The organism is Arthrobacter sp. 179, from assembly GCF_052379645.1.
Classification (GTDB): Bacteria; Actinomycetota; Actinomycetes; order Actinomycetales; family Micrococcaceae; genus Arthrobacter_H.
This window is the reverse complement of the sequence record NZ_JBQSYU010000003.1, coordinates 1-112,396: the sequence shown is the minus strand read 5'-3', so window position 1 is coordinate 112,396 and position 112,396 is coordinate 1. Positions and strand designations below refer to the sequence as shown.

General features: G+C 66.1%; 113 protein-coding genes and 1 tRNA gene (1 of these 114 cut by a window edge). 55 read left to right on the top strand and 59 right to left on the bottom strand.

Annotation, left to right across the window (positions count from 1 at the left end):
* The 3 genes from ACT3UE_RS03165 to ACT3UE_RS03155 all read right to left on the bottom strand — a co-directional run.
* Positions 1–277, bottom strand: partial view of a methyltransferase domain-containing protein gene (locus ACT3UE_RS03165; protein WP_444555065.1) — the 5' portion only. Its footprint begins 419 nt before the window's first position; only the first 277 of its 696 coding nucleotides appear in the window; the start codon lies at positions 275–277; its stop codon lies beyond the left edge, outside the window.
* Between the two features lie 7 nt (positions 278–284).
* Entirely contained in the window at positions 285–1,427 is a 1,143-nt protein-coding gene (locus ACT3UE_RS03160; protein ID WP_444555066.1) for a type III polyketide synthase, read from the bottom strand.
* A 104-nt stretch (positions 1,428–1,531) separates the two neighbouring features.
* The gene (locus tag ACT3UE_RS03155) at positions 1,532–2,095 is read right to left on the bottom strand and encodes a hypothetical protein (RefSeq protein ID WP_444555067.1); all 564 of its coding nucleotides are present in this window, start codon (positions 2,093–2,095) and stop codon (positions 1,532–1,534) included.
* 213 nt (positions 2,096–2,308) lie between these two features.
* On the opposite strand from ACT3UE_RS03155, the gene ACT3UE_RS03150 reads away from it, so the two are divergent.
* Positions 2,309–3,409, top strand: coding sequence for a pyridoxal-phosphate-dependent aminotransferase family protein (locus ACT3UE_RS03150; protein ID WP_444555068.1), 1,101 nt, complete (start codon positions 2,309–2,311; stop codon positions 3,407–3,409).
* 42 nt (positions 3,410–3,451) lie between these two features.
* On the opposite strand, the gene ACT3UE_RS03145 is transcribed toward ACT3UE_RS03150, so the two are convergent.
* From ACT3UE_RS03145 to ACT3UE_RS03130, 4 genes are all read right to left on the bottom strand, one after another.
* Positions 3,452–3,667: a DUF2945 domain-containing protein gene (locus ACT3UE_RS03145; RefSeq protein ID WP_444555069.1), complete on the bottom strand. Its 216-nt coding sequence runs from the start codon at positions 3,665–3,667 to the stop codon at positions 3,452–3,454.
* Positions 3,668–3,732: 65 nt separating this feature from the next.
* Entirely contained in the window at positions 3,733–4,110 is a 378-nt protein-coding gene (locus tag ACT3UE_RS03140; protein ID WP_444555070.1) for a fluoride efflux transporter FluC, read from the bottom strand.
* A complete protein-coding gene (locus ACT3UE_RS03135; protein WP_444555071.1) occupies positions 4,107–4,544 on the bottom strand; it encodes a fluoride efflux transporter FluC in 438 nt (145 codons plus the stop codon). The genes ACT3UE_RS03140 and ACT3UE_RS03135 overlap by 4 nt, the downstream gene beginning before the upstream one ends.
* Complete coding sequence (locus tag ACT3UE_RS03130; RefSeq protein WP_444555072.1) at positions 4,541–5,161, bottom strand: DNA-3-methyladenine glycosylase I; 621 nt, start codon at positions 5,159–5,161, stop codon at positions 4,541–4,543. The genes ACT3UE_RS03135 and ACT3UE_RS03130 overlap by 4 nt, the downstream gene beginning before the upstream one ends.
* 159 nt (positions 5,162–5,320) lie before the next feature.
* Here ACT3UE_RS03130 and ACT3UE_RS03125 point away from each other — a divergent pair, with 159 nt between their 5' ends.
* Positions 5,321–5,845, top strand: coding sequence for a PGPGW domain-containing protein (locus ACT3UE_RS03125; protein ID WP_444555073.1), 525 nt, complete (start codon positions 5,321–5,323; stop codon positions 5,843–5,845).
* On the opposite strand, the gene ACT3UE_RS03120 is transcribed toward ACT3UE_RS03125, so the two are convergent.
* The 4 genes from ACT3UE_RS03120 to ACT3UE_RS03105 all read right to left on the bottom strand — a co-directional run bounded on the left by ACT3UE_RS03120 (position 5,842) and on the right by ACT3UE_RS03105 (position 9,448).
* Complete coding sequence (locus ACT3UE_RS03120; RefSeq protein WP_444555404.1) at positions 5,842–6,306, bottom strand: GatB/YqeY domain-containing protein; 465 nt, start codon at positions 6,304–6,306, stop codon at positions 5,842–5,844. The genes ACT3UE_RS03125 and ACT3UE_RS03120 overlap by 4 nt on opposite strands.
* 131 nt (positions 6,307–6,437) lie before the next feature.
* The gene (locus ACT3UE_RS03115) at positions 6,438–6,707 is read right to left on the bottom strand and encodes a hypothetical protein (RefSeq protein ID WP_444555403.1); all 270 of its coding nucleotides are present in this window, start codon (positions 6,705–6,707) and stop codon (positions 6,438–6,440) included.
* A complete protein-coding gene (locus tag ACT3UE_RS03110) occupies positions 6,704–7,042 on the bottom strand; it encodes a DUF4190 domain-containing protein (protein ID WP_444555402.1) in 339 nt (112 codons plus the stop codon). The genes ACT3UE_RS03115 and ACT3UE_RS03110 overlap by 4 nt, the downstream gene beginning before the upstream one ends.
* A gap of 90 nt (positions 7,043–7,132) precedes the next feature.
* Positions 7,133–9,448: an FdhF/YdeP family oxidoreductase gene (locus ACT3UE_RS03105; protein ID WP_444555401.1), complete on the bottom strand. Its 2,316-nt coding sequence runs from the start codon at positions 9,446–9,448 to the stop codon at positions 7,133–7,135.
* Positions 9,449–9,637: 189 nt separating this feature from the next.
* Between ACT3UE_RS03105 and ACT3UE_RS03100 the strand changes: the two genes are divergently transcribed.
* On the top strand, positions 9,638–12,148 hold the full coding sequence (locus ACT3UE_RS03100) for an ABC transporter (protein WP_444566274.1): 2,511 nt from the start codon (positions 9,638–9,640) through the stop codon (positions 12,146–12,148).
* A gap of 20 nt (positions 12,149–12,168) precedes the next feature.
* Here the strand turns inward: ACT3UE_RS03100 and ACT3UE_RS03095 are convergent, their stop codons facing one another.
* The 13 genes from ACT3UE_RS03095 to ACT3UE_RS03035 form a co-directional block, all read right to left on the bottom strand.
* Positions 12,169–13,509, bottom strand: a complete 1,341-nt coding sequence (locus ACT3UE_RS03095; protein ID WP_444566254.1) for an HNH endonuclease — start codon at positions 13,507–13,509, stop codon at positions 12,169–12,171.
* A gap of 91 nt (positions 13,510–13,600) precedes the next feature.
* Entirely contained in the window at positions 13,601–14,425 is an 825-nt protein-coding gene (locus ACT3UE_RS03090) for a sulfite exporter TauE/SafE family protein (protein ID WP_444566253.1), read from the bottom strand.
* Positions 14,426–14,436: 11 nt separating this feature from the next.
* Positions 14,437–16,236, bottom strand: a complete 1,800-nt coding sequence (locus ACT3UE_RS03085) for a proline--tRNA ligase (RefSeq protein ID WP_444555398.1) — start codon at positions 16,234–16,236, stop codon at positions 14,437–14,439.
* Positions 16,237–16,357: 121 nt separating this feature from the next.
* Entirely contained in the window at positions 16,358–17,176 is an 819-nt protein-coding gene (locus ACT3UE_RS03080) for a hypothetical protein (RefSeq protein WP_444555397.1), read from the bottom strand.
* Positions 17,177–17,280: 104 nt separating this feature from the next.
* Positions 17,281–18,192 (bottom strand): GNAT family N-acetyltransferase, encoded by a 912-nt coding sequence (locus tag ACT3UE_RS03075; RefSeq protein WP_444555396.1) that lies wholly within the window; start codon positions 18,190–18,192, stop codon positions 17,281–17,283.
* A 100-nt stretch (positions 18,193–18,292) separates the two neighbouring features.
* Positions 18,293–19,453, bottom strand: a complete 1,161-nt coding sequence (gene ispG / locus ACT3UE_RS03070; RefSeq protein ID WP_444555406.1) for a flavodoxin-dependent (E)-4-hydroxy-3-methylbut-2-enyl-diphosphate synthase — start codon at positions 19,451–19,453, stop codon at positions 18,293–18,295.
* Positions 19,454–19,533: 80 nt separating this feature from the next.
* Positions 19,534–19,824 carry a YciI family protein gene (locus ACT3UE_RS03065; protein WP_444555395.1) on the bottom strand — a complete coding sequence of 97 codons (291 nt, stop codon included), beginning with the start codon at positions 19,822–19,824 and terminating at the stop codon, positions 19,534–19,536.
* Between the two features lie 41 nt (positions 19,825–19,865).
* Positions 19,866–21,419 (bottom strand): hypothetical protein, encoded by a 1,554-nt coding sequence (locus tag ACT3UE_RS03060; RefSeq protein ID WP_444561737.1) that lies wholly within the window; start codon positions 21,417–21,419, stop codon positions 19,866–19,868.
* Positions 21,412–22,782 (bottom strand): M50 family metallopeptidase, encoded by a 1,371-nt coding sequence (locus ACT3UE_RS03055; protein WP_444561746.1) that lies wholly within the window; start codon positions 22,780–22,782, stop codon positions 21,412–21,414. Before ACT3UE_RS03055 ends, ACT3UE_RS03060 begins: the two co-directional genes overlap by 8 nt.
* Positions 22,776–24,005 (bottom strand): 1-deoxy-D-xylulose-5-phosphate reductoisomerase, encoded by a 1,230-nt coding sequence (dxr, locus tag ACT3UE_RS03050; RefSeq protein WP_444566252.1) that lies wholly within the window; start codon positions 24,003–24,005, stop codon positions 22,776–22,778. Before dxr ends, ACT3UE_RS03055 begins: the two co-directional genes overlap by 7 nt.
* Before the next feature lie 51 nt (positions 24,006–24,056).
* Positions 24,057–24,596 (bottom strand): hypothetical protein, encoded by a 540-nt coding sequence (locus tag ACT3UE_RS03045; RefSeq protein ID WP_444555392.1) that lies wholly within the window; start codon positions 24,594–24,596, stop codon positions 24,057–24,059.
* Positions 24,597–24,615: 19 nt separating this feature from the next.
* Positions 24,616–25,038 (bottom strand): organic hydroperoxide resistance protein, encoded by a 423-nt coding sequence (locus ACT3UE_RS03040; RefSeq protein ID WP_444555391.1) that lies wholly within the window; start codon positions 25,036–25,038, stop codon positions 24,616–24,618.
* Entirely contained in the window at positions 25,035–25,502 is a 468-nt protein-coding gene (locus tag ACT3UE_RS03035; RefSeq protein ID WP_444555390.1) for a MarR family winged helix-turn-helix transcriptional regulator, read from the bottom strand. The genes ACT3UE_RS03040 and ACT3UE_RS03035 overlap by 4 nt, the downstream gene beginning before the upstream one ends.
* Before the next feature lie 212 nt (positions 25,503–25,714).
* Between ACT3UE_RS03035 and ACT3UE_RS03030 the strand changes: the two genes are divergently transcribed.
* Positions 25,715–26,233: a phosphotransferase family protein gene (locus ACT3UE_RS03030; protein WP_444566251.1), complete on the top strand. Its 519-nt coding sequence runs from the start codon at positions 25,715–25,717 to the stop codon at positions 26,231–26,233.
* Positions 26,226–26,651 carry a phosphotransferase gene (locus ACT3UE_RS03025; protein WP_444555388.1) on the top strand — a complete coding sequence of 142 codons (426 nt, stop codon included), beginning with the start codon at positions 26,226–26,228 and terminating at the stop codon, positions 26,649–26,651. Before ACT3UE_RS03030 ends, ACT3UE_RS03025 begins: the two co-directional genes overlap by 8 nt.
* Before the next feature lie 85 nt (positions 26,652–26,736).
* Here ACT3UE_RS03025 and ACT3UE_RS03020 read toward each other — a convergent pair whose 3' ends face one another.
* Entirely contained in the window at positions 26,737–27,132 is a 396-nt protein-coding gene (locus ACT3UE_RS03020) for a VOC family protein (protein ID WP_444555387.1), read from the bottom strand.
* Between the two features lie 91 nt (positions 27,133–27,223).
* Here ACT3UE_RS03020 and ACT3UE_RS03015 point away from each other — a divergent pair, with 91 nt between their 5' ends.
* The gene (locus tag ACT3UE_RS03015; protein ID WP_444555386.1) at positions 27,224–27,406 is read left to right on the top strand and encodes a hypothetical protein; all 183 of its coding nucleotides are present in this window, start codon (positions 27,224–27,226) and stop codon (positions 27,404–27,406) included.
* A gap of 290 nt (positions 27,407–27,696) precedes the next feature.
* Here the strand turns inward: ACT3UE_RS03015 and ACT3UE_RS03010 are convergent, their stop codons facing one another.
* Positions 27,697–28,671, bottom strand: a complete 975-nt coding sequence (locus tag ACT3UE_RS03010; protein ID WP_301422373.1) for a phosphotransferase family protein — start codon at positions 28,669–28,671, stop codon at positions 27,697–27,699.
* A 1,224-nt stretch (positions 28,672–29,895) separates the two neighbouring features.
* Between ACT3UE_RS03010 and ACT3UE_RS03005 the strand changes: the two genes are divergently transcribed.
* Together ACT3UE_RS03005 and ACT3UE_RS03000 are read left to right on the top strand one after the other, a co-directional pair.
* Positions 29,896–31,116 (top strand): multidrug effflux MFS transporter, encoded by a 1,221-nt coding sequence (locus ACT3UE_RS03005; RefSeq protein WP_301422374.1) that lies wholly within the window; start codon positions 29,896–29,898, stop codon positions 31,114–31,116.
* 37 nt (positions 31,117–31,153) lie between these two features.
* Positions 31,154–31,720 carry a TetR/AcrR family transcriptional regulator gene (locus ACT3UE_RS03000; RefSeq protein WP_301422375.1) on the top strand — a complete coding sequence of 189 codons (567 nt, stop codon included), beginning with the start codon at positions 31,154–31,156 and terminating at the stop codon, positions 31,718–31,720.
* A gap of 733 nt (positions 31,721–32,453) precedes the next feature.
* Here the strand turns inward: ACT3UE_RS03000 and ACT3UE_RS02995 are convergent.
* From ACT3UE_RS02995 to ACT3UE_RS02985, 3 genes are all read right to left on the bottom strand, one after another.
* On the bottom strand, positions 32,454–33,092 hold the full coding sequence (locus ACT3UE_RS02995) for a MauE/DoxX family redox-associated membrane protein (RefSeq protein ID WP_301422376.1): 639 nt from the start codon (positions 33,090–33,092) through the stop codon (positions 32,454–32,456).
* Positions 33,093–33,119: 27 nt separating this feature from the next.
* Positions 33,120–33,368 (bottom strand): hypothetical protein, encoded by a 249-nt coding sequence (locus ACT3UE_RS02990; RefSeq protein ID WP_443390562.1) that lies wholly within the window; start codon positions 33,366–33,368, stop codon positions 33,120–33,122.
* Between the two features lie 407 nt (positions 33,369–33,775).
* Complete coding sequence (locus tag ACT3UE_RS02985; protein ID WP_444555385.1) at positions 33,776–34,309, bottom strand: hypothetical protein; 534 nt, start codon at positions 34,307–34,309, stop codon at positions 33,776–33,778.
* Positions 34,310–34,551: 242 nt separating this feature from the next.
* Between ACT3UE_RS02985 and ACT3UE_RS02980 the strand changes: the two genes are divergently transcribed.
* The 4 genes from ACT3UE_RS02980 to ACT3UE_RS02965 all read left to right on the top strand — a co-directional run bounded on the left by ACT3UE_RS02980 (position 34,552) and on the right by ACT3UE_RS02965 (position 38,078).
* Positions 34,552–35,148 carry a recombinase family protein gene (locus ACT3UE_RS02980; RefSeq protein WP_301422378.1) on the top strand — a complete coding sequence of 199 codons (597 nt, stop codon included), beginning with the start codon at positions 34,552–34,554 and terminating at the stop codon, positions 35,146–35,148.
* Positions 35,149–35,155: 7 nt separating this feature from the next.
* Entirely contained in the window at positions 35,156–36,541 is a 1,386-nt protein-coding gene (locus ACT3UE_RS02975; RefSeq protein WP_301422379.1) for a Mu transposase C-terminal domain-containing protein, read from the top strand.
* Complete coding sequence (locus tag ACT3UE_RS02970) at positions 36,541–37,353, top strand: AAA family ATPase (protein ID WP_301422380.1); 813 nt, start codon at positions 36,541–36,543, stop codon at positions 37,351–37,353. Before ACT3UE_RS02975 ends, ACT3UE_RS02970 begins: the two co-directional genes overlap by 1 nt.
* Before the next feature lie 125 nt (positions 37,354–37,478).
* Complete coding sequence (locus ACT3UE_RS02965) at positions 37,479–38,078, top strand: recombinase family protein (RefSeq protein ID WP_444555384.1); 600 nt, start codon at positions 37,479–37,481, stop codon at positions 38,076–38,078.
* 49 nt (positions 38,079–38,127) lie between these two features.
* Here ACT3UE_RS02965 and ACT3UE_RS02960 read toward each other — a convergent pair whose 3' ends face one another.
* The 5 genes from ACT3UE_RS02960 to ACT3UE_RS02940 are packed head-to-tail and all read right to left on the bottom strand — an operon-like array spanning position 38,128 to position 44,314.
* Positions 38,128–38,952, bottom strand: coding sequence for an HpcH/HpaI aldolase/citrate lyase family protein (locus ACT3UE_RS02960; RefSeq protein ID WP_444555383.1), 825 nt, complete (start codon positions 38,950–38,952; stop codon positions 38,128–38,130).
* A complete protein-coding gene (locus tag ACT3UE_RS02955; protein WP_444555382.1) occupies positions 38,949–39,485 on the bottom strand; it encodes a MaoC family dehydratase in 537 nt (178 codons plus the stop codon). The genes ACT3UE_RS02960 and ACT3UE_RS02955 overlap by 4 nt, the downstream gene beginning before the upstream one ends.
* Before the next feature lie 9 nt (positions 39,486–39,494).
* Positions 39,495–40,658, bottom strand: coding sequence for an acyl-CoA dehydrogenase family protein (locus ACT3UE_RS02950; RefSeq protein WP_444555381.1), 1,164 nt, complete (start codon positions 40,656–40,658; stop codon positions 39,495–39,497).
* 10 nt (positions 40,659–40,668) lie between these two features.
* Positions 40,669–42,699 (bottom strand): ATP-binding protein, encoded by a 2,031-nt coding sequence (locus tag ACT3UE_RS02945; RefSeq protein WP_444561739.1) that lies wholly within the window; start codon positions 42,697–42,699, stop codon positions 40,669–40,671.
* A gap of 7 nt (positions 42,700–42,706) precedes the next feature.
* The gene (locus ACT3UE_RS02940; RefSeq protein ID WP_444561740.1) at positions 42,707–44,314 is read right to left on the bottom strand and encodes a carboxyl transferase domain-containing protein; all 1,608 of its coding nucleotides are present in this window, start codon (positions 44,312–44,314) and stop codon (positions 42,707–42,709) included.
* A gap of 160 nt (positions 44,315–44,474) precedes the next feature.
* Between ACT3UE_RS02940 and ACT3UE_RS02935 the strand changes: the two genes are divergently transcribed.
* Positions 44,475–45,119: a TetR/AcrR family transcriptional regulator gene (locus ACT3UE_RS02935; protein ID WP_444561741.1), complete on the top strand. Its 645-nt coding sequence runs from the start codon at positions 44,475–44,477 to the stop codon at positions 45,117–45,119.
* Positions 45,120–45,209: 90 nt separating this feature from the next.
* Entirely contained in the window at positions 45,210–45,674 is a 465-nt protein-coding gene (locus tag ACT3UE_RS02930) for a GNAT family N-acetyltransferase (RefSeq protein ID WP_444555377.1), read from the top strand.
* An 83-nt stretch (positions 45,675–45,757) separates the two neighbouring features.
* Here ACT3UE_RS02930 and ACT3UE_RS02925 read toward each other — a convergent pair whose 3' ends face one another.
* The 3 genes from ACT3UE_RS02925 to pdhA are packed head-to-tail and all read right to left on the bottom strand — an operon-like array spanning position 45,758 to position 49,302.
* A complete protein-coding gene (locus ACT3UE_RS02925) occupies positions 45,758–47,170 on the bottom strand; it encodes a dihydrolipoamide acetyltransferase family protein (protein WP_444561742.1) in 1,413 nt (470 codons plus the stop codon).
* Positions 47,171–48,178, bottom strand: a complete 1,008-nt coding sequence (locus ACT3UE_RS02920; protein WP_444555375.1) for an alpha-ketoacid dehydrogenase subunit beta — start codon at positions 48,176–48,178, stop codon at positions 47,171–47,173.
* Positions 48,175–49,302 (bottom strand): pyruvate dehydrogenase (acetyl-transferring) E1 component subunit alpha, encoded by a 1,128-nt coding sequence (gene pdhA / locus ACT3UE_RS02915; protein ID WP_444555374.1) that lies wholly within the window; start codon positions 49,300–49,302, stop codon positions 48,175–48,177. Before pdhA ends, ACT3UE_RS02920 begins: the two co-directional genes overlap by 4 nt.
* Before the next feature lie 203 nt (positions 49,303–49,505).
* Between pdhA and ACT3UE_RS02910 the strand changes: the two genes are divergently transcribed.
* On the top strand, positions 49,506–50,000 hold the full coding sequence (locus ACT3UE_RS02910) for an Lrp/AsnC family transcriptional regulator (RefSeq protein WP_444555373.1): 495 nt from the start codon (positions 49,506–49,508) through the stop codon (positions 49,998–50,000).
* Here ACT3UE_RS02910 and ACT3UE_RS02905 read toward each other — a convergent pair.
* The 3 genes from ACT3UE_RS02905 to ACT3UE_RS02895 form a co-directional block, all read right to left on the bottom strand.
* Entirely contained in the window at positions 49,997–50,326 is a 330-nt protein-coding gene (locus ACT3UE_RS02905) for a hypothetical protein (RefSeq protein WP_444555372.1), read from the bottom strand. The two genes, ACT3UE_RS02910 and ACT3UE_RS02905, sit on opposite strands and share 4 nt — an antisense overlap.
* Positions 50,327–50,454: 128 nt before the next feature.
* Positions 50,455–52,092, bottom strand: coding sequence for a solute symporter family protein (locus tag ACT3UE_RS02900; protein ID WP_444555710.1), 1,638 nt, complete (start codon positions 52,090–52,092; stop codon positions 50,455–50,457).
* Positions 52,089–52,400: a DUF485 domain-containing protein gene (locus tag ACT3UE_RS02895; protein WP_444555712.1), complete on the bottom strand. Its 312-nt coding sequence runs from the start codon at positions 52,398–52,400 to the stop codon at positions 52,089–52,091. Before ACT3UE_RS02895 ends, ACT3UE_RS02900 begins: the two co-directional genes overlap by 4 nt.
* 348 nt (positions 52,401–52,748) lie before the next feature.
* On the opposite strand from ACT3UE_RS02895, the gene ACT3UE_RS02890 reads away from it, so the two are divergent.
* Genes ACT3UE_RS02890 through ACT3UE_RS02875 form a run of 4 tightly spaced genes read left to right on the top strand, consistent with a single transcriptional unit; the run spans position 52,749 to position 56,561 of the window.
* The gene (locus ACT3UE_RS02890; protein ID WP_444555709.1) at positions 52,749–53,936 is read left to right on the top strand and encodes a sensor histidine kinase; all 1,188 of its coding nucleotides are present in this window, start codon (positions 52,749–52,751) and stop codon (positions 53,934–53,936) included.
* 35 nt (positions 53,937–53,971) lie between these two features.
* Positions 53,972–54,688: a LytR/AlgR family response regulator transcription factor gene (locus ACT3UE_RS02885; RefSeq protein ID WP_444555708.1), complete on the top strand. Its 717-nt coding sequence runs from the start codon at positions 53,972–53,974 to the stop codon at positions 54,686–54,688.
* A complete protein-coding gene (locus ACT3UE_RS02880; protein ID WP_444555707.1) occupies positions 54,685–55,071 on the top strand; it encodes a hypothetical protein in 387 nt (128 codons plus the stop codon). The genes ACT3UE_RS02885 and ACT3UE_RS02880 overlap by 4 nt, the downstream gene beginning before the upstream one ends.
* Positions 55,068–56,561 carry a sodium/solute symporter gene (locus ACT3UE_RS02875; RefSeq protein WP_444555706.1) on the top strand — a complete coding sequence of 498 codons (1,494 nt, stop codon included), beginning with the start codon at positions 55,068–55,070 and terminating at the stop codon, positions 56,559–56,561. Before ACT3UE_RS02880 ends, ACT3UE_RS02875 begins: the two co-directional genes overlap by 4 nt.
* A 7-nt stretch (positions 56,562–56,568) precedes the next feature.
* On the opposite strand, the gene ACT3UE_RS02870 is transcribed toward ACT3UE_RS02875, so the two are convergent.
* The 6 genes from ACT3UE_RS02870 to ACT3UE_RS02845 all read right to left on the bottom strand — a co-directional run bounded on the left by ACT3UE_RS02870 (position 56,569) and on the right by ACT3UE_RS02845 (position 61,348).
* Positions 56,569–57,153: a DivIVA domain-containing protein gene (locus ACT3UE_RS02870; protein WP_444555705.1), complete on the bottom strand. Its 585-nt coding sequence runs from the start codon at positions 57,151–57,153 to the stop codon at positions 56,569–56,571.
* Positions 57,154–57,234: 81 nt separating this feature from the next.
* Positions 57,235–58,185, bottom strand: a complete 951-nt coding sequence (locus ACT3UE_RS02865; protein ID WP_444555704.1) for a phosphatidate cytidylyltransferase — start codon at positions 58,183–58,185, stop codon at positions 57,235–57,237.
* A gap of 5 nt (positions 58,186–58,190) precedes the next feature.
* A complete protein-coding gene (gene frr, locus ACT3UE_RS02860) occupies positions 58,191–58,748 on the bottom strand; it encodes a ribosome recycling factor (RefSeq protein ID WP_444555703.1) in 558 nt (185 codons plus the stop codon).
* An 80-nt stretch (positions 58,749–58,828) separates the two neighbouring features.
* Positions 58,829–59,563 (bottom strand): UMP kinase, encoded by a 735-nt coding sequence (gene pyrH / locus ACT3UE_RS02855; protein WP_444555711.1) that lies wholly within the window; start codon positions 59,561–59,563, stop codon positions 58,829–58,831.
* 166 nt (positions 59,564–59,729) lie between these two features.
* The gene (gene tsf / locus ACT3UE_RS02850) at positions 59,730–60,569 is read right to left on the bottom strand and encodes a translation elongation factor Ts (RefSeq protein ID WP_444555702.1); all 840 of its coding nucleotides are present in this window, start codon (positions 60,567–60,569) and stop codon (positions 59,730–59,732) included.
* A gap of 131 nt (positions 60,570–60,700) precedes the next feature.
* Positions 60,701–61,348: a vitamin K epoxide reductase family protein gene (locus tag ACT3UE_RS02845; RefSeq protein ID WP_444553656.1), complete on the bottom strand. Its 648-nt coding sequence runs from the start codon at positions 61,346–61,348 to the stop codon at positions 60,701–60,703.
* Between the two features lie 119 nt (positions 61,349–61,467).
* On the opposite strand from ACT3UE_RS02845, the gene ACT3UE_RS02840 reads away from it, so the two are divergent.
* From ACT3UE_RS02840 to ACT3UE_RS02785, 12 genes are all read left to right on the top strand, one after another.
* Positions 61,468–63,078, top strand: coding sequence for a peptide chain release factor 3 (locus tag ACT3UE_RS02840; RefSeq protein ID WP_444553655.1), 1,611 nt, complete (start codon positions 61,468–61,470; stop codon positions 63,076–63,078).
* Positions 63,079–63,454: 376 nt separating this feature from the next.
* Positions 63,455–66,844: an Rne/Rng family ribonuclease gene (locus tag ACT3UE_RS02835; protein WP_444566250.1), complete on the top strand. Its 3,390-nt coding sequence runs from the start codon at positions 63,455–63,457 to the stop codon at positions 66,842–66,844.
* 385 nt (positions 66,845–67,229) lie between these two features.
* The gene (rplU, locus tag ACT3UE_RS02830) at positions 67,230–67,538 is read left to right on the top strand and encodes a 50S ribosomal protein L21 (protein ID WP_444553653.1); all 309 of its coding nucleotides are present in this window, start codon (positions 67,230–67,232) and stop codon (positions 67,536–67,538) included.
* Positions 67,539–67,584: 46 nt separating this feature from the next.
* Complete coding sequence (rpmA, locus tag ACT3UE_RS02825; protein WP_086996933.1) at positions 67,585–67,839, top strand: 50S ribosomal protein L27; 255 nt, start codon at positions 67,585–67,587, stop codon at positions 67,837–67,839.
* Between the two features lie 128 nt (positions 67,840–67,967).
* Positions 67,968–69,536: a GTPase ObgE gene (obgE, locus tag ACT3UE_RS02820; protein ID WP_444566249.1), complete on the top strand. Its 1,569-nt coding sequence runs from the start codon at positions 67,968–67,970 to the stop codon at positions 69,534–69,536.
* Positions 69,533–70,732 (top strand): glutamate 5-kinase, encoded by a 1,200-nt coding sequence (gene proB, locus ACT3UE_RS02815; RefSeq protein WP_444566248.1) that lies wholly within the window; start codon positions 69,533–69,535, stop codon positions 70,730–70,732. Before obgE ends, proB begins: the two co-directional genes overlap by 4 nt.
* Positions 70,733–70,785: 53 nt before the next feature.
* A complete protein-coding gene (locus ACT3UE_RS02810) occupies positions 70,786–72,078 on the top strand; it encodes a glutamate-5-semialdehyde dehydrogenase (RefSeq protein WP_444553650.1) in 1,293 nt (430 codons plus the stop codon).
* Between the two features lie 101 nt (positions 72,079–72,179).
* A complete protein-coding gene (locus tag ACT3UE_RS02805; RefSeq protein WP_444553649.1) occupies positions 72,180–72,410 on the top strand; it encodes a hypothetical protein in 231 nt (76 codons plus the stop codon).
* Positions 72,349–73,026 carry a nicotinate-nucleotide adenylyltransferase gene (nadD, locus tag ACT3UE_RS02800; protein WP_444553648.1) on the top strand — a complete coding sequence of 226 codons (678 nt, stop codon included), beginning with the start codon at positions 72,349–72,351 and terminating at the stop codon, positions 73,024–73,026. The genes ACT3UE_RS02805 and nadD overlap by 62 nt, the downstream gene beginning before the upstream one ends.
* Positions 73,027–73,050: 24 nt before the next feature.
* Positions 73,051–74,187, top strand: coding sequence for a hypothetical protein (locus ACT3UE_RS02795; protein ID WP_444553647.1), 1,137 nt, complete (start codon positions 73,051–73,053; stop codon positions 74,185–74,187).
* A 39-nt stretch (positions 74,188–74,226) separates the two neighbouring features.
* Positions 74,227–74,631 carry a ribosome silencing factor gene (gene rsfS, locus ACT3UE_RS02790; protein ID WP_301443556.1) on the top strand — a complete coding sequence of 135 codons (405 nt, stop codon included), beginning with the start codon at positions 74,227–74,229 and terminating at the stop codon, positions 74,629–74,631.
* 87 nt (positions 74,632–74,718) lie between these two features.
* Positions 74,719–74,791 (top strand) — tRNA-Ala (locus ACT3UE_RS02785).
* An 89-nt stretch (positions 74,792–74,880) separates the two neighbouring features.
* Here ACT3UE_RS02785 and betT read toward each other — a convergent pair.
* From betT to poxB, 4 genes are all read right to left on the bottom strand, one after another.
* A complete protein-coding gene (gene betT, locus ACT3UE_RS02780) occupies positions 74,881–76,941 on the bottom strand; it encodes a choline BCCT transporter BetT (protein WP_444566273.1) in 2,061 nt (686 codons plus the stop codon).
* A gap of 12 nt (positions 76,942–76,953) precedes the next feature.
* Positions 76,954–77,145 carry a hypothetical protein gene (locus ACT3UE_RS02775; protein ID WP_444561678.1) on the bottom strand — a complete coding sequence of 64 codons (192 nt, stop codon included), beginning with the start codon at positions 77,143–77,145 and terminating at the stop codon, positions 76,954–76,956.
* A 230-nt stretch (positions 77,146–77,375) separates the two neighbouring features.
* Entirely contained in the window at positions 77,376–77,618 is a 243-nt protein-coding gene (locus ACT3UE_RS02770) for a hypothetical protein (RefSeq protein WP_444561679.1), read from the bottom strand.
* Between the two features lie 120 nt (positions 77,619–77,738).
* Positions 77,739–79,463: a ubiquinone-dependent pyruvate dehydrogenase gene (gene poxB, locus ACT3UE_RS02765; RefSeq protein WP_444561680.1), complete on the bottom strand. Its 1,725-nt coding sequence runs from the start codon at positions 79,461–79,463 to the stop codon at positions 77,739–77,741.
* A 425-nt stretch (positions 79,464–79,888) separates the two neighbouring features.
* Here poxB and nrdH point away from each other — a divergent pair, with 425 nt between their 5' ends.
* From nrdH to nrdF, 4 genes are all read left to right on the top strand, one after another.
* Entirely contained in the window at positions 79,889–80,131 is a 243-nt protein-coding gene (gene nrdH / locus ACT3UE_RS02760; RefSeq protein ID WP_444553644.1) for a glutaredoxin-like protein NrdH, read from the top strand.
* Positions 80,132–80,170: 39 nt separating this feature from the next.
* On the top strand, positions 80,171–80,647 hold the full coding sequence (gene nrdI / locus ACT3UE_RS02755; RefSeq protein ID WP_444553643.1) for a class Ib ribonucleoside-diphosphate reductase assembly flavoprotein NrdI: 477 nt from the start codon (positions 80,171–80,173) through the stop codon (positions 80,645–80,647).
* Entirely contained in the window at positions 80,644–82,785 is a 2,142-nt protein-coding gene (nrdE, locus tag ACT3UE_RS02750; protein ID WP_444553642.1) for a class 1b ribonucleoside-diphosphate reductase subunit alpha, read from the top strand. The genes nrdI and nrdE overlap by 4 nt, the downstream gene beginning before the upstream one ends.
* A gap of 150 nt (positions 82,786–82,935) precedes the next feature.
* Positions 82,936–83,910, top strand: a complete 975-nt coding sequence (gene nrdF, locus ACT3UE_RS02745) for a class 1b ribonucleoside-diphosphate reductase subunit beta (protein ID WP_444553641.1) — start codon at positions 82,936–82,938, stop codon at positions 83,908–83,910.
* Between the two features lie 92 nt (positions 83,911–84,002).
* On the opposite strand, the gene ACT3UE_RS02740 is transcribed toward nrdF, so the two are convergent.
* Positions 84,003–84,446 (bottom strand): ribosomal maturation YjgA family protein, encoded by a 444-nt coding sequence (locus ACT3UE_RS02740; protein WP_444561681.1) that lies wholly within the window; start codon positions 84,444–84,446, stop codon positions 84,003–84,005.
* 42 nt (positions 84,447–84,488) lie between these two features.
* Here ACT3UE_RS02740 and ACT3UE_RS02735 point away from each other — a divergent pair, with 42 nt between their 5' ends.
* Together ACT3UE_RS02735 and ACT3UE_RS02730 are read left to right on the top strand one after the other, a co-directional pair.
* A complete protein-coding gene (locus ACT3UE_RS02735) occupies positions 84,489–85,964 on the top strand; it encodes a protein adenylyltransferase SelO (protein WP_444561682.1) in 1,476 nt (491 codons plus the stop codon).
* A gap of 167 nt (positions 85,965–86,131) precedes the next feature.
* The gene (locus ACT3UE_RS02730; RefSeq protein ID WP_444553763.1) at positions 86,132–86,932 is read left to right on the top strand and encodes a thioesterase family protein; all 801 of its coding nucleotides are present in this window, start codon (positions 86,132–86,134) and stop codon (positions 86,930–86,932) included.
* A 13-nt stretch (positions 86,933–86,945) separates the two neighbouring features.
* On the opposite strand, the gene ACT3UE_RS02725 is transcribed toward ACT3UE_RS02730, so the two are convergent.
* Complete coding sequence (locus ACT3UE_RS02725) at positions 86,946–87,551, bottom strand: uridine kinase (RefSeq protein WP_444561683.1); 606 nt, start codon at positions 87,549–87,551, stop codon at positions 86,946–86,948.
* 36 nt (positions 87,552–87,587) lie between these two features.
* Here ACT3UE_RS02725 and ACT3UE_RS02720 point away from each other — a divergent pair, with 36 nt between their 5' ends.
* Complete coding sequence (locus tag ACT3UE_RS02720) at positions 87,588–88,343, top strand: lipoate--protein ligase family protein (protein WP_444553637.1); 756 nt, start codon at positions 87,588–87,590, stop codon at positions 88,341–88,343.
* A gap of 151 nt (positions 88,344–88,494) precedes the next feature.
* On the top strand, positions 88,495–88,986 hold the full coding sequence (locus ACT3UE_RS02715) for a hypothetical protein (RefSeq protein WP_444566247.1): 492 nt from the start codon (positions 88,495–88,497) through the stop codon (positions 88,984–88,986).
* A gap of 98 nt (positions 88,987–89,084) precedes the next feature.
* On the opposite strand, the gene ACT3UE_RS02710 is transcribed toward ACT3UE_RS02715, so the two are convergent.
* The 3 genes from ACT3UE_RS02710 to ACT3UE_RS02700 form a co-directional block, all read right to left on the bottom strand.
* Positions 89,085–89,717 (bottom strand): MBL fold metallo-hydrolase, encoded by a 633-nt coding sequence (locus ACT3UE_RS02710; RefSeq protein WP_444553635.1) that lies wholly within the window; start codon positions 89,715–89,717, stop codon positions 89,085–89,087.
* Positions 89,717–90,802: an S-(hydroxymethyl)mycothiol dehydrogenase gene (locus ACT3UE_RS02705; RefSeq protein ID WP_444553634.1), complete on the bottom strand. Its 1,086-nt coding sequence runs from the start codon at positions 90,800–90,802 to the stop codon at positions 89,717–89,719. Before ACT3UE_RS02705 ends, ACT3UE_RS02710 begins: the two co-directional genes overlap by 1 nt.
* Positions 90,803–90,904: 102 nt before the next feature.
* Complete coding sequence (locus tag ACT3UE_RS02700) at positions 90,905–91,174, bottom strand: glutaredoxin domain-containing protein (protein ID WP_444553633.1); 270 nt, start codon at positions 91,172–91,174, stop codon at positions 90,905–90,907.
* Between the two features lie 35 nt (positions 91,175–91,209).
* Between ACT3UE_RS02700 and ACT3UE_RS02695 the strand changes: the two genes are divergently transcribed.
* The 4 genes from ACT3UE_RS02695 to ACT3UE_RS02680 all read left to right on the top strand — a co-directional run bounded on the left by ACT3UE_RS02695 (position 91,210) and on the right by ACT3UE_RS02680 (position 96,927).
* Positions 91,210–91,974 carry an SOS response-associated peptidase gene (locus ACT3UE_RS02695; protein WP_444553632.1) on the top strand — a complete coding sequence of 255 codons (765 nt, stop codon included), beginning with the start codon at positions 91,210–91,212 and terminating at the stop codon, positions 91,972–91,974.
* Between the two features lie 57 nt (positions 91,975–92,031).
* On the top strand, positions 92,032–92,619 hold the full coding sequence (locus tag ACT3UE_RS02690) for a GNAT family N-acetyltransferase (RefSeq protein ID WP_444553631.1): 588 nt from the start codon (positions 92,032–92,034) through the stop codon (positions 92,617–92,619).
* 370 nt (positions 92,620–92,989) lie between these two features.
* Positions 92,990–93,301, top strand: coding sequence for a DUF6504 family protein (locus ACT3UE_RS02685; RefSeq protein WP_444553630.1), 312 nt, complete (start codon positions 92,990–92,992; stop codon positions 93,299–93,301).
* Complete coding sequence (locus ACT3UE_RS02680) at positions 93,298–96,927, top strand: DNA polymerase III subunit alpha (protein ID WP_444561685.1); 3,630 nt, start codon at positions 93,298–93,300, stop codon at positions 96,925–96,927. Before ACT3UE_RS02685 ends, ACT3UE_RS02680 begins: the two co-directional genes overlap by 4 nt.
* A gap of 58 nt (positions 96,928–96,985) precedes the next feature.
* Here the strand turns inward: ACT3UE_RS02680 and ACT3UE_RS02675 are convergent, their stop codons facing one another.
* A complete protein-coding gene (locus ACT3UE_RS02675) occupies positions 96,986–97,390 on the bottom strand; it encodes a LuxR family transcriptional regulator (protein WP_444553628.1) in 405 nt (134 codons plus the stop codon).
* Between ACT3UE_RS02675 and ACT3UE_RS02670 the strand changes: the two genes are divergently transcribed.
* Positions 97,375–97,923 (top strand): GNAT family N-acetyltransferase, encoded by a 549-nt coding sequence (locus tag ACT3UE_RS02670; protein ID WP_444553627.1) that lies wholly within the window; start codon positions 97,375–97,377, stop codon positions 97,921–97,923. The genes ACT3UE_RS02675 and ACT3UE_RS02670 overlap by 16 nt on opposite strands.
* A gap of 72 nt (positions 97,924–97,995) precedes the next feature.
* Here the strand turns inward: ACT3UE_RS02670 and ACT3UE_RS02665 are convergent, their stop codons facing one another.
* Positions 97,996–98,865, bottom strand: coding sequence for an EamA family transporter (locus ACT3UE_RS02665; RefSeq protein WP_444553626.1), 870 nt, complete (start codon positions 98,863–98,865; stop codon positions 97,996–97,998).
* A gap of 294 nt (positions 98,866–99,159) precedes the next feature.
* Between ACT3UE_RS02665 and ACT3UE_RS02660 the strand changes: the two genes are divergently transcribed.
* From ACT3UE_RS02660 to pdxS, 4 genes are all read left to right on the top strand, one after another.
* The gene (locus ACT3UE_RS02660; RefSeq protein ID WP_444561686.1) at positions 99,160–99,921 is read left to right on the top strand and encodes an SDR family NAD(P)-dependent oxidoreductase; all 762 of its coding nucleotides are present in this window, start codon (positions 99,160–99,162) and stop codon (positions 99,919–99,921) included.
* 197 nt (positions 99,922–100,118) lie between these two features.
* The gene (gene thrS, locus ACT3UE_RS02655) at positions 100,119–102,122 is read left to right on the top strand and encodes a threonine--tRNA ligase (protein ID WP_444553624.1); all 2,004 of its coding nucleotides are present in this window, start codon (positions 100,119–100,121) and stop codon (positions 102,120–102,122) included.
* A gap of 3 nt (positions 102,123–102,125) precedes the next feature.
* Entirely contained in the window at positions 102,126–102,686 is a 561-nt protein-coding gene (locus ACT3UE_RS02650; RefSeq protein ID WP_444553623.1) for an HIT family protein, read from the top strand.
* A 154-nt stretch (positions 102,687–102,840) separates the two neighbouring features.
* Complete coding sequence (pdxS, locus tag ACT3UE_RS02645; RefSeq protein ID WP_444561687.1) at positions 102,841–103,737, top strand: pyridoxal 5'-phosphate synthase lyase subunit PdxS; 897 nt, start codon at positions 102,841–102,843, stop codon at positions 103,735–103,737.
* Between the two features lie 63 nt (positions 103,738–103,800).
* Here pdxS and ACT3UE_RS02640 read toward each other — a convergent pair whose 3' ends face one another.
* Both ACT3UE_RS02640 and ACT3UE_RS02635 read right to left on the bottom strand, forming a co-directional pair.
* Positions 103,801–104,511, bottom strand: coding sequence for a GNAT family N-acetyltransferase (locus ACT3UE_RS02640; protein ID WP_444561688.1), 711 nt, complete (start codon positions 104,509–104,511; stop codon positions 103,801–103,803).
* Positions 104,508–106,529: a M3 family metallopeptidase gene (locus ACT3UE_RS02635; protein WP_444566246.1), complete on the bottom strand. Its 2,022-nt coding sequence runs from the start codon at positions 106,527–106,529 to the stop codon at positions 104,508–104,510. The genes ACT3UE_RS02640 and ACT3UE_RS02635 overlap by 4 nt, the downstream gene beginning before the upstream one ends.
* Before the next feature lie 51 nt (positions 106,530–106,580).
* On the opposite strand from ACT3UE_RS02635, the gene ACT3UE_RS02630 reads away from it, so the two are divergent.
* From ACT3UE_RS02630 to yajC, 7 genes are all read left to right on the top strand, one after another.
* The gene (locus ACT3UE_RS02630; RefSeq protein ID WP_444561690.1) at positions 106,581–107,813 is read left to right on the top strand and encodes a CapA family protein; all 1,233 of its coding nucleotides are present in this window, start codon (positions 106,581–106,583) and stop codon (positions 107,811–107,813) included.
* Between the two features lie 153 nt (positions 107,814–107,966).
* Positions 107,967–108,644, top strand: a complete 678-nt coding sequence (gene pdxT, locus ACT3UE_RS02625) for a pyridoxal 5'-phosphate synthase glutaminase subunit PdxT (RefSeq protein ID WP_444566245.1) — start codon at positions 107,967–107,969, stop codon at positions 108,642–108,644.
* A 2-nt stretch (positions 108,645–108,646) separates the two neighbouring features.
* On the top strand, positions 108,647–109,405 hold the full coding sequence (locus tag ACT3UE_RS02620; RefSeq protein WP_444561692.1) for a YebC/PmpR family DNA-binding transcriptional regulator: 759 nt from the start codon (positions 108,647–108,649) through the stop codon (positions 109,403–109,405).
* A gap of 6 nt (positions 109,406–109,411) precedes the next feature.
* The gene (gene ruvC / locus ACT3UE_RS02615; RefSeq protein ID WP_444553616.1) at positions 109,412–109,996 is read left to right on the top strand and encodes a crossover junction endodeoxyribonuclease RuvC; all 585 of its coding nucleotides are present in this window, start codon (positions 109,412–109,414) and stop codon (positions 109,994–109,996) included.
* Positions 109,997–110,106: 110 nt separating this feature from the next.
* Positions 110,107–110,730 carry a Holliday junction branch migration protein RuvA gene (gene ruvA / locus ACT3UE_RS02610; protein ID WP_444553615.1) on the top strand — a complete coding sequence of 208 codons (624 nt, stop codon included), beginning with the start codon at positions 110,107–110,109 and terminating at the stop codon, positions 110,728–110,730.
* A 9-nt stretch (positions 110,731–110,739) separates the two neighbouring features.
* Positions 110,740–111,816 (top strand): Holliday junction branch migration DNA helicase RuvB, encoded by a 1,077-nt coding sequence (gene ruvB, locus ACT3UE_RS02605; protein WP_444553614.1) that lies wholly within the window; start codon positions 110,740–110,742, stop codon positions 111,814–111,816.
* Positions 111,817–111,947: 131 nt separating this feature from the next.
* Complete coding sequence (gene yajC, locus ACT3UE_RS02600) at positions 111,948–112,364, top strand: preprotein translocase subunit YajC (RefSeq protein ID WP_444553613.1); 417 nt, start codon at positions 111,948–111,950, stop codon at positions 112,362–112,364.
* The last annotated feature ends 32 nt before the right edge of the window (positions 112,365–112,396 follow it).

Here is a 112,396-nt window from a genome sequence, read left to right as displayed (position 1 = left end):
CCCGCGGATCGGGGTCGATGCCGGTGACCGTGATGTCGAACCCGTCCGCGCGGGCCCGCCGGGCCAGGGCGCGGGTGATGTCCCCACCACCACAACCGATGTCCAGGATGGTGGCGTTGGTGGTGGGCAGGGCCGGGCGGATCAGGTCGCGATAGACCCCGCGCCAGCCGGAGACCAGCGCGTTGACCAGCGGGAACTGCTGGTAGGTCCGCCACAACAGCACCGGATCGCAGTCGGGCCGGTCCATTTCCTCGGTCGCGGTCTCGGCGCGGCGCATCGCTGGACTACGCCCCGGTGCGGGCCACGGTCATCAACGCGGTCTCCACGGTCAACCCGGGCCCGAAGGCCATGGAGCAGACGCGCTCGCCGGCGGGATCGTCGGCCTCGCTGACGCCTTCCAGGATGTCCTTGAGCACGAACAGGACGGTGGCGCTGGACATGTTGCCGTAGTCGTTGAGCACCCGGCGGGCCGGTTCCAGCTGGCGTTCGTCCAACCCCAGACGGTGTTGGACCTTGTCCAGGATGGCCCGGCCTCCGGGGTGGATGCCCCAATGGGTGAGGTCCGCGTACTCTTCCCCGATCGAGGGATCGTGGGCCAGCAACGGGGCCAACGCCCCGACGATATGCTCGTCGATGATATGCGGGACATAGGTCCCCAGGACCATCTCGAACCCCTCGTCGCCGATGTTCCAGGCCATCGATTCCTCACCGACCGGAGTCAGGACCGTTTCGAAGGCGTCGAGTTCCAGGGACGTCGTTCCCGCCGGGGCGGGACGTGCGGTCACCACTGCCGCGGCGGCGCCGTCGGCGAAGAGTGCTGAGCCCATGATGGTGTCCGGGTCGTTGGAACTGCGTACGTGCAAGGTGCACAATTCGGTGCTGACGACCAGGACGACGGCGTCCGGTTCGGCCTCGCAGAAGCTTTTGGCGGCGCGCAGGGCGGGGAAGGCCGCATAGCAGCCCATGAACCCCAGATGGTAGCGCTGGGTGGAGGCGGGCAGGCCGAGGGCCCTGACGATCTGGTAGTCCGGTCCCGGGTTGTAGAAGCCGGTGCAGGAGACGGTGATGACGTGGGTGACGTCCTCGGGGCCCAGATCCGGGCAGGCGGCCAGCGCGGATCGGGCGGATTCGGTGAATAGAGCCTTGGCTTCGCGGGTGAAGACGTCGTTGCGGACCTTGGTGCTGGGACTGAGCAGCCGGGTGGTGGCCGCATCGAAGAACACCGGAGTGGTTTCGGTCTGCTCCAGGCTCAGTTCGGTCAACGCAGTGCGGCGGGTGGAGATGGCCGAGGAATTGAAGGAGGTGGTGATCAGCCGTTGTCCCAGCCGGGTGAGGTCGGGTTGGTCGGCGAAGACATCGCGGACCTGGTCCTGATGCAGGACCGTTTCGGGTAGAGCCGTTTGGATGGTCCTGATTCGCACTGCCATGGGCCGAGCGTAACCGGGTCGCTCGGCAGCGTAAAGGGGTCCCCGCCGGCGGGCGGATCCGGGGCCTTCCGGCCACGGATCCGGCCACCGGAGCTGCCGTGGCGCTATTTGGCCAGGGCGCCGGAGAAGAGCGCGTCCTCATGGTCGAAATCGACCAGGTACGTCAGCGTCACGTCGTCGAGCTCGCCGGCCGGGATGCCGAAGGCGACCCGCGTGCTCTGCTTCTTGCCCGGCAGGACCTTGCCTTCGAAGAAACCATCGATCTTCTCGGTGAAGACGCCTTCGGCCTGGGTCCCCTCGTCCCCGTAGGCCACCGATGCCGTCAGGATCGCCGGGTCGAAGACCTCGGAGGTTCCGTTCTGGAGGGAGACATCGAAGACGTACATCTTTCCATCGGAGGCCTCGGCACCGGAGGCGTATTCACCGGCGGTGGAAAGCCCGGCGGGCTTGACGGTCAGCTTCAGCCCGTCGTCCCAGGTCCACGCGCTCCCGAAGTCGGCCACCCCCTGGGTGGACTGGTCCCCGGTGGTCTCCGCCACGGCGTCGGCGGCCGGGGCGGAGGCTTCATCGGCCCCGCTGCCGGCCTCCGGGCCGCCCGAGGTGGTGCAGCCGGTCAGGGCCAGTCCGGTGGCGAGCGCCAGGGCCGCCCAGATGGTTTTCGTATTCATGTTTCCTCCCCAAAATGGTGCGCCGCGGTTGCGGTGCAGTGTCGATGACCGGAAGCCGTCACTTCCAGTGCCTCCAAGTCACCAGCCGCCTCCGACATTTTGGAACCACCTGCGTGGAAGTCGGATTCCGTTGAGCGACATTTCGTGCCTATGGTGGAAGGCGAAGGCCTTGTCCTGCGGCCAGTGCCGCGCCATCGAACCCAGGGAGTCCCCATGCAGCAGATCGTCCCCACCCGCCATCTTTTCGGACCCGGCCCCTGCAACCCGTACGCCGAGGCCACCGCAGCGCTCGGCCTGCCGCTCTTGGGACACCTGGACCCGGACTTCATCGCCCGGATGGACCGGACCTGCGAAGGCCTTCGGACGCTGTGGGGAACGAAGAACACCCGGACCCTTCCGCTCAGTGGCACCGGGTCGGCCGGTATGGAAGCCGCCTTCGTGAACACCATCAACCCCGGTGACGTGGCCGTGATCGCCGTCAACGGGCTCTTCGGTGAGCGGATGTGCGAAGTCGCCTCCCGCGTCGGCGCCGAGGTGGTCCGGGTGGACCACGAATACGGGACACCCGTCGACGCCGACCGGGTGGCCGCCGCCCACCCGACCCCGAAGGTCATTGCCGCCGTCCATGCCGAAACGAGCACCGGCGTCGTCTCCGACATTGCCGCGCTGGGCGCCATCAAAGGGGACGCCCTGTTGATCGTCGACGCCGTCACCTCCATCGGTGGCATGCCGATCGAAGCCGACGCCTGGGGCATCGATGTCGGATACGCCGGTACACAGAAGTGCCTGGGGGTGGCCCCGGGACTGGCCCCGTTCACCATTTCCGACCGGGCCTTCGAACGCCGCGTGCAGAAGCCGCAGTCCTGGTACCTGGACCTGGGGTTGCTCGGTGGCTACGCCACCACCGGCTCCTCCGGAGGTCAGCGCACCTATCACCACACGGCCCCGGTCGCGATGGTCGCCTCCCTGGAGGCAGGGATCGATCGGGTCCTGGCCGAAGGCCTCGAGGCCGTCACCGCACGCCACCAGGCGGCTGGCGCCGCCTTGCAACAAGGCCTGAAGGACATGGGGCTGGAGCTCTTCGCCGCGGAAGGCCACCGGTTGCCGCAGCTGACCACCGTCAAGGTGCCTGAGGGGGTCGATTCGGCTGCGGTGCGCTCGTACCTGCTGAAGACCTACGGCGTGGAGATCGGCGGAGGCGTCGGACAGTATGCCGCGACCGTCTGGCGGATCGGCCTGATGGGCCCGAACGCGAACATGGATTCCGTGGCGCTGATCCTCGGCTCGCTCAAGGACGCCATCGCCAACAGCTGAGCCTGATCGGGTCCATGGGGCCGGGGTTGGACGGGGTCGGAACTACTTCTTGATCCTGGTCAACGCCGGCCCCTTGTGCATGGCGATGTGGTCGGTCTTGTCGCTGCGGATCTCGTATTGCGGATCCTCCGGGGAGCACCGGCGCATATGGCCCTTGTATTCGACGTCCTGCGTGTGTTTCTTGAGGATGATCCCACTGACGGGTCCGGCTTCCGAGTTCCAGCCAACGTGGTCGCCGGGGGAAAAGGTCGCTGACATCGGTGGCCTCCAACAGGGCTCGGGTACGGTCTTCGGGGATGAAGGCCCGAGCCTACCGGCAACGCCTAAGCGAGGGAACCGAGCCAGAATCCGCCGCCGGCCGCCGTCACGCAGAGCACCGCCATCCCCAGGCCATTGGCCAGTGAGGCCAGGTAGCGACGTTCCTGCAGCAGGCGCACGGATTCGAAACTGGCGGTGCTGAAGGTCGTATAACCGCCTAGGAACCCGGTGCCGGCGACCAGATAGGCCGGCTCGGGAACGATGAAGGACAGCGACAGTCCCAGCAGCAGGCCCAGCACCAACGAACCGGAGACGTTGATGAGCAGGGTGCCCACCGGGAAGGCCGCCGGGGTACGGAACTTGATGAAGCCGTCGACCAGGAGCCGGGTGCCGGCCCCCAGACCTCCGGCCAGCGAGAGCGCGATGAAAAGCAGCGGTGTCATGGCCTGGCCTCCCGGCGGGGGCGTCGCAGGCCGGCGGTCGCGATCCCGGCCCAGGTGGCGGCGGCCCCGATCAGTACGGTGGCGGCGATCAGGGCCAGGCCGGCCCCGGGACCACCCACCGGCCCCTGGCCGTTGAAGAGCAGCAGGGCATCGACGGCGAAGGCGCTATAGGTCGTGAACCCGCCACAGAATCCGGTGCCCAGCATCAGGCGCATGATCCGGCGGGGGCCCTCGTCGCTGCCGGCACGCAGCAGCGATTCCAGCAGCAGCCCCAGCAGGAAGGCGCCGATGATGTTGATCATCAAGATGGTGGTGGGGAGCCCGTTGATTCCCGGGACAGCCAGGGTGAGGCCTTCGCGGGCCGCGGTGCCGACCATCCCCCCGACGACGACCAGGCCCAGGTGACGCCAGTCCGGTGCCGAAGCACGGCTCATGGCCATACGCCCGAACTGCCACGCCGGTGGCTGCCCAGCAGGTGGGTGTCCACGATGCCCACGGCTTCCATGAGGGCGAACATGGTGGTCGGGCCCACGAAGGAGAAGCCCTTGGTGCGCAGTGCCTTGGACAGGGCCATGGATTCGGGCGAGGTGGTGGGGACCTCCTGCATCGTGGCCGGACGCGGGGTGGTCCGAGGCTGGAAGGACCAGATGAACCCGGCCAGTCCTTCCTCGTCGCGCAGTTTGATGGTCGCTGCCGCATTGCCGATGGTGGCCCGGATCTTGGCCCGGTTGCGCACGATGCCGGCATCGCCCAGCAGGCGTTCGACGTCGTCCTCGCCGAAAGCGGCCACCCGATCGGGATCGAATCCGGCGAAGGCGGCCCGGAAGTTCTCCCGCTTGCGCAGGATCGTCGCCCAGGACAAGCCGGATTGGAAGGCCTCCAGGCTGAGGCGTTCGAACAGGCCCTGTTCATCGCGGATCGGCAGACCCCATTCGGTGTCGTAGTACTGCCGCATCATCCCCTCGGTGGCCCAGACGGGGCGCAGCAGCCCGTCGGCACCCCGGATGAGTCCCGCGCCGGGAGCGGGCGTTTGCGGGTCGGTGACTGCCATGTGTTCGTCCTTTGGATTGCTTGGCGCCTCGAGGGCCACGGGCACCGGTGTACTGCGCCGGCGACGGGTTTCGTGGGCCCTTCCACAGGTTACCGCCCGTAACGCGGCGAGCCGGCCTCGACCCCTTGGACCCCGGGTACTTCCGGTAAACTAGCGGAAATGGCTTCCACCTTCGTACACGTCTGGCTCAAGCCCCTGGCGGTCAATATCGCCGGGTGGCTGCTTCTGGTGGTCGGAGTGCTGGCGTTGGTCCTGCCCGGCCCCGGGCTGTTGTGCATCGTGGCGGGACTGGCCGTGCTCTCCACCCGCTATTGGTGGGCCGAGAAGCTGATGCACCCGGTCAAGGCCAGGGCCTACCAATTGGCCGCCGAAAGCGTGAAGACCCGCTGGCGGATCTTCTGGAGCTCGACCGGGGCGAGCCTGTTGCTGGCCAGCGGCGTGGTGTGGGGGCTGCGCCCACCGGCCCCCGAGTGGTGGCGGTGGCCCGAGGACTGGTGGCTGATCGGCGGCTGGGGGACCGCCCTGTCGATCATGGCCTCCGGGGGTTTCGCCCTCGGGCTGATCATCTACACCCACCGCAGGTTCGGGTTGCCGATGAAGGCCCGCCGGATCGCCATGCACCGGCTGGCCCAGCGCCGGGGCCACCGTCCCGACCGGCGGAGGAGCGGCCGCAAGGAGCCCTAGGCCAGCCGCTCCTTGACCAGGGTGCTGGTGGTCTTGCCGTCGAAGCGTCCGGCGACTTCCGCGGACACCGTCTTCATGATCTGGCCCATCTGGCGCATCCCCGGCTTCACCCCGTCGACGCTCTGATCGGCAATGGCCCGATCCACGATGGCGACGACGTCGTCCCGGGTCAGCGGTGCCGGCAGATAGGACTCGATGAACGTTGCTTCGGCGATTTCCTTCTCGGCCCGGTCGGGCTGGCCGGCTTCCGTATAGGTCCCGGCGGTCTCGCGCCGGCGGGATGCTTCCTTCTGTAGCAGGGCCGTGACCTGCTGGTCGTCCATCTCCATCGGGGTCTTGCCACCCTTTTCGCGGGTGTTGATTTCGCCCAGGACGTTGCGCAACGTCATCAGTTCCAGCTTGTCGCCGGACTTCATGTGTGCGGTCATATCGAGGCGGAGTTGTTCCTTTAGCGTGCTCATGGGGCGGCCTTTCGTGGCGGTTTGCCGAAGCGGATGCTTCGACCATTATCGCGCATCGGGGAACCGGGGGCCGCATGACGACGCGGCAGGACTCAACGGGGTGCTGGTGCCTCGAGGGTCGGGGCCGGGGGCTACGGGCCGAAATGGTGCCGGCCCAGGGCATCGACCGTGCCGGCCAGACGGTGGAAACCGATGATCGCGATGATCCAACCGGCCAGGACCAGCAGGCCACCGAGGCAGAGCACGACCAGGGCGCCGGTTCCCGGTCCGTCGGTGATGCCGTAGAAGCTGCCGGCCATGCTCGTCACGCCCGATACGGCCGAGACCAGGACCGTCAGCGGTCCCAGGACCAAGGCCAGCAGGAGTCCGCTGGAGATCAGCGCGGCGGAACGGCGGATCACGTGTTCATGGTGGAGGAGTAGTCCATGGTGGCGAAGATCCCGCCGAGGAAGATGATGGCGGCGATGAGCAGCAGCCAGCCCAGCAGCATCAGGCCGTTGAGGATGAGACCGGCGATGGCCATGCCCTTGCCCGCCGGCTCGCGTTGGAGCCCGATGATGCCCAGCACCAGGCCGACGATCGGTACGACGAAGGTGAAACCGGCGAAGATCGAAACGATTCCCAGCACCATGGAGGCAATGCTCATGCCCCGTGGCGGGGGAGCCTGGTACTGGCCATGGGGCTGGTAGGGGTTCTGGCCTGGGTACTGCTGCGGGTACGGCCCCGGCTGGGACATGGGTCCTCCATCGATGCTTGGTGCTGGCATGCCGGTCCCTACGGTAGGTCAGGTCTCCGGCGGGCACCAATGCGTGGCGGGTGGGTACCGCTAGCCCACCGGTACCTCGGCGTCCACCTTCTCTAGCCGGACAAGGACCGCCTTGGAGACCGGGGTGTTGCTGGCTTCTGCCACCAGGGACAGCGGGACCAACACATTGGCCTCCGGATAGTAGGCGGCCACGCAGCCCGGGGTCGTCGGGTATTCGATCAACCGGCAACCGCGCATGACCCGGGACACCCCGTCGTCGTGCACCCCGTGGACATCGGCATGGTCCCCGTCCTTCAAACCCAGCTGGGCCAGATCGGTCGCGTTCACGAAGACCACCTGACGGCCCTTGCGGACTCCGCGGTAGCGGTCGTTGTTGGAGTAGATGGTGGTGTTGAACTGGTCGTGGGAGCGAAGCGTCTGAAGGATCAGCGTGCCGGTGGGACGGGACAGGTATTCCAGCTCGTTGACCGTGAGCATGGCCTTGCCGGTGGGGGTCGGGAAGGTGCGGGTGTCTCGCGGGCCGTGGGCGAGGATGAACCCGCCCTCGCGCCGGATCCGCTGGTTGTAGTTCTCGCAGCCGGGGACCACGCGGGAGATGTGCTCGCGGATGAGGTCGTAGTTCTTCTCGAACCCGACCCAGTCGGCGTCGATCCGCTCGCCCAGGACCGCGTGGGCGAGCCGGCTGACGATCGCCGTTTCGGAGAGCAGCTGATGCGAGACCGGTTCGACGTTGCCCCAGGAGGGGTGCACCGCGCAAACGGTGTCCTCGACGGAGACGAACTGTTCCCCGGACTCCTGGATGTCGATTTCGGTGCGGCCCATGGTCGGCAGGATCAGGGCAGCGGCACCGGTGACGGTGTGGGAGCGGTTGAGCTTCGTGGAGATCTGCACGGTCAGGTCGGTGCCGGCCATGCCGGCTTCGGCCACCCCGGTGTCCGAGACCGCCGAGACCAGGTTTCCGCCGAGGGCGACGAAGACCTTGACCTTGCCCTGCTGCATCGCCTCGAAGGTCTGGACCGAGTCGAAACCGTGGTGGCGGGGAGGATCAAAACTGAACTCGCGGGCCACGGCATCCATGAACGAGTCGGGCATCTGCTCCCAGATGCCCATGGTGCGGTCGCCCTGGACGTTGGAGTGGCCCCGGATCGGGGAGGCCCCGGCGCCGGGTTTGCCGATGTTCCCGCGCAGCAACAGGAGGTTCATGATCTCCTTGATCGTGTCGACCCCCTTCTTCTGCTGGGTGATCCCCATGGCCCAGGTGATGATGACGTTCTCCGCCGCCATGTACCGGTGGGCCAGTTCGTCGATCTCCGCCGATTCCAGGCCGGTGGCCTCCAGCACCGTTTCCTCATCCAGCCCGGCCAGGTGTTCTCGCAGCTCCTCCAGCCCCTGGCAATGCTGGTCCAGGAAGTCATGGTCCAGCACGGTGCCGGGGTGGGCAGCCTCGGCGTCAAGGACCCGTTTGGAGACCGCCTGCATCAGGGCCATGTCCCCGCTGAGGCGGATCTGCAGGAACTGGTCGGCGATGTCGGTGCCCCGGCCGACGATGCCACGGACCTTCTGCGGATTCTTATACCGGCGCAGCCCCGCTTCGGGCAGCGGGTTGATGGCCACGATGTGACCGCCGTTGAGTTTGCAGTTCTCCAATTCGGTGAGCATGCGGGGGTGGTTGGTCCCCGGATTCTGGCCCATGATGATGATCAGGTCCGCGCGTTCGAAGTCCTCGAAGGCCACGGTCGCCTTGCCGACGCCGATGCTCTCGCCCATGGCCCACCCGGAGGATTCGTGGCACATGTTCGAACAATCCGGCAGGTTGTTGGTTCCGAAACCGCGGGCGAAGAGCTGGTAGGCGAAGGCCGCCTCGTTGGAGGTGCGCCCACTGGTGTAGAACACCGCCTCGTCGGGGGAGTCCAGGGACTTCAGTTCGGTCGCCAACAGGTCGATGGCCCCGGACCAGGAGATCGGGCGGTAGTGGTCCTCGCCGGCAGGCTTGTAGACCGGCTCGGTCAGCCGGCCCTGCTGTCCCAACCAGTATTCGGTGCGGGAGCGTAGTTCGGTGACCGAATGCTCGGCCCAGAAGGCGGAGTCGATGAGGATCGGGGTGGCCTCCCAGGTGACGGCCTTGGCCCCGTTCTCGCAGAATTCGAAGGTCTTGCGATGGTGCGGGTCCGGCCAGGCGCAACTGGGGCAGTCGAAACCGTCCTTCTGGTTCAGCTTCATGACGGTCTTGGCGGTCCGCGTCGGCCCCATCTGCGCCAAGGCAGGACCCATGGAATGCGTGACGCCGGGGACCCCTGCCGCCCAATCCTTCGGCCCGTCGTCGACCTCCAGTTCGGATGCCGTCGGCTCGTGTGCTTCCTCGCCATGCTTGGCCACGATGGACCCACCTTTCCGCGACCCATGGGACGGCGTCCGCCGTCGTGGGCTGACACCCTCAGGACTACCAGTGGGGCCCGCGCTTCGCAAGGGGTCATGACCCATTTGACGTCGTCATCTACCGGTGGAAGGGCGCTCAGTTGTTAGGCTCGACGGGTGAGTGAATCCAAGGCGGATGCCGGGCCGCAGATGGTTCCCGGCCGGAGTGTTTCTGATGGTTTCGTCAGGGTCCGCGGGGCCCGGGAGAACAACCTGGTCGAAGTGGACGTGGATGTCCCGCGGGACAGCATCGTCGCGTTCACCGGGGTCTCCGGTTCGGGGAAATCCTCGCTGGCCTTCGGCACGATCTTCGCCGAGGCGCAGCGCCGTTTCCTCGAGTCGGTGGCCCCCTATGCCCGCCGGCTCATCCAGCAAGGCAACACCCCGAAGGTCGAATCGATCACCGGGCTGCCCCCGGCCGTCGCCCTGCAGCAGCGGCGTGGCTCGCCGAGCTCACGCTCGAGCGTCGGGACCCTGACCACGTTGTCGAACTCGCTGCGCATGCTCTTTTCGCGGGCCGGCAGCTACCCCCAGGGTGCCACCCGGCTGGATTCCGACGCCTTCTCACCCAATACCGCCGTCGGCGCCTGCCCGGAGTGCCACGGGTTGGGTGTCTCCCATACCGTCACCGAGGAGACCCTGGTCCCGGATCCGTCGCTGACCATCCGCGAGGGGGCCATTGCCGCCTGGCCGGGGGCCTGGCAGGCAAAGAACCTGCGGGACGTGGCCACCGAACTCGGGTACGACGTCGACTCCCCCTGGCATATGCTGCCGCAGCAGGACCGGGACTGGCTGCTGTTCACCGATGAACAACCCGTCGTCCATGTCACCCCGGAACGCGACCGCATCGCCAAACCCTATAAGGGCCGCTTCTGGAGCGCGAAGTCCCATGTGATGCACACGCTGGCCGAATCCAAATCGGCGACCATGCGGGAGAAGGTCCTGGGGTTCATGGTCTCCGGGCCGTGCCGTGCCTGCGGCGGGACCGGTCTGACCGCCGAGGCGCTCGCCGTCACCTTCGCCGGCCGGTCGATCTCCCAGATCAACCGGCTCCCGCTTGGAGAGCTGGCCCAGCTACTCCAACCCACGGCCGGGCTGACCGAGGAGGATTACGAATCCACCGCGGCCCCGTCCTCGGGGTCCTCGGGCGAGCACAGTGAGGTCGCCGCAACGGTTGCCGCCGATCTGGTCGAGCGGCTCGACGTGTTGATCGGGCTCGGGCTCGGCTACCTGAGCCTTTACCGCGGGACCACCACACTGTCCCCGGGGGAGATGCAGCGGCTGCGGATCGCCACCCAACTGCGCTCCGGACTGTTCGGGGTGGTCTACGTCCTGGACGAACCCTCCGCAGGACTGCATCCCGCCGATGCCGAACCGTTGCTGGCCGTGTTGGAAGAACTGAAGGCCGGAGGCAACTCGGTGTTCGTCGTCGAACACAACATGGATGTGGTCCGCCGGGCCGGGTGGATCGTCGACGTCGGTCCACGGGCCGGTGAAGGCGGGGGAGAGGTGCTCTACTCCGGGCCGGTCGACGGGCTGAAAGCGGTGAAGGGCTCGATCACCAGGTCCTTCCTCTTCGACGCGGAGGACCGGCCCCGTCGGGGTTCCGCCGGGAGGAGGCCCGAAGGGGAACTGGAACTGCAGGGGGTGGGGCTGCACAACCTGGTGGACCTGGATGTGCGCATCCCGTTGGGGGTGCTCACCGCGGTCACCGGTGTCTCGGGGTCGGGTAAATCGACGCTGGTCAGCCGGGTGCTCGCCGATGCGGTCGGTGAACTGGTCCGGACCCCCGCCGTGGAACCGGCCGACGACGATGGCGCCGCCGGGGCCGATGAGGAGACGCTGCATGTGAAGGCCATCCTGGGGGCCGAGCGCATCGGACGGCTGGTCAAGGTCGACCAGAAGCCCATCGGACGGACCCCTCGATCGAACCTGGCCACCTATACCGGCCTCTTCGACGCAGTCCGCAAGACGTTTGCCGCCACCGAGTTGGCCCGGAGCCGCGGCTACGGGGCCGGACGGTTCTCCTTCAACGTGGCCGGCGGCCGGTGTGAGAACTGCCTGGGCGAGGGGTACATCGCCGTCGAACTGCTGTTCCTGCCCGGAAGCTACGGCCCCTGCCCGGTATGCCACGGAACCCGCTACAACCCCGAGACGCTCGAGGTGACCTATCGCGGGTTGAACATCGCCGAGATCCTCGCCCTCAGTGTCGATGAAGCCACCGACGTCCTGGCGGAGGTCACCGTTGCCGCGCGCAGCCTGGAGACCCTGGTGCAGGTCGGGCTCGGCTATCTGCGGCTGGGGCAACCGGCCACCGAACTCTCCGGCGGGGAGGCGCAGCGGATCAAGCTGGCCACCGAACTCCAGCGGGCCCGCCGCGGCCATACGCTCTACCTGCTCGACGAGCCGACGACGGGACTGCATCCGGCCGACGTACAGCTGCTGTTGGCCCAACTGAACCGGTTGGTCGACGCCGGGAACACGGTGGTCGTGGTCGAACACGAGATGGATGTGGTGGCCGCCGCCGATTGGGTGATCGACCTGGGTCCCTCCGGCGGTGATGCCGGCGGGAAGATCATGGCCGAAGGCACCCCCGCCGACGTCGCGGCGACGCCGGGCAGCCGGACGGCACCCTATCTGCGGGCCCAACTGGACCTGTAGGCCTTGCTGGCCGGTGGGTCTCAGCTGGTGTCTCCGGGCAGCGGCGGTGCCTGGGACCGGTAGTGGTGGCCGGTCGGGGTGGTGACCACCGTGGTATGCCGGGCCCCGGTCACGGTTTCGGTCCTCCACCCGGGGGCTTCCTTGCTGTAATTGCACTCAGCACACAGGCCCGCGGAATTCCTTGCGGTGGTCCTGCCCCCGGCAGCCCACCCCAGCACGTGGTCGTGGTGACGGACCGGGGCATCACACCACGGGCTACGGCAACACTGGTCGCGGGTCTCGATGAAACGAGCCAACCCCGCAGGAAAGATCCGCGCACGCGAGTCCATCGCGACCAGCTCCCCGGTCTCCGGGGCCGTATACAGCCGCCGGATCCACGCCAACTGCTGTGGGGCGGGAAGATCATCAGCCCCGCCGGTACTGGTCCCGGGGGTACGAAGGTCACTGGCCCGGCGGATCAGTTCCCTAGCCACTTGGGCCGGGATGACCCCGTACCCGGGAAGGAACGCCGGTTCGCCATCACCCTGGAATAACGTCCGGTCGGTCATGACCAACTGGATCGCCACCGGCACCGCAGCCGCGCTGGCCCGACCGGTCAGACGCTCGACCAGGGTGTCGGCCATGATCTGCCCGCGGGAGCGGCCATCACCGATACCCACCAACCGGTCAGCTTCCATCGTGAGGGCCTTGAGCACCGAAACGCCCTGGGCCACCGGCAACAACCCGGACAAGATCGACATGGTGTCAGGGGCAGGTCGCAGGGAGACCCTGCGGTCCTTCACCGCCCGGCGGGCCCGGTCCACCACCGCCGACGGTGAGGCCGCGTAGGCTAATTTCCTGGCCCGGGCCACCAAGGCCCGGGTCCCGACGCCTTCGAGCACTGAAGGGTCGGCCAACAGTTGTTCATCGACCTGGCGGCGTTGCTCCGCGTCCAGGCAGGCGGTTTCCTGCACCAGCAGGGTGGCCCGCCATTCACTGAGTCGGCCGGTGGCCAGGGCGTGGTGGGCATGGGGCATCTCGTTCACCACGGCCTGGGCCATCCCCACCAGCCGGTGCCCGGCATGCGGGGATTCGGACCGGGCCAACGCGACCTGGGTGTGGACCCCGGCCCCGGCCTTCTCCGCCGGGAGGCCTTCGGCCAGGTGGCGGGTGCGCACGGCCGCGTCCAGGGCCACCGCTGCCCGGGCCTGGAGGCCGGACAGGGCGTTCTTCGCTGCTTCGGCGGTGGCCAGGACGTCGATGAGGTCGGCCTCGTCCAGGCCGGCGGTGTCCATGGTGGGCAACAGGTCCAACAGCGAGGTCAGCACCCCGGGGGCAGGTCCTGCCGTCGGGGTGTTCGGGGTCCTTGGTGATTCGAACATGTCTTCGATTCTATCGAAGGCATCCCACGGAAAGCCCGGGAAACCAACCCTGTGAGGGGCCCGTGGATCACCCAAGAAACCCCCTGCCGAACTACTGGCGGTGCAGGATGTTCTCCTGGACGACGTCGTAGCCCAACCTCAGGATCAGCACCGTCACGACCACGAGGAAGACGATGCGGATGAACCTGCTGCCCTTGCTCACGGCCATCCGCGCCCCCAGATAGCCGCCCACCATGTTGGCCAGCCCCAACACGAGCCCCAGCCCCCAGAGCAGGTGCCCGGTGGGCAGGAAGAAGGCCAGCGCCCCCAGGTTGGTGGCCATGTTCACGATCTTGGCCTTGGCGCTGGAGGCCAGGAAGTTGTATCCGAGGAAGACGACCATCGCGATGATCAGGAATGATCCGGTCCCGGGGCCGATGAGCCCGTCGTAGAACCCGATGACCAGGCCGATGACCGCCGCCACCGCATAGTGCCGGCGACCGGTATGGCGCAGGGTCGTCAGCTCCCCGACCGTGGGTCTGACGGCGGTGAAGATCGCCACGGCGACCAACGCGGCGACGATGATCGGCTTGAAGACCGCCGCGGGCAACAGGGTGGCCACGATCGCGCCGCCGAAGCTGCCGATCAGGGCGATGCCGGCCATCGGCAATGCGGTCTTCAGGTCGGGGTTGGCCCGGCGGTAGTAGGTGATGGCACTGGTCGTCGTGCCGAACACCGAGCCGAGCTTATTGGTGGCCAGCGCCTGGACGGGCGTGATGCCGGGGACCAGCAACAAGGCCGGCAACTGGAGCAGTCCCCCGCCACCGACGACGGCATCGATCCAGCCGGCAGCCAGACCCGCGACGAGCACCAGCAACACGGTGCCCAGCTGGAGGTCCACCAGCCCGGAGCCCTCCAGCAGGGACGCCCAGTCCACCGGGTGACCGCCTAGCCGCGAACGGCGTCGACGAGGTGGCCCACCACATCGGCCACCGGGATGTTCTCGGCGGTCCCGGAGGCCCGGTCCTTGACTTCCACCAGACCTTCAGCCAGGCCACGGCCCACGACGGCGATGGTGGGGACCCCGACCAGTTCGGCATCACCGAACTTCACCCCGGCGGAGACCTTCGGGCGGTCGTCGAAGATGACGTCGATGCCCTGGGCGTCGAGCGCTGCGGCGATGCGTTCGGCTTCGGCAAAGAGCTCGGCGCCCTTGCCGGTCACCATGAGGTGTACGTCGGCGGGGGCGACGTTGCGCGGCCACATCAGCCCACGGTCGTCGTGGTTGGTTTCGGCCAACGCGGCCACGGCTCGCGTGACCCCGACCCCGTAGGAGCCCATCGTGACCGTGACGAGCTTGCCGTTCTGGTCCAGGACCTTCAGTTCCAGTGATTCGGCGTATTTGCGGCCCAGCTGGAAGATATGACCCATTTCGATGCCTCGTGCGGTGCGCAGCGGCCCGGAGCCATCGGGGGCGGGGTCGCCCTCGCGGACCTCCACGCATTCGATGGTGCCGTCCCAACCGAAGTCGCGACCGGCGACCAGGCCGAAGACGTGGCGTCCGGGTTCGTTGGCACCGGTGATCCAGGAGGTACCGGAAACGACGCGCGGGTCCACCAGGTAGAGGACCCCGCTGGCCGCCTCGGTGCCCAGCACCGCATGATCGAGTCCGTTGCCGGGACCTATGTAGCCCTTGACCAGCGACGGGTTCTTCTTCAGGTCGTCCTCGGTGGCTGCCTCGATCTCCACTTCGCCGCCGATCTCCAGGTGGCCGGCGATATTGGCCTCGACGCGCTTGAGGTCCACCGCCCGGTCCCCCGGCAGGCCGATGACGACCAGCCGGCGCTCCCCGGTGGGCATTTTCGCGGCGATGACGACGTTCTTGAGCGTATCCGCTGCGGTCCACTCGCCGGCGTCCCGGGGGGCCACCTCGTTGGCGACGGCCACCAGCGTGTCGATGGTCGGGGTGTCGGGGGTGTCCTTGATCTGGCACGCCGGCAGCGTGGAGTAGTCGATGTCTTCGGGCACGACGGTGGTCACGGCCTCCACGTTGGCCGCATAGCCGCCGGCCGAACGCACGAACGTGTCTTCCCCGACCGGGGTCGGGTGCAGGAACTCCTCGGATTTGGAACCACCCATGGCCCCGGCGGTGGCCTTGACCGGCAGGATCTCCAGGCCCAGGCGGGAGAAGATCTTCAGGTAGGCCTCGCGGTGCTTGGCGTAGGCGGTGTCCAGACCGACGTCGTCGATGTCGAAGGAGTAGGAGTCCTTCATGATGAATTCGCGGCCGCGGAGCAGGCCGGCGCGGGGGCGGGCCTCGTCCCGGTACTTGTTCTGGATCTGGTAGAGGTAGACCGGCAGGTCCTTATAGGAGTTGTAGAGGTCCTTCACCAGGAGCGTGAACATCTCCTCGTGGGTCGGTGCCAGCAGGTAGTCGGCGCCCTTGCGGTCCTGGAGCCGGAAGAGGGCGTCGCCGTATTCGGTCCAGCGGCCGGTGGCCTCGTAGGGTTCGCGCGGCAGCAGGGCCGGGAAGTGGACTTCCTGGCCGCCGATGGCGTTCATTTCCTCACGGACGATCGCCTCGACCTTCGCCAGGACGCGCAGGCCCAACGGGAGCCAGCTGTAGATGCCGGGGGCGGCGCGGCGGATGTAGCCGGCCCGCACCAGCAGCTTATGGCTGGCGACCTCGGCGTCAACCGGGTCTTCGCGCAGGGTGCGCAGGAACATGGTGGAAAGTCGCAGGACCACGCTTGCTGTCCGTTTCCGCGGGCTGGGCCGCTGGTCGTGTGGGTTGATGTCCGGGTCGGGACGCTTCCAATTTACCCGCTGCCCGACGAAGGGCCGAACAGCGTAGGGCCCGCGGGCCGCGTCATTGCGTTCGCAATGCTTCCAGCGCCTCATCGAGCTGCTCGGCCACATCCTCGGGAACGATGTCTTCCTCCTGCTCGTCGCGCGTGGTGGCCGAGACCACCACGGCTCCATCGCTGCCGGAAACGGTGTAGCTGGCCACCCCCTGTTCCCCGGCGGCGACATCCATACGGTAGCCCACGGTGGCTTCGGCATCCGTCGTCGTCTTCTCCCGGTCCACCGTGGCGGTCGCGTCGGTGTCGCCCAGATGCAGGTCGAAGGTCCCGCAGCGGCTGACCAGATCCGTGGTGCGGGAGACGGCGGCGGCGGCGGCTTCGGGATCGGGGTAGGAGGCCAGCGATACGTAGCTTTCCCGGTTGACCGTATCCCCGGGGATGGTCACCGAGGTGATGACCGCCCCGGCGGGCAACGTGGCTTCCTGGTTGTCCATGAACGGCGCACATTGGGCGGGGGTGATGTCCATGTCGTCGAGCAGGGCCTGCCCGGTTTCGGTCTGTCCGGCGATCTCCTTGGCCGTCCGGACCCGGGCCCCGGGATGGTTTTCGGCCAGTTCATGGGCCGCCTCGGCCAATTCATCGGCGGTGAAGGACGGCAGCGGGCCCGTCAGCGGGGGCAGGGCACTGCTGCTCGCGGGAGCTTCGCTGCTGCTCGGGGACGCGGCAGCGGAGGACGACGACGGCGCCGGGTCCGCTGACCCGCTGCCGCCGGCCTCGGACGGTCCCCCCGGATCGCCGCCGGTGCAGGCGCTCAGGACCAATGGCAGGGCCAGAAGCACTGCGGCGGTCCTGCCACCTCTGGCTGCAGACGATGCCCCGTCCATGGGTCCCCCGTTTCGCAGGCCGGAACCGGCCCCGTGGGTGCCGGATGTTCTCCCCCACCCTAGCGAACGTGGAGCCCGCGAGGCAGGACCGCAGCACTGCGGATTCAGAACAGGACCGTGGCGAATTCCCCGACCTGTTCGAATCCGGCGCGGCGGTAGGTGGCCAGGGCCGGGAGGTTGTAGTCGTTCACGTACAGGCTCGTGACCGGAGACAGGGCCAGTGCCGATCCCGCCACCGCGGCCATGGCCGGCCCGGAGATGCCTTCTCCGCGGTGTTCCGGGGAGACCCAGACCCCCTGGATCTGGGTGGCGTGCGGGGAAACGGTCCCGAGTTCGGCCTTGAAGCGGATGCCGCCATCCGCCGGGCGGTCCACGAAGGAATGACCCTGGCGGATCAGCGAACGAACCCTGGAACGGTAGAAGGGGGCGCCGGCACCCAAGGGCGAGTACCCCAGTTCCTCTTCGAACATGGCGGCACAGGCCGGCAGGACGGCGTCGAAATCGGCCATCGTCGATCTCCGGACGGCGGTGGATGGAAGGATCCGCGGCTGCCGGTCCAAGACCATCAAGGGTTGGGAGGGCCGGACATCGAAGGCGCGTTGCGGGGATTCGGGCCGCAGCGAGTCCCAGAGCGGCAGCACGGCAGAGGCCGGACCGAACATGGAGGAGACCTGGCGTTCCATGCCCAGGACCGCGGTGGCGAAGGCCAGTGCGTCGTCGGGCCCGGCCTGGATGGGGACCAGGTTCGCGCCGACCCAGAGTGCCGCGCTCAGTTCACCGGCGTCGTAGCGTCCCAGCACCAGGGACCCCGTCGGGGTCGGTGCCGCGGAACCGGTGGCCGCCAGTTGGGCGTCCATGAAGATGTTGGACACCGGGTCCCGGGCGACGAGGCCCCGCAGGGCGGCGGTATCCTCGTCGGCCAGGACGCGGACGGTGTCCCCGAAGGGTTCGCCACCGCTGTAGCGCAGCTTCGCCGGAGGGAACCATGGGAGTGCACGGGAGAGGATCCTGGACATTCCTTCCCCTTCCCGGCGCCTGCGGTGGCGGCTTATGCCAAAGTCTTGCAGACTCCGGCCCGTGGCGGAACCAGATGACACCGCATGGTGTTGCTTTGGATCAGGAAACCGAAACACTCGGGACGCCACCGGTGGCATCCCCCGCGGCTTCCATTTCCTCTACGATGCGTCCGGCTTCTTCGATGAGGGTCTCCACGATCTGGTCCTCGGGGACGGTCTTGATGACTTCCCCCTTGACGAAGATCTGTCCCTTGCCGTTGCCGGAGGCGACGCCGAGATCGGCTTCGCGGGCTTCGCCGGGTCCGTTGACGACGCACCCCATGACGGCCACGCGCAGCGGGAACTCCATGCCCTCGAGCCCGGCCGTGACCTCGTCGGCCAGCTTGTACACATCGACCTGGGCCCGGCCGCAGGAGGGGCAGGAAACGATTTCGAGCTTGCGGGGACGCAGGTTCAGCGACTGCAGGATCTGGTCCCCGACCTTGATCTCCTCGACCGGCGGGGCGGAGAGGGAGACCCGGATGGTGTCGCCGATGCCCTGGGAGAGCAGTGCGCCGAAGGCCGTCGCGGACTTGATGGTGCCCTGGAAGGCCGGACCGGCTTCGGTCACGCCCAGGTGCAGGGGCCAGTCGCCCTGTTCGGCCAGCAGCTCGTAGGCGCGGACCATGACGACCGGGTCGTTGTGCTTGACGGAGATCTTGAAGTCGTGGAAGTCGTGTTCCTCGAACAGGGACGCCTCCCAGACCGCTGATTCGACGAGCGCCTCGGGGGTGGCCTTGCCGTACTTCTTCATCAGGCTCGGGTGCAGGGAGCCGGCGTTGACGCCGATGCGGATCGAGGTGCCGTGGTCCTTGGCCGCCTGGGCGATCTCCTTGACCTGGTCGTCGAACTTGCGGATGTTCCCCGGGTTCACGCGCACTGCCGCGCATCCGGCTTCGATCGCCGCGTAGACGTACTTCGGCTGGAAGTGGATGTCCGCGATGACGGGAATCTGTGACTTCCTGGCGATGATCGGCAGGGCCTCGGCATCATCGGGCGACGGGCAGGCCACCCGGACGATATCGCAGCCCGAGGCCGTGAGTTCGGCGATCTGCTGCAACGTGGCGTTGATGTCGGTGGTCGGCGTGGTGGTCATCGACTGCACGCTGATCGGGGATTCCGAACCAACACCGACGGCCCCGACCTTGATCTGTCGGGTTTTCCGTCGCGGGGCCAGAACCGGTGGTGGGGCGGCTGGCATTCCAAGGCTGACCGAGGTCAAATTATCCTCCGGGTTTTCAGGGGTGTTCATCCAGGCCCCATTATCCCCCTTCCGAGGGGAAAATGGGGCCCGATAGTGGATCAGACGTGGTGAGAGAGCTCACCGGTCACGGGGCTCCATTCGGTCAGGCGCAGTGCCGCGACCAGGGAGTTGGCGTTGAACGGGTCTTCGCCGAGCTTCGCGGCGAGGGCCTCCTCGGAGGGTGCCTTGATCAGCAACAGGGCCCCCGAGCCATCCACGTAGGGGCCGGAAGCCACGAGGGAGAACCCGTCGGTCAGGGTCCCCAGGAAGGCACGGTGCGCGGGGCGGTGTTCGTCCCGGGCGGCTTCGGAATCAGCTGCGTATACGTATTCCACGGCAAAAATCGTCATGGGCACCAGTGTACGTTCCCCGCGACAGGCCGGTGGACCGGCTACTGGTAGGAGACGAACCACGGTTTCGGCTCGAGGTCGAAGGTCTGCTCGGGGGTGAAGGTCGGGGAGTCCTCGTCGATGAAGTTCTTCCACGCCATCCTGATGCCGTCGGGCAGGTCCCGACGCAGGTTCTTCCAGGTCGCCAGTTTCATCCCCGGGGTGCCGTGGCCGTCGGCATGCAGGACCATCGCCAACTCGGGGTGGGTGGTGTCCAGCGTGGAACGGTCCGTGATCATGCTCCGCCGGAACTGATGGAGAATGACGACCTTCTGCGGCAGTTCCTTCTTCCGGGTCAGTGCGGCCAGCCAGTCGTTGGTCCGGTTCAGTTCCGCGGCGTCGACGGAACCGATTTGTTCCATATGCCGTTGCCCGGGCTTCAGCCTCCATTCCGGGTCGTAGGCGATGCCCACGTTCGGGTAGGCCAGCAGCTTCTCGTAGTGCTTGGCCTGGGTCAGGAAGTCGTTGCGTCCGGGTTGCAGGTCCAGCACCACATAGATCCCGGCCTCTTGTGCCGCCTTGACCCAGGGTTCCAGGGTGTCCACTGGGGTGTAGCGGGAGTACTTCCCGTCCGCACCGGGGGCTGCGGAGGCGACCGTGGCGATGATCTCGAAGGCGGGCTGGACCTTTTCCTTGCTATGGGGCTGGTATTCGGCGGCCAGTTTCCGGGCCCGTTTGATCGTTCCGTCGAGGTCCTGCTCCCCCAGGGCGCCCAGGGAGGAGGTGCCGGGTGAGCCGTAGAGCCCGATCAGGCGCCGGTCCGGGAACACGAGCTGCCCGCCGCCGGGAAGTTCCTGTCCACTGGCTGCAGTGGCTGCCAGGGCAGAGAACTCTGCCGGTTTGGCGAACCCCTTTCCGAACGTGAGAAGCTGCGCGCCCGCATGGTCACCGAAGAATTCCCGGTTCGTGTCGGCCCGCGGATCGGGTGATTTCATCCTCGCCCGGTCCGCCCCCGCGGCTTCGGCGGTGGCCAAGGCCGGTCCCGCCGCCGGGTCTGCCTTCTTCCCCGCCCGGACAACGACCGCGAACCCGGGGTCGGTCGCCTTTTCTGCTGCATCGATGGAGGGCGGTTCCGCGTCCGGGTCCTCCCCGTCCACGACGTCCCGGTCCCCCGCCACCGCCTCGGACAGGGGCCCGTAGGCGATGAGGGTGCCCGCCCCCAAACGCTTCAATTCCTCGTCGAAGTCCTTCTGCTCCGAAGCCCCCTCGGGGGCCATGAGCACCGGGATGCCGAGTTCGCCGGCCCGCCCCGCGGCCCGCGTGGAGGAGTCGGCGTCGTCGTTTCCGAGGACGACGACGGCGGGTGCCTTCGCGAAGAACGCCTCGCTGGCTTCCAGTGCCATATCCCCGGTGTCCCCACCCAGGTGGCTGATGCCGGGCTCCGGCTCGGCCAACACGACGCGGTCGGGGTTCGCCCCTGACGACGCCGCCGTGTTTCCGGCGTAGTTCCCCGGGGCGTTCGCGGTGCATCCGGCCACGACGAGCCCCAGGGCCAGGGTGGCCGCGACGAGGGCGCTCCCGCGCAGCGTGGTGCCGGTGGTGCGTCGATCACCCAAAAATATTCACCGGTTTGACGATATCCGCATAGATCAGCAGCGCACCCATACCCAGCAACAGGACGCCCACCACGTAGGTCAGGGGCATGAGTTTGGCGATGTCCACCGGCCCCGGGTCCCGACGTTTGAAGACGCGGGCGACGAAACGGCGCAGGCCTTCCCAGAGGGCGCCGACGACATGGCCGCCGTCCAGGGGAAGCAATGGAATGAGGTTGAAGACGAAGAGGGCGACGTTCAGGCTGGCGACCAGACCGAAGAGCGTGGCGATGCGGTCCTTGATCGGGATTTCGTCCATGGCGCTGACCTCGCCGGCGATCCGGCCGACCCCGACGACCGACATCGGCCCGTTCGGGTCCCGTGGCGCCGAAGAGAAGGCCGCCTGCCCCACTGCCACCAGTCGTGCCGGCAGATCCACCACGATGCCGGCCACGGCCCGGACGTTCTGACCCACGGCCGACGGCACCTCGGTGAGCGGCAGGGTCATCTGCACGTTCTCCGAGCCCATGCCCACGAAGCCGACGTTGACCAGTTCGGTGTTGCCGTGGGCGTCGGTTTTGACCCGGCCGTTGATATCCAGGGCAGGTTGCTGGGATAGCTTCGGGGTGATGCTTGTGTGGTGTTCGGAGCCGTCCCGCAGATAGGTGATCGGAACGGTATTCCCGGCGTCGGCCCGGATGAGCTCGGAGAGGTCGTCCCACTGCCATTCCTTGAGCTGGTGTCCGTCGAAGGAGGTGATCCGGTCTCCCGGACGCAGCCCTGCTTCATAGGCCGGTGCCGCCGGGTCGCCGGCCTGGCAGTTCGTTGCCGCGTCGTCGCCGCCGCGGGCCTTCTGGTCGGCCTGGCTGACCACGCACTGGTAGACCTCGGAGATGTTGGTCGTGGACTGGATGGACCCGAAACCACTGATCAGCACGGCGAACAGCACGAAGGCGATGACCAGGTTCATGAACGGGCCGCCGAGCATGATGATGACGCGTTTATATACCGGGAGCTTATAGAACATCCGGTGCTCGTCCCCGGGGCGCAGCTGCTCCGCGGCCGCTTGACGGGTCTCATTGGCCAGCTGGGTAAACATTCCCGTGCTGGCGGCCTTGACCTTGCCCTCCACCGCTGTCGCCTCGGCGGGAGGGAACATCCCGATCATCGAGATGTAGCCGCCCAGAGGGATCGCTTTGACCCCGTATTCGGTTTCTCCGCGCCGGCGAGAGAAGATCGTCTTGCCGAAGCCGATCATGTATTGCGGGACGCGCACGCCGAAGAGCTTGGCCGGGACCAAGTGGCCGATTTCGTGCAAGGCAATGGACACGGCGACACCGATCGCAACGATCAGGACGCCGGCAATGAAGAGGATGACTGTCACAATTGTCCCCAACGATCCTGGGCGCTCTTTCGTGCCCACGCTTCGGCCACCAGTACCGACTGGACACTGAGTTCATCGCCGACGATGGCCCCGGCGTCGTATTTGCCCACCACATCGGCGACGGCGTCCACGATCTCGGGGAACCGGATGCGTCCTGCGTGGAAGGCCGCGACGGCTTCCTCGTTCGCCGCGTTGTAGACGGCCATATGGGTGGCCGAGGCATTGGCTGCCTGCTTGGCCAGGCGGATCGCCGGGAAGGCTTCCTCGTCCAGCGGTTCGAAGGTCCAGGTCGACGCGGTGGTGAAGTCACAGGCCGCCGCCGCGCCGGGGACCCGGGCCGGCCAGCCCATGCCCAGGGCGATCGGCAGGCGCATATCCGGCGGAGAGGCCTGGGCGAGGGTGGAGCCGTCGATGAACGCGACCATGGAGTGCACGATCGACTGCGGGTGGACCACGGCGTCGATCCTCTGTAGCGGGACGTCGAAGAGCAGATGGGCTTCGATGACCTCCAACGCCTTGTTGACCATGGTCGCCGAGTTGGTGGACACGACTTTGCCCATGTCCCAGGTGGGGTGGGCGAGCGCCTGGGCGGGGGTGACGTCCATCAGCGCTTCCCGGCTCATGCCGCGGAACGGGCCGCCCGAGGCGGTGACGATCAGCCGGGAAACCTCCTCGGCGGTGCCGGCACGCAGGGCCTGGGCCAGCGCCGAATGTTCCGAGTCCACGGGAACCAGCTGGCCCGGCGCGGCGGCCTGCTTCACCAGGGCGCCACCGGTGATCAGCGATTCCTTATTCGCCAACGCCAGTAGGTGTCCCGCCTTCAGGGCCGCCAGCGTCGGGGCCAACCCGATCGAGCCGGTGACGCCGTTGAGGACGACGTCGGCATCCGGGTAGCCGGCGATGCGTGCCGTCGCCGTGGGGCCGGTGAGCAGTTCGGGGCGGTAGGAGCTGTGCCCGGCAAGCTCGGCATGGGCGTGGATGCGCGCCTTGAGCTCATCGATGTCCCCCTCGGCGAGCGCGACGACCTCGGCCCGGGTGTGCACCGCCTGCCGGGCCAGGAGTTCGAGGTTGGAGCCGCCGGCGAGCGCGACGATGCGGAACCGGTCGGGGGCTGCATCGGCGACGTCGATGGCCTGGGTGCCGATCGACCCGGTCGAACCGAGCAGGACGATGCGCCGGGGGGCATCCGGGGCGGGGTTGATATGTGGCGGTTCGCGAAACTCCATGCCTCCAGTATCGCGCACTCGGCGGCAGGGGTGGACATCCCGGCGGCCGGGTCAGGAGGACTCGCCGTCGTCCTCTTCCCCTTCGTCGTCCAGGTCGCTCCAGTCGGCGTCGAGCCCTGAGGCGTCGGCCGCATCACCGGGGAATTCGAAGGGGTGCCGGAGCATCCAGATGAGCCGCCGGGTGACCCCCGGGCGCACCGGGAAGGTGTCCACATGGAAGATCTCGGGGTCCGCCAGCGAGGGTCGGTAGGTCCCCAGGCTGTCGGAGCCCCCGGCCTCCTCGGGCGAGGCCGGGGCATAGTGTACGGCCAACGGCGAGCCGAGTTCGGCGGCCAGTTGTGTGGCCAGCAGGATCCCCTCGGCCCGGTGGCGTCGGGACAGGACCCCGGTGGACGCGGTGTCGATGTCGTGGTCGGTGAACTCGGTTTCCCAGGCACGCATCCTGGCTTCGAGTTCGGCCGGCAGCGCCAGTTCGTCATAGGCCACGGGCTCCCACGTCCAGACCGGGCTCTCCCCATTTTCGACGAAGAGGCGCACATAGGGCACCCCTTCGATCGTGGTGTAGCTGGTATCCGGCTCCATCTCCTCCATGGGGACAGTGTGCCAGTGTTCAGTCGTCGGAGACGCGGAGGTCGACCTCGATGTTGCCTCGGGTGGCATTGGAATAGGGGCACACCTGGTGGGCCGCCTCGGCCAGCTCGCTGGCCACGGTCGCGTCCACAGCGGGCAGGGTGACTTCCAGGGTCACTGCCAGGCCGAACCCTCCGGACTCGAGCCCACCGAGGTGGACCTGGGCGCCGACGCTGGACCCATCGACGTCGATCTGGCGTTCGCGGGCCACCATCTGCAGTGCACTGTGGAAGCACGCGGCGTAGCCGGCGGCGAAGAGTTGTTCGGGGTTGGCACCGGCACCTGAACCGCCCATGGATTGCGGGATGGCCAGATCGAGGTCGACCCGGTTGTCGGTGGAGGTGACATGCCCGTCGCGGCCGCCACCGGTGGCGAGTGCTTCAGCGGTGTAGAGAGTCTTCATGATGGATCCTTGGGGTTGTCGGTGCGGGCAGGCGTTGCCTGCCCGGTGGAACAGATCTTGGCCAGTAGCCGGCGCAGCTCGACTGCTTCCGCTGCCTCTAGGCCCAGCTGGGCGAACAGACGTGCTGGAATCCCAACGGCGTCCTCGCGCAGGGCCGCGCCCTCGGAAGTCAACTGGACCGTGACCACGCGCTCATCGGCAGTGCCGCGATGCCGTTGGATGCGGCCGGAGGCTTCCAGCCGCTTCAGCAGCGGTGACAGGGTCCCTGAGTCGAGACCGAGCCGCCGTCCAAGCGTGGAAACCGGTTGACCGTCCTGCTCCCACAGGGCGAGCATGACCAGATATTGCGGATAGGTCAGGCCCAACGGCGCCAACAACGGGCGGTAGGCAGCCACGACGGTCTTCTCACTGGAATAGAGCGGGAAGCATAATTGCTCGTCGAGAGCCAGCGGGTTGATCTGCATAAATTAAGAATAGTGCACAATTTAGTTGTGGGCAACTCATCTAACCTGCCATCCATTAGCGTTCCACTGAGCCCGGCTGTCGTTTTCCGAAGACGATCGCTCGGAATGCCGGCCAAGCTGATGAATCGTTAGCTCCTGTTGACTCGGCCTAGTACTTCTCGTGGGATGAAGCGTCGGGAGACAAAGCCAGCACGCCATGCCAGACTGACGTGATGCCCCGCCAGTACGAGCCTCCGGCGCGAGAGGTCTTGGAGTGGGTTCGGCGCCATGTGCATGCGCATGCCCGGGTAACCGCCGTCGCGCGCCTGCAGGGCGGAGTCACCGCAGACATGGACCGAATCACTGTCGAGGCTCCGAGTGGAGCCCGGGATGTGGTGCTGCGCCGCTGGCAGTTCGATGACGAGGCTGAGGCCCAGGTAACACGCGAAGCGTCCGCGCTGACGGCGATACGTGGTCACGGGGTGCCTGCACCTCAACTCCTCGCAATGGACGCGGACGGCGTCGAGACCGGGGTGCCCTGCACACTCACGTCCGCCTTGACCGGGCAGCCGGACCTGGCTCCGGCAGACATGCGTTCCTGGCTGGGCCAACTCGCGACCACTCAGGCGGCGATCCACGCCGTACCCGACCGGCCACGAACCTCCGCGGACGCCGGGAACGGTGACGGCGAGCCTGTGCCCGTGCCGGACCGCTACGGCGGGCGCCACCGCCCCACTGGACTGGTTGTCTGACCGTGGTCTGCGCGATGCGGCCCGCGAGGCTGCGTCGGGACCGCTGGGCGGCGAAACGGTCTTTGCGCACGGCGACTACCAGCACTTCAATGTGTTGTGGGATGACAGGCGACTCACCGGCGTTGTGGACTGGCCCGACGCGGCGACCGGCAACCGGGGCAGCGACGTCGGCCACTGCAGGCTCAATCTGGCCGTATTGTTTGACGCCGAGACGGCTGGTGCCTATTTGACGATGTACGAGCGTGCTGCGGGCGTACGGGTGGATCGGCGGGCCGACTTGCGGGCGTTGCTCTGTTTTGACCTCGGGTGGCAGCACTTCGTCCCGCACCAAGTGGCAGGTCGGGCTCCGCTCGACCTGGCCGGGATGCCTGAGCGGGTTGCTGCCGCAATCCGCGATGCCCTGAACGGGGTCCATTAGCCTGTCTGTTTACGGTCAACGGCGTATCCGGATTTTCCGCAAGTGGAACCCAAACGGGCGTCCCGGAGTGGGATGACCGCGGCTCTCAGCTAGCGGCTGTTGTCCGCCAACTTCTCCAGCCCGACCACTCGGCCGCCTCAATGACGCAGAACCGGTTTCCCTCGGGGTCTTGCATGATGACGTAATCTGCATCGTCGGGGCATCGACCCCAATCCACCTTGGTGGCACCGAGAGTCGTCAGTCGGTGAACTTCAGCCGCTTGGTCCTCTGCGTACAAGTCCAGATGCATGCGCGGTGGCAATATCCGCTCAGAGCGGTGCGCGTCGAGGGAGACATTCGGACCAGTTCCATCGGTGGCGAATAACAGTGCGAAGTCATCATCAATCGGCTCACGCACAGCGTAATTGAGAGCATCAGACCAAAATTGAATCTGTTTTTGCAGGTCGCTCACACGAATGACTATGGACCCAACAACAAGCATTCCATAACCGTAGGTTGAGTGGAGTGACGCCACAAGCGGAACCCCATGGGAGGCAACTGTTCCCGTGTTGAATAAGGCCTATCGTTGTTGAATGGCGATGAAAGACAAGTTCGGGTATCCGCTCAAAATCGAGGCTATTGACCGCTACATGCCCCCGGTTGAGCTCCCTCCTTCGACCACACCTGAGGAACACGCTCGCCATGCAGAGGCCTATTCTGCCTACCAAGAACGCTTCCTTCAGGCGTCCAAGGAACGCCGCAACAACAAGGAGTGAATTCGACTCTTCGAATCCTCGCCTCCTGCGCCTCAATAGCCGAACCTCCACCGGACATCGGCCGAGGTGTCCCGTGCATATGTGTGGAGCTTGGCGCTCTTTGGTCGTGTTCTGTGACCGATACTTCTCCTCACGGTGGCATTGAGGTCAAGGATCAGCGAAGCGGTCTCTGTTGCGGAGAATGAGGGTCGTGGTAACGGTCACACCTCCGCCCGCAGCCTTCGTGGGGTGGTTAAGGCCGTTCTGCGCTCATCGAATCGATGCTGTTCACCGCATCGTGGGAGCTCGGGCTACCTGAGCAGGGGGGCGAGATAGCCGCCCTCGTCTTCAAGCAGGGCGGTGAGCAGGCGGTCCGGTCGCCAGTTCTGGAGTCGTTCCTCGTCGCTGCCAAGGGCCAGCCAGATCTCAAGGTCACGGAGCTGGTCGAGAATCGCTGCGCCACGGATAAGCGTACGACCATGAATCAGATCCATATGACGAGCGGCAATCTCAACCGCCGCGTTGCCTGCCGCCGAATCAACGCAATGGCCCTCCTCGGATATGCGGGCCTCGTAGACCAGCCGGCACAGGTCGATCTCGATCGGAGCGAGCACGGCGAACTCAAAGTCCAGCAGGGCGACGACTTCACCGTCCCATAAGGCATTCATCAGCGCGAGGTCGCCATGGTTGACGGTTTGCTCTACTAAGGGTGCAGCCCGGAAGTAGTCCTCGATGACTTCGTGGAGCTGCGCCTGCTGGGCGCTGGACAGTCCCAGCGCGACTTCGGCGTGTTTAGCCGACGCGGTGGCAGCGTCAATCGTTGCTGGCACGAAACCACCGTGCGACGCGACAAGCGTCCTGAGGTACGGGCTCGAGTCGTGCACGCTGTGGGCGCGGGCCCACAGCTGACGCACTGCTGATTCCTGCTCAGCAGGCGTCAGTGTAGGCCATGCCTCTTGGAGATTCTGACCGGGGATCTCTGCACTCACGATCCAGCCGTGGCCTGCGATAGTGCCCTCGCCGAGGATCTCTGGGTGTCCGACCTCTCGCGGCAGAGCCCGCACGAGCGCAACCTCTCGAGCCATGTCGACGGGTGTATGCGCGATTCGTACGGCGATGCCGTCACCGACCCATGTCGCGTTTGAGGATCCGTTTGCTCGCTGCATCCGCGTGAGTGTGCCGCCGTAGCGGGTTGCGACTTCAGCGGCCAAATCCTGGACGAAGGCTGCGCTGATCTGGTCGCGATCTTGGTCCAGTGGGTGGATATTTGCAGAGGGCTCTTTCATAGGGCTCTCATTTTGGCATATCCGTTTAAGCGCCGATTCAGTGGCGCTACCTCGATCCTTCTCTACACCCTCGACGGGGAAGAGAGTTGCCTTACCCATCGGGTCTGAGGATGATCCGTGCGGAAATCCACCCGAGGGGGTGTGTCTAGGGCAGATCGACTTTGGTTTGAACATATCAATGCCCGCAAGTGGAACCCACTGCGGGATGGTGCTCGCGGGCGCCACACGTCCAACAATTTCGATTCAGCTGCTTGTCGTCCAATACACGAATTCCCAGCGGGCGAGCAGCAAGGATCAGTTTGTTCCGACCGGATGACGGTCTCTTCTGGGCATACTCTTCAGCGCGCTCAGGGGAACCGTCGCAAGGATCAATCCAGCAAAGACAGAAACGGCAGCCAGAACTATACCGTTGGCCAAGAGCTGGTACGAAGACCACGCGATCTGGAGCACACAAGCCGTGGCTGAAACCCAAGCAGTGCCCAGGATAGTCGGGCCAGCGTGGACCGCACCAGAGTCCCGTGACACGGTTCTTGCAACAACCGCAATCTGAACCGATAAAGCGACAGCGACAAGGGCAATGACGATCCCGACAATGATTGCTGGTATCCAAGTGCTGAACAGAGCAAGGGCAGCGGATCCCACCAAGGTACCGACTAGAACCCTTAGCCTTGGGTTAGTGGTTTTTCGTTCCATGGTTACTCCCAGCCCTTCTTCCCACTTGATACCGCCTGTGGGGCTAGTCTACAAATGCTTCATGACCTTGAGCTACGGCCTAGAGAGCTGCATTCCTGTCTGCGGCTCGGCGCAAGCATAAGGGGCTCATCGTTTTCCAAAGTCGATTGCGCGGAGTGTCCTAAGACCTCGGGACGGCGGCCCCGTGCCCTCAAGCGGGTCCGGCGACGGCCGGCCGGATCGCGCAAAGCAATGTCAGCTCCGACGTTGATGGGGTGTCCAGAGGGGAACGCTAAACGGGACAGCAGATACCTCCGCATTGGGTATTCCCCACGACAGTTTTCCTCACAGGCCGGCCGGAAGTGTGCTCGGAAGCTCCTCCGCATACTCCCTCAGAGCTCTCTTATACCCATCGAGTGGGGAGCGTGACACCAGTCACGCTCCGTCTGGATTGCTCACAAATGACTTCCGTGGTGGAATAGAGTTGCTTGCCTACCTATCGGTAGGTAGGCAAGTAAGTGAGTTCATTCGACTTTTGAGGAGATCCCTACAGTGACTACTATTCAGCGCCAACGGAAGGTGGGTGCGTGGTTCGCGGTGTCGCTAGCACTGGTAACCATCCTGGGCCCTGCCGGCACCGACATGTACCTGGCCTCCCTGCCCGACATCGTCCAGCAACTCAACGGAACCGCAGCGTCAGGCCAGTTGACCCTCACGGTTTACCTGCTGGCGATGGGTGCGGGGCAACTAATTTTTGGCCCACTCACCGATGCATTCGGACGACGTCGGCCCCTCTTGGGCGCCCTAGTGGTATTTCTTCTGGCGTCTCTCTGGGCGGCAGCCAGCCCAACCATGGGAACCCTTCTAGCGGCTCGCACCTTGCAAGGGCTCGCGGCGGCGCTGACTCTCGTCGTGGCCTTGAGCATGGTTCGAGATGCCGCTCAGGGAGTGCGCGCCGCTCAGCTCTTCGCATTGTTGATGACAATCGAGGGCCTTGCGCCGGTGCTTGCACCGACCCTTGGCGGGTTCGTTGACCAGCACTTTGGCTGGCGTGCAGTGCTGCTGGTTCTTGCAGGTCTGGCTGCCATCGCACTGGCCAACTCGACAGCCAACCTGCGTGAGACCCTCCCGGTGGAGACCCGATCCTCCCTCCGGCTGGGAATGGTGCTTAGCACTTACAAGCGAATCGCAAAGGATTCCGGATTCTTGCTTCCCGCCTTAGGGCTGTCCGCGGTGTTCTTTTTCCTCTTTGGCTACATCGGAGGTGCACCATTTATCTACCAAGGTCATTTTGACCTTGACGCCAACACCTTCGGGCTCGTGTTCGGAGGAACAGGACTTGCCGTTATGTTCGGTGCCATTGTCGCTGGGCGCACCGTGACACGATTCGGTGCTGGTGCACTAGGAATGGCTGGGACGATCATCGTCGCGCTCGGTGCCGCGGTCGGTTTCGTGCTGACGCTGTTGGGAATGGGTCTACCGGGTATCGTCATTGGCATGTTCATTTCCCTTTTCGGCATTGGTATCGCGGAAGCGACACTTATGGCACTGGCCATGGCTTCCCAGCACACGTCCCTGGGTTCTACCGCAGCCCTGCTAGGAGCATTCCAGCTCATCATCTCCTCGGCCGCTACCCCCATCGCAGGAGTAATGGTCGAAGCAGGGCCACTGGCCTGGCTGGCATTCCTGATGGTGGTCGGTGCGGTTGCCATTGCTATCGTGGCAGTGAGCGTCAAACGAGCACCTGCCGTGACCGATCTCGGCAGCCACTAATCGTTTCGAACCAAAGAATACGGAGCATCAGCACCCAATGTCATTGTCCCCATCGGCAAAGAAGATTTGCACCGTTGCTGTTGACCACTTCGCAGAATTCGGTTATGACGCGTCCTCGCTCACGGTGATCGCGGAACAGGCCGGGATGCGAAAGGCTTCCCTCTATGCCCACTTTGCCAACAAGGATGCGCTCTTCAACGAGGTCATGGACATCGCCCTGCGGGAGGAACGTCTCGCTGCAAGCAATGCCTTCGCCGCAGAATCAGGTGTACCTTTGCCCGGCGGTGAGTATCTAAACGCCCTGCACCCCAGATACGCATCGTCGGCGGACTTCCGTTTTTTGCTGCGCACCGTCTATGCTCCGCCGCTCGCGCTCCGCGAGGAAGTGATCACCAAGTACCGACTCTTTGAGGCTGACCTAAGATCACTGTTCATAGCAGCTCTGCCCAGAAGTCTCGACCCGCGCAATGCCACAACGCTAGTAGATGCATACCTTGGCATCGTCGACAGCCTGCAGGTAGAACTTATCTACAATTCACCAGAGAATTACGAGGCCCGACACCGGGCCCTCTGGGAGATACTTCAGCGATATCCAATCTCATAGCAGGTGGTGAGCCCTAGGGTGGGCGTGGTTCTCACGGACCACGCCCACCCTGGGGCTTACTGACAGCTCGGATCGTTGCATTGGATGTCAAAACTTCAAGACGTTGAGGACTCCGGCCTCGACTACGCTGAAAAGGCCCGGCTCAAAACCGATCTTTACAGGCCGCGGAGCTACGGCGGTAACCGCCATTTTTGGGTTAAAGAAGGACTTCCATTACCCACTAACAGTCGTAGTTCACTGTCGAATTTTGGTGCTCCGGTATCGCGGTAGCGAACGGGAAAGAGTGCTTTTCGTCGTCGACGGAGCTGCATCGTCCCGTTTGGGGATCTGTCCGAATTGACAATTTGAACCGTCCCGATAGGGGGTCCTCCACCGGAAACGACCGCTCGAAATAGGAGTTACCGAGAGCGCCAAGCCTGTGAATCGCAACGATAAGTGGCGGCGAATTCTTAGCGGTAAATGGCGCTCTCGGCGCCTGCTAGGGGAACCTTCAGCGGATATCGTCTTGGATGGACTCGCACGCACAAGGGGGCGACGTCGTCTCAGGTACGGCGTCTCCTATCACCGACCTCTGGTGAGCATTCTCGGCCAGCCATCCCTAACACGTGGTGTGAGGCTACTCTGCTCTTCTGGATCAAGGCCGCAATCATCCGCTGTCAAATTACGAGCCGGTGGAAGGCTCCGAGACGTTCTGCCGCGTTGTCCCAGGCCAAGTGACTTTAGGCGATGAGGTCTAGTTAACAACCGACTTCTTGGACTCGAAACACGATATCCAAGATGTCCATACGCCGGAGTACCAATCGGTAGCGAAGATTATCCTCCGGCGGGCCAGCAGGTCGCTTAGCGCCGGGTGGGGGATCTTTTTCCGGTCCTTTAATTCGAGCAAGGTTTCGGTCAAGGTAGCGACCACCATTAAAGTCGCAATCGTCGAGACCAGGAGTGCCGTAATCAGGGGCGGGTAGCCTGATACGGCTGCAGCGAGAACAATGAAAAGGCTGTTGCGCACAAAGACCCACGCGCCAGCCGCCGAATCAGCTGCAACCGTCGCCGTTCGGCCTAACCTGGCTAGAAACCATGGTTTTGATAGTGAACCGAAGCAGGCGCACTGCAGGTTACGAAGTCTAGTTGCCCGGAGGATGTACGAGGCCGTAAATGCGATCACAAGTGACGCCGAAAAGGGGCCGCCCGCTTTCGAGAAGCCGAAAAACAACATGGCACTGGCTGCGATCTCCATGCCGATCACAAAGACCCCGATGGAGCGACCGGAATGTCCACCAAGCAGGGCCTCCACGTCCGCGCGAAACTGGGCAAAGGACAGGGTTTTTAGGCTGCTACTTACGAGCCAGAGAAAACCGAGAATCACCGAGGCCAATTGGACTACTGTCGGCGAGTCCACGGTTCACTCTCCAGATACTCGTCGAAATTCGGCGCGGATGCCTTGTAAAACGGCCTTGACTAGAGCCTCTCGCGTTGCCGGGGAAAACTCGCCGTTGTATGACCAACGCAGCTCGATATCTGCGGGGTTTTCCCCATAGGCCACTGCCTGAAGTGTTAGCTTCTCAACTCGCTTTTCCTGCTTAGGCGGGGAAAAGTCTTTGTGGTTGGCTGTCCCTACGCCTTGCGCGGGAGAACCTGCATGCCATGTCATCTCTACCTCCTAGGTCATTCGATATCACTAGCAGTAAACGCCGCAGCACCATCCAGTCTGGAGGACGGGATCGCACTTGCCGAGGGGTTTCGCCCCAATATCGGGATTCGGGCTTGTGTTGTAGACCGTGCACGAGTCCACTGATCTCGGCCCGAACTGACACTCACTTATTGTGTCCGTGCAATAGCCGATGCATGTGCAGGGGTACTGGTAGTTTCCTGGACAGTCGCAGCCATAGAGGCGTTGTGTGCCGAAGTCGCAGGCGCTGGGCGGTGCTGCCGCGGCCGATGGGGCAAACCCAACCAGAGAGCCGATGCTTCCTGCCGCGAGGACGGTCAGTCGCGTGAATGACCGCCGATCAAGAGCGATTCCCCCGCTCCGCGGGGATGGGCGTTCCCCCGTGCCTTTCATACCAACTCTCCTTTTTGGGCTAGCTGCTGGACAACCCAATTCACATCGGGGGCAGGCTCGTAGTCCTTTGCTTCTAGACGGTCCATGACGATTGCAGTGGGCGTTCCGTGGACGCCAGCGGCGAAAAGAATGTCGCTTCCCGCATCGGCGTGAAGAGTCCAGCCAGCACGTTCGATGGATTGCATCATGGCGGGATTGCCGGAAGCCGAGGGCGCCGTCGGCGTTGTGACGAAGAGCAGATTCTTATTGCCGCTGAGATCGGCTTTCCGGAGCAGATCATCGACTAGCTTTCGGCAGCCCGGGCAGCCGCTAGAAACGAACATGACGACGAGCATGTCGTGTGCGGAGCGGGAATAGAATTCGTGGAGGTCTGCAAGTTCGCGTGGCATGCGCCCCTTCCTGAACCACTCGGGCTCCGGTGGGATCGTCACCAATTCGCGAAAAGAAGTCAATTCACTGCGAAGGATGGCCACTTCCCGCATGGTTCCCAGAATTGCTAATAAAAGGACCGCTACAATGAAAGCCAGCACCCATACCATTTTATTTCCCCCAACTGAAATCGTATGTCGTCGCCAATGTAACAAGTTTCCTGTTTGCCGACAAGGTTTAGCTTTGGCCCATAAAGTTACAGTTTTCCAAGACACTCCAGGCCCATCTCGAACTGTGGAGAAGAGTGGCTACATTCCGGAGCGTGGCCTGTCTCGGAAACATGCCTTGCGGCAAACCGTCTTGATCCCTCCGCATCGAGGGGTTTTTGGGGCAGAATGACCTGGTGAGACATCTCGGATATACACGGGTCAGCACCAAGGGCCAGGACGCGCAGCTGCAGGTCGACGCCCTCGTCAAGTCGGGCGTGCAGGAGCGGGACATTTTCGCCGATGTCACATCAGGCAGCCGGACCGCGATCTCGCGCCCCGGAATGAAGAAGCTCCTCGAATACGCCCAGCCCGGTGACACCGTCGTGGTGTGGCGGGTCGACCGGCTCGGGCGGTCCCTGATCGACGTACTCAACACGGTCAAGCTCCTCCGGGAGCAGGACGTGCAGGTGAAAAGCATCTCGGACGGCATCGATCCATCGACGACCTCGGGCCGGTTGATGCTGAACATGCTCGCCACGTTGGCCGAATACGAACGCGAACTGATCACCGAACGCGTGAACGCCGGCATCACCGCCGCGCGGAAAAGCGGAACCAGATTCGGCAGACCCCTGTCGGATCCCGTCGTGGTCGCCGACAAGCTCAAGCTCGTCGCCGAGGCGAGGGCGAAGGGCCGCACCGCGGAGGACGCGGCGAAACTCGTCGGGTGGAGCCGGGCCACCCTGTATCGTCACCAGCAGGCCTTCGCGGCTCGCGAGGGCACCACCGTGTAGGTGTCTCGTGGACGCGGCGGAGCGGTGGCGTGTTCTTCGGCTTCATGTCGAGGACCAGATCCCGCTCGCTGTCCTTGCCCGGGAGACCGGAATCTCCGTCCGGGCGCTGCAACGTTGGAACCGGCTCTACCGGCAAGGCGGCATCTCGGCCCTCGAACCCAACCCACGCAGCGACAAAGGCGTCCGCCGAACGTCGAGCGAGACGGTCGCGTTCATTGAACGTTTGGCACTCACCCGGCCACGCCCAGGCATCTCCACGTTGCATCGCCTTGCCGCCACCGATGCGCAACAGCGCGAGCTGCCGGCGCCGAGCTATGCAACTGTCCGGCAGATCGTGCAGGCCCTCGATCCGGCCATGGTCACGCTGGCGCTTGAGGGGCCCGCGTCGTATCGGGACAAGCACGAGCTGGTCTTCCGCCGCCGCGCGGAACATCCGAACCAGACATGGCAGTCAGACCACACCGAGCTCGACATCCTCATCGTCGGGGCTGATGGGAAACCCGACCGGCCTTGGCTGACCACCGTGATGGATGACTACTCCCGCGCCATCTGCGGATACATGGTCTTCACCGACACCCCGTCAGCGATTAACACCGCCCTTGCCCTCCGGCAGGCAATCTGGCGGAAAACGGACCCCACCTGGGCGATGTGCGGGATCCCCGACATCCTGCACGTGGACCACGGCTCCGACTTCACCAGCCACCATCTTGAGAGAACTGCTATCGCCCTGCATATCAGGATCATCCACTCAACCGTCGGCCGGCCCCAGGGGCGGGGGAAGATCGAGCGGTTCTTCGGCACCATCAACACCGAGCTTCTGGCTGCGCTACCTGGCCATCTCGGCTCCGGCAGCCGGGCACCAACACCCGTCCTCGATCTTGCAGGGCTCGACGGAGCGGTCGGCGACTTCATTGGCACCTATAACGACAGGGTCCACAGCGAGCTGGGGATCTCGCCGCGCGACGCGTGGGTTGGCGATGGCTGGCTTCCCCGCATGCCGCAGAGCCTGGAAGAACTCGACGGGCTGCTCCTCACCGTTCCGAAGAGCCGGGTCGTGCAACGCGACGGCATCCATTTCCAAGGCCAGCGCTACCTCGCCCCGACCCTGGCCCCCTTCGTCGGACACACCATCACAATCCGGTACGACCCGCGCGACATCTCCGAGATCCGCGTATACGACCGGGACACGTTCATCTGCACCGCCATCGACGAAGCCCACCCCAACCTTCGCCTCAGCCTCCGCGATATCGAAACCGCCCGCCGGGCCCGCCGCAAACAACTACGCCGCGCCATCAACGACCGCATCCCCACCGTTTACACCCGCGAAGAACCCCGCAACCCCGAAACCACGAAACGGCGGCCACGGCTGCGCACCTACGAAGAGGACGAGTGATGAACCAGGCATTCATCGTCACCAAAGAGCACCGGCGCTTCACCGAGTTCGCCAACGCCGTGCGGAAAGAGAAGACCATCGGGATCTGCCACGGCGCGGCCGGCGTCGGGAAAACCAACTCCGCCCGCCGCTACGCGAACTGGGACGCGCTCGAGGCCTACATCAACGAGTGGGGACCCCGCGGAGACCACGACGCAAAGCACTATGCCCTCGCGAACCGATCCCGCACCGTCTTCTACACACCCGAAGTCCTCTGCCGGCCCAGGGATCTCATGGCCGAGCTCGCGCACTGGCAGATCAAAGTCGGGATCTGCGTCGAAGAGCACCTCCAGTCCCTCAAACCCGAAGTGGTGACGGTAAAACAAGGAGACCTCACTCGTCTCGTCGAGCTGCTCATCGTCGACGAAGCCGAACGGCTGACCCCCACTGCCCTGGAACTTCTCCGCGACCAACACGACCGGACCCATCTCGCGATGATCCTGATCGGCATGCCCGGCATCGACGAACGATTCCGTCACTACCCGCAGCTTTACAGCCGGCTCGGATTCTCACACCAATACCGCACCCTCGGACGCGAGGAGCTCCTGTTCGTCCTGGACCGTCACTGGAAACGGCTCGGAAAAACCCTCGACCCCGATGACTTCACCGACGCGCAAGCCATAGCGGCGATTGAACGGATCACCCGCGGCAACTTCCGGCTCCTCGAACGGCTCTTCCCCCAAATAAGCCGGGTGCTCAGGATCAACCAGCTCGACACCATCACCGACGACGTCGTCGAAGCCGCCGCCAGCATCCTCGTCATCGGCAGCTAATGACTCAGAGCGATCACAAAACGCCGCCAAAGAGCGCCAAACTCCACAGCCAAGCCATCACCGTCCCGTAAGACCCGTCCGGCGAGTCGTCCGGTGACGGGTCCTTATGTGACACACTGATCTGCATGTCTGAGATCATCATCGGCTATGCACGCGTGTCCACGGAAGAGCAAGACCTCACCGCGCAGCGTGATGCCCTAGCAGCCCTGGGCGTCACCTCGGAACGCATCTATGTTGATCATGGGTTTACCGGCACCAACAAGAATCGTGCCGGCCTACGCGAAGCCTTGGCCGCATGCCGAGCTGGGGATACCTTCGTCGTTACCAAGCTGGATCGCCTAGCCCGCTCCGTCCGGGACGCCCACGAAATTGCCGATGACCTCGCCAGACGCGAAATCAAACTCAGCATCGGCGGTTCCGTCCATGACCCTACCGACCCAATGGGCAAACTCCTGTTCAACGTGTTGGCGATGATCTCCGAGTTCGAAGCTGACCTTATTCGGATGCGCACCCGCGAAGGAATGAAGGTTGCCAAGGCCAAGGGCAGGCTGCGGGGCAAGCAGCCCAAACTCTCAGCGAAGCAGGAAGAGCACCTCCTCGAACTGCACGCCGCTGGGGAACACAGCAAGGCGGAGCTAGCTGAGCTGTTTAGCGTCGGTCGCTCCACTGTCTATCGAGCCATTGAACGCGGGCGGCTGCGGAACTTAAAGGAAGACAACCGCTGACACTGCTGTCCTGCCCGTGCAGTCGTATTCGAAAAACGACACCGGCCCGCTAGCCGTCGATACGGGCCACCAGACGGCGGGCATGGCGCAGCAAGGGCTCGTCGACCATCTGTCCCTCGAAGGAGAAGACCCCCGAGGCGGTGCGTGCCGCCTCCAGAATGGCCCGGGCCCGCTGCACCGCTTCCGGGTCGGGGGCGTAGGCGGCCCGGATCACCGTCATCTGGGCCGGGTGGATGCTGGCCTTGGCGGCGAATCCGCTGGCGACCGCGTCACGGGTCTCGGCGGCGAGACCCTCGGTGTCGGGGATGTTGATGTAGACGGAGTCGATGCCGGCCTTCCCATAAGCCCCTGCGGCCAGCAGGACGGCTGCCCTGGCATGGACGGCGACGTCACGGTAGGAACCGTCGTCGTGCCGGCTGGAGGTCCCCCCAAGGGAGGCGACCAGGTCCTCGGCTCCCCACATGAGCGCCACGACGTTGGGCTCGGCGGCGATGGCCGGCGCGTTGAGTACACCCAGCGCCGTCTCGCACAGGGCGATGACCCGATAGTCGGCCAACTGCCTGAGCTGTTCGACGGTTTCGGTCTTGGCCAGCATCACGGTGCTGTAGGCGGTCTCCCCCACAGCCGCCAGGTCTTCGGCGAAGTCCTCGGTGTCCACGGGGTTCACCCGGACGATCGTACGTCCCGGATCCAAGGGCGTGTCCACCACCGATCGTCGGGCCGCCGGCTTATCGGTGGGTGCCACGGCGTCCTCGAGGTCGATGATCACCGCGTCGGCCCGGGCGGAGGCCTTGGCATAGCGTTCGGGCCGGTCTGCGGGGCAGAAGAGGATGGCCGGCCCCATAGTGAAGGCCGGTGCAGAGGTATCGCTCATGACTGCTTCTTCCCGGCATCCAGGTGTCCGGCCTCGGTCCACATCAGCACGGTGCGCGAAGCCTCGGCCACCACCTCACCGTCCTGGTTGTGCCCGGTGTGCTTCATGGTGGCGATCCCCTGCCCGGGCCTGGACTTCGAGGGACGCAGCCCGGTGATCTCGGTTTCGGTATACAGCGTGTCCCCGTGGAAGAGCGGGTGGGGGAAGTTCACGTCGTTCAGACCCAGCTGTCCGATGATCGTGCCCTGGGTCAGCTGTCCCACCGACTGGCCGACCAGGGTGGCGAGGGTGAACATCGAGTTCACCAGGCGCTGCCCGAAAGGCTGGGTGGCGCTGAAGGCCGCGTCCAGGTGCAGGGCCTGGGTGTTCATGGTCATCGTGGTGAACAGGACGTTGTCCGTCTCGGTCATCGTCCGCCCCGGGCTGTGTGCGTAGACGGTCCCGACCTCGAGTTCATCGAAGTAGAGCCCGCGTTCGACCACGCGCCGCCCCGGAGCCGGGGTGCCGCCGTCGTTCGCTGCATCAGCGTTCATATCCTTCTCCTAGAGTCCGAGTTCGCGGGCAATGAGCATCAGCTGCACCTCGGTGGTGCCTTCGCCGATCTCGAGGATCTTCGAATCCCGGTAGTGACGGGCGACGACGAACTCGTTCATGAAGCCGTAGCCGCCGAAGACCTGGGTCGCGTCCCGGGCGTTGTCCATCGCCGCTTCGCCGGCGATCAGTTTGGCCATGGCGGCCTCGGTGGTGAACGGCTTGCCGGCGAGCATCTTCGAGGCGGCACCATAGTAGGCCAGCCGGGCGCTGTGGGCGCGGGCCTGCATGCGGGCGATCTTGAATGAGACGGCCTGGAACTTTCCGATGTTCTGGCCGAATGCGGTGCGCTCCTTGGCGTAGCGGACCGATTCGTCCACGCACCCCTGGGCGGCGCCGGTGGCCAGGGCGGCAATGGCAATGCGCCCCTCATCGAGGATGGACAGGAAGTTAGCGAAGCCTCGGCCGCGCTGACCCAGCAGGTTCTCCTGCGGGACGGTGACGTCCTTGAACGTCAGCGGGTGCGTATCCGAGGCGTTCCAGCCGACCTTGTTATAGGCCCTCTCCGCGGTGAAGCCCTCGGTGTCGGTGGGCACCAGGATGGTGGAGATCTCCTTCTTCTCCGAACCGTCGGCCCGCGTCGAGGTCCCGGTGACGGCGGTGGCGGTGACCAGGCGGGTGATGTCGGTGCCGGAGTTGGTGATGAACTCCTTATTGCCGTTGATCACCCAGTTCCCGTTCTCTTCACGAGCCGTGGTGCGGGTTCCACCGGCATCGGAGCCTGCCTCGGGTTCTGTCAGGCCGAAACCTGCCAGCGCCTGCCCGCTGGCCAACTGCGGTAGCCACTGTTCCTTCTGCGCGTCGGTGCCGAAACGGTAGATCGGCATGGCGCCGAGCGAGACCCCTGCCTCCAGGGTGATCGCGACCGACTGGTCGACCCGGCCCAGCTGTTCCAGGGCCAACGACAGGGCGAAGTAGTCCCCGCCCATGCCGCCGTGTTCTTCGGGGAAGGGCAGGCCGAACAGGCCCATCTCCCCCATCTGGGAGACGACGTCGTAGGGGAAGCTGTGCTCCTCGTCGTGTTTGGCGGAGACGGGGGCGACGACGTTGTCGGCGAAGTCGCGGACTGTATCGGAAAGGTCCTGGTAGTCGTCGTCGAGTTCGAGGTTCGGCATGGAGGGGTCCTTAGCTGGTGGTGGTTTCGGTAGCGGGCGCGTCGGCGCCCGTGGTCTCGGGGGTCACGGTGGCCACCGAGGCCCCGGCGGAGACGTGGTCCCCGACGGCGACATGGATGGTGGCGGTGCCGGTCAGGCCGGCGACGAGGGGATGTTCCATCTTCATCGCCTCCACGGCCAGCAACGGTTGGCCAACCTCGACGTGGTCGCCGGTGGAGACCAGCACCGAGACGACGGTGCCGGGCATCGGTGACCGGGATTCGGGGTCGCCGCCGGCTTCCTCGCGTTCGAGGCTGGCCAGTCGGCGGTGCACAACGGCGCGGCGGTCAAGCCAGCGCACATGGGCGCCATAGCCGCCCGAGGCGATCCAGGCTTCGCGTCCCGCACTGGCCGGGACTTCGGCGAAGGCGGGGACGACGTCGGAGGCCGTTGCCCCGTCGGCGCCGTCGCCCTCCGGAGGCAGGGTCACCATATGCAGTTCGCCGTCGATCTCCAGGGCCAGGGTCCGTTCCCGGTGGCTGCCCAGGCGCCAGCCATCCGATGCCCAGGCTCCGAAGCGTGGGATGGTGGCCGGTTCCACGGCCAGGAAGCAGCGGGCGATCGACCGCAACTCGTCTTCGCTCGGGCTGCGTTTGTCCTGGATCCCCCACCGGTCGATGAAGGTGGTGTCCAGACGTCCGGCCTGCACATCGGGTTCGGCGATCAGCGCCCTGAGGTATTCGAGGTTGGTTTCGACGCCGAGGATGACGGTTTCGGCCAGCGCCGTGTCAATCCGGGCCAGGGCCTGGACCCGATCGTCGCCGTGGGCGATGACCTTGGCCAGCATCGGATCGTAGTCGGGGGTGATGTCGGAGCCGGTGGCGATGCCCGAGTCGACGCGGATGCCTTCACCGACGGGGTCTTCGGCGCGCAGGATCGTCCCGATGGAGGGCAGGAACCCCTGGGCCGGGTCCTCGGCGTAGACGCGGGCCTCGATGGCGTGGCCTTCCAGGGACAGGGCCTGCTGATCGAGCTCGAGCACCCGGCCGGCGGCGACCCGGATCTGCCATTCGACCAGGTCCACCCGTGCGCCGTTGAAGCGCACGACTTCCTCGGTCACCGGGTGCTCGACCTGCAGACGGGTGTTCATCTCCATGAAGAAGAATTCGTCGGGGTTCTCGTCCGAGACCAGGAACTCCACGGTTCCGGCCCCGACGTAATCCACCGAGCGGGCCGCATTCACTGCCGCCTGGCCGATCCGCTCGCGGATCCCGGCGCCACCGTCCTGCATCTGCAGCAGCGGTGCGGGCGCCTCTTCGATGACCTTCTGGTGCCGGCGCTGCAGCGAGCATTCACGTTCGCCCAGGTGGATGGTGTGCCCGTGGGTATCGGCCAGGATCTGGACCTCGATATGCCGGGGGCTGCGCACCAGGCGTTCGAGCAGCAGCGTGTCGTCGCCGAAGGAGCTCTTCGCCACCCGGCGGGCGGTCTGCAAGGTGGCGGGCAGCTCGGCCGCGGACTCCACCGCATGCATTCCCTTGCCGCCGCCGCCGGCGGAGGGCTTGATCAGCAGCGGGAATCCGACGTCGGCCGCCGCCGCGATCAGGGCGGCATCGTCCATCCCGGGATCGGCGACCCCGGGGACGACGGGGACACCGTGGCTGGCCACATGGTTCTTGGCCCGGATCTTATCGCCCATGAGGTTGATGGAATGGGCGCTGGGGCCGATGAAGGTGATCCCGGAACCCTCCAGTGCGCGCGCGAACTCGAGGTTCTCGGACAGGAACCCGTAGCCGGGGTGGACCGCCTGGGCGCCGGAAGTGCGGCAGGCATTCAGCACGGCGTCGATGTTCAGGTAGCTTGCGGCGGCGGCCGCCGGGCCCAGGCAGACGGCGTCGTCGGCTTCCCGGACATGGCGGGCCCCGGCGTCGGCTTCGGAGTAGACGGCGACGGAGCGGATCCCCAGCCGGCGCAGCGTCCGGATGACCCGGACGGCGATCTCGCCACGGTTGGCGACGAGCACGGTATCGAAGAGCGGTGACTCTACGTGGTTTTCGGTCATCGGGGGATCACATCCTGAAGACGCCGAACGAGGTGTCCGGCAGGGGTTCGGTGGCGCAGACGTCCAGGGCGAGGCCGAGCACCCGGCGGGTGTCGGCGGGGTCGATGATTCCGTCGTCCCAGAGGCGCGCGGTGGAGTAGTAGGGGTTGCCCTGGTCTTCGTATTGTTCGCGGATCGGCTCCTTGAAGGCCTCTTCCGCGTCCTCGCTCCAGGATTCGCCGGAGCGTTCGATCCCGTCGCGTTTGACCGTGGAGAGCACCGAGGCGGCCTGGGCGCCGCCCATGACCGAGATGCGGGCCGCAGGCCACATCCACAAGAAGCGCGGCGAGTAGGCCCGCCCGCACATCGAGTAGTTCCCGGCACCGAAGGAACCGCCGATGACGACGGTGAGTTTCGGGACCCGGCAGGTCGCCACGGCGGTGACCATCTTCGCGCCGTTCTTGGCGATGCCGCCGGCTTCGTAGTCGCGTCCGACCATGAAGCCGGAGATGTTCTGCAGGAACACCAGCGGGATGCCGCGCTGGTCGCAGAGTTCGATGAAGTGGGCGCCCTTGAGCGCGGATTCGGAGAAGAGCACGCCGTTGTTCGCCACGATCCCGACCGGGTGGCCGTGGATGCGGGCGAAGCCGGTGATCAGCGTGGTCCCGTAGCCGGATTTGAATTCGTGGAAGCCGCTGCCGTCGGTGATCCGGGCAATGACCTCGTGGACGTCGTAGCGGCCGTTGACGTCGACCGGGACCGCCCCGTAGAGCTGCTCGGGATCGGCGACGGGGTCCTTGGATTCGATGACGTCCCAGGCCGGTTCGGCCGGCGGCGGGAGCGTTTCGACGATGTCCCGGACGATCTGCAGGGCATGGCCATCGTCCTCGGCGATGTGGTCGCTGACCCCCGAGGTCTTCGAATGCAGTTCCGCCCCGCCGAGCTCCTCGGCCGTGACGACCTCGCCGGTGGCCGCCTTCACCAGCGGTGGTCCGCCCAGGAAGATCGTCCCCTGGTTGCGGACCATCACCGTCTCGTCGCTCATGGCCGGCACGTAGGCGCCCCCGGCGGTGCAGGAGCCCATGACCGCGGCGATCTGCGGGATCTTGCGGGCCGAGAGGTTGGCCTGGTTGTAGAAGATGCGCCCGAAGTGGTCGCGGTCGGGGAAGACCTCGTCCTGGCGGGGCAGGAAGGCGCCTCCGGAGTCGACCAGGTAGACGCAGGGAAGATGGTTCTCCAAGGCGATCTCCTGGGCCCTGAGGTGCTTCTTGACCGTCATCGGATAGTAGGTGCCGCCCTTGACGGTGGCGTCGTTGGAGATGACCAGGATCTGGCGGCCATGGACCAGACCGATCCCGGCGATGACTCCGGCGCCGGGGCAATCGCCGTCGTACATCCCCTCCGCGGCCAGCGGGGCGATCTCCAGGAACGGTGATCCCTCGTCGAGCAGCGCGTCCACGCGTTCGCGGGGAAGCATCTTTCCGCGGTCGATATGCCGGCGGCGGGATTTTTCGCTGCCGCCGCGGGCGACGGTATCCAGACGGTCACGCAATTCGGTCACGAGGGCGCGCTGGGCGGCGTCGTTCTCGGCGAAGACGTCGGCCGCCGGGTCCAGGTGGGAGGCCAGGGTTTCCATCGGTAGCTCTTCCTCGGCGTCGGGGGTGGTTGCCGTTCCACACGGAGACAACCAATAGTTTGAGTTAATAGGTACTAACTGAAATAGACGTTAGTATTCATTAACTGAAATGTCCAGCACCTCTTGTGGGCCAACTCACGCTAGCGGATGGAGTAGCGCCGTGCAGCAACAACCCGAGCCCCTGGCGGCGCCCGACGCGGTGAACGCCACCGGTGAAACCACGGGCCGCAGCCAGGCCAAGGCCTCACGCCGCTCCACCCTGCTGGCCGAAGCGGCCCGACTCTTCGCCACCCACGGCTACCACGGGGTCTCCATCGAGGACCTCGGCTCGGCGTCGGGCATCAGCGGCCCGGCCGTCTACCGCCACTTCCCCGGAAAGGCGGCGGTGCTCGGTGCCCTGCTCACCGAGGTCAGCCACGACCTGCACGACGGCGGAAGCGCCGTGGCCCGGGCCGGTGGCAGCCCCGAGGAGGTGCTCGGTGAGCTGGTCCGCTTCCATGCCGACTTCGCCCTGGGCCACCGCAATGTGATCCGGGTCCAGGATCGGGACATGGCCAGCCTGTCCGAGGCCGACCAGTCCACGGTGCGGCGTCTACAGCGCTCCTACATCGAGATCTGGGCCAGACAATTGCGGCTGCTCCACCCCGGGGAGGGCGAATCGGCGGCTCGTTTCCGGGCCCAATCGGTCCTGGGGCTGATCAACTCGACCCCGCACTCGGCCCACCGCTCCGATGCCGATCCGCTGACCCGGCGACGCCGTCTGGTCTCCATGGCGTTGGCGGCGCTGAAAGCCCCGGTAGGCTAGGCCCGCATCACAACGGTAGGCTGGGAGGAATCGCGTCCACCGGCCGGCCGGACCGAGAAAGAACACCGTTGTCGTAGAGAGGTACTGACCGTGAAGCTTCGCCCAGTTGAGCCAGCGGACCTGGATTGGTTCTTTGAACACCAGCAGGATCCCCAGGCCAATGTCATGGCCGCATTCACCGCCAAGAACCCCGCGGACCGAGGGGTGTTCGACCATCACTGGTCGCTGATCCTCAACGACCAGAAGGCCACCGTCCGGGCGATCGAGCAGGACGGCCGGGCCGTCGGCTACGTCATGGCGGACTCCCACGACGAAGTCATCGAGCTGGACTTCTGGACCGACAGGAAATACTGGGGGCAGGGGGTGACCACCGCCGCCGTGGACGCCTTCCTCAGCGAGATCACCGAACGCCCGATCCGGGCCCGCGTGGTCACGGACAACATCGGCAGCCAGAAGGTCCTGGAACGTCGTGGTTTCACGATCATCGGCGAGGTCGATGGTTTCGCCAACGCCCGGGCCGCGGTGGTGAAGGAATACATCATGGAACTGGCCTGAGGCCGCTTCCCTCCTGAGACGAAAAAGGGGCTGCCCCGCCGCGGATCCGCGGCGAGGCAGCCCCTTTTTCGGGCCCGGTCCGGCTAGAGCATCGTGATGAGCATGCCCGGATCGGACATGATCGTGCCCACGTCGGCCAGGAACCGCGATCCCTGTTCCCCGTCGACGACGCGGTGGTCGAAGGACAGGCTCAGCGTGGTCAGCTGACGCAGCACCACCTCCCCGTGGTAGCCCCACGGCTGTTCACGGACCTGCCCCAGGGCCAGGATGGCCGCCTCCCCCGGGTTCAGGATCGGGGTGCCGGCATCGATGCCGAAGACCCCGATGTTCGTGATCGAGAACGTTCCCCCGCGCAGATCCTCCGGTGCGGACTTGCCGGCCTTGGCCGTGAGCGCCAGATCACGCAGGGCATCGGCCATGGCCCTGAAGTCCAGACCCTGGGCGTCCTTGAGGTTGGGCACCATGAGACCACGGGGGGTGGCCGCGGCGATGCCGAGGTTGACGTAGTTCTGCTGGACGATCTCCCCGGCCGCGGCATCCCACCGGGAGTTCAGCGTCGGCTGGCGTTCGAGGGCGATGCAGACGGCCTTGGCCGCGATCGTCAGCGGGGTGAGCTTCATGTCCTGGTAGGCGCGGTCGGCACGCAGCCGGGCCAGCAGCTCCATCATGGGGGTCACGTCGAGGGTCAGGAACTCGGTGACATGCGGCGCGGTGAAGGCACTGTCCACCATGGCCTGCGCCGTATGCTTGCGCATCCCCTTGATCGGGCTGCGCACCTCGCGCGGTTGCCCTCCCAGGGTGCGTACTGCCCCGGCAGCCATTGCGCCGGACGGCAGGCCGGTCTCCCCGGTCGCGGAGGGGGAACCCGTCCCGGCCGGGGCCCCGGCAGCATGGGCTGCGTTGACGTCGTCCCGGGTGATCAGTCCGCGCGGGCCGCTGCCGTCGAGCCGCTCCAGGTCGAGGCCCAGATCACGGGCAAGCTTGCGGACCGGAGGCGTGGAGCGTGGTCGTTCCGCGGCAGCTTCACCCATCGCGGGGGCCGGCTCCGCCGGGGCCGCCTCGGGGGCGGGCGCTGCGGCACGAGGCGGGGCACCGACCGTCCCCTGGCGACGGGCCTTGCGGGCCGGACGCTTCCCGGTCTCGACCTCGGCGCCATAGCCCACCAAGGTGGGTTCGCGCTGGGCGGGAGCCTCGTCGGCGTCCTCCGGGGCCGCCGGGCCCACGGGCGAATCCCCGGACCCGGCCTCGCCGGGAACGTCGAAGGACACGATCGGGTTGCCGACCTCCACCACGGTACCGGGCTGTTCGTGCAACTCGGTGACGACCCCCGAATAGGGGCTGGGCAATTCGACGACGGCCTTGGCGGTTTCCACCTCGGCAATGATCTGGTTCAACTGGACGGAATCGCCCACGGCGATCTTCCAGTTGACGATTTCGGATTCGGTCAGTCCTTCGCCGAGATCGGGAAGCTTGAAAACCTTCAGCACTGTACTCATCTAGCCTTCCAGACTGCTCAGGGAGTTGGGACGGTCCATCACCCGGTCCACACCATCGAGGATGCGGTCCAGGTCGGGCAGGTGGTGCATTTCCAGCTTCGAATACGGGTAGGGGATGTCGAAGCCCGTCACCCGCACGGGGGCATGCTCGAGCTGGTAGAAGCAGCGTTCGGTGATCCCCGCGGTGATTTCGGCCCCGAGGCCCAGGTTCTGGCTGGCCTCATGGGTCACCACCAGGCGGCCGGTCTTCCTCACCGAGGCCGCGATGGTGTCGAAGTCGATCGGCGAGATCGACCGCAGATCGATGACCTCGACGGAGATATCGTCGTCCTCCGCTGCGGTGGCTGCCGCAAGTGCCGTCTTGACCTGGGCTCCATAGGCCACCAGCGTGACATCGGTGCCCGGACGGCGCACGGCGGCGCTGCCCATTTCGGGTCCCGTCAGGGCCGCCTCGAGATCGACGTCACCGCGCTCGTGATAGCGGCGCTTGGGCTCGAAGAAGACCACCGGATCATCACAGGCGATCGCCTGCTGCATCATGACGTAGGCGTCCTGCGGGGTCGAGGGGCTGACCACGCGCAATCCTGCCGTATGGGCGAAATAGGCTTCCGGGGACTCCGAGTGGTGCTCGGGGGACCCGATGCCCCCGCCGAAGGGGATCCGAATGGTCAGCGGCATGGAGACCATCCCGTGCGTGCGGTAGTGCAGTTTGGCGACCTGGCTGACGATCTGGTCGAAGGCCGGGTAGACGAAACCATCGAACTGGATCTCCACCACGGGCCTGAACCCGCGGTAGGCCATGCCGACGGCGGTGCCGACGATCCCTGATTCGGCCAGCGGGGTGTCGATGACCCGGTGTTCGCCGAAGTCCTTCTGCAGCCCGTCGGTGATGCGGAAGACCCCACCGAGCTTGCCGATGTCCTCCCCCATGAGAACGACCTTCGGGTCCGCTTCCATGGACTGGCGCATGCCCGCATTCAGGGCTTTGCCGAATGTCAGCTTGCTCATCGGGCACCCTCTTCCGTGGCCGACGAAGCGTCGGCGAATTGTTCCCGGTACAGCGCATAGTGTTCGCGCTGGCGGTCCAGGGCCGCATGCGGCTGCGAATAGACGTTCTCGAAGACCTCCATCGGCTCCGGGTCCTGAAGGCCGATGATGCCCTGGCGCAGGCTGGCGGCCACCGAATCGGCCACCTCCCCGGCGGCTGCCTTCAGTTCGGCCTCGTCGACGCCGAGGTCCACCAGATGCCGTTCGAGGCGTTCGATCGGGTCCTTGGCGGCCCAGAGGTCCAGTTCGTTGGCATCGCGGTAGCGCGTGGGGTCATCCGCCGTGGTGTGCGGGCCCATCCGGTAGGTCACCGCCTCGATGAACGTGGGGCCGTTGCCGCTGCGGGCCCGATCCAGGGCGATCCGGGTGGCCGCCAGGCAGGCCAGCACGTCGTTGCCGTCCACGCGCAGCGAGGGGATGCCGAAACCGGGTGACCGGTCGGCGATGTTGGTCAGGCTCTGGACCCCGACCGGTTCGGAGATGGCCCAATGGTTGTTCTGGCAGAAGAAGACCACCGGCGCCTGGTAACTGGCGGCGAAGACCATGGCCTCGTTGACGTCGCCCTGGCTGGTGGCCCCGTCACCGAAGAAAGTGATGGCCGCCTGCGACCCGCCGTCGTATTTGATGCCCATGGCATAGCCGACCGCATGCAGGGCCTGGGCCCCGATGATGATCTGCGGTGTCGCCATGTTCTTGCCGAAGGGGTCCCAGCCGCTGTAGGCGTTGCCGCGCCAGACGCGCAGGGTGTCCTCGGCGCTGATCCCGCGGCAGTAGGCCAGCCCGGTTTCGCGGTAGGAGGGGAAGATGAAATCGTCATCCTCCAGGGCCCGGCCGGCGCCGATCTGTGCTGCTTCCTGGCCCAGCAACGGTGGCCAGAGGGCGAGTTCGCCCTGACGCTGGAGCGCCGTGCCTTCCTGGTCGACACGGCGGATGGCCACCATGTCGGTATGGAGGCGGCGCAGGGCCTCCACCTCGATGTCGTCGACCCAGGGATCGAATTCCCCATGCGGGGTGCGGCGTCCGCTGGGGTCGATGAGCTGGATCAGCTCCTCGCCCCGCTCGCCGGCTGCCTGTGGATTAGTCATGGTCTGCGCTGCGTCCTTCGTTGTTCGTCGGCCGACTCGCTGGTTGCCGGATGGGTGATCCGGTGTCCGAACGGCGGGGCGGACTTCATCGTCGTTCCCTACCTGTGACGGTACTCACAAGACGCACTGCGCACAACCATCAATATATCTACTGAGCACTCTGCACGGTAACCACCCGGTAGTACCTGATAGCGTTGCGCACTATGGCTGACTTGGATGAGGTTGATCACAGACTGTTGGGGGCCCTGGCCCTGGACCCGAAGGCAACCACCGTGGCCCTGGCGACGACGCTGGGTCTATCGCGCAATACGGTGCAGGCGCGCTTGAACCGGCTGGAGAACCACGGGGCCTTCCTTTCCTTCGAACGCCGGGTCAACCCCGCGGCCCTGGGCTATCCGTTGACCAGCTTCGTCCACATCCACGTCCAGCAGAAGAAGCTCGGTGAGATCACCGCCGCGCTGGCCCGCATCCCCGAGGTCGTGGAAGCCCACGGGCTCAGCGGGACGGCCGATATCCTGGCCACCGTCGTGGCCCGCGGCGCCGAGGACCTCTTCCGGGTCAACGGCGCGATCCTGGACATCGACGGCATCGAACGCGCGGACACCTCGCTGTCGATGGCAGAACTGATCCCCCACCGGATGCGCCCGCTGCTGGAACGCGGGGCCGAAGGAGGCCCCTCGGCGACCGTCCGGAACTAATGGCGGATGCGCCCGGCTCCCCAGACGGCCACGGCGCACGCTCCGGCGATCAGGACCGACTGGAGCACCGCGTGCGGGACCGGCCGTCCGGCGACGGGCGCTCCCATGACGGTACCCAGGCCCGCGGAGGACATCACCGTGCCCACCCCGAGCCAGGACATCGCGGAGCCGGCGCTCAGGGAACTGGCCATGCTGAACGCCGAGACGGCACTACCCACCGATCCGATCGACCCGATGCTGCCCACCGAGCAGATCGACAGCACGGACCCGGCGCTACCGATGCTCAGGAACGAATCCTGCGAGGCGATGGACCACGAACTGGACATGGCCCCAGCGTAGTCCGGCGGGACCGCCCGGTGAAGGCCCTTCCCCGGTACACGGCAAGGAAGCCGGGTCCGCACTGGCGAACCCGGCTTCCGCCGTCGTCCCGGATCCGCGACCCGGGCTGGATGACCTAGTGGTCGGTGGCCTTCTCGGCACCGAAACCGGTCAGTGAACGGACCTCCATTTCGGCCTGCTTGGCCGGGTCTTCCTTCCGGTTGCTGAGCACGGTGCCCAACCAGCCCAGCAGGAACGCCAGCGGGATCGAAACGATGCCCGGGTTGCTCAACGGGAAGAACGCGAAGTCGGCGCTGGTGATCATCGAGGTCTCGGTGCCGGAAACGACCGGGGAGAACGCGATGAGGATGATCGCGGCGGCCAGGCCGCCATACATCGACCAGACGGCCCCCTGGGTGGAGAAGCGCTTCCAGTACAGCGAGTACACGATCGTCGGCAGGTTCGCCGAGGCGGCCACGGCGAAGGCCAGCGCGACCAGGAAGGCCACGTTCTGCCCCTGGGCGCCGATGCCACCGATGATGGCGGCGATGCCGATGACGACCACCGTGCGACGGGCGACCTTCATCTCCTTCTCCGGGGTCGTCTTGCCCTTGGCGATGACGTTGGCGTAGATGTCATGGGCGAACGAGGCCGCAGCGGTGATCGTCAGCCCGGCCACCACGGCCAGGATGGTCGCGAAGGCGACCGCCGAGATCACCCCGAGCAGGAGCGGTCCCCCGAGTTCGAAGGCCAGCAGCGGGGCCGCGGAGTTCACCCCGCCTGGGGCGTTGGTGATGCGCTCGGGGCCGATCAGTGCCGCAGCGCCGTAACCCAGCACCAGGGTGAACAGGTAGAACGCCCCGATGAGCCAGATCGCCCAGACCACGGACTTGCGGGCCTCCTTCGCGGTGGGGACCGTGTAGAAGCGCATCAGCACGTGCGGCAGGGCGGCGGTGCCCAGCACCAGGGCCAGGGCCAGAGAGACGAAGTCCAGCTTCGAGGCCTCCGAGACACCGTACTTCAGGCCCGGATCCAGCAGCGCCGGGTTGTTCGCGGTCTCCACGGCGTCACCGAGCAGGGCCGAGAGGTTGAAGCCGTACATGGACAGCACCCAGATGGTCATGACCAGCACACCGGCGATGAGCAGGCAGGCCTTGACGATCTGCACCCAGGTGGTGCCCTTCATGCCGCCGACCAACACGTAGACGATCATCAGCGCGCCCACGACGGTGATGACCAGCGACTGGCCCATCTTCCCGTCGATCCCCAGCAGCAAGGAGACCAGCGCACCGGCCCCGGCCATCTGGGCCAGCAGGTAGAACAGGCAGACCGACAGCGTGGTGATGGCCGCCGCGATGCGGATGGGCCGCTGCTTGAGCCGGAAGGACAACACATCGGCCATGGTGAACTTGCCGGTGTTGCGCAGCATCTCGGCGACCAGCAGCAGGGCGACCAACCAGGCCACCAGGAAGCCGATGGAGTAGAGGAAGCCGTCATAGCCGTTGATGGCGATCGCCCCGACGATCCCCAGGAACGAGGCGGCCGAGAGGTAGTCCCCCGCGATCGCCGTCCCGTTCTGGGTTCCGGTGAAGGAACGCCCGCCGGCGTAGTAGTCGGCGGCGGTCTTGTTGTTCTTGCTCGCCTTCAACACGATCACCAGGGTGACCCCGACGAAGAGCGCGAAGATGCTGATGTTGACGATGGGGCTGCCCACCGACGTCGATTCCGTCGCTGCGGCCAGTGGTGCCGCGGCGGTCAGGGACAGAAGGCTCATTTCAGGTCTCCTTCGTCGACGTTGGCTTCGAGTCGATCGCGCAGGGCCGTGGCCCTGGGGTCCAGCTTCCTATTCGAGAAGTGGACGTAGGCCGCGGTGATGCCGAAGGTCGAGACGAATTGCAGCAGTCCCAGCAGGAGACCGAGATTGATGTTCCCGATCACCTTGATGGACATGAAGTCGTGGGCGTAGTCGGCCAGAAGGACGTAGGCGAAGTACCAGACCAGGAAGGCGATGGCCATCGGGAAGATGAAGCTGCGTTGGGTTTTGCGCAGATCCTGGAACTCGTCGCTGGCCTGGACGGCCATGAATTCCTCGGACACTTGGTCCGGGGCGGGATCGGTCCGTAGGGCGGCGTCGGTGCCGTCCTGCGGAACAGGGTCCGGGCTGGTGGGGTGGGCCATTTTCTTCTCCTCAAGGGTGGTGGCATCCATCCGCCGCGGGACAAACCGTGTCCACACGCATCCTCGGCGGAAGAGTGACACCCATCACTCTCGGGCACCATCAACCGATAGTGAAGCGACCCGCAGCATGTCGTGGCCCAGCGGTGCGCCCCATGCGCCCAACGGTCATTGGTCCCGCCGAACGGTCGGGCCCGACACGGCCGTCGAAGCCGTCCCCCGACGACACCGCGGGCCGGCGTCTAGGCTGTCTGCATGCTCTCCGCCGCCGCCCAGACCACGCTGATCATCGCGATCATCACCATTGCCGTGGCCGTGGTCTACTACGTGGGGTTCCATGTGCTGCGCTCCTCCCGTGACCTGGGCACCGATGCCGACCGGGCGACCTACGAGACATTGCACCGGGTGTCCCAGGCGGCCCCGCATTTCAGCTCGGGGTTGCACTCCGAGGGGGCCGGACGGGCCGCCCGGCAACTCCGCGACGTACTCGGCTGCGAGGGTTTGGCGATCACCGATGCCGCGACGGTCCTGGCCCTGGACGGACCACTGGCCGATACCGTGTCCCGGGAGCCGGGCCGGATCGAAGGGCATTCGGCCGATGCCGTGCGCGCGGCCCGGACCCAGGTGATCCGTGGACCGGGGGCCGACGGCGTCTACGCCCCCATCCTGGTCCGCGGCAGCGCCGTGGGAACCGTCGTGGCCCTGGCCCCCCGGGCCAACGCCGGCCTGGTACGGGCCACCACCGAGCTGGCCGCCTGGGTGGCCGCCCAGCTGGGTCTGGCCGAGCTGGACGAATCGCGGGCCCTGCTGATGGAGGCCGAGGTCCGCGCCCTCCGGGCCCAGATCAGCCCGCATTTCATCTACAACAGCCTCAACGCGATCGCCTCGTTCATCAACACCGACCCGCAGCGGGCCAGGACGCTCGTCGTGGAATTCGCCGACTTCACCAGGTACTCGTTCCGCCGCCACGGGGACTTCACCACCCTGGCCGAGGAGCTGCAGGCCATCGACCGCTACCTCCTCCTGGAGAAGGCCAGGTTCGGCGAACGCATCAAGGTCTCGTTGGCGATCGCCCCGGAGGTCCTGAGCACCGTCATCCCGTTCCTGTCGTTGCAGCCGCTGGTGGAGAACGCGGTGCGCCACGGATTGGAGGGCAAGGCCACCGGCGGGCTGATCACCCTCACGGCCGCCGACGACGGGGAGTTCGCGGAGATCACCGTCGAGGATGACGGGGTGGGCGCGGATCCGGAGGAGCTGCGTGCCCTGCTGGCCGGGACGACCGACGGCGTTCATGTGGGACTGCGCAATGTCGACGTGCGTCTGCGCCAGCTCTACGGTGACGACCACGGGCTGGTCATCGACACCGCCCCCGGGGCAGGGACCCTGATCACCGTGCGTATCCCCAAATTCCAGCCCGGTTACGACGCCGGACCGCCGCTGTGAGTGCCCGGCAGGCAGGCTGTCCCTAGACTATGGGAATGATCAATGTCGTCGTCGCCGATGATGAGCTGCCGGCCGTCGAGGAACTGGCCTTCCTGTTGGAACGTGATGCCCGGGTGGGCCGGATCCACCGGGCGACCTCAGGGGCTGCTGCCCTGAAGGCGCTCCAGGAGTTCGACGTCGATGCCCTCTTCCTGGACATCCACATGCCGTCCCTGTCCGGGCTGGACATCGCCCGCGTGATTTCCCGCTTCAGCCGTCCCCCCGCCGTCGTCTTCGTCACCGCCGACGAGGCGCAGGCGCTGGAGGCCTTCGAACTGGCCGCCGTCGATTACGTCCTGAAGCCGATCCGTCCGGAACGGTTGGCCGAGTCGGTGCGCCGGGTCTGCGAACTGATCCAGGACGGCCCCCAGGAACCCGAGGTCGTCACGGTCGACCAGGGGGGAATCACCCGGATGATCCGGCGCGACGAGATCCGCTATGTCCAGGCCCAGGGAGACTATGCCCGCCTGCACACCGCCGATGCCAGCTATCTGATCAGGGTCCCGTTGAACGATCTGGAACAGCAATGGGGTTCCGCGGGCTATCTACGCATCCACCGCGGATACCTGGTCGCCATGGACCGGGTGGACCAGGTCAAGCTGGCTCCGGGCAAGGCCTCGGTCATCATCGGGGCCACGGAGCTGCCGGTGAGCCGACGCGCTCTGCCGCAGCTGCGCGAACAACTGGCGGCCAACCGCATCAGGCCTTCATGACCACCCCGGATTCCGGCCCGACCCCCGGCCCCTCCCCGCTCCCGGCCCGGGTCAGGGTCACCGCACCGGAGGGGGCGCCGCTGGGCATCGCCCGGCGTCGGGCCAGCCACGACCCCGCCGCGGAGTTCTACGTCAGATCGTTGATCCGCTCGCAATTGCGTCTGTCCCTGTCGGTGGCGTTGGGGTTCCTGCTGCTTCTGCTGTGCCTGGCCGTCGTGGTCACGTTCTGGCCGCAGATCCAGGACATCCGGTTGCTGACCATCCCGCTGCCCTGGCTGGTCCTGGGGGTCGGGGTGTACCCGATCATCCTGCTGGGCGCCTTCCTCTACAACCGGGTCAGCGCCCGCTACGAGGCACAGTATCTGGATGTGACCCGGGAATGAATGCCGGAACCTCGTTGCTGGCCATCGCCGCCGTCGTCGTCTCCACCGTCCTCATTGCCGTGCACGGGCTGCGCCTGTCGCGGACCACCGGGGACTTCTATGTCGCCTCGCGGACGGTCAAACCCTGGTGGAACGCCTCGGCCATCGGCGGGGAGTACCTCTCGGCGGCCAGCTTCCTGGGTATCGCAGGGCTCATCGTCGTCTCGGGCCAGGACGCCCTCTGGTTCCCCATCGGATATACGGCCGGATATCTGATGCTGCTGCTCTTCGTGGCTGCCCCGCTGCGCCGGTCCGGGGCCTACACGGTCCCCGACTTCGCCCAGATCCGCTTGGCCGGCCGGACCGTCCGCCTGGTCACCAGCATCATGGTGGTGGTCGTCGGGTGGCTCTACATCGTCCCGCAACTGCACGGGGCCTCCCTGACCCTGGGGATCACCACCGGTCTGCCCGGATGGCTGGGGGCCGGCCTGGTCATGACCGCGGTCTGCCTGACGGTGCTGGCCGGGGGGATGCGCTCGATCACGTTCGTCCAGGCCTTCCAGTTCTGGCTCAAGCTCGGCGCGCTGGCCATCCCCACGGTCTTCCTGCTCCTCCAGCTGGGCTTGACCGGCCAATCCCCCACCCAGGACGGCCTGGCCTTCGACCTGCCCCGGCAGGTGCTGGGACGAACGGGCATCTACGCGACGATTTCACTGATCGTGGCCCTGCTGTTCGGTACGCTGGGCCTACCTCATGTGCTGGTCCGTTTCTACACGAACCCCGATGGGGCCTCGGCCCGGCGTACGACGTCGATCGTACTGGGGCTGCTCTCCCTGTTCTATCTGTTCCCCACGGTCCTGGGGGTACTGGGCAGGGCCTATCTTCCGGAACTGGCCGCCGGGGGCAATGCGGACGCCACGGTGCTGCTGCTGCCCCACCGCATCGTCGGCGGGACGATGGGAAACCTGTTGACCGCCCTGGTGATCGGCGGGGCCTTCGCCGCCTTCATATCCACCACCTCGGGCCTGGTGGTCTCGCTGGCGGGGGTGATCAGCCAAGATCTCTTCGGCGGTACGGTGCGCGGCTTCCGCTATGCGACGGTGCTGGCCAGCGTCATCCCGCTGCTGCTGGCCCTGGGCACCAGCACGCTGGCCCTGGCCGGGGCCATCGGGGCGGTGTTCGCCTTCACGGCCTCCACGATCTGCCCGCTGCTGCTGCTGGGCATCTGGTGGCGTGGGCTCACGGCCGCCGGGGCCGTGGCCGGCATGCTCTCCGGGGCGCTGGCATGTGCCGCGGCCATGACCGCGGTTTCGGTGCTGCCCCGGCTCTCGGGGATGGCCCTGGAGGTGGCCACCCAACCGGCGGCGTGGACCGTCCCGTTGGCCTTCATCGTCACGGTGCTCGTGTCCCGGGCCACGCGGGGCCCCTCGGCCGAAGCGACCACCCGGGTCATGACCCGCCTGCACGCCCCCGAGCGGACTACGGCGCCCGGCCCCGCGGGCCGGCACTAGCTGCGGGTCAGTCGATGGAGGCCATCAACTCCACGACACGGTCCAGGAAGGCATCGACCTGGCTCTCCTCGTATCCGTCCTGGCCCACGGCCTCGCGGAAGGCGATCCGGCGGACGGCATCAACGCTCATCGGCACGTCCTGCTCGAAGTAGGCCAGCAGCTGGGTGCACAGGGCGTCGACGTCCTCGACGTTGTAGCTCGGGGCATTGCGCCGGCTCGGACGACGGAACCGTCCCCCCGGCTCGCGGTGCAGGCGGCCGCGCAGGATGGCCGAGAGCCGACCGACCTGTTCGAGCCAGGCGTCTTGGCCTTCGGTCTCGATCAGGGCGTCACGTTCACGCTGGGCGAAGACGTCCTCGAGGCGGTCCAGTGCCGCGTCGACCTCCTGGGCGGAGTATCCGCCCTTCTGCGGTTCGAAGGACGTCCGGCGCACCAGGTGGCTGGTGACCACGCTTTCATCGTCACCGGTCCCGTTGTAGGTCGCGCGGGCGCGGGACAGGAAATGGTCGACCTGCTTGACGTTGTAGCCGAATTCCCCGGAGTCGACCCGGTTGAAGGGGGCTTGGGTCTTCTGCTGGCTGTCCTGACTCAATTAACTTCCCTCAAGCTTGCACTGCACATGATGAACAATTCCCTGGTGGCCGGATCCGGCCACCACACTACTGGTCCCATCCTAGGGCAGCAGCAGGCCGATGGTGTCGTCCGCGCCGGGCAGCAGCAGCACCGAAATAATGTAACCGATGGGGATGGAGAAGACCACGGAGTCCAGGCGATCCATCACGCCGCCGTGGCCCGGAAGCAGGTTGCTCATGTCCTTGATGCCCAGCTCCCGCTTGACCATCGACTCGGCCAGGTCCCCCGCGGTCGCTGCGGCCACGGTCGCCAGGGCCAACGGGATCCCGATCCACCAGGGGCTCTCGAGGAGGAACACGACGCACAGAATGCCCACGATGATCGCGCCGACGCAGGAGCCGGCGAATCCCTCCCAGGATTTCTTCGGGCTGATCTTCGGTGCCATCGGGTGCTTGCCCATCGAGGCGCCGACCACATAGCCGAAGGTGTCGTTGGCGACGACCAGCAGCAGGACCACCGATACGAGGATCTTGCCGCGTTCCTGGAGCATCAGCAGGATGGCGAAACTGGCCAGGAACGGAACCCAGAGGACCACGAAGGTCGAGGCGACCACCGAACGGAAGGCCCCCGCGGCGCCCTCCACGATCCGCCAGACCAGCACCAGCAGGATGCTGCCGGCCAAGGCGAAGCCCAGTGCCTCCGCCCCACCCAGATAGGCGGAGAACGGAAGGACGATCCCGGCCACCGCCAAGGGAGGCAGGGGCACTTCGGTCTTCGCGGCCGTCAGCGCCCGGCTGACTTCCCATGAACCGACGACGGCAAAGAGCGCTATGATCCCCACGAATGCCAGCGGGAAGAAGAACAACCCCACCAGGACGGCCGCCAACAGGACCAGGCCGACGCCGATCGCCGCAGGCAGGTTCCGCCCGGCCTTGGAGGGCTTGGCGTCGAGTTCACGGCGTTGACGTCGTGACATGGGTCCCGGGGCCGTCTGGGGGGCTCCCGGCGCTTCGCCGTGGCCGCCGTCGGCGCCGTCGGGTTGCGTCGGCATGGGCATTAGACGTCCAGCAGCTCGGTTTCCTTGCGCTTGAGCATCTCGTCGATGACGTCGGTGGCCTTCTTGGTCAGCGCGTCCAGTTCCTTTTCGCCCCGGGCGCCGTCGTCCTCGCCGACCTCGCCGTCCTTGACCATCTTGTCCATCGATTCCTTGGCCTTGCGGCGGTGGTTGCGTATGGCCACCTTGGAGTCCTCGCTCATGCCCTTGACGATCTTCACGTAGTCCTTGCGCCGTTCGGCCGTCAGTTCGGGCAACGTGACCCGGATGACCTTGCCGTCGTTGGAGGGGTTCGCGCCGATCTCGGAGTCACTGAGGGCCTTTTCGATGGCCCGCAGGGCGGTGGCGTCGAAGGGGGTGATCAGGATGGTCCGGGCGTCGGGGACCCCGAAGGAGGCCAACTGCTGCAGCGGCGTCGCGGAACCGTAGTAATCGACCAGCACCTTGGAATACAGTCCCGGGTTGGCGCGACCGGTCCGGATCGTGGCGAAGTCCTCCCTTGCCGCTTCGAGGGACCGTTCCATCTTCTCGTTGGCGTCCTGCAGGGTTTCCTCGATCACTACTCTCTCCTTAAGAATCCGGGCCGCTCAGCGGTACCCGGGCTGTTTTCCACGCTCATCATTCATCCTATGCCACCGGACTAGACGGTGACGCGCGTGCCCCGGGCCTCGCCGCGGATGGCCCGGGTGACATTACCCTCGCCCTCCATGCCGAACACGAGCATTTCCAGCCCGTTGTCCTTGCACATGGTCATCGCCGTCTGGTCCATCACCCGGATGTTCTTCAGCAGGGCCTCGTCGTAGGTCAACGTGCTCAGGCGTTCCGCCGTCGGGTCCTTCTTCGGGTCGGCGGTGTAGACCCCGTCGACCCCGCTCTTGCCCATGAGCACGACGTCGGCCCGTACTTCCAGCGCCCGCTGGGCGGCGACGGTGTCGGTGGAGAAGTACGGCAGTCCGGCCCCGGCACCGAAGATGACCACCCGGTTCTTCTCCAGGTGGCGGATCGCCCGGCGCGGAATGTAGGCCTCGGCGACCTGGGCCATGCTGATCGCGGACTGGACGCGGGTTTCGACCCCTGCCTGTTCCAGGAAGTCCTGCAGGGCCAGGCAGTTCATGACGGTTCCGAGCATGCCCATGTAGTCGGCGCGGGAGCGGTCCATGCCCGACTGGGAGAGTTCGGCCCCGCGGAAGAAGTTTCCTCCCCCGACCACGATCGCGGTTTCGACCTCACCGACGGTGGCGGCGATCTGCTCGGCCACACCACGGACCGTCACGGGATCCACGCCGATGTTGCCACCGCCGAAGACCTCTCCGGAGAGCTTGAGCAGGACCCTGCGCCGGGTCCCGGCCTCGTTGGTGATCTGTGTCGTTTCGATCTGGGTGGTTTCTTCCACGGGGGGGCCTCCTCTGGCGGAGCCGGGTCCGCCGTCGTGCAGTGGTTCTGGAAAGGTCTGGGCGTGGCAAGGGGGCGGCCACCATAGTGGTGGCCGCCCCCTTGATCACTGCCGCTTGGGCGGGCGGAAACCGGCCGCCGTGTCGCTGCTAGGAGCCTACGCGGAAACGGGCGAACCCGGTAGCGTTCACGCCGGCTTCCTCGAGGACCTTGCCGACCAGCTTCTTGGAGTCCTTGGCGAACGGCTGGTCCAGCAGCACGATCTCCTTGAAGAACCCGGTGAGGCGGCCTTCTACGATCTTCGTCAGCGCGGCTTCGGGCTTGCCTTCGGCGCGGGCGGTCTCGTCGGCGATGCGACGCTCGTTGGCCACGGTCTCCGCCGGGACCTCCTCGCGGGAAAGGTGCGTCGGGGCCAGGGCCGCGGTGTGCACCGCGACGTCGTGGGCCACGGTGTGGGCTTCGTCGCCGGAGCCGTCAACGGCCATGAGCACGCCGACCTGCGCCGGGAGGTCCTTGGACGTCTTGTGCAGGTAGGCATCGACCGTGGCGCCTTCGAGGCGTGCCATGCGGCGTACCACGACCTTCTCGCCGAGGATGGCGCCTTCTTCGACGACGACGTCGGCGAGCTTCTTGCCGTTCACATCGGCGGCGAGCAGCGCATCCAGATCGGTGGCGCCGGTGGAGACGGCCACTTCGAGGACCTGATCGGCCAGTGCGATGAACTTGTCGTTCTTCGCGACGAAGTCGGTCTCGCAGTTGATTTCGATCATGTAGCCGACGGTGCCGTCGATGACCTTGGCGGCCACGAGGCCTTCGGCCGCGGAACGGCCCTCGCGCTTGGTGGCGCCCTTGAGGCCCTTGACGCGGATGACCTCGATGGCCTTCTCGGCATCACCGTTGGCCTCGTCGAGGGCCTTCTTCACATCCATCATGCCTGCGCCGGTACGTTCACGAAGCGCCTTGATATCAGCGGCGGTGTAGTTCGCCATGTGCAACCCCATTCTCAGTGGTGATCTAGCTTGTTCTTCCGGTGCCCTACCGGCGGGGACCCGCCCCGTTTCGAGCGGAGCCGGGGGGGGGGGGCGGCCCCCCCCCGTCGTCCGGCCAGGGCGGCGGCGCTCTATCCGAAGAACACCTTGGCGAACGTGACCAGGATCGACCCGGCACACAACAAGACGATCAACGCGGCGATCACCCAGTGCCATTCGGCCAGGAACCGGCGCAGCCCGGCGGGTGCGGGAACGACCCCGTGGCTGATGTTCCTGACGGTGGTGTAGGTGAACAGGACGATCATCATGGCCCAGACGACCATGCAGTACGGGCAGAGGATCCCGATGACGTAGAGGGCCTGGAACCACAGCCACCCGATCATCGCCATGGCCAGGGTGACCCCGACCTGCAGACCCACGTAATACCAGCGGGGCAGCCGGGCCCCGGCAATGAGCGTGATGCCGATCGTGGTGACCACCGCGAAGCCGGCGACGCCGATCAGCGGGTTGGGGAAGCCGAACAGTGCCGCCTGGGCCGTCCGCATGACGCTGCCGCAGGAGACGAAGGGATTCATGTCGCAGGAGGTGACGTAGTCCGGGTCCTTGTAGATCTCCAGCCGTTCGAGCGTCAGCGCCGAGGACGCGATCCAGGACACGAAACCGGTGATGGCCAGGATCCACCCGAACACCGGTTCCCGGGCGTAACCGGGAAGGGCCCCCTCGGCCGCGGGGCTCACGGCGGGGACCGGTTCGTTCCTGTTCGGGGCATGCTGGGCCACGCGGGGCTCCTCGGGTCGATCGGGGCGGCGGCGGTTGCCGCCATCCACTTCGATTCTAGGCCCGGGGCCCGGGGCATGGACGGTAGACTTGTCTGGTTCGCCAACGTGAGAGAAGTGTAGTGTCGCAGATTCCAACCCAGGCCGCCGATCCCCGGATCATCGACCAGTCCTCCCGCCGTCGTACCTTTGCGGTGATCTCGCACCCGGATGCGGGCAAATCCACGCTCACCGAAGCGTTGGCCCTCCACGCCCGGGTGATCGGGACCGCCGGGGCCACCAACGGCAAGTCCAACCGCAAGGACACCGTCTCGGACTGGATGCAGATGGAGAAGGACCGCGGGATCTCGATCAGCTCCACCGCCCTGCAGTTCGAGTACCGCGACACGGTGATCAACCTGGTCGACACCCCCGGCCACGCGGACTTCTCGGAGGACACCTATCGGGTGCTGGCCGCCGTGGACTGCGCGGTGATGCTCATCGATGCGGCCAAGGGCCTGGAAGTGCAGACCATGAAGCTCTTCGAGGTCTGCCGGCAACGGAATCTGCCGATCATCACCGTGATCAACAAATGGGACCGCCCCGGGCTGGAATCCCTGGAGCTGATGGACGAGATCACCGAACGCACCGGATTGCGGCCCATGCCGTTGACCTGGGCGGTAGGCATCGCCGGGGAATTCCACGGCGTCGCGGACCTGCGCAAGAACGAATACGTCCGCTTCACCCGTAATTCCAGCGGGGCCTCCCTGGCCCTGGAGGAACATTTCACCCCCGAACAGGCCCTGGAGGCCGAAGGGCAGCTGTGGTCCGACGCCCTGGATGAGGCGTCGCTGCTCGAAAGCCCGGGCGGGTTCGACCTGGAGAGCTTCCATGCCGGGACGGCGACCCCGGTCCTCTACTCCTCGGCGGCACAGAACTTCGGGGTCCGGCAGATCCTGGACACCCTGGTGGACCTGGCCCCCTCGGCCGCCCCGCGCGCCGACGCCGACGGGGAAGTCCGTCCGGTCGATGCCCCCTTCTCCGGCTTCGTCTTCAAGGTCCAGGCCGGCATGAACCAGGCCCACCGCGACCATGTGGCCTTCATCCGTGTCTGCTCGGGGATCTTCGAACGCGGCATGGTGGTCACCCACGCCAATACCGGAAAGCCGTTCGCCACCAAGTATGCCCAGCATCTGTTCGGTCGGGACCGCGAAGTGATCGACCAGGCGTGGCCCGGGGACGTCGTGGGACTGGTCAACGCCTCGGCCCTGCGGGTCGGGGACAGCCTCTATGAGGACGCGCCGGTCACCTACCCGCCCATTCCCTACTTCAGCCCGGAGCACTTCCGGGTGGCCCACGCAAAGGATCCCAGCCGGTATAAGCAGTTCCGCCGGGGGATCGACCAGCTCGAACACGAGGGCATCATCCAGGTGCTGCGTTCGGACCGGCGGGGCGATCAGGCGCCGGTGCTGGCGGCCGTGGGACCGATGCAGTTCGAGGTCGTCGAAGACAGGATGGCCCAGGACTTCAACGCCCCCATGCGGATGGAGGCCCTGGGGTACTCGTTGGCGCGATTGACCACCAAGGAGGCGGTGACGGCGCTGGCGCCGGTCCGGGGTGTCGAGGTGATCATCCGTTCCGACGGCGAGTACCTGGCGTTGTTCAACGACGTGTGGGCGCTGCGTCGGGTGACGAAGAACCACCCGGACCTGCCCTTGACCCGGATCGGTGTCGACCAGGACGCCGCCGTCTGAGCCCTTTGGGATGATCCGCCGGCGCCGGCCACCGACTCGGGATTCGACGCGTATGAGACAATGGCCTTGGTTGGTGGCGAATCCACAGTTTGTTTCCAACCCAACTACAGGATTCCGGGCCCTCACGCGATGGATCACCGTAGGCATCGACCCTGATGCCGGCGGATGAAAACCGCGGACGGTCGCCGCAACAGAAAGCGGCTCGCCCGGGGAACTGGGTTGGTTTCCCGGGCCGCCGTACCCGCCGACGTTGGTACACCTCGGGAAATAAGAAAACTGACTTCCGGGGATCGGAAGGCCGACGAGGCCGCGGTTCCCGAACCGATCGCCGGCGTCCCGGCTGTGGAGGGTACTCCGGCTAGGAGCATGGCCTTTCATGGAAGCAACGAACGAAGAGCTGAATGGGCCGGCACAGTCGTCCCTTCCGATGAATGACGACACCGCCGCCACCACCGAGACCGCCGAGGCGCCGGCACCGGCCAAACGCGCACCGCGCAAACGGGCCACCACCCGCAAACCGGCCACCGCCGCCGCCAGCGAGCCGGAGCCCGAAGCCGCCGCCACTGCGGAAGAGCCCGCCACCGCACCGGCCAAGAAGACCACCCGGGCACCCCGGACCCGCAAACCGGCCGCCACGGCAGCCAGCGAGGACGAGGCCACCCAGACGGCCGGACCGGAGGGCGACGCCGAACTGCCCAAGAAACCAGCCAGGGCCCCCCGCACCCGCAAGACCGCCGCGTCCACCACCGCGGACGCCGAGCAGACCGTGGCCACCGAAACCGGCGGCGACGCTTCCGCCGACCCCGCCGCCGAGAGCCCAGAAGCAGCGAAGACCCCGGCAAAGAGCACCGGGGCGCGCAAGGCACCGGCGCGCAAATCCCGCGCCGCCGCGGCCAGCCCGAAGACCACCACGGCAGAGGAAACCGGCACCGCCGCACCTGCCGCGGAGGCTCCCGGTGAGCCGGCCGCCGAAACCAGCGACGAAACAGCCACTCCGGCGGATCCGTTCGCCGTCCCCGACTCGGCGATCTCCGTCCTCTTCCAGGCCCCCGATCTGGCCACAGCCGCCCCCGAGGCGCGGTCCGCGGAGGAGCCCGGCTCCGAGGAGAGCCACGACAGCGGTTCGGGCAACCGGTCCAGCCGCCGCAACCGCTCCCGCTCCCGCGACGACGCACAGAACCGTGAGGAGGGCCCCGAGGCGGGGGACTCGACCGAGGAGGCCGGTTCCAGCTCACGGCGCCGCCGGCGTCGTCGGCGCGGGGACTCGGACCTGGAACTCAGTGGCGGCAACGACGACGACCCGCCCAACACGGTCACCCGGGTGCGTGGTCCCCGGGCCGCCGCAGATCCGGCACCGTCGAACAAGGTCACCAGCGTCAAGGGTTCCACCCGGCTCGAGGCCAAACGCCAGCGCCGTCGTGATTCCCGCGACTCCGGTCGTCGACGCCATGTCATCACCGAAGCCGAGTTCCTGGCCCGCCGCGAATCGGTGGACCGGCAGATGGTGGTCCGCCAGCGTGATGAGCGCATCCAGATCGGCGTCCTGGAAGACGGGGTCCTGGCCGAGCACTTCGTTTCCAAGACGCAGCAGGATTCGCTGATCGGCAACGTCTATGTGGGCAAGGTGCAGAACGTCCTGCCCTCCATGGAGGCCGCCTTCATCGACATCGGCCGTGGCCGCAACGCCGTGCTCTATGCCGGGGAGGTCAACTGGGATGTGGCCGGGCTCGAGGGACAGCCGCGGCGCATCGAGCATGCGCTGAAGTCGGGGGACCCGGTGCTGGTGCAGGTCACCAAGGACCCGGTCGGCCATAAGGGGGCCCGGCTGACCAGCCAGATCTCCTTGCCCGGACGCTACCTGGTCTATGTGCCCAGCGGGTCGATGACCGGCATCTCACGCAAGCTGCCCGACGTGGAACGCAACCGCCTGAAGAAGATCCTCAAGGACCACCTGCCGCAGAACGCCGGGGTCATCGTGCGCACCGCCGCCGAGGGGGCCAGCGAGCAGGAGTTGATGAACGACATCAACCGGCTGCGCGCCCAGTGGGAGGAGATCGAGGCGAAGTCCACCTCGACGAAGACCACCCCGCCCGAGCTGCTGTACGCGGAGCCGGATCTGACCATCAAGGTGGTCCGTGACGTCTTCAACGAGGACTTCTCCAAGCTGATCGTCTCCGGCGAACACGCCTGGGACACCATCGAGGCCTACGTGACCTACGTGGCGCCGGACCTGTTGGACCGCCTGGAGAAGTGGACGAGCGACGAGGACATCTTTGCCGCCCGCCGGCTCGAGGAACAGATCCACAAGGCCCTGGACCGCAAGGTCTTCCTGCCCTCGGGCGGCTCACTGGTCATCGACCGGACCGAAGCCATGACCGTGGTGGACGTGAACACCGGCAAGTTCACCGGCAGTGGCGGCAACCTCGAGGAAACGGTGACCAAGAATAACCTCGAAGCCGCCGAGGAGATCGTCCGTCAGCTGCGGCTGCGCGATATCGGCGGGATCATCGTCATCGACTTCATCGACATGGTCCTCGAAGCCAACCGGGATCTGGTCCTGCGCCGGCTCGTCGAGTGCCTGGGCCGGGATCGGACCAAACACCAGGTCGCCGAAGTCACCTCGCTGGGCCTGGTGCAGATGACGCGCAAGCGCATGGGCACCGGACTGCTGGAGGTCTTCAGCGAAAACTGTGAAGCCTGCAACGGCCGCGGCGTGGTCACCCATGACGAACCGGTCGAACATCGCCGGGCGTCGAACCAGCAGCAAGACCAGAACAACCAGAAGCGCAACGAGCGCAAGCCACGCGGGAACCGCCACGGCAAGGGCGGGGGAGCAGGCACCGAGCAGACCCCCGAGCAGTCGGCACCGGAGCCGAAGAAGCACGACCCGGAGGCGGAGGCCAAGGCCGAAACCACCCGGGCCGCGTTGGCTTCCATCGCCGCCGCCACCCAGGCTTCCCACGAGCAGACCGGGGAGACGAAGCAGCGGGACGGGCACGACGCCGGGACCTCCGCCGCGTCCGGCCAGGGGGGCACCGACGGGCAGGACGGCTCCGACTCCGGTTCGCGCCGTCGTGGACGCGGGCGCTCACGCGGACGTGGTCGTGCCGGCTCGGCCGAAATGTCGCCCACCAGCGGGTCGGGGGAGCAGCCGGCGGACACCGCAGGCACCTCCACCGCCGCCTCCAGCCGCCAGCAGGGCCCCGGACCGACGCAGTCCGGTCAGGGCCCAGGCCATGACGCGACGGCGGAGGCCGGGACTGATGTGGAAGGTCCCGTGGTGAGCATCGCGGGAGAGGAAGTCCGTCTGCCGCGCGCCCGTCGCAGCCGCCGGGCCACGGCGCCCACGCAGACCCCCGATCTGACGCTGGAATCCTTGAGCGCCGCCTTCGGCGGCACCCCTGAGCCGTCCCGGGAAGCCGATCACGAACCGGCTCCCGCGGCCAAGCAGGAACCGGCTGCCGTGGCCAAGCAGGAACCGGCTGCAGTGGCGTCGGCACCGGCGCCGGAGCGTTCCTCCGCCGTGGCCGCAACGCCGCCGGCCACCAGCACCCCGGCACGCCCTCCACGGCGCAGCCGGGCGGCATCCAGCGCCCAGGGGAGCGCGAACACGCCGATCGAGCGGGTGGAGGCCACTGCGTCGACCCCTGCCGCAGGCACCAGCCACGTGGCCAAGCTCGAGCAGTCGGAACCGGGAGCGAAGAAGAAGGCCTCCGAGGACGCGCCGATGATGTTCGGCGTCGGGGTACCGGCCTCCGAGCTGTAACCGGATCGGACGAGGCTGCTCGTCGGCAGGAACCATGCGTGGGGCGGGACCCGGTCGATCGGGTCCCGCCCCCACGCGTTCCGGCCCCTGCCTTGCGGCGGAACCACTGCGGGGCCGGGACACAGGGGAAGGCCCGCCGTTCGCGGTCCGCGGGTCGGGAAGGTACCGTTAAAAGGTGCTTCACCCTCCCGGGGGTCTTGACGACCCGCCGTCGGAGGATGTATTTGCTCCTGCGGACCGAAATAGCGTAATCTAGATCCTCGGTGCATGCGCCGCTCATCGGATTTTCCGCTCGGCGTGACAGCACAGCGCTTATCCCCGATCGGTTGGTCCGGTGGAATGTGCGCAGTAAGAGTAATAGACGTCGAGAGAAGTGAGTTCCCAAGTGGTGTACGCGATTGTCCGCGCAGGCGGCCGGCAGGAAAAGGTTTCCGTAGGAGACTGGGTGACCCTTGACCGCGTCCCCGAGGCAGCTGGTGGAACCATTGAGCTCCCAGCACTGCTTCTGGTAGACGGCGACAAGGTCACCTCCGCTGCTGCCGACCTGGCGAAGATCACCGTGACTGCCGAGGTTCTCGAGAACCTCCGTGGCCCGAAGATCGTCATCCAGAAGTACAAGAACAAGACCGGCTACAAGAAGCGCCAGGGTTTCCGTTCCGCACTGACCAAGGTCAAGGTCACCTCCATCGCCTAAGGCGACGGAGACCAGATCACCCACGATTCAAAGGTAGGCACATTCAATGGCAAGTAAGAAGGGCGCGAGTTCCACTCGCAACGGCCGCGATTCCAACCCTCAGTTCCTGGGCGTCAAGCGCTTCGGAGGCCAGGTGGTTTCCGCCGGTGAAATCATCGTTCGCCAGCGCGGTACCCGTTTCCACCCCGGCGCGAACGTCGGCCGCGGTGGCGACGACACGCTGTTCGCACTGGCAGCCGGCTCGGTGGAGTTCGGCACCCGTCGCGGCCGTCGTGTCGTGAACATCGTGGATGCCGGCTAGTTTCGGCAGAACCGAATTTAGCTAGACTGGAGGGCGGGCCGCTTGGCCCGCCCTCCAGTTCTTTTTATCACCGGCCGTAGCACGGACCAGCAGGACCGTAACGGCCACCCAATAGAGGAGTCCCAGTAGTGGCAGCGTTCGTAGACCGCGTAGTCCTTCACGTTTCCGGCGGAAACGGAGGGCACGGTTGCGTGTCGATCCGTCGGGAGAAGTTCAAGCCTCTCGGCGGGCCCGATGGCGCCAGCGGTGGCAAGGGCGGCGACGTGATCATCCGCGTCGACCCCCAGACCACGACCCTGCTGTCCTACCACCATTCCCCCCACCGGCACGGTGGCAACGGCGAACCGGGCCGGGGAGACATGCAGCCCGGCCGCAACGGCGAGACCCTGATCCTGCCGGTGCCCGACGGCACCGTGGTCAAGGACCGTGAAGGAAACATCCTGGCCGACATGGTCGGCGCCGGCACCGAATACGTGGCCGCCGCCGGTGGCATGGGCGGACTGGGCAACGCGGGGCTTGCCTCACAGAAGCGCAAGGCCCCCGGGTTCGCCCTGCTGGGCGTCCCCGGCGGGGAACAGGACATCGTCCTGGAACTGAAGTCGGTCGCCGATATCGCGTTGGTGGGCTTCCCCTCGGCCGGCAAATCAAGCCTCATTGCCGCCATGTCCGCCGCCCGTCCCAAGGTCGCCGACTACCCGTTCACCACGTTGATCCCCAACCTGGGCGTCGTGCAAAGCGGAGACGTCAGATTCACCGTCGCCGACGTCCCCGGACTCATTCCGGGCGCCAGCCAGGGCAAGGGCCTCGGACACGAATTCCTCCGCCACGTCGAACGCTGTGCCGCGCTGGTGCACGTCCTGGACTGTGCCTCGCTGGAATCGGACCGCGATCCGCTCAGTGATCTGGAGGCCATCGAGGCGGAACTGGCCGCCTATGCGACCGACTCCAGCTATGCGGGCTCCGATGGCACCGTGATCCCGCTGAACGACCGCCCCCGCTTGATCGCCCTGAACAAGACCGACATGCCCGACGGCTCGGATATGGCCGAGTTCGTCCGCGCCGATCTGGAGTCCCGCGGCTACCGCGTCTTCGAGGTCTCCGCCCTGGCCCGGACCGGGCTGAAGGAACTGGGCTATGCCATGGCCGAGCTCGTCACCGAAGCACGCACCGCATCGGCCGAGGAGCCGGCCCAGGTGGAAGTCCCGGTGCTGCGCCCCCGGGGCGTGAACCGGGCCCCCTTCACCATCCACCGCGAAGAACGCAACCTCGAGCCGCTGTTCCGTGTCCAGGGTGAAAAGCCGGTCCGGTGGGTCAAGCAAACCGATTTCAGCAACGACGAGGCCGTGGGCTACCTGGCCGACCGACTGGCCAAGATCGGTGTGGAGGACAAGCTGTTCAAGGCCGGGGCGAAACCCGGGGACGCCGTGGTCATCGGCGACGATGACAACGGCGTGGTCTTCGATTGGGAGCCGACCATGGCCGCCGGCGCCGAACTGCTGGGATCACGTCGTGGACAAGACGACCGGTTCGACGACGGCAGCCGTCCCACCCGTGACCAGAAGCGTCAGGACCACCAGGATCGCAAGGATGCCCGGGCCGCGGCCCGCGCCGAACTGGAGAGCGAACGCAAGGCCGGCGTGTGGACCGAATCCGTGAACCCGAAGAAGCAGGGTTCACCCAAGGACAGCGGGAAGTGAACCGGCAGAACCGCCTTCCCTCCTCGATCCGCCACCGTTCGCAACTGACCGAGGCGACCCGGATCGTGGTCAAGGTCGGTTCCTCGTCACTGACCACCGTCAACGGGGGGATCTCCGAGGATGCCCTGAACCGGCTGGTCGTTGAACTCTCGGCGGTGCGCAACGGGGGGATCGAACTGATCCTGGTGTCCTCGGGCGCCATAGCCGCCGGCATCGCCCCGCTGGGACTGAGTCGCAGGCCCCGGGACCTGGCCACCCAGCAGGCGGCCGCCGGCGTCGGGCAGGGACTGCTGATGGCCAAATACACCCAGGCCTTCGGCGCGCACGGGATCACCGTCTCCCAGGTGTTGCTCACCGCCGATGACCTGATTCGCCGGCAACAGTATGCCAACGCCTTCCGGGCTCTAGGCCGGTTGCTGACCCTGGGGGTCGTCCCCGTGGTCAATGAGAACGACACCGTGGCCACCCACGAGATCCGCTTCGGGGACAATGACCGGCTCGCCGCACTGGTGGCCCACCTGGTCAAGGCCGATGCCCTGATCCTGCTCTCGGATGTCGACGCCGTCTATGACGGTCCACCGGCGAAGGGAGCCAGCCGCATCGCGGACGTCGTCAGTGCCGCGGACCTCGACGGGGTCAGCATCGGCACCACCGGGGGCTCCGGGGTGGGGACCGGCGGCATGGTCACCAAGGTCGAAGCGGCCACCATGGCCGCGGACTCCGGCATCCCCACGCTGATCACCTCGACGGATCGGGCCGGCCGCGGCCTGGCCGGCGAGGATGTCGGCACCTGGTTCTCCGCCCGGGGCGGACGCCGCCCGGCCCGGATGCTCTGGCTGGCCCAACTGGCGAACACCCAGGGCGGGCTGATGCTCGATGACGGGGCGGTCGCCGCGGTGGCCTCGGGGGCGCGCTCGCTGCTGCCGGCGGGCATCACCTCGGTCAGCGGGGATTTCGAAGCCGGAGACGCCGTGGAGATCACCGATGCGGAAGGCACGGTCGTCGCCCGCGGCCTGGTCAACTACGCCTCGGAGGAACTCCCGGACATGCTGGGACACGGCACCCGGGAACTGGCCAGGACCCTCGGGTCGCATTACGAGCGCGAAGTCGTCCACATCGATGACCTGGTGGTCCTGCGACCGCCCGTGCGCACCCGGAAAAAGCAGACCCCACCGGCCGCGGAGCCCCGGGCCTGACACTGTTGCTCAACAATCGCCACCGTCCCCCTGGAGCCGACTAGGCTTGGGTCATGAGCCAGAGCGTCACCGATTCCACCAGTACAGCCGAAGACATCGCCCATCAGGTTGGTCTACGCGCCGACCGAGCCCGCCAAGCCTCCCGCGTGTTGGCCCGGGCCACCCGTGATTGGAAGGACCGCGCCCTGCGGGCCATCGCCACCGCCCTGGATGAGCGGCGGGCCTCCGTGATCGCCGCCAACGCCGAGGACCTCGAACGCGGGCGGGCCGCCGGCACTAGCGAAGGCCTGCTCGATCGGTTGAAACTCGACGACGCCCGCGTCGACGGCCTCATCTCGGCCCTCGAGGAATTGGCCGGACTGCCGGACCCGGTGGGTACCGTCCAACGCGGGCAGACCCTGCCCAACGGGTTGCGGTTGCGGCAGGTCCACGTCCCGATGGGAGTGCTCGGGACCATCTACGAGGCGCGCCCGAACGTCACCGTCGATATTGCCGGGTTGGCACTGAAGAGCGGCAACGCGGTCCTGCTGCGTGGGGGGTCGGCCGCGGCCCGCTCCAACGAGGCGCTGCTGTACCTGATCCGTGATGCCCTCGAATCGGTGGGACTGCCCGCCGACGTGGTCCAAAGCGTGGATGACTTCGGCCGGGCCGGGGCCACGGCCCTGATGGGGGCCCGCGGCAAGGTCGACGTGCTGATCCCGCGGGGCGGACACGAACTGATCCAGACGGTGCTGCAGAACGCGCGGATCCCGGTCATCGAAACGGGGGAGGGCAACGTCCATATCTTCGTCGACGCCACGGCCACGGCCGAATCGGCCTCGGAGATCCTGCTCAACGCCAAGACGCAACGCCCCTCCGTGTGCAACACGGTGGAGACCCTGCTTCTGCACGCGCAGGCCCCTGCCGCCGGCGAGGTCCTGCGGGCCCTGTCGAAGGCAGGGGTCACCCTGCACGGCGACGAACGGGCGATGGCCCTCATGGAGGGGCTCCACGCGGTCCCGGCCACCGCAGAGGACTGGTCCCGCGAATACATGGACCTGGACCTTGCGGTGGCAGTGGTCGATGACCTGGACGGGGCCCTGGACCATATCCGCACCTGGACCACCGGGCATACCGAAGCCATCCTGACCAACGACCTGGCCAACGCCGAACGGTTCGTCGCGGAGATCGATTCGGCGGCCGTGATCGTCAACGCCTCCACCCGTTTCACCGACGGGGGACAGCTGGGACTGGGGGCCGAAGTGGGCATCTCGACCCAGAAGGTCCACGCCCGGGGCCCCATGGGTCTGCGGGAGCTGACGACCACGAAGTGGATTGTCCAAGGAGATGGCCACATCCGTTCGTAGAGTGCCTGCCGGGTAGGTAGGATGGTAAGCAGACATCAGACGATCGACGGATCGCATCGCCCGTTGGGGGCGCCGGTCGACGACGGGCACGAAGGAGAAAAATGCTCACGCAGGTCTTGGGTACGGTCATGGCAAGTGGCGCGGAGGCCGAGGTTGCCGGAAACGAGGGCATCTGGCCCTTTCTCATCGGTGGGGGAATCTTCGCGATCTTCCTCCTGATGCTCTTCGTCGTCGTCTCATTCACCAACGTCGGCAACCGCCACGAGGGACATGCCGAGATCCCCGACTCGCATAAGCAGTTCTCGAACAAGCACGGCCACGACGATCTCTAGGCGGGCGGGGGCGATCGGGTCCCGGCGCCCGGTCCGCCTCGGTGTCATGGGCGGGACGTTCGATCCCATCCACCACGGGCACCTGGTGGTCGCCAGCGAGGTGGCCGCGGAGTTCGACTTGGACGAGGTCGTGTTCGTTCCCACGGGTCAACCGTGGCAGAAGTCGGGAAAAGACGTCGCCGATTCCGAACACCGCTACCTGATGACGGTGGTGGCCACGGCCTCGAACCCACGCTTCACGGTCAGCCGGGTGGATATCGACCGGCCGGGACCCACCTACACCATCGACACCTTGCGCGATCTGCGTCGGCTTCGACCCAACGCCGAGTTGTTCTTCATCACCGGGGCCGATGCGCTGGAGCGGATCATGTCCTGGAAGGACATCGACGAGCTGTGGAGCCTGGCGCATTTCGTCGGGGTCACCCGCCCCGGGCACGAACTACCGGACCTGGGGCGTACGGACATCAGCCTGTTGGAGGTCCCGGCCATGGCGATCTCCTCGACGGCCTGCCGGGACCGGGTCAAGGCAAATAAGCCGGTCTGGTATCTGGTGCCCGATGGGGTGGTTCAGTACATTGCGAAATATGAGTTGTATCACTACGACGGCGACACCTGAGGGGGATTGCCTGGAATGGACAACATGAGCGACGATTTGGGGCTCCCGCCGACGCGGCGGTCCCTGCGTGAACAACGCCGTGCCAGCGAGACCGCTGACGGCCACCACGAGGGTGGGCACCTGTCGGGCGAAGACCCGGCTGAGCAGCCCGAGCCGCGCTCATCCGAGGACACCAACCAGCTCGACCGCATCGCTCAGGCCAACCGCAGCCGACGTGCCGCCGACGTCCCCTTCGACATGGTGCCCGACCGTGAGGAACACAGCGAAGCAGGCGAACGCAGCTCGTTGCAACGGGCCCGCGACCGGGAGGCACTGAAGAGCCGCCGGGAAGCCGAAGCGGCCCAGAAGCCCGCGCCGGCAGAGGTCCGCCCCGCTGGCGATGAGCCGGCCCCGCTGACCCGTCGGCAGCTCCGTCTCCAGGCCCTGGCTGCGGCCAGGGCTGCCGCCTCGACCGCGGAACCCGAGGCCGAGGTGGACTCCGGGTCCCCGTCGACCGAGAAGCCCGCGGCCGAGCGCACCGCACAGGGGCAGGAATCACTCAGCGTCGCGGAGGCCCTGGAAGCCCGCCGGCAAACCATCCCTGACCAGCCCGGGGACCCCGAGGCCGAAGCCGCTGCTGCCGAGGACCACGATGACCTGGAGGTCCTGGCCAAACAGCGCGAACTGGCCGCCCGTGCGGCCATCATCAGCCGACGGGTCGCAGAGCGGGAGCGCCTGAAACGGGCCCACTCCACCCGCAGTGCCGAAGACCAGGCAGGGGACCCGTTCACGGGGGCCATGGACCGGTTGCGCAGGGAAAAGGCCGAGAGGGATCTGGCCAACACCGGAATCAACGCTCCCGAAACCAGCGGCTTCCATCTCCAGATGCCCGCGACCGGCAAGGGGCCAGCCGTCGCTGCGCCGACGCCGGGAACGGGCCACGAGGACCCCGTGGGTGAACCCGCGGCCGCGGAACCTTCGGACCCGGCCTCCGAGGAGCCGGGCCGCGGGGCTGCCCGGCAACCGGTCAGCGCCAGTTCGGCCCAGGGCCTGGATCCCTTGGACTACCGCAGCAGCGGGGTCCGGCGGGCCAACGTCTGGGCGTGGGCGGTGCTCGGGGTACTCCTGGTGGGTGCCGCCGCCCTGACGGTCGGCATCATCATGATCACCACCAACGGCTAGTCGTCGACCGATGACCAGCACCACCACCCGAGGAGCCACATGGCTGCAACAGAATACTCACTGAGCGTCATCAACACCGCAGCATTGGCCGCGGCCGAGAAGTTCGCGGAGAACCAGATCGCCCTGGACGTCAGCGAACGCCTGGGCATCACCGATGCCTTCCTGATCGCTTCGGCAGAAAGCGAGCGGCAGGTCAACGCCATCGTCGACGGGATCGAAGAGGCGCTGATCGAAAAGCATGATCTGCGTCCCGTCCGTCGAGAGGGCAGGGGACTGGGCCGCTGGGTCCTACTGGACTACATCGACGTCGTCATCCACATCCAGCACCAGGAAGACCGCGTCTTCTATGCCCTGGACCGCCTGTGGAGCGACTGCGCCGCGATCGAACTGCCGGCTGCCGCCCGGAGCGTGGCCGTGGTTGAGGACCCGGAGACCTCCGCCTAGTAGGGGGAGGCGATTTGCGCGGGCTAAATTCCGTGCCCTATGATGGATGAGTTGTCCGGTCGGAAACGAAACCGGCGACTCCCTTTCGGGGGTATGGCGCAGTTGGTAGCGCGTCTGCATGGCATGCAGAAGGTCAGGGGTTCGAATCCCCTTACCTCCACCGAATTCAGGATCCATGAGAAGAAGCCCCGTCCACGGACGGGGCTTCTTCTGTGTCCGGGGCCGAAGTGCCGGCCCGCGGTCAGGGGACTACTGTTCGTCCTCTTCGAGAGGTTCGACGTCGTCCGCCGAATCGGGGATCCGGGGGATGGTTCCCGTCGTGGTCGGCATGACCGGGGTCAGGACCGAAGCGTAGTCATGTTCGGTGGAGTAGTGCAGGAACCCCAGGTGCGCTTCGTAGCGGTCGAGCACGTCGTTGATGATCTGCTGTTCGGTCAGGCCCATCAGGTCATAGCCCTCCGTTCCCGTTTGGGTGAAGACCTCCAGACGGTAGTAGATGTCGATCTGTCGCGACATGCTGCGTCCGCCGAACATCGGGGCCGGCGCCTCGACCGCCGCGACCTGGTAGTGGAAGTTCCGGTGGTCCTCCATGTTCACCAGCAGGGTGTGCTCGCTGATCCCGGTGTCGGCGTTGGGGGAGGAGGTCAGTTCGGCGTCGTAGCCCAGGCCGTTGAACTCCGTGACCACCTCCTGCAACGCCGGTTCCACCACCCTGTCCGCGAACTGGGCGACCGCCTTCTTCGAGGGGTAGGAGCGCAACTGAGCCAGACGCTGACGCCAGGTCTTTTCGGGGGTCTGACCGCCATGGACGGCCATGGAGCGGCGGCGCCGCACCTGCCCCTCGCGTTCGGCCCGCTCCATCCGCAGCACCTTGGAGAAGGAGGCCATGACCAGATAACTGATGATGGTCACCGGCAGCGCGAAGATCAGCGTCGCATGTTCCATGGTCGCCACCCCTCCGGCGACGATCATCGAAACCGTCAGGACCGCGGTGAGCACGGCCCAGAAGATCCGTAGCCATTTGGCCCCGTCCACCGAGGGATCGGGGATCGACGAGGAGAAGTTGGCCATCACCATGGCCCCGGAGTTGGCGCTGGTGAGATAGAACAGCATGCCCGACAGGGTGGCCAGACCGATCAGGAAGGGGGCGCCGGGGAACATCTCCAATAATGCATACCAGCCGTGCTCGGGACTATCCATGGCCAGTTCGGCGAAGTCCCTGTTGCCCTCCAACACCTGGCGCAGGGCACTGTTGCCGAAGATCGTGACGATGAAGAAATCGCACAGCACCGGGGCGGTGATCGCGGCGATCACGAATTCGCGCAACGTGCGCCCCCGGGAGATCCGGGCCAGGAACAGCCCGACGAAGGGACCCCACGCGAGCCAGAAGGCCCAGAAGAACAGGGTCCAACTTCCCATCCACTCACTGCCGCCATCGGTATAGGCGAAGGTCTTCAACGTGCGTTCGGGCAGCGTCAGGACGAATCTGCCGATGTTCTCCACCATCGCATTGAGCAGGAAGGCGGTCTTACCGGTGATCAGGATGTAGAGCATCATGGCCCCCGCGGCCCAGAGGTTGAGCTCCGAGATCAGCCTGATCCCCTTGTCCACCCCCGAGGCGCAGGCGGCCACCGTCATGATCACGGCCACCAGCACCAGGGCGATCTGCAGGGCCAGCCCCTCTTCGATTCCCAGCAGCCAGGCGAAACCGACGTTGAGCAGGACCACCCCGATGCCCATCGAGGTGGCCACGCCGAAGACGGTGCCCACGAGGGCGAAGATGTCGATCACGTCGCCGGTGGCCCCACGGACCCGTTTGCCCAGGAGCGGATACAGGACCGCCCGGATCGACAGGGGCATTCCCCAGCGGTAGGCGAAGTAGCCCATGGCCATGCCCAACAGGGCGTACATCGACCATCCGGCGATCCCGTAGTGGAACATGGTCCAGATGACCGAGTCATGGAGGGCCTCGGCGGATTCGGGGGTGGCCGAGGGCGGGGTGATGAATTGGGTGATCGGGCCGGTGACCGAATAGAAGAGCATGTCGATGCCGACCCCGGCGGCGAACAGCATGGCCACCCAGGTGAAGAGATTGTACTGCGGACGGGCATGATCCGGTCCCAACCTGACCCCGCCCTCCTTGGAGAGCGCCACCCAGAGGACGAAGAGGATGACCAGGGTGATCGTGAGGACGTAGAACCAGCCGAGATTGGTCGAAATCCAGGTCACGGCGGCCTGCATCGTCGCCGAGGCCTGATCCGGCAAGGCCATCGCCCAGCAGGAGAATCCCAGGATGATCGCCGAGGAGATGATGAAGACGCGCTAGTTCACCCGTGGGCCGCGGTGCTCGGAGAGTTCGACGGGCCCCTTGCTCATCTCGCTGCTGGAGATCGGGGGACGCATCGGGTCGGTATCGGGTCCCCTGCGGCGGCCGGTTATGCCGAAACGACTGCGATCAATCCGGGGGCGGGGTGCGTCGGTCGAACCCTTCGGGGGTTCTTCTGCGTCAGACAATCAGTACTCCTTCGCCTCGGGACCATGACTAGGTTCGTCCCTCGATGCAATGGATGTGTTCTCCCACGACGAGGAGACAGCGTGGTTACGGCCGGGTATCGACACACGGCGTCCCCATGCTAGCGCGATGCCAGCCGCCCCCGGTACTTGAACCGGCGAACGTGAGTAGGGCATGTTTTGCTGCAGGCCGGTCCCACAACGGTCTTCGAGCAGGTCGGGGCGGTGGCGTCCTAGGCCCTTCCGAGAGCGGAAGCGAGTTGGGCCGACCAGACGGCAACCACGTGGCCTCGACGATGCGAGTCATTGCGCGGCGTATCTGCCAGCCCCAAGCCTCGTGCCATGTCAAGGGTGCCCTGGATGAGCCCGCGGATGGCGGGATCGCTGTCGTCGACGTCTAGCAGCCGTACGGCCATCCGGTGCATGTCGCGCCCGAGTTTCCGTTCCAAGGGGAAGATCCGCACGAACGCGGTCAAGACCCATATTCGGTGAAGCAGCCGGTGGATGGGGCGCCCTGCTGCCGGAAGCCGTGGCGGACGGCATGACGAAAGGCCCGGAGCAGCAATGAACTGCTCCAGGCCTTCCATGGGATGGGCCTAGAAGAGCTGGCGCCAGTTCGTGGCAGCCAGGTCCAGCAGTTCGTCGCCCCGGCCGGACATGACCGTGCGCACGGCGTAGAGGGCGAATCCCTTGGCCTGCTCGGCCGTGACATTCGGTGGCATGGTCAGTTCCTGGCGCGCCGTGACGATATCGACGAGTGCTGGTCCGTCATGGGCGAGGGCCTTCTTCAGCGCCGCATCCAGATCCGCCGAGCTTTCGACCCGGATCCCCAGGATCCCGACGGCGTTGGCCACGTCGGCGAAGTTCGGGTTCTCCAGATCCGTGGCGTAATTCACGAATCCGGCTGCCTTCATCTCCAGCTCCACGAAGTTCAACGAGGAGTTGTTGAAGACCACCATCTTCACCGGCAACCTGGACTGCACCACCGTGAGCAGCTCGCCCATGAGCATCGACAACCCGCCGTCACCACACATGGCAACGATCTGCCGGTCCGGGGCTGCGGCCTGGGCTCCGATGGCCTGGGGGAGCGCGTTGGCCATGGACCCGTGGGCGAAGGAGCCGAACAGGCGCCGACGCCCGTTCATCGTCAGGTAGCGGGAGGCCCACATGACCGGGGAGCCGACATCGGGGATGAACACGGCGTCGTCGGAGGCGTGCCGATCCAGGGAGCGGGCCACGAACTGCGGGTGCAGCGGTTTGCCTTTACGCGTCTTCGTGGCCAGGTCGTCGAGCTTCTCGCGGGTCTTGCGGTAATGCTTCTGCGCGTCCTTGAGGTGGGACCTGCGGGACTTGCGTTTGAGCATCGGCAGCAGGGCCGTAGCGGTATCGGCCACCGACCCCACCAATCCGAGGTCCACCGGGGTGCGGCGACCGAGCTGCTCGCCCCGGATATCGACCTGGATGATGCGGGCCTTGGAGGGGAAGAACTGCTGGTAGGGGAAATCGGTGCCCAGCATCAGCAGGGTGTCGGCGTCCTCCATGGCCCGGTAGCCCGAGGCGAAACCGAGCAGCCCGGTCATGCCGACGTCGAATTCATTGTCGTATTCGATGTGTTCCTTGCCACCCAGGGCGTGGACGATGGGCGCGCCCAGGGTGTCCGCCAGGCCCACCACCGCGTCGTGGGCTCCTGCCACGCCCGCGCCGGCGAGGATGGTGACCTTGGACCCGGCGTTGAGGATCCCTGCGGCCTCGTCGAGTTCCTCCCTCGAGGGCACCACCACGGGGTTGGCGCGGCGAATGTGGGTGATGCGTTCGTTGGTCGCCGGCGCCAGGGCCACGTCACCGGGAATGACCAGCACGGCCACACCACGCTTTTCGATCGCCGTCCGCATGGCGATTTCCATCAAACGGGGCATCTGGTCGGGGGTGGAGACCATTTCGGTGAAGACCGAGCACTCGCTGAACAGGTCCTGGGGGTGGGTTTCCTGGAAGTAGTTGCTGCCGATCTCCGCGCTGGGGATGTGGGCGGCGATGGCGAGCACCGGCACGCGGGACCTGTTGGCCTCGTAGAGCCCGTTGATCAGGTGCAGGTTGCCCGGCCCGCAGCTGCCGGCGCAGACGCCCAGGCGCCCGGTCATGGTTGCCTCGGCCCCGGCGGCAAAGGCAGCGGCCTCTTCGTGGCGGACGGTGGACCAGATAATGTTCCCGTCCTTGCGCAGGGCATCGGTGATCCCGTTGAGCGAATCTCCCGGGACGCCGTGGATTCGTTGGACGCCGTTGGCCCGGAGGGTGGCGATCATGTGTTCTGAGACCGTGGTCATGTCAGGTGGGTTCCTTCCGCTGAGGTTGAATCCAGCCTACCGCCGAGCCTTCGACCGCGGCCTTCCAGAATGGGTGGCGACACGCCGTCGCCGAACGACACACCAGCTGTTTGGTTGTGGGCATCTTCCATGCACAGGCTGTGGACGGATGGGCCCGAACCCCGGATTCGTGCGGCAATTAGGGATGCGTTTCTCCACACCCGCTGTGGACTAAGGGAGTGGGGAATGACATACTTGTAAGACAACATATAGGGGTTGCTTGCTGTTCCTTGTACTACATGTAGTATTGAAATCTCAGGAAGCGCCCCACGGGGCGGGAACGGTTTCCACTCCCGCCAACGCTCGGATGGCCCGCTTTCGGACCCCCGGGAATCCGGGACAGACAACGAAGATGACCACATATTTTGTACGAGGGGATCAATGCCATGACCGTCACGGTTTATACCAAGCCAGCATGCGTGCAGTGCAACGCCACCTACCGGGCGCTGGACAAGAAGGGCATTGCCTACCAGAAGGTCGATATCTCCCAGGACGCGGAGGCCCTCGAACGTGTTCGGGCCCTCGGCTACATGCAGGCCCCCGTGGTCATGACCGAAGCCGACCACTGGTCAGGCTTCCGCCCGGACAAGATCGAGGAACTGGCCGTGGCCGCCTCGAGCGTTGCCTGAGGCGACACCACCCATCACCAGCAGTTGGAGGCCGGTCTCATGTCTGGCGACATCGCGGTGGATGAGCGGACCACGAGTCCGGCCACCGCAAACACCACGAACAGTTCCCTGATCTACTTCTCCTCCGTTTCCGGATACACGAAACGGTTCATGGAGAAACTGGGACTCGATGCGGCGAAGATTCCCCTCTATGCCAGCGAACCAGAGCTGCTGGCCACCGAACCGTATGTCCTGGTTCTGCCCACCTACGGTGGGGAGAAGGGAGAGCGGTCGATTCTGCCGCAGGTGATCCGGTTCCTGAACAACGAGGGGAACCGGCAGCTGCTACGCGGCGTCATCGGCGCCGGCAACACAAACTTTGGAACCACCTACTGCTTGGCGGCGGACAAGATCTCCGCCAAGTGCTCGGTTCCCGTGCTATATCGTTTCGAACTCATGGGGACGTCGGAGGACGTCACCCGTGTACGCCAAGGATTGGAAGAGTTTTGGACACCACAGTCGCAGAGCCAACCGTGAAGACAGATACCAAGGAGGTCCCCGAGGCCTTCCAGGGGTTGGGCTACCACGAGCTCAACGCCATGCTGAACCTCTATGACAAGGACGGGAAGATCCAGTTCGCCGCGGATCGTGCGGCGGCGCGGCAGTACTTCCTGCAGCACGTGAACAACAACACGGTCTTCTTCCACGACCTGGACGAGAAGCTCGAGTACCTCGTGAAGCACGAGTACTACGAGCGCGAGACCATCGACCAGTACACGATGAACTTCGTGCGTGGTCTCTACGCGCATGCCTATAAGAAGAAGTTCCGCTTCGAGACCTTCCTGGGCGCCTTCAAGTTCTATACCTCCTACACGCTGAAGACGTTCGACGGGAACCGTTTCCTGGAGCGTTACGAGGACCGCGTGTGCATGGTCGCCCTGCACCTGGCCCGCGGCAACGAACAGCTCGCCACCCAGCTGGTCGACGAGATCATGGATGGCCGCTTCCAGCCGGCCACCCCCACCTTCCTGAACGCCGGCAAGGCCCAGCGCGGCGAGCTGGTTTCCTGCTTCCTGCTGCGCGTCGAAGACAACATGGAGTCCATTGCCCGTGGCATCAACTCCTCGCTCCAGCTCTCCAAGCGCGGGGGCGGGGTGGCCCTGTCGCTGACGAACATCCGCGAGCACGGTGCCCCGATCAAGCAGATCGAGAACCAGTCCTCCGGCGTCATTCCGGTGATGAAGCTCCTTGAAGACAGCTTCTCCTACGCGAACCAGCTCGGGGCCCGCCAGGGGGCAGGCGCCGTCTACCTGCACGCCCACCACCCGGACATCTACCGCTTCCTCGACACCAAGCGGGAGAACGCCGATGAGAAGGTCCGCATCAAGACCCTCTCGCTAGGCGTGGTCGTCCCGGACATCACCTTCCAGCTGGCCCAGACGAACGAGGACATGTACCTCTTCTCGCCCTACGACGTCGAGCGCGTCTACGGCATCCCCTTCTCCGACGTCTCCGTCACGGAGAAGTACTACGAGATGGTCGACGATTCCCGGATCAAGAAGACCAAGATCAACGCCCGCGAGTTCTTCCAGACCCTCGCGGAGATCCAGTTCGAATCGGGCTACCCGTACGTGATGTTCGAAGACACGGTGAACCGGGCCAACCCGATCAAGGGCAAGGTCATCATGAGCAACCTCTGCTCGGAGATCCTGCAGGTTTCCTCGCCGTCGGTGTACAAGGAGGACCTTGGCTACGAGGAGATCGGCAAGGACATCTCCTGCAACCTGGGCTCGTTGAACATCGCCAAGGCGATGGATTCCCCCGACCTGGGTGCCACGGTGGAGACCGCCATCCGCGCGTTGTCCGCCGTATCGGATATGTCCTACATCGGTTCGGTTCCTTCGATCGCCGAGGGGAACAAGGCCTCGCACGCCATCGGCCTGGGTCAGATGAACCTGCACGGCTATCTGGCACGGGAGCACGTCCACTACGGCTCCGAAGAGGGCCTGGACTTCACCAACATCTACTTCTACACGGTGCTCTTCCACGCGTTGAGCTCCTCGAATAAGTTGGCCATGGAAACGGGTGAGACCTTCGGTGGGTTCGAGGATTCGAAGTACGCCTCGGGCGAGTTCTTCGATAAGTACACCCAGGCCGAATGGGTTCCGCAGACCGAAAAGGTCCGCGAGCTCTTCGCCAACGTGCACATCCCGACCCAGCAGGACTGGGAGCAGCTGAAGGCCTCGGTCATGGAGCACGGTATCTACAACCAGAACCTGCAGGCCGTCCCGCCGACGGGCTCGATCTCCTACATCAACAACTCGACCTCCTCGATCCACCCGGTGGCCGCGAAGATCGAGATCCGCAAGGAAGGCAAGCTGGGCCGTGTCTACTACCCGGCTCCGTACCTGACCAACGAGAACCTGGATTACTACCAGGATGCCTACGAAATCGGTTACGAAAAGATCGTCGACACGTACGCGGCCGCGACCCAGCACGTCGACCAGGGCTTGTCGCTGACGCTGTTCTTCAAGGACACCGCCACGACCCGCGACATCAACCGGGCGCAGATCTACGCCTGGCGCAAGGGCATCAAGACGCTCTACTACATCCGTCTTCGCCAGCTCGCGCTGGAAGGCACGGAGGTTGAGGGCTGCGTGTCCTGCGCCCTGTAGCAGCAGGCGCTGAATCACCCTCGTCCCACCATCGGGATGCCGGAGGCCGGCATCCGGGACACACCGGACCGGGACGACGGCGGGGAAACCCAGCCGTCGTCCCGGCCACCGATCACATAGGCAACCCGCATCAGAAAGTCAGGGGATGAAATGACCGACCAGGTCAAGCTGCAGCATCACGTCGAGGCCATCAACTGGAACCGCATCCAGGACGAGAAGGACGTCGAGGTGTGGAACCGCCTCGTGAACAACTTCTGGCTGCCGGAGAAGATCCCGCTGTCCAACGACGTCCAGTCCTGGAACACGCTCACCGAGGACGAGAAGCTGCTCACCATGCGCGTCTTCACGGGGCTGACCCTGCTGGACACGCTGCAGGGCACGGTCGGGGCCGTCTCGCTGATCCCGGATGCGCTCACGCCGCACGAGGAAGCCGTCTACACGAACATCGCGTTCATGGAGTCGGTCCACGCCAAGAGCTACTCCTCGATCTTCTCCACACTGGCCTCGACCAAGGAGATCGACGAGGCGTTCCGCTGGTCCCTCGAGAACGTGAACCTGCAGAAGAAGGCCTCAATCATCGAGGCCTACTACTACGGTGAGGATCCGCTTAAGCGCAAGATCGCCTCGACGCTCTTGGAGTCCTTCCTGTTCTACTCGGGCTTCTACCTGCCGATGTACTGGTCCTCACGGGCCAAGCTGACCAACACGGCCGACCTGATCCGTCTGATCATCCGTGACGAAGCCGTCCACGGCTACTACATCGGCTATAAGTTCCAGAAGAACCTGGAAGGCCTGAGTGAAGAGCGCAAGACCGAGTTGAAGGACTACACCTTCGAGCTGCTCTACGAACTGTATGAAAACGAGGTGCAGTACACCCACGATCTGTACGACAGCGTGGGCCTGAGCGAGGACGTCAAGAAGTTCCTGCACTACAACGCCAACAAGGCGCTGATGAACCTGGGTTACGAAGCGATGTTCCCGTCCTCGGTGACGGACGTGAACCCGGCCATCCTCTCGGCCTTGAGCCCCAACGCGGACGAGAACCACGACTTCTTCTCCGGCTCGGGATCCTCCTACGTGATCGGCAAGGCCGTGAACACCGAAGACGAGGACTGGGACTTCTAACCACATCGGCAGATGCTGCACGAACTGTTCGAAGGGCTCCGGCGCCACTGCGCCGGAGCCCTTCGACGTTACCGATCCGATCCGGGCGGGGCTCATCGGCTCCGGGCGGGGATATCGTGCCGGGATGGCCGAGGGTGCCGCGTCCCACACCGTAGGAGGCAATCCACGGCAAGGGCCAGCAGCGCACCCACCACATAGGCGGGTGGATCGGTCAGTGAGAAGGTCGTCCCCAACACCAGACGCATCGGTGGGACGATGGCGGAGAGGGCCCCGGGAAGCCCGGTCAACTGGAGCAGCTCGACGGCGCAGCTGATGGCTAAGGCGATGGCCGCCAGGCGGACAGGACGCCAGCCGGGCCGCAGGAGGCCCACCAACAGGTAGACCAGGACCGTGTACAAGACGCCGCCGGCGGCGTCGGCGAATCCCCCGTGGAGCAGGAAACGGGCCGCCAGACCGGCCGCGATGACGCAGGCCGCGGCCACGCCCAGGGTCAGGCGGCGTGGCCCGAAGGTCGGAGCAGGACCGGGCAAAGACATGGAGGAAGTCTATCTCCGGGCCTGCGACGGTAGGCTCGAAGCATGAGTACAGCACTGCAGCGATCCGTTGTTCTCGAGAACGGGTTCGCCCGGAATTTCCCCGAGCTCTCCATCCCCTGGAAAGCCGAAGAACCCCCGGCGCCGGAACTACTGGTCCTGAATGAACGCCTGGCCCGGGAGCTCGGGCTGGACCCCGAATACCTACGCAGCGCCGAGGGGATCTCCGTGTTGACCGGGGCCCATCCACCCGAGGGGGCGACACCTGTCGCCCAGGGATACGCAGGACACCAGTTCGGTTCCTACTCCCCGCGCCTTGGAGACGGCCGGGCCCTGTTGCTGGGCGAATTGCGTGACGCCGAGGGGAACCTCCGTGATCTGCACCTGAAGGGCTCGGGCCGGACCCCCTTCTCCCGGGGTGGTGACGGCTTCGGGGCCGTGGGGCCCATGCTGCGCGAATACATCCTCAGCGAGTCCCTGCACGCGTTGGGGATCCCCACCACGCTCTCACTCGCGGTCACCGCCACCGGTCATGACGTGCTGCGCGAGAGCCGGCTGCCCGGCGCCGTGCTGACCCGCGTCGCCTCCAGCCATCTGAGGGTCGGCTCCTTCCAATATGCCAGGGCCTTGGGGGACCCGGATCTGCTGCACCGGCTGGCCGAAGTTGCCATGGCCCGCCACCATCCGGAGGCGGCCGACGCCGAGCGGCCCCATCTGGCCTTGTTCGACGCGGTCGTTGCCGACCAGGCCGCGTTGATCGCGCAATGGATGCTGGTGGGCTTCGTCCACGGGGTGATGAACAGCGACAACATGACCATCTCGGGGGAAACCATCGACTATGGCCCCTGCGCGTTCATCGATGCCTTCGATCCCGCCGCGGTCTTCAGCTCCATCGACGGGCAGGGGCGCTATGCGTACCGCAACCAACCGGTCATGGCCGAATGGAACCTGGCGCGCCTGGCCGAGGCCATGCTGCCGCTCTTCGATGACGACGAGGACCAGGCCGTTGAACTGGCCATGGAATCGTTGCGCACCTTCAGGACCCGCTACAGCGAGGCCTGGTCGGCGGGCATGTTCGAAAAGCTCGGCCTGCCCCCGGCCACCGGGGTGGAGCGCGAGGACCAACCGGCCCACGAAGTCGTCCACGCCACGACCGAACTACTCACGACCAGCGGAGCCGACTACACCTTGTTCTTTCGCGCGTTGGCGGGGGTGGCCCGAGGCGACCGGGAACCCGCTCGGGCCTTGTTCACCGACCCGGCACCCTTTGATGCCTGGGCCGAGACCTGGCTGGCCTTGGGGCCCGATGCGACGGGAATGGACCTGATCAACCCCGCCTACATCCCGCGCAACCATCTGGTGGAAGAAGCGCTCGACGCCGCCACCGACGGGGACCTGGGGCCGCTGAACAGGCTTCTGGAAGCCGTATCGGCCCCTTATGAGGTGCGTCCGGGCCTGGAACGTCTTGCCGTCGGTGCCCCCACGGACTCCGGGCCGTACGTCACCTTCTGCGGTACCTGAGACCCACGGCTGAGGGGCCGCCGTAGCCGGTACGGCGTCGCGAGGGTCGACCGATAGGGTGGAACGGTGAGCGCTGACCTCCGAGGCGCTGAAAGGATCCCTTCATGACTGCTTCGACCATCGGCCACCAGGACCGCCCGGATGCTTCCGGAACCCATCTGCTCGAAATGCCGGACGGTTCCCGGCCTTCCAGCTTCTATGTTCCGCTGGGCCAGGGCCGCTACCGTTCCACCATCCACACCCAGGGTGCCTGGAACGAACATGAGCAGCATATGGCCCCGGCCACCGGCCTCCTGGTGCGTGAACTCGAACTATTCCAGCCCCGCGAGGACATGCGCATGGCCCGCGTCAGCCTGGATATCCTAGGGATCATCCATGGTGGAGACGTGGAGATCACCACCACCATGATCAGGCCCGGCAAGACCATCGAACTGGTCGAGGCGCAAATGGTCTGCCAAGGCAGGACCGCCATCGTGGCCCGGGGCTGGAGGCTGAAGACCCACGATTCGACTCAGGTCGCCGGCGTGGAGGATCCCGAGGTCTCCCATCCCGAGGAACTGCCCGTCTGGGACGGAATGGCCATGTGGCCCGGCGGCTACATCGAGCAGTTGGAGCTGCGGGTCGAACCCGGACACCGGTTGGGCAAGGGGGTCGTCTGGCTGCGGAACCCGCAACAGATGGTCGACGGCTTCGAGACCCCCGATATGGTGCGGTTGCTGGGCATGGTCGATACGGCCAACGGGGTCGCACCGAGGGTGGCCCCGGGACCGGAATCGTGGATGTTCCCCAACGTGGACCTGCAGATCCACATGTATCGCCGTCCGGTGGGTCAATGGCTGGGCATCCAGTCGCAGCAGACCTACGGTGCCGACGGCATCGGCCTGACGTCGGCGGTGCTGCACGATGTCGAGGGGCCCTTCGGCCGCAGCGAGCAGATCCTGACCGTACGCCCGATGCCCAGCCGCTGATCCGGGGGGCAGCTCAGGCGGCAGCAAGCATCGAACGGATCCTGGGTTTGGGGGTCGGAATGAATCCGGCCTCCAGATAGCGACGGCGTATCCAGCCCTCGGCCCGGTACAACGCCCAGCCCCGACGCAGCAGGAACGGCAGTGGCTTACGACGTTCCCGGACATCGCGCACCAACCGGCGTACCGCCGTCGTGATCGGGGAGACGTCGATGTAGTAGGCCCGGACGTCCACCCCGTGGTCGATCAGCGGGGCACGGATCTCATCGACGAAGATCCCTTCGGCCACGACGGGACCGCCGGCCATGGTCACGGTGGAATAGCCGGAGTAGCTGGATGTGGAAATCGAATAATGCGGGACTTCCATGCTGCCGGTGCGTAGCAGACGCAGGACGGAATCGACCGCGGCGTCGCAGTTCCAGGTTCCGGGATGGTCCCAGTCGACCTCGCCGTAGGCGGTGTGGGGCAGCGGGCTGTGCGGGGAATCCTCGGCCAGCTCACGGTAGAAGTTATCCAACTCGATATGCGGGCGGCCATAGCGCTCGGCGAGGTAGGACTTCCCGGATCCGGAGGAGCCGCCCAGGAGGATCAATGTCAGGGTTGGTTCAGGCACGACCCCCATTATTCATGCGGACCGCCCACAACTAGAATCGACACCATGACTTCCTGGAATCCCACCGCGCATCAGCCCCTGACCGTGTGGCGTTCCGAGGCGGTCGGGGACCCCGAATCCGACCTGCTCGAAGGAATCCGGCTTCTTGAACGGGTCCGTGACGGGGAGAGCGGGCCGACCCTGCGTCTCTACCGACCCGAACCCACCGTGGCCTTCGGCCAACGGGACATCAGGCTTCCCGGATATGGGCAGGCCACCGCTTCGGCTCGTCGTCTGGGCTTCGCCCCCGTGGTACGCAAGGCGGGCGGCCGGGCCGCGGCCTACCACCAGGGCACGTTGATCGTCGATCATGTGGAACCCGCGGGGGAAGCGATGCTCGGTCATCAGGACCGTTTCAGGATCCTGGGGGAGCTCTACGCCCGGGCACTGGGGGACCTGGGCATCGAGGCCGAGGTGGGGGAGATCCCCGGGGAATACTGTCCCGGGGAATTCAGCGTCCATGGCCGGCCGGGCCCCGGCTCCCGGACGACCTCCCCGGTCAAACTCGTGGGCACCGCCCAACGCGTGGTCTCCGGTGCCTGGTTGTTCGCCAGTGTGTTCGTCGTCGAGGACTCCGCCCCGCTGCGCGCCGTCCTGGAGTCCGTCTACGCGGATATGGGATTGGATTTCGACCCGACGACGGCTGGAGCCGCTGAGGACCTGGTTCCTGGAACCACGGTGGAAGCCGTTGAACAGGCGCTGCTGCAGGCCTACGCCCGGCACACCACCGTGGTTGATCCGCAGCAGCCACTGGTCGGTTAGGCCTTCCCCCCGACTCGGCCCCCACAAGCGCGCCCCGGCCTCCGTTGTACACAACAGGGCACGACGCTTCCGCGGACCGGGACCGCTCCTTCGATGCTGGTGTCCAGGCACCGGTGCTCCGACGGGGAGACCGGTGTCGCAAGGAGGCATCATGTGCAGGAGCTGCAGCATTACGGCCAGGGGGCTCGACGGAACCGGGGCGCCTCGGCCGGGGGACTGGTTCATTGAACACGCCATCGGACGCCGCGGGGTCCCGGTGGCCTACACGGTGGGGTTGACCGGGATCCAGCAACCGGAGCTGATCATCCGCGAGATGGGATTTTCGCTCGGACACCGGATCCTGCATGAACTGATCGCCACCGTCCTGGCCGGTTCCCTCCGACTGGAACCGGGGTCGACGAGCTTGGGCGAAGGCCAGGGCCTGCTGCTGCGCCGCTATGCCCACAGCATCGAACTGACCGAAGCCATCCTGCGATACGAGGGAATCATCAACGTGCTCCAGGTCGTGCCGGTCCCGTTCAGGGCCTCCTCCGCCCGATCGATGCGTCCGGCTTCGGCGGCTGCCGGGCCGGAAGGGGAAGTGGTTCCGCTGGGGAGCTTGGCCCGCCGACACCGGTTACTGCGGCGTCAAACAGGAGCCTAGGACCAGGGCGACCGGTGAAAAAGCGCGTGGCGGGAACCCCTGGGGATTCCCGCCACGCGCTGTCTTCGTCGGCGGGCCTGCCGGCCTGCCGTTGTTGGTTATTCCTCGATCTGGTCCAGCCACTCCTGCAACTGCGGGGCTTCGGCGGCGACGCTGGTGGCGTCGCCGTGCCCGGTGTTCACGATGGTGTTCGGCGGCAGCACCAGCAGCCGGTCGCGGATGGATTCCACGATCGTCTTGTAACTGGAATAGCTGCGACCGGTGGCCCCGGGCCCGCCGCTGAACAGCGTGTCCCCGGAGAAGAGCGTGTCCAGCTCCTCGGCGTAGAAGCAGGTGGAACCGGGGGAGTGGCCGGGGGTGTGGATGGCCCGCAACGTGGTGCCGGCGATGTCGAAGGTATCGCCATCGGCAATGCGTTCATCCGGCGTCGTCCCCGGGAACACGTCTTCCCAGAGCATCTGGTCCTCGGGATTCATGTAGATCGGGGCGTTGACCATTTCGGCGAAATCGCGGGCATAGCGGATGTGGTCGTCGTGCCCATGGGTGAGCAGCACGGCGGTGACCTTGCGGCCACCGACTGCTTCAACGATCGCTGCCGGCTTATGCGCCGGATCGATCACGAGGACTTCGGCTTCATCACCGATGATCCATACGTTGTTGTCCACATCCCAGGTCCCGCCGTCGAGGCTGAACGTTCCGGAGGTCACCAGGTTTTCGATCTGTGCCGGCATTAGAGCTCCACCACCGAACGCAGCACGGTGCCGTCATGCATCTTCTCGAAGGCAGCCTCGATGTCCCCCAGACCGATGCGTTCGGTGACGAACGCATCCAGATCCAGTCGTCCGAGCTTGTATTGTTCGACCAACATGGGGAAGTCGCGGGAGGGCAGGCAATCGCCGTACCAGGAGGACTTCAGTGAACCGCCACCGCCGAAGACATCGGCCAGCGGCAACTCGAGTTTCATCTCCGGCGTCGGAACGCCGACCAGAACCACGCGGCCGGCCAGGTCACGGGCGTAGAAGGCCTGCCGATAGGTTTCCGGACGCCCGACGGCCTCGATGACGAGATCGGCGCCGAAGCCACCGGTCAGTGCCTTGATGGCTTCTACCGGGTCCTTCTCCTTGGAGTTGATCCCGTGCGTGGCTCCGAGCTCGACGGCCATGTCGACCTTGGACTGATCGATGTCCACGGCGATGATCGTGGTGGCACCGGCCAGCTTCGCGCCGGCGATGGCGGCGATGCCGACCCCTCCGCACCCGATGACCGCGACGGATTCGCCGCGCTTGACCTCCCCGGTGTTGATCGCCGCACCAATACCGGCCATGATGCCGCAGCCCAGCAGGCCCACGGCAGCTGGATCGACGTCGTCATCGACCTTGGTGCATTGGCCGGCGGCAACCAGGGTCTTCTCCGCGAAGGCCCCGATGCCCAGCGCGGGGGAGAGCTCCGTGCCATCTTCGAGGGTCATCGGCTGATCGGCGTTGGCTGTATCGAAGCAGTACTGCGGCTGGCCCTTGGCGCAGGCCCGGCATTCGCCGCAGACGGCCCGCCAGTTCAAGACGACGCGATCGCCGACCTCGACGTTGGTCACGCCTTCCCCGAGCTGGCTCACGACGCCTGTGGCCTCGTGTCCGAGCAGGTACGGATACTCGTCGCCGATGCCGCCGAGCTTATAGTGCAGGTCGGTGTGACAGACCCCGCAGGTGAGGATGTCCACGACCGCTTCGCCGGGACCGGGATCCGGAACGACGATCGTCTCGATTTCCACCGGTGCGTCCTTGGCCTTGACGACTACAGCCTTGACCTTTTGTGCCATGGTTTCCATCCTCTCGGCCGTGTCCAGCACGGCCCATCCAATTCAGAAAAAAGGTGCCCACGCGGAAAAACCGCGGGCACCTTTCATCCTGTCATAGAGCCGCTAGAGACGCTCGCGCACCTGTTCAATTCGGGGGTTCGTGACGGCCGAACCATCGGAGAAGATCAAGGTGGGGACCGTCTGGTTACCGCCGTTGAACTCCTCGACGATCTCGGCGGTTCCCGCGACGTCCTCGATGTTGACCTCCCGGTAGGAGATGCCATCGGCGTCCATGGCCTTCTTCAGGTTCCTGCAGTATCCGCACCAGGAGGTGGTGAACATGGTGACGGCCCCGGCTTCGGGGATGTATTCCTCGGTCTTCAAATCAGTCATATCCAGCACAACCGGCACTATGAGATCCTTATTCCATGTGCGGACGATACGTAATGGCCCGGGCCATCGGCGATCTGGTGGCCGAAGCCGAAGCGGAAGCAGATGACGCGCTGCAACTGCGCAAATCATGGAACGTCGCCCCGACCACCGATGTGCCGATCGTCTTGGAGCGACTCCTGGACGATGAAGTCGTCCGGCAGGTGCATGTGGCTAAATGGGGTCTGGTCCCCAGCTGGGCCAAGGACCCCTCGGTGGGGGTCAGGGCCTTCAACGCCCGCAGCGAAACGGTCCTGGAGAAACCCACCTTCCGCGCCGCCATCAAGGCCCGCCGCTGTGCCGTCCCCGTCGAGGGATACTACGAGTGGAAGAAGTCCGGGACGGGCAAGACCGCTTCCAAGCGTCCGTATTTCGTGCACCGGGAAGACGACTCGCTGATCTTCTTCGCCGGCATCTACGAATGGTGGAAGGATCCCACGAAGGCGGAGGACGATCCGGAACGTTGGCTGCTCAGCTGCAGCATCCTCACGATGGCCTCACCCGAGGAAACGGGCGAATCCGAAGTACTCGACGAGCTGCACGGCCTGCACGACCGGCTGCCCATTCCCCTGGACCGGGCGGCGATGTCCGAATGGTTGAACCCCGGCGACCGGGAAGCCGGCCCACTGGTCGAACAGGTCAGGGACGAAGCCCATGAGGTCGCCGGTGGCTGGTCCCTCCGTGAAGTCGGCTCCGCCGTGGGCAACGTGCGGAACAACGGCCCCGAACTCATCGAGCCGGTCGAGGATCTTTTCGCGGAGTAATCCGGGGTGGGAACGGACCAACCATCAGTGGCCGATTGCTCAAAAGCGGGGTCCCCTATGATGTTCACCATGACTTTGGCGTGGAACGAAACACCCCCGATCCTGAGGGGCTCGACGGACGGCGGGGAAGGGATCATCTTGCGTCCCTGGAGCCGCGGGGATACGGAATCGATTCACCGGGCGTGCCAGGACCCCGAAATCATCCGCTGGACGACCGTGCCGCATCCATACACGCAGGAGCACGCGGCCTCATTTGCGGATCACTCCGCAATGACCTGGAACGAACGGACCGGAGCACCTTTTGCCGTGGTCGATGAAACGACGGATGCCGTACTCGCCTCTTGTGGACTGGTTGATGTCGATCCGGCCAACTCCACGGTGGAAGTGGGGTATTGGGTGGCCCCATGGGCGCGCGGTCGCGGGGTGGCCACTGCCGCAGCCAGGGCAGTGACCCGGTGGGCAATAGAAGAGCTGGGCGCCCAACGGGTGAGCCTCGAGGCCGCATCGGCAAACATCGGCTCCCAAAAGGTGGCACTCAATGCCGGGTTCACCCGCGAAGGGCTCCAACGCTCCAAAACGGCACGATCCGGCGAACGCCATGACATGGTGCTGTTCTCGCTCCTGCCTGGAGAAGGAAGGCCCTGACGCGGCTGCCTGCCTGGTGAACAGCAGGTTCCTCCCGAATCATCTGGACGACGTTGCTGTGCCCTTTTTCGGGGGCCTGTTGCCTGCTGCGCGCACTAGCTTCGGCATGCAGGAGGTTCCCCGGACCGGTTCGAGACGGCCCTGCGAGTGGGCTTGAACCTCGGGGGCAGCAGCCTTCGATCAGCACCACCAACGGATACCTCCACCCACGAGACCCAAAGTGTCGTACATACTTTCTAGTCTGATCTTGCTTAGTACAAAGTTTCGAATAGAATGGAGTGGTCGTCGTGCACAGGCAGTTTCGCGGCCCCTCCCATCGTGTAGGGCTCCGGGACCAATGCCGTCGTCCGGGGCGATTTGGAGGTATCAGATGGGGCTTTTCACCCAGTCAGTCGACGTGGAATGCAGTACCGCGGGGCTACCCTTGCGGATGCGGTGGCAGGGGCGGGAATACCGTGTTGCCGCCGACCCCGTGCGCTGGTTTGAACGCCGTCGCTGGTGGGCCGAAGAGGTCCGCGCCGAACGCGGTCGCGGCCCGGGACTCGTGGACCACGAGATCTGGCGGCTCCAGGTCAGACTCGCCGGCAAGGGGCCGCTACTGACCTTCGAGGTCTCCCGTGACGTGGAGAGCGGGCGCTGGCGGCTCATCCGGATCCACGATGCCCTGCTGGAGAGCGCATGACTTTTACCCATCTGAACGTGGCTTCTGCGTTCAGTGCCCATTACGGGGTCTCCTGGCCGCAGGACCTGGCCCTGAGGGCTGCCTCCGAGGGGGCCGACGCGCTGGCCACCACCGAACGCGATGGCCTGTATGGGGCCGTCAAACACCTCAAGGCCTGTCGGGACACCGGGCTGGATCCGATCCTCGGGGTGAACCTTGCCGTGCTGGGCCCCGCGGCCGATGACCCCCGTCCTCCTCCGGGGCATGCCGCCCGGGGGCGTCCGGGGCCCCAGGTGCAGGGGCGGATCGTCGTGCTGGCCAAAGGACACTGCGACGGGGCCGGGTACCGTGCCCTCTGCCGACTGGTCTCCCTGGCCCATGAGGGAACCTCGGCGCACCGGGGCGTCAGCGGACGCAAACCGGTCGGGGTGACCCACGCGGAGCTGGCCGCCTGCGCCACCGACCCGGAGGCCGGCACGGTGCTGAAGGTCCTGCTGGGACCGGATTCCGACGTCGGACAGGCGGCCCTGCGTCGTGAACTCCCGCGCGCCAGGACCGCGCTGGCCGGATGGCTGCAGGCGGTGGGCCGGGACGTGGTGTGCCTGGAGCTGGTCACCCATATGAACACCCCCGGTGAGCGGCTCAGCACGGCGCATTCCATCCGGATGCTGCGTACGGCCCAGGCCCTGCACGTCCCCGCCCTGCTCACCAACGCCGTGCGCTACGCGGTCCCCGACGGGGCCGCCACTGCCGACGTCCTGGACTCCGCCCGCGCCCTGAGCTCGCTGGAAACCCTCAGGGACCTGCAACCAAACGGTCAGGGGTGGCTCAAAAGCCCCGGGAGGATGCACGCCTTGGCCCGGGAAATCGCCCGGGAGGCGGGGGAGGGGAAAGTCGCCGGGGAACTGCTGGGCAACACCGCGGCGATGGCCGACTGGGCACGGATGGACCCGGTGGACGACGCCGGCTGGGGAATCCCCGTGGTCCCCGAAGCCAGCGTGATCGGCATCAGCGGCCACCCCGACGCGGAGCTGGCGGCACGCTGCGAAGCAGGCATCACCCGCCTGATTCCGCAGGACGCCGCTTCCCGTACGCTGCGCGATCGACTCGCCATGGAACTGGAAACCATCTCGGACCTGGGGTTCAGCACCTACTTCCTCACCGTGGCCGAGGTCAGCTCGATGATCACCACCCTGGGCGTGCGCAATGCCGCCCGGGGGTCCGGGGCCTCCTCGCTGGTGAACTTCCTCCTGGGCATCAGCCATGTGAACCCGCTGGCGCACGACCTGCTCTTCGAGCGCTTCCTGTCCCGGGAACGGACGACCCTTCCCGATATCGACATCGACGTCGAATCCGCCGAGCGTCATCGGGTCTATGAGCACATCTTCGAGCGGTTCGGCTCCGGGAGGGTGACCCTGATGAGCATGCAGAACGGATACCGGGCCCGGGGTGCCGTCCGGGACGCGGGGCAGGCGCTGGGCATGGGGGACGGGGATCTGGACGTCATCGCCAAACAGTTGTGGCGTTTCTCGGCCAGCAACTTCCGCGAGGCCCTGGAGGAGAAGCCGGAGCTGCGCCCCTTTGCCGAACGGATGGGGGCCGAGAAGCAACTGGACCTGCTGGTGGACCTGACCGAACGGCTGGACCGGCTGCCCCGCCACATCTCCATGCATCCCTGCGGGGTGATCCTGGGGGACAACACCCTGCTGGACCGGACCCCGGTCCAGCCCAGCGGACTCGGGTTGGCGATGAGCCAATTCGACAAGCACGACATGGATCCCATGGGCATGCTCAAACTCGACGTGTTGGGGGTGCGCATGCAATCGGCGATGGCCCATGCGGTCTCCGAAGTCGTCAGGATCCATGGGGACGGGGAGGCGGTCGCGCGCGCCGGGGCCCACCCGAGAACACCCGACGGGGAGCTTCCGGAGTATCTGGATAGCGACGGGACCATCGACCTGCAGCGGGTCCCGCTGGATGACGAACCGACCTTCGAGCTCATTTGCACCACCGACACCCTGGGTTGCTTCCAGATCGAATCCCCCGGGCAGCGTGAACTGATCGGCAAGCTGGCGCCACGCCGATTCAACGACATCATCATCGACATCTCGTTGTTCCGGCCCGGGCCCATGCAATCGAACATGGTCAAGCCGTATCTGGAGAACCGGCACGGATTCGCGGTCGAAAGCTATCCGCACCCCGATCTCAAACCTGCCCTGGCCGAGACCCACGGGGTCACGGTCTTCCACGAACAGGTGCTGCGGATCTTCGACGTGATGACCGGGTGCGGGCTGGCCAAGGCCGATGTGTATCGGCGGCTGCTGGGCAACGAGCAGGCCGAACCGCGGGTGGAGGAACTCTACCGTTCCCGCGCCCTGGCGAGGGGCTATCCGTTGGCCGTGATCGACGAGGTCTGGACGACGTTGAAGGCCTTCGGCTCCTTCGGCTTCTGCAAGGCCCATGGCGCGGCCTTCGCCGTACCGACCTACCAGTCGGCCTGGCTGAAGGCCCACCACCCCGAGGCGTTCCTGGCCGGCATCTGGGAACACGACCCCGGGATGTATCCCAAACGGTTGCTGGTGGCCGAGGCACGGCGGATGGGCATCCCCATCCTGCCCTTGGACATCAACAACTCCGATGCCTCCTACCGGGTCGAACGCATGAAGGGACTGCTCCCCCCGGCCACGGTGCCCCCCGTCTACCGGGCCCCGGGGACGATGCCTGCCGGACGGTTGGGCATCCGGCTGTCCTTGAGCGGGATCCACGGGGTCTCAGGGACCGAGGTGAAGCGGGTCGTGGCCGGTCGGCCCTACGACTCACTGGCCGATGTACGTGACCGGTCGGGGCTGAGCCGGTCCTCGTTGCGCACCTTTGCCGCGCTGGGGGCGTTCGATTCCCTGCAAAAAGCGGCTGGACGCGGCAACCGCGCGGATCTGATGCTCCACCTGACCGCCCGGACCGCCAAGACGCTGCCCCCACGGCACCGGCCCATCCCGGGACAGCTGTCCTTGCCGATGGGTGATGTGGAACTGGGCGGGTTGGCCGTGGGGGAGGCCGAACAGAGCATGGAGGAGACCGTCCGCACCGAATTGGATCTGATGTCGGTGGACGTCAGCGGCCACCTGATGTCCTCGCACGCCCCGATACTGGGGAAGCTGGGGGCGACCCATGCCGAGGACCTGCTGGGACTGCGCAACGGAACGGAGGTGCTGGTTGCCGGTGTACGGGTCGCCACGCAGACACCGCCGATGCGTGGCGGTCGACGGGTTGTGTTCATCTCCCTGGACGACGGGACCGGTTGCGTGGACTGCACCTTCTTCCACGAAGCCCAGCAGAACTCCGGGCCGCTGCTGTTCTCCACCCGGCTCCTGCTGGTGCACGGGATCACCCGTCGGACGGGTCCCCGCGGCATCACCCTGCAGGCCCTGCAAGCCTGGGATCTTGCCGACCAGGCCACCCTGCCGGGGCCGGGGCACCTGAATGACCCGAACCGAGTCAGCGATAAGCGTCCACCTGCCACGGCGAAGACCGCCACCAGTGGCGAGGACACCTCGTTGCTGGCCATCCGGATGCAGGACGAAGGCCTGGACAACCGGCTGCCCGGTGAACTTCCGGAGGGTTGGCCGGAATTCGACGTCGGATCATGATCCGGTCAGCCCAGCACGACCAGGGCACCATCCCGTCTCGCCGTGCGAATGAATGGAACTACTCCTCACCCACAGTGCTCTCCGCCAACTCGTGGATTGACTCAGCCGGAACAAGGTCGGGCCGTGAAGGCATGCTCTTCGCCACGGTGAGCAGGATCGCGGAGTTCTCGACGGCTTCCAGCGAGTGGGCCGCGGCGGGAATGACCAGCAGGTCACCGACCCAGCCGAAGGACTTCCGTCCACCGGAGTGCAGGACGACCCGACCGGAAAGCACGTGCACACTGGCCTCACCCGGGCTTTCGCCCACGTCCAAGGATTCCCCGGCCCGCATCCCGATGACCGTTTGGCGCAGCATCCTGTCGTGCCCACCGAGCACCGTAGCCGCACTACGACCGCTCGTGCCCGTCATTGCGTGTTCCAACTCATGACGTGCCAACGCCGTCAACGATGTTTTCCGTCTCATGCCAACCTCCGCGCTCAACCGGGTTCACCTGCTTTGACCGTCTCACAAGGCTAACCCGGAACCAGTTGCAAGAGCAGGGGGTAGATCGTCATCGCCGTAATGTCCGCCCCAGCACGTCGGGTGGGCCCCGAGGGCGGGGCGCTGGTGGGTGTCCTGTTTCGGGGTCTCCACGCCCGGGAAGCCGGGACCATGCCTCCCTTGGCGATCACCGACGAATCCGGCGCCCTGGTGGGCAGGATCAATATCAATGGCATCACCCGCGGCACGCTGGAATCGGCAAGCCGGGGGTTCTGGGTCGGACAGGAACACCAGGGGCCGGCTTGGCCACCCGGGCGGTCGCCGAAGCCCGGGCCCACTCCTTCGATGGGCTGGGCCTGCACCGTCTCCAGGCGGAAACACTGGTGCACAACCATGCCTACCAGCGCGTCCTGACCCGTAACGGCTTCACCCGGCATGGGAGGGCCTCCGGATACCTGAAGATCGCTGGGCGGTGGCAGGACCACCTGATGTATCAGGTGCTGTGCACGGTTTGATCGCAGGAAATCGGCGGTCGCTGATCCGACCTCCTGGTGTTTGCTGCCGGGAACATCCTCCACGAGCCCTCTTCAGAACAATGCCACCAGCACGACACCGAGCAGGACGGTCCCGGCTCCTGCGAGCCGTCGGGCAGGCTTGGGCTCCCTGAAGATCAGCCAGCCAGCGACGGTCACCAGCACCACGCTCAGCTCCCGGCCCGGTGCCACCAATGACACCGGTGCCAGCCGCATGGCCCACAAGACCAGAATGTAGGCCAGCGGAGACAACACCCCCACGGCCAGGACCTTGAGCCAGTTCCCCAGCAGGATGGACCGCAGGCGGGAAACGTCCCGGAGTGCGACGGGGGTCAGCAACGCCACCTGGGTCACCAAGGAGCCCCAGTACAGGAGCACCGGGGTGATGGCCAGTGCCGTGACCGCATGGGCGTCCCACACGGTGTACGCGGCGATCATCACCCCGGTCATCACCCCGAAGAGGACCCCGTTTCCCCGGCTGGCACCGCCGGGACGGCTGGACGAGGATCCGGTCAATCCGATCACCACGATGCCCGAGACCACCAGTGCCGCTCCCACGAGGCCCAGCGCGCCGGGTCGTTCGGCGAACAGGATCATGGCAAAGACCACCGCCAGCAACGGGCCGGTCCCGCGTGCCAGTGGATAGACCACTGACACGTCCCCCACGGCATACCCCCGTTGCAACAGCACGAAATAGGCGGTGTGGATGATTCCGCTGACCAACGCCGCCGACCACCACGTGCCCATCGATACGTCGGCCCCGGCGAGCACGAGCACGGCGAAAGGGAGGTAGAGGACGGTGGAGGCCACGCTGTATAGCCACACGAACGCGGCCCCGGCGGAGCCGGCGCTCTTGGCCGCAATGTTCCAGGTCGCATGGGCCAGGGCAGCCAGCAGAATCAGCCCCAGCGCCGTGGTGCTCATCGTGGCATCGGCGGGTCGGAGCAGTGGGGATCAGTATGGTGATCGGGCTTCGGGGTCGTCATCGGCCGCCATGCACCGAATTTCCCTGTCCCCGGTAGGTCCACCTGCCTGCTTTCAGACACCAGCCTTCCTCCTCCCGGCGGGTTTCCCGGCCCGGCTCGGATCGCACCACGCCACGGGCCCTCAATCTAGCAAGGGCGTGGGCCGCAGGCAGCCTTCGCGGGGGCGGTGGGCTGACAAAGCAACAATCGAACGAGTATACTGTCTTCAGGACATCAAATCAGAGGAGCAGCCATGGACAACCAACCAGTACGCAATCTCGAGGGCAAGGTCACCATCGTCACCGGTGGCGCGGCGGGCATCGGCGGAGCCGTGACGCGCGCTTTCGTCGCCAGGGGCGCAAAGGTGGTGGCGGTCGACCTCAATGAGGAAGCCGGTGCAGTCATCGTGGAGCAATTCGGCCAGGACGTGGAATTCGTCGCCGGCGATGTCTCTGATCCCGAGGTGGCGAAGGCGGCCGTGGCCCGCGCCGTGGACCGCTTCGGTCGATTGGACGCCCTGGTCAACAATGCCCACGCCTCCAAACAAGGTTCCTTCCTGGAACACACCGATGCCATGTGGGACCTGTCCTTCAACACCGGGTTCTTCGCCACCCGGAACTTCATGCTGGCCGCCTACCAGGAACTGAAGAAGACCGTCGGCGCCGTGGTCAACTACGGATCCGGGGCCGGACTCGAAGGCCAGCCGACCCAGGCTGCCTACGCGGCCGCCAAGGAGGCCATCCGCGGACTCAGCCGGGTCGTGGCGAACGAATGGGCCCCCGAGGGCATCCGGGTCAACGTGGTGTGCCCGATGGCCATGACCGAAGGCGTGGAGAACTGGAAGAAGAACTACCCGGAGATGTTCGCCGCCTCCGAGGAGAAGGTGCCGCTGGGACGCTTCGGTGACCCGGAGACCGACGTGGCCCCCATCGTCGCGTTCCTGTGCTCCGATGACTCCCGCTACATGACCGGACAGACCGTCATGGCCGACGGCGGATCCATCAAGCTGCGCTGAATCCGTCGCGGTGTCGTGCCCCGGGACCTCCAGGGAGCACGAGGCGGGTGCACGACGGACGCGACCGGATTCCTGCAACGCCGCGGGAACCCGGTCGATTGGTTCGGCTGCGAACGAGTCGGTTAAGCTGGACCCGGCTGGCTGTGGTCACCGTATGCCACAAGTCATGAAGCCCCACCACGAATCAGGAGACCAACGTGTCAGAGCAGATCACCCTAAATGTCGACGGCGAACAGCGTGAGGTGACTGCTGGCACGACAGGGGCCGAGCTGTACTTCGAAGAGCGCAACGTCGTGGTCATGCATGTGGACGGCGTCCTCTGCGACCTGTCCCATGAACTCGAAGCCGGGACCACCGTCGAGCGGGCGACCATCGACTCCCCGGCAGGACTCGAAGTCCTGCGCCACTCCACCGCACACGTGATGGCCCAGGCCGTGCAGCAATTGCGGCCCGAAGCGAAGCTGGGCATCGGCCCGTACATCACCGACGGCTTCTACTTCGACTTCGACGTCGAGGAACCCTTCACCCCCGAGGATCTGAAGACCCTCGAGAAGATGATGCTCAAGATCGTCAACCAGAACCAGAAATTCGCCCGCCGCGTGGTGACCGAGGACCAGGCCCGCGAAGCCATGGCCGCCGAACCCTATAAATTGGAGATCCTGGGCAAGTCCAGTGACGCCGACGCGGTCGGCGAAGGGGCCAACATCGAGGTCGGCGCCGGCGAGATCACCATCTACGACAACGTCGACCGCAAGAGCGGGGAGACCATCTGGTGCGATCTGTGCCGCGGCCCGCATCTGCCCAACACCAAGCTGATCTCCAATGCCTTCGCCCTGACCCGTTCCGCCGCCGCCTACTGGTTGGGCAACGAGAAGAACAAGCAGCTCCAGCGCATCTACGGCACCGCCTGGCCGACGAAGGCGGACCTGAAGGCCTACCAGGAGCGTCTGGCCGAGGCCGAACGCCGGGACCACCGCAAGCTCGGGGCCGAACTTGACCTGTTCTCCTTCCCCGATGAACTCGGTTCGGGCCTGCCGGTCTTCCACCCCAAGGGTGGCATCATCCGCCGTGCAATGGAGGACTACTCACGTAAGCGCCACGAAGAGGCCGGATACGAGTTCGTCTACACCCCGCATATCACCAAGGGCCACCTCTACGAGATCTCTGGGCACCTGGACTGGTACCGGGACGGCATGTTCCCCCCGATGCACGTCGACGAGGAACTGAACGAGGACGGGTCGGTGCGCAAGCCCGGCCAGGACTACTACCTCAAGCCGATGAACTGCCCCATGCACAACCTGATCTTCGCCTCGCGGGGACGCTCCTACCGCGAACTGCCGTTGCGGATGTTCGAATTCGGTTCGGTCTACCGCTACGAGAAATCCGGCGTCGTCCACGGGCTGACCCGCGTGCGGGGGATGACACAGGACGACGCCCACATCTACTGCACCCGCGAGCAGATGAAGGGCGAGCTGACCACCGCGCTGGAATTCGTCCTGGACCTGCTCAAGGACTACGGGCTGGACGACTTCTACCTGGAGATCTCCGATAAGGACCCGGAGAAGTACGTCGGCAGCGACGAAGCCTGGGAGGAAGCGACCCGCACCCTCGAGGAGGTGGCGACCGCATCGGGCCTCGAGCTGGTCCCCGACCCGGGCGGAGCCGCCTTCTACGGGCCGAAGATCTCCGTGCAGGCCCGCGACGCCATCGGGCGCACCTGGCAGATGTCCACCATCCAGCTGGACTTCAACCTGCCCGAGCGTTTCGACCTCGAATTCCAGGCGGCGGACGGCTCCCGTCAACGCCCCGTGATGATCCACCGGGCCCTCTTCGGCTCGGTGGAACGGTTCATGGGCGTGCTGATCGAGCACTATGCCGGGGCCTTCCCGGCCTGGCTCGCCCCGGTGCAGGTGCTCGGCGTCCCGGTGGCCGAGGCGTTCAACGACTACGTCCAGGACATCGTCGCCCAGCTCAAGGCCCGCGGCATCCGTGCCGAAGCCGATCTGGGGACCGAACGGTTCCCGAAGAAGATCCGCAACGCGTCCAAGGACAAGATCCCCTTCACCCTGATCGCCGGGGGAGAGGACGCCGAGGCAGGCGCCGTCTCCTTCAGGTTCCGTGACGGGAGCCAGGACAACGGGGTGCCGGTGGCCGAGGCCATCGAGCGCATCGTTTCCGCCGTGCAGAACCGGGAGGCGTAGTTGATGGGGACCCCGGAACACGACGAGGACATCACCGACGACTTCGAACTGGCCGGGGTCCCGGATTCCTTCCAACGCCTGTGGACGCCCTATCGAATGGCCTACATCAAACAGGGCCAGGGGCAGGTCAAGAACGAAGAGGACTGCCCTTTCTGCACCGGGCCCCAGCGCAGCGACGAGGAATCGTTGATCGTGCACCGGGGCAAGACGATGTTCGTGGTGCTCAACCTCTTCCCCTACAACTCCGGGCACCTGCTGGTGTGCCCCTACCGCCACGTCCCGGACTACACGGATCTGACCGTGGAGGAAACCGCCGAAATGGGGGCGGCAGCCCAACAGGCGATGCGTGTGCTGCGGGCGGTGGCGAACCCGTCGGGCTTCAACCTGGGCATGAACCAGGGGGTGGCCGGCGGGGCGGGCATCGCCGCGCACCTGCATCAGCATGTGGTCCCGCGGTGGAGCGGGGACGGGAACTTCTTCCCGATCATCGCCCGGACCAAAGCCATCCCAGCGGTCCTGGGGGACATCCGTCAGGACATCGCCGACGCATGGGACCAGGGCTGAGATCGACCGCGAGCACCAGTGGTGCTACATCATCGGCGCCGCGGTGGCGCCGAAGCACGCCCATCGCTGACCGGTGGCGTCATCGGGGGCGGTGATCACCGGCACACTGGCTTAGGATGGAGCGTACTTTCCCCCCGTTTTGAAAGGACCATACGTGTCCAGCACTGAGAACACCACCGGCAGTCCCCGGGTCAAGCGTGGCATGGCCGATATGCTCAAGGGCGGCGTCATCATGGATGTCGTCACCGCAGAGCAGGCCCGAATCGCTGAGGATTCCGGCGCCGTCGCCGTCATGGCCCTGGAACGGGTTCCCGCCGACATCCGCGCCCAGGGCGGGGTCTCGCGCATGTCCGACCCCGATATGATCGACAGCATCATCGACGCCGTATCGGTTCCGGTCATGGCCAAGGCCCGTATCGGCCACTTCGTGGAGGCCCGGATCCTGCAGTCCCTCGGGGTCGACTACATCGACGAATCGGAAGTCCTGACACCGGCCGACTACGTCAACCACATCGACAAGACGGACTTCACGGTCCCCTTCATCTGTGGTGCCACCAACCTGGGGGAGGCCCTACGCCGCATCAACGAGGGTGCTGCCATGATCCGTTCCAAGGGTGAAGCCGGCACGGGCGACGTCTCCAACGCCACGGGGCACATGCGCAAGATCCGCGCCGAGATCGCGAAGCTGTCCTCGATGCCCACGGACGAGCTCTACGTGGCCGCCAAGGAGCTGCAGGCACCCTACGAACTGGTCAAGGAAGTCGCCGAGGCGGGCAAGCTGCCCGTCGTGCTCTTCACCGCCGGCGGCATCGCCACCCCGTCGGATGCCGCGATGATGATGCAGCTTGGCGCCGACGGCGTGTTCGTCGGCTCAGGCATCTTCAAGTCAGGCAACCCGGCCCAGCGGGCCGCAGCCATCGTGAAGGCCACCACCTTCCACGACGACCCCTCCGTCATTGCCCAGGCCTCCCGCGGGCTGGGTGAGGCCATGGTCGGCATCAACGTGGAGGAGCTGCCCGAACCGCACCGCCTCTCCGAGCGCGGCTGGTAAACCCTCCTGAGCTGAAACGGACGGCTGGCCACTCATCCCGAGTGGCCGGCCGTTCGTGTCTTCCTACTGCACCAGATGGCGTCCCTTGCCCAGCAGCTCGAGGCCGTTGGTGCGGAAGAAGGCCGACGCCCCGGGGGTCGAAGCCGCCAGGACCTGGCCCGAACCTTCCTCGGAGTCGAGCCGTTCGACCAGGGCCCCCAGCAGGGCCGTTCCGGCCCGCTGACGCCGCCAGGAGCGGCCGACCGCCAGGGACTGGATCGACAGGTCCCCGCCGTCATGCAATTGACCGAACCCCCGTCCCGCCAGCGTTACGTCGGCGCCCCGGGCCACGGCTTGTTCGATCCGACGCTCCGGTTGCAGGACCGCCAGTTCTTCCCGGTCGGCCCCGGTGGCCTCGGGCAGGGTGGAGGATAATTCGACGCCGCCCTCCCACGGTTGGCCATCGCGGCCGGCTGCCGCCACATCTGCCGCGGACCCACCGTGCCAGAAGAGCGGGGGCGCGTCTCGGAAGCCCAGCTCGGTCAGGGCCTCGTCGCGGGCCGCGGCATTGAGGAAGACGTGGACTTCGCGGGCCCCCAGACGGGTTCCCTCCGCCAGTCCGGGGCGCAGCCCGGAGGCTTCGGGACGGGTGGGGAAGAGCAGGACCAACCGGGCCCGGGTCGGCTGATAGAGCCATTGGCAGCCGTGGGTGGAGAACTCCCGGCCACCGGTGGCCGCAGCCAGGGTCCGGTGCCAGTCGGTGAAGGCGCGCTGTGCGCCGGCTACGGTGCTCATTGGGCGGCTGCGTCCAGTCCGCGGCGCACCAGCAATGGCTCGAGCCGGGCTTCACGCCCGCGGAAGATCTCATAGGAGGCCAACGGGTCCCGGGTATTGCCCCGGGCCAGGAGTTCATGGCGGAACCGGTCGCCGTTGGCCCGGGTCCCACCACCATTTTCGGTGAACCACTCCACCGTGTCGGCGTCGAGGACTTCACTCCAGATATAGGAGTAGTAGCCGGCGGAATAGCCGCCATCGAAGATGTGCTTGAAGTAGCCGGTGCGGTAGCGCGGGACGATGACCTCGGGGGAGAAGCCCGCCTCGCGCAGCACCCGGTCCTCGAACTCCAACGGATCCCCCGGATCCTCCCCGGCGGCCAGGGAATGCCACTCCAGATCCAACAGGGCCGCCGCCAGGTATTCGGTCGTGGAGAAGCCCGCACCCCAGAGGCCCGCATCCTGGATCTTCTCCACGGCGCCGGCGGGCAGCGGTTCGCCCGTCTCCACGTGGAGGGCATATTTGGTGACGAGCTCGGCGTCGAACTGCCACATCTCGTTGACCTGCGAGGGATATTCGACGAAGTCGCGCGGCACCGAGGTCCCGGCGAGGGAAGGGTAGATCCCGTGGGCGAACAGCCCATGCAGGGCATGGCCGAATTCGTGGAACAGGGTCCGGCATTCATCGAGGGTCACCAGCGCGGGTTGGCCTTCGGCCGGGGCCGGGATGTTCAGGTTGTTGGTGACCACGGGCAGTTCGCCGAAGAGGGAGGCCCCGTCGCGGATGCTGTTCATCCAGGCACCGCCGGCCTTGGTGGGCCGGGCGAAGTAGTCGCCCAGGAACAGCCCCAACGTGCTGCCATCGGCGTCGGTGACCTCCCAGACCCTGACCTCGGGATGGTACACGGGCAGGTCGTGACGTTCGGTGAACTCCACCCCGTAGAGCCGCGTGGCTGCGGCGAAGACCCCCGCGTGGATGACCCGGTCCAGTACGAACCAGGGCTTCAACGCCGCGGCGTCCACGGCGTACTTCTCCCGCTGGACCCGGGCCGAATAGTAGGCGCGGTCCCAAGGGGCGAGTGGCCGTCCGGCCAGCTCGGCCATGGTCGCGGCCTCGGTGGCGGCATTGGCCAGGGCACCGGGGATGAGGCCGGCCAGACGTTCACGCACCGCCTCCACCGAGGGAGCGGTCTGGCCTTCGAGGACGTAGGCCGCGTGATGGTCATAGCCCAACAGGGCGGCCCGTTCGGCGCGCAACCGCGCCATGGAAGCGCCCAGCTCCAGGGTCCGGTTCGGTCCCTCCTGGCCACGTCGGGTGGAGGCCTCGAACAGCCGCCTGCGTGAGTCCTCCCGTTCCAACCGGGCCAGGGCCGGCTGCTGGGTCGGCAGGACCAGGGTCAACAAATAGCCGTGAAGATGTCCGGCCTCCGTGGCGGCACGGGCGGCCGAGGCGATCTCGGCGTCGGAGAGGCCCTCGAGTGCCTCGGCGGAATCGAAGAGCACCGCGGCGTCGTTCATCCCGGCCAACAACCGGGTCCCGTACCGGGTGGAGAGGGCGGAGATCTCCGCGTTCAGGGCCCGGAGGCGCTCCTTGCCCGCTTCATCGAGCCCGGCTCCCGCCTGGCTGAACCGGCGCAGCGTCTCGGAACTGAGGCGCTGGCGTTCGCCGTCGAGCCCACCGGCGGCTTCCACGGCGGACAGCCGGGCGTGGAGCTGCGCGTCGAGGTGCACGGCATCCTCGTGTTCGGTCAGCAGTGCCTGGATGTCGGCATCGACCTCCACGATGTCGTCGGTGCCGTGGGAAGGCCTGACATTGGAGAAGGCCATGACCGCCCGGCGCAGGGTTTCCCCGCTGGTTTCGAAGGCTTCGGTGGTGTTGGGGAAGGTGGGCTCCTCGGTGGAGGAGGTGATGGCGGCGATGGCGGCCAGCTGCTCGGCGATGCCGTGTTTGACCGCTTCGACATAATCCTGCGCCGTCAGGAGATCGAACGCGGGCATTTCGAAGGGCAGCACGCTTTTGCTGAGCAGGGGATTCGTCATGAAGTCAGTTTTTCACACCTGCGGACCGGACGCGACGCCTACCATCGGAGGATGAGCCACAGATCGTTGCCGACCCGCCGGCGGGCCGCCGTCCGAGTAGCCGCCCTGGTGGCCTCGCTGATCCTGCTGTCGGGCTGTTCAGGCGCCGATACCTCCCAGCCGGCCGGGACGGGAACGACGCCGCCGAATGCGGCGGCCCCGGCAACGGCGGGCAGCGCCACGGCGGCGACGACGGATGCGGAGGCCACCGGGCCGGACCCGATGCCCTCGTCCCGCGAGGAGGTCTCGGTGGTGGTGACCGGTGACGTGTTGCTCCACCCACCCCTGTGGGAACAGGCCCGGGCGGACGGTTCGGCCGCTACCCCCGACTTCGCCCCGCTGCTATCGGGTCTGGCGCCCTATCTTGCCGACGCCGATCTGGCGATCTGTTCGTTGGAGACCCCGGTCGGGACCGACAAGGGGCCCTATCGCGGGTACCCGTCCTTCGTGGTGCCCCCGCAGATCCTTCCGGCCCTGGCCTCCACCGGCTATGACGCCTGCACCACCGCCACGAACCATGCCGTCGACGACGGGACTTCCGGGGTCGAACGCACCCTGGACGCCCTGGACGAGGCAGGGCTGGAACATACCGGGACCTATCGCAGTGCCGCGGAGTCCCGGAAGCCGCTGATCCTGGAGGCCGGGGGAATCCGGGTCGGCGTCGTGGCAGCCACCTACGGGCTCAACGGGTTGAGCGCCGACACCGACTGGAGGGTCGATCTCATCGACACCGACCAGATGATCGCCCGGGCCAGACAAGCCCGCAAGGCAGGCGCCGACGTCGTGCTGGCCGGGTTCCATGCCGGCGAGGAGTACTCGACACGCCCGACCACCGAACAAACCCATATCGCCCACACCCTGGCGGACAGCGGGGAATTCGATGCGGTCTATTCGCACCACACGCATTCGGTGCTGCCGTTGGAAAAGCGCGACGGGGTGTGGATCGCCTACGGGTTGGGCAACTCGGTGTCCGCCCATGCCACCGATCTGGCGGTGAACCGGGAAGGGGTGAGCCTGAAGCTGGACTTCGTGAAGGAGGGGGACCGGTGGACGACCTCGGCCCCGCGTTGGGTCGGACACATCATGGCCCAGGACCCGGTGCGCTGGTGTGCCCTGCCGGCGAAGACCCCGTGCACGACGGCGGCCGGTGATGCCGCCTCGCTGAAACGCACGCGCTCGACCTTGAACGTCCTGGGCGCCGACGGGGACGGGGCCCGGCCTTGGCGCCCCGCAGCCTCCCCGTGACCAGCCCCGCAGCCTCCTCGTGACCAGGCCCGGGGCTGACGGTGCCTACCCGGTGGGCGGTCGGCCGGTGCGGGAACTATGCTGAAGCGTCCCATTTCCTCCGCCGCGGTGACGCGGTGCGACCCCGGCCCCACCCGGGAAAGGCGGTTCCACATGCTCAACGTCGGTGTCCTGGCCCTCCAGGGTGATGTCCGCGAACATGTGGCGGCGTTGGAATCCGTAGGCGCCCGCGCCGTTGAAGTCCGCCGGGCCGAGGAACTGGCGGGGCTGGACGGGATGGTCCTGCCCGGGGGCGAATCGACCACCATCGACAAGCTCTCCCGCATGTTCGGGCTCTCCGCCCCGTTGAAGGAACGCATCGCCGACGGGTTCCCGGTCTTCGGTTCCTGCGCCGGGCTGATCTTGTTGGCTGATCGGATCCTGGACCCCTCGACCGACCGCCAAGGCGTGTCGCAGCAGAGCTTCGGCGGCATCGACATGAGCGTCAGACGCAATGCGTTCGGCCGTCAGGTCGAGTCCTTCGAAACGGATCTGGCGTTCAAGGGACTGCCCGATCCACCCCGGGATGCCCGGTCTTCCGCCAGCGGACCCGCGGCGGCGGTGCGGGCGGTGTTCATCCGCGCCCCCTGGGTCGAATCGGTGGGCGAAGGGGTCGAGGTATTGGCCACGGTCCGGGTCCCGGCGGGCGGATCGGGCCCGGAGGCGGGAACGGACAGTAGAATCGTTGCAGTACGTTCGGGATCGCTGTTGGCGACGTCCTTTCATCCGGAAGTCACGGGGGAGCGCCGGATCCACGAACTGTTCATCCAGCTGATCAAGGGAGAAGCGTAAGCATGTCAGGCCACTCCAAATGGGCAACCACCAAGCATAAGAAGGCGGCCATCGACGCCAAGCGCGCGAAGTCGTTTGCCAAGCTCATCAAGAACATCGAGGTCGCAGCCCGTGCCGGCGGCGCCGATATGGCGGGCAACCCCGGCTTGGAAGTCGCCGTTGCCAAGGCGAAGAAGACCTCGGTCCCCAATGACAACATCGACCGGGCCGTCAAGCGCGGTGCCGGGCTGACCGGTGAGGTCATCGACTACGCCGAGATCATCTACGAAGCCCGCGGGCCGCAGGGTTCGGCACTGCTCATCGAATGCCTGACCGATAACAAGAACCGGGCCGCTTCCGAGGTGCGCCTGGCCATCAACCGCAGCGGCGGGACCGTCGCGGACCCGGGCTCGGTGGCCTACATGTTCACCCGCAAGGGCGTGGTCTCGGTGCCGAAGAACGACCTGACCGAGGACGATCTGCTCATGGCCGTGCTCGACGCCGGGGCCGAAGAAGTCAAGGAATCCCGCGACGGCTTCGAGGTGCATTGCGAGCCCACCGACCTGCAGGAAGTGGTCAAGGCGCTGGAGGAGGCAGGCATCGAATACGAATCCGATGAAGCCGAGTTCGTTCCCTCCATGCAGGTCCAGATCGATGCCGACGCCGCGCGCAAGTTCCTCAAGCTGGCCGATGCCCTGGAGGAACTCGACGACGTGCAGAACGTGTATTCGAATGCCGATCTCACCGATGAGGTCATGGCCGAGCTCGAAGCGGACGACTAGCACCCCATGGCGTTGCGTGTGGTCGGGGTCGACCCGGGGCTGACCCGCTGCGGTCTGGCCGTGGTCGACGTCGAACCCAACCGGCGGGCGTCCCTGGTCGACGTGAAGGTAGTCGGGACGACGCCGGACACCTCGTTGGACCAGCGACTGCTGGCCATCGCCGAAGGCATCGATGCCTGGTTGGACCGGCATCGCCCCGACGTGCTGGCCGTGGAACGGGTCTTCAGCCAACTCAATGTCAGTACGGTCATGGGCACCGCGCAGGCCTCGGGGATCGTGATCGTCGCCGCGGCCCGGCGGGGCATCCCGGTGGCTTTGCATACCCCGACCGAGGTGAAGGCGGCCGTGACCGGAAGCGGTCAGGCGAGCAAGGCCGCCGTAGGCAAGATGGTGGCCAAGATCCTCCGCCTGGACGAACCACCCCGCCCGGCCGATGCCGCCGATGCCGCCGCCCTGGCCATCACCCATGGCTGGCGCGGGGCGGCCCCCGGTTCGCAGGCCTCCAGCGGGGTCACCGCCGGCTCCAGCGGGTTGACCCCCGCGCAACGCGCCTGGGCCGCCGCCGAAGCAGCGGCCCGCAAGCCACGCTGACCGAGTCGGTGGGCCCGGATCCGCGGCCCGACGGGTAAGGTATTCGTAGATATGTTCGGATGCCGCCCAGCGGTCACCGATCACAGGACGACGCCGGAGGAAGGCTTTTCATGATCAGTTCGCTCAACGGTGTGGTGAGCCATGTGGCCCTGAACAGTGCCGTCATCGAGGTCTCCGGATTCGGGATGCTCGTCCAGGCAACCCCGCAGACCCTCTCGGGTCTGCATGTGGGCCGCGAGGCCGTGGTGCATACCTCGATGGTGGTCCGCGAGGACTCCATGACGCTCTTCGGTTTCGCCGAGCCGGGGGAGCGGGAGGTGTTCGAGGTGCTGCTCTCCGTGGCAGGGATCGGTCCGCGGCTCGCCCTGGCCGTCCTGGCGGTCCATACCCCCGAAGACGTCAGGGTGGCCTCCGCCGAGGGGGACACGAAGGCCTTCTCCCGGGTTCCGGGCATCGGCCCCAAGGGCGCCCAGCGGATCGTGCTGGAACTGGCCGGCAAGCTCGCCCCCACCGGGGAGGCCACCACCACGGCCCAGGCCGCCACCGTACCGGCGTGGAAGGAACAGGTGCTCGAGGCCCTGACCGGATTGGGGTGGTCCGATAAGGACGCCGAAAAGGCTGTGGCGGCCACCGCCAAGGCCGAGCCCGAACTCGTGGCCACCGCCCAGGTGGGCAACATCCTCAAATCAGTTCTGCGCGACCTGGGCCGTGGCGCCTCGGCCGGCGGACGATAGGCTGGAACCATGACCGAGAACCAGCAGATCACCGCCTCCTCCTCGGAGCCGGAGGAGCGGGCGCTCGAGTCGGCACTGCGCCCGAAGAACCTGCATGACTTCGTCGGTCAACCCCGGGTCCGCCAGCAGCTCTCGCTGGTCCTGGAAGCCTCACGGATCCGCGAACGCTCCGCGGACCATGTCCTGCTGTCGGGCCCTCCGGGGCTGGGCAAGACGACCCTGGCGATGATCATCGCGGCCGAAATGAACGCCCCGCTGCGCATCAGTTCCGGCCCCGCGATCCAGCATGCCGGGGATCTGGCCGCCATTCTTTCCTCGCTGACCGAAGGCGAAGTCCTGTTCCTGGACGAGATCCATCGCATGAGCCGTCCCGCCGAGGAGATGCTCTACATGGCCATGGAGGACTTCCGCGTCGACATCGTCGTGGGCAAGGGGGCCGGAGCCACGGCCATCCCCCTGGAGATCCCGCCGTTCACCCTGGTCGGGGCCACGACCCGTGCCGGTCTGTTGCCCGGGCCGCTGCGTGACCGGTTCGGCTTCACCGGGCACCTGGAGTTCTATGCCACCGAGGAACTCGAGCTGGTCCTGCGCCGTTCGGCCATGCTCATGGACATGTCGGTGAACTCCGCGGCCTTCGCCGAGATCGCCCTGCGTTCGCGCGGTACCCCCAGGATCTCCAACCGTCTGCTCCGCCGGGTCCGGGACTGGGCCCTGGTCCACGGGATCGAACAGATCGATGCCCGGGCCGCCTCCGCGGCCCTGGACATGTATGAGGTCGACTCCAAGGGCCTGGACCGGATGGACCGCAACGTCCTCGAGGCCCTGTGCACCAAATTCGCCGGAGGACCGGTGGGCCTGTCGACCCTGGCCATCGCCGTCGGACAGGAGACCGAGACGGTGGAAACCGTCGCCGAACCGTATCTGGTCCGTGAGGGCCTGCTCGGGCGGACGCCACGCGGGCGGATCGCCATGCCCGCCGCCTGGGAACATCTCGGATTGGCCATGCCCGCCCATGCGGTCCACTACGATGGCGCGGCCGGTCAATTCGGTCGCCAGGACCCCTCCGGGAACCCCGCCGGCAGCTGAGCCGGAGGGCGGGAATCGGCTCCGCGGTCACCCAACGTCCAGACTGGACCTATACAATAGTGACTTGCCCTCCGTGGGCGTTGTCGAAAACGCCCTCCGGAAGTCCCCGGAACAGAAACAGGTAGTAACTCTTGACCTCCACCGTAATTGCCCAGGCGGACCAGCCGTCGGGCTTCGACCCGATGACCCTGATCCTCATCCTGGCCTTCGCCTTCCTGATCTTCATGATGTTCCGCGGACGCAAGAAGGCACAGAAGAAGCAACAGGAGCTCCGGTCGCAGCTGGCCGTCGGATCCGAGGTCATGACCAACTTCGGACTGTTCGGAACGGTCGCGGCGATCGACACCGATGACAACAAGGTCATCCTGGAGATCTCCCCCGGAACCACCGCCACGGTCCACGCCCAGGCCATCGCCAAGGTCATCCCCGTCGCGGAGCCCGGCAACGATGCCGAGCTGTCGACCGATGAGGCCCAGTCGACCGCAGGGGAAACCCCCGAGGAGACCCTGCGTCGCCTCGATGGCGAAGGCAAGAACGAGAACGACTAGATGCACCGCGGCGTGGGGGGGCGGGGCGGGGG

Excerpts from the sequence above, each read along its gene's own strand:
- ACT3UE_RS02880 (WP_444555707.1), top strand. The coding sequence starts at position 54,685 with ATGACCACCCCGGATTCCGGCCCGACCCCCGGCCCCTCCCCGCTCCCG.
- ACT3UE_RS03160 (WP_444555066.1), bottom strand. The coding sequence starts at position 1,427 with ATGGCAGTGCGAATCAGGACCATCCAAACGGCTCTACCCGAAACGGTC.
- ACT3UE_RS03000 (WP_301422375.1), top strand. The coding sequence starts at position 31,154 with ATGTCATTGTCCCCATCGGCAAAGAAGATTTGCACCGTTGCTGTTGAC.
- ACT3UE_RS02660 (WP_444561686.1), top strand. The coding sequence starts at position 99,160 with ATGGACAACCAACCAGTACGCAATCTCGAGGGCAAGGTCACCATCGTC.
- ACT3UE_RS02885 (WP_444555708.1), top strand. The coding sequence starts at position 53,972 with ATGATCAATGTCGTCGTCGCCGATGATGAGCTGCCGGCCGTCGAGGAA.
- ACT3UE_RS02690 (WP_444553631.1), top strand. The coding sequence starts at position 92,032 with ATGATGTTCACCATGACTTTGGCGTGGAACGAAACACCCCCGATCCTG.
- ACT3UE_RS03155 (WP_444555067.1), bottom strand. The coding sequence starts at position 2,095 with ATGAATACGAAAACCATCTGGGCGGCCCTGGCGCTCGCCACCGGACTG.
- ACT3UE_RS02735 (WP_444561682.1), top strand. The coding sequence starts at position 84,489 with ATGAGTACAGCACTGCAGCGATCCGTTGTTCTCGAGAACGGGTTCGCC.
- ACT3UE_RS02700 (WP_444553633.1), bottom strand. The coding sequence starts at position 91,174 with ATGACTGATTTGAAGACCGAGGAATACATCCCCGAAGCCGGGGCCGTC.
- ACT3UE_RS03040 (WP_444555391.1), bottom strand. The coding sequence starts at position 25,038 with ATGAAGACTCTCTACACCGCTGAAGCACTCGCCACCGGTGGCGGCCGC.
- ACT3UE_RS03140 (WP_444555070.1), bottom strand. The coding sequence starts at position 4,110 with ATGACACCGCTGCTTTTCATCGCGCTCTCGCTGGCCGGAGGTCTGGGG.
- ACT3UE_RS03010 (WP_301422373.1), bottom strand. The coding sequence starts at position 28,671 with ATGAAAGAGCCCTCTGCAAATATCCACCCACTGGACCAAGATCGCGAC.
- tsf (WP_444555702.1), bottom strand. The coding sequence starts at position 60,569 with ATGGCGAACTACACCGCCGCTGATATCAAGGCGCTTCGTGAACGTACC.
- ACT3UE_RS03145 (WP_444555069.1), bottom strand. The coding sequence starts at position 3,667 with ATGTCAGCGACCTTTTCCCCCGGCGACCACGTTGGCTGGAACTCGGAA.
- ACT3UE_RS03125 (WP_444555073.1), top strand. The coding sequence starts at position 5,321 with ATGGCTTCCACCTTCGTACACGTCTGGCTCAAGCCCCTGGCGGTCAAT.
- ACT3UE_RS02810 (WP_444553650.1), top strand. The coding sequence starts at position 70,786 with ATGAGCCAGAGCGTCACCGATTCCACCAGTACAGCCGAAGACATCGCC.
- ACT3UE_RS02795 (WP_444553647.1), top strand. The coding sequence starts at position 73,051 with ATGAGCGACGATTTGGGGCTCCCGCCGACGCGGCGGTCCCTGCGTGAA.
- nrdF (WP_444553641.1), top strand. The coding sequence starts at position 82,936 with ATGACCGACCAGGTCAAGCTGCAGCATCACGTCGAGGCCATCAACTGG.
- ACT3UE_RS03045 (WP_444555392.1), bottom strand. The coding sequence starts at position 24,596 with ATGGAGGAGATGGAGCCGGATACCAGCTACACCACGATCGAAGGGGTG.
- ACT3UE_RS02710 (WP_444553635.1), bottom strand. The coding sequence starts at position 89,717 with ATGCCGGCACAGATCGAAAACCTGGTGACCTCCGGAACGTTCAGCCTC.
- ACT3UE_RS03030 (WP_444566251.1), top strand. The coding sequence starts at position 25,715 with ATGCCCCGCCAGTACGAGCCTCCGGCGCGAGAGGTCTTGGAGTGGGTT.
- ACT3UE_RS02670 (WP_444553627.1), top strand. The coding sequence starts at position 97,375 with ATGTTTTCCGTCTCATGCCAACCTCCGCGCTCAACCGGGTTCACCTGC.
- ACT3UE_RS02900 (WP_444555710.1), bottom strand. The coding sequence starts at position 52,092 with ATGAGCCTTCTGTCCCTGACCGCCGCGGCACCACTGGCCGCAGCGACG.
- ACT3UE_RS02920 (WP_444555375.1), bottom strand. The coding sequence starts at position 48,178 with ATGAGCAAGCTGACATTCGGCAAAGCCCTGAATGCGGGCATGCGCCAG.
- ACT3UE_RS02730 (WP_444553763.1), top strand. The coding sequence starts at position 86,132 with ATGCCGGACGGTTCCCGGCCTTCCAGCTTCTATGTTCCGCTGGGCCAG.
- ACT3UE_RS03075 (WP_444555396.1), bottom strand. The coding sequence starts at position 18,192 with ATGTCCAGGATCCTCTCCCGTGCACTCCCATGGTTCCCTCCGGCGAAG.
- poxB (WP_444561680.1), bottom strand. The coding sequence starts at position 79,463 with ATGACCACGGTCTCAGAACACATGATCGCCACCCTCCGGGCCAACGGC.
- nadD (WP_444553648.1), top strand. The coding sequence starts at position 72,349 with ATGCCGAGATCCCCGACTCGCATAAGCAGTTCTCGAACAAGCACGGCC.
- dxr (WP_444566252.1), bottom strand. The coding sequence starts at position 24,005 with ATGGAGTTTCGCGAACCGCCACATATCAACCCCGCCCCGGATGCCCCC.
- rpmA (WP_086996933.1), top strand. The coding sequence starts at position 67,585 with ATGGCAAGTAAGAAGGGCGCGAGTTCCACTCGCAACGGCCGCGATTCC.
- ACT3UE_RS03100 (WP_444566274.1), top strand. The coding sequence starts at position 9,638 with ATGGTTCCCGGCCGGAGTGTTTCTGATGGTTTCGTCAGGGTCCGCGGG.
- ACT3UE_RS02925 (WP_444561742.1), bottom strand. The coding sequence starts at position 47,170 with ATGAGTACAGTGCTGAAGGTTTTCAAGCTTCCCGATCTCGGCGAAGGA.
- ACT3UE_RS03130 (WP_444555072.1), bottom strand. The coding sequence starts at position 5,161 with ATGGCAGTCACCGACCCGCAAACGCCCGCTCCCGGCGCGGGACTCATC.
- nrdI (WP_444553643.1), top strand. The coding sequence starts at position 80,171 with ATGTCTGGCGACATCGCGGTGGATGAGCGGACCACGAGTCCGGCCACC.
- ACT3UE_RS02630 (WP_444561690.1), top strand. The coding sequence starts at position 106,581 with ATGAGCCACAGATCGTTGCCGACCCGCCGGCGGGCCGCCGTCCGAGTA.
- ACT3UE_RS03120 (WP_444555404.1), bottom strand. The coding sequence starts at position 6,306 with ATGAGCACGCTAAAGGAACAACTCCGCCTCGATATGACCGCACACATG.
- ACT3UE_RS02960 (WP_444555383.1), bottom strand. The coding sequence starts at position 38,952 with ATGAGCGATACCTCTGCACCGGCCTTCACTATGGGGCCGGCCATCCTC.
- ACT3UE_RS02635 (WP_444566246.1), bottom strand. The coding sequence starts at position 106,529 with ATGACGAATCCCCTGCTCAGCAAAAGCGTGCTGCCCTTCGAAATGCCC.
- ACT3UE_RS02695 (WP_444553632.1), top strand. The coding sequence starts at position 91,210 with ATGTGCGGACGATACGTAATGGCCCGGGCCATCGGCGATCTGGTGGCC.
- ACT3UE_RS02675 (WP_444553628.1), bottom strand. The coding sequence starts at position 97,390 with ATGAGACGGAAAACATCGTTGACGGCGTTGGCACGTCATGAGTTGGAA.
- ACT3UE_RS02990 (WP_443390562.1), bottom strand. The coding sequence starts at position 33,368 with ATGACATGGCATGCAGGTTCTCCCGCGCAAGGCGTAGGGACAGCCAAC.
- pdxT (WP_444566245.1), top strand. The coding sequence starts at position 107,967 with ATGCTCAACGTCGGTGTCCTGGCCCTCCAGGGTGATGTCCGCGAACAT.
- ACT3UE_RS02805 (WP_444553649.1), top strand. The coding sequence starts at position 72,180 with ATGCTCACGCAGGTCTTGGGTACGGTCATGGCAAGTGGCGCGGAGGCC.
- ACT3UE_RS03135 (WP_444555071.1), bottom strand. The coding sequence starts at position 4,544 with ATGAGCCGTGCTTCGGCACCGGACTGGCGTCACCTGGGCCTGGTCGTC.
- ACT3UE_RS03035 (WP_444555390.1), bottom strand. The coding sequence starts at position 25,502 with ATGCAGATCAACCCGCTGGCTCTCGACGAGCAATTATGCTTCCCGCTC.
- ACT3UE_RS02680 (WP_444561685.1), top strand. The coding sequence starts at position 93,298 with ATGACTTTTACCCATCTGAACGTGGCTTCTGCGTTCAGTGCCCATTAC.
- ACT3UE_RS02725 (WP_444561683.1), bottom strand. The coding sequence starts at position 87,551 with ATGGGGGTCGTGCCTGAACCAACCCTGACATTGATCCTCCTGGGCGGC.
- ACT3UE_RS02865 (WP_444555704.1), bottom strand. The coding sequence starts at position 58,185 with ATGCCGACGCAACCCGACGGCGCCGACGGCGGCCACGGCGAAGCGCCG.
- ACT3UE_RS02715 (WP_444566247.1), top strand. The coding sequence starts at position 88,495 with ATGTGCAGGAGCTGCAGCATTACGGCCAGGGGGCTCGACGGAACCGGG.
- ACT3UE_RS02640 (WP_444561688.1), bottom strand. The coding sequence starts at position 104,511 with ATGAGCACCGTAGCCGGCGCACAGCGCGCCTTCACCGACTGGCACCGG.
- ACT3UE_RS02835 (WP_444566250.1), top strand. The coding sequence starts at position 63,455 with ATGGAAGCAACGAACGAAGAGCTGAATGGGCCGGCACAGTCGTCCCTT.
- ACT3UE_RS02650 (WP_444553623.1), top strand. The coding sequence starts at position 102,126 with ATGGGGACCCCGGAACACGACGAGGACATCACCGACGACTTCGAACTG.
- ACT3UE_RS02685 (WP_444553630.1), top strand. The coding sequence starts at position 92,990 with ATGGGGCTTTTCACCCAGTCAGTCGACGTGGAATGCAGTACCGCGGGG.
- ACT3UE_RS02620 (WP_444561692.1), top strand. The coding sequence starts at position 108,647 with ATGTCAGGCCACTCCAAATGGGCAACCACCAAGCATAAGAAGGCGGCC.
- ACT3UE_RS03015 (WP_444555386.1), top strand. The coding sequence starts at position 27,224 with ATGGCGATGAAAGACAAGTTCGGGTATCCGCTCAAAATCGAGGCTATT.
- ACT3UE_RS03080 (WP_444555397.1), bottom strand. The coding sequence starts at position 17,176 with ATGGACGGGGCATCGTCTGCAGCCAGAGGTGGCAGGACCGCCGCAGTG.
- ACT3UE_RS02740 (WP_444561681.1), bottom strand. The coding sequence starts at position 84,446 with ATGTCTTTGCCCGGTCCTGCTCCGACCTTCGGGCCACGCCGCCTGACC.
- ACT3UE_RS02955 (WP_444555382.1), bottom strand. The coding sequence starts at position 39,485 with ATGAACGCTGATGCAGCGAACGACGGCGGCACCCCGGCTCCGGGGCGG.
- ACT3UE_RS02875 (WP_444555706.1), top strand. The coding sequence starts at position 55,068 with ATGAATGCCGGAACCTCGTTGCTGGCCATCGCCGCCGTCGTCGTCTCC.
- ACT3UE_RS02665 (WP_444553626.1), bottom strand. The coding sequence starts at position 98,865 with ATGAGCACCACGGCGCTGGGGCTGATTCTGCTGGCTGCCCTGGCCCAT.
- ACT3UE_RS02705 (WP_444553634.1), bottom strand. The coding sequence starts at position 90,802 with ATGGCACAAAAGGTCAAGGCTGTAGTCGTCAAGGCCAAGGACGCACCG.
- ACT3UE_RS02890 (WP_444555709.1), top strand. The coding sequence starts at position 52,749 with ATGCTCTCCGCCGCCGCCCAGACCACGCTGATCATCGCGATCATCACC.
- ruvA (WP_444553615.1), top strand. The coding sequence starts at position 110,107 with ATGATCAGTTCGCTCAACGGTGTGGTGAGCCATGTGGCCCTGAACAGT.
- ACT3UE_RS02905 (WP_444555372.1), bottom strand. The coding sequence starts at position 50,326 with ATGTCCAGTTCGTGGTCCATCGCCTCGCAGGATTCGTTCCTGAGCATC.
- ACT3UE_RS02910 (WP_444555373.1), top strand. The coding sequence starts at position 49,506 with ATGGCTGACTTGGATGAGGTTGATCACAGACTGTTGGGGGCCCTGGCC.
- ACT3UE_RS02965 (WP_444555384.1), top strand. The coding sequence starts at position 37,479 with ATGTCTGAGATCATCATCGGCTATGCACGCGTGTCCACGGAAGAGCAA.
- ACT3UE_RS03110 (WP_444555402.1), bottom strand. The coding sequence starts at position 7,042 with ATGTCCCAGCCGGGGCCGTACCCGCAGCAGTACCCAGGCCAGAACCCC.
- ACT3UE_RS03020 (WP_444555387.1), bottom strand. The coding sequence starts at position 27,132 with ATGCTTGTTGTTGGGTCCATAGTCATTCGTGTGAGCGACCTGCAAAAA.
- pdhA (WP_444555374.1), bottom strand. The coding sequence starts at position 49,302 with ATGACTAATCCACAGGCAGCCGGCGAGCGGGGCGAGGAGCTGATCCAG.
- ACT3UE_RS03095 (WP_444566254.1), bottom strand. The coding sequence starts at position 13,509 with ATGTTCGAATCACCAAGGACCCCGAACACCCCGACGGCAGGACCTGCC.
- ACT3UE_RS03150 (WP_444555068.1), top strand. The coding sequence starts at position 2,309 with ATGCAGCAGATCGTCCCCACCCGCCATCTTTTCGGACCCGGCCCCTGC.
- ACT3UE_RS02970 (WP_301422380.1), top strand. The coding sequence starts at position 36,541 with ATGAACCAGGCATTCATCGTCACCAAAGAGCACCGGCGCTTCACCGAG.
- ACT3UE_RS02945 (WP_444561739.1), bottom strand. The coding sequence starts at position 42,699 with ATGACCGAAAACCACGTAGAGTCACCGCTCTTCGATACCGTGCTCGTC.
- ruvB (WP_444553614.1), top strand. The coding sequence starts at position 110,740 with ATGACCGAGAACCAGCAGATCACCGCCTCCTCCTCGGAGCCGGAGGAG.
- ACT3UE_RS03065 (WP_444555395.1), bottom strand. The coding sequence starts at position 19,824 with ATGACGATTTTTGCCGTGGAATACGTATACGCAGCTGATTCCGAAGCC.
- ACT3UE_RS02940 (WP_444561740.1), bottom strand. The coding sequence starts at position 44,314 with ATGGAAACCCTGGCCTCCCACCTGGACCCGGCGGCCGACGTCTTCGCC.
- nrdH (WP_444553644.1), top strand. The coding sequence starts at position 79,889 with ATGACCGTCACGGTTTATACCAAGCCAGCATGCGTGCAGTGCAACGCC.
- ruvC (WP_444553616.1), top strand. The coding sequence starts at position 109,412 with ATGGCGTTGCGTGTGGTCGGGGTCGACCCGGGGCTGACCCGCTGCGGT.
- ACT3UE_RS02895 (WP_444555712.1), bottom strand. The coding sequence starts at position 52,400 with ATGGCCGTCCAGGCCAGCGACGAGTTCCAGGATCTGCGCAAAACCCAA.
- rsfS (WP_301443556.1), top strand. The coding sequence starts at position 74,227 with ATGGCTGCAACAGAATACTCACTGAGCGTCATCAACACCGCAGCATTG.
- ACT3UE_RS02950 (WP_444555381.1), bottom strand. The coding sequence starts at position 40,658 with ATGCCGAACCTCGAACTCGACGACGACTACCAGGACCTTTCCGATACA.
- ACT3UE_RS02720 (WP_444553637.1), top strand. The coding sequence starts at position 87,588 with ATGACTTCCTGGAATCCCACCGCGCATCAGCCCCTGACCGTGTGGCGT.